The organism is Bacillus sp. GW823-FHT06A10, assembly GCF_058795375.1.
In genome coordinates, this window is the sequence record NZ_JBXAHT010000001.1 from 2,529,161 (window position 1) to 2,644,503 (window position 115,343).

The window sequence follows — 115,343 nt, forward strand, 5'->3', positions numbered from 1 at the left end:
TGATATGAGAATGCCGATTCAATATGCGTTTCACTATCCTACTCGGCTACCTTCTTCCTATGAAAAATTAAATTTATTAGAAATCGGTAGTTTACATTTTGAAAAACCAGATTTAGAGAAGTTCCCTTGTCTACAATACGCATATGAATGTGGCAAAATCGGTGGTACTACTCCCGCTGTATTAAATGCAGCAAATGAAATTGCGAATGCACTATACTTAAAAAATGAAATTGCCTTTTTCGATATTGAAAAAACAATTTACAAAACAGTTGAAGCTCATCATAATGTAAAAGATCCTTCACTTGATGCTATATTGGAAGCGGATCAATGGGCGCGCCAATATGCAAATGAATTGTTAATAAAAAAGAGCTAAAACAGTTCCCACTGTTTTAGCTCTTTTTTTCATGTATTCAACTTAACAAATCTATAACCGTGTGTAACTAACACTTTTAATATCGCATATCCTGGAATGGCTAAAATAATGCCCATAATCCCGAATAAGTTTCCGGCAGTTAAAATAATAAATATGATTGTAATTGGGTGAATATCTAACTTCTTACCCATAACTTGCGGAGAAATAAATTTACCTTCTGCTAATTGTACAACCATCATTACAATAATTACCTTTAAAACCATCCCTGGCGAATCAATAAACGCAATAATTAACGCTGGTGTAATGGCGATAATTGGTCCTACGTACGGAACGATATTTACAATCATCGCTAAAATAGCGAGTAGTACTGCATATTTAATACCGATAATAAGGTAACCAATTAATAGCATAATACCGATAAACAAGCTAACTATAATTTGCCCCCTAATGTACGAACTAATCGCATAATGCATATCATCTAGTATTCTCATTGCTGCTGGTTGTCTTTGCTCTGAAATGAACTTTAAAAAGTGATTCGGTAATTGCTCACCATCTTTTAAAAGATAGAACAATATAAATGGAACCATTACAAATGTTAAAACAACCTCTGTAATAGTACTCAAAAATCCAGTTACATTACCAGTTACTGATGATAATGACTTTGTAAAATCAACTGTGTAGTCTTTTACAATATTCGCAACATCAATATTTAAATTCTCCTGAATTTTACCGAGTAAGTTACTTTCCCCAAATCTACGTGCTGCCCTTTCGATTTCATGACCAAAATATGGTAGATTATCTATCAATGCATCAATTTGATCTTTGATAATAGGAATAACCGTTAAAACTAAAAACACAAATAATCCAATTACTATTAAGTATATTGAGGCTATCGATACGATTCTTGAAACACCTTTCTTTTCTAAAAGCGAAACGAATGGATGTAAAATATAGAATAGCACGCCCGCTAATAGTACTGGGAAGAAAATTGTTTTTAAAAATACGATAAACGGTGTAAAAACAAATGATATTTTTGTTAGCAATAAAATATTAATGAACAATAACGCAAATCCAAGTAATACCGCCAAATAATTTTGTTCTCTAAAAAACTTTCTTAACTTATCTCTTTTTCTTATATTTATTTTCTCCAATGAAACCACCTCTTCGAATGATGAAAAGCCCTTATTCAGGGCTCTTCATCATAATCTATATCTCTATTTCCTTGCAGCTTTCACTACAAATGATACAATAAGAATTAACACGATTGCACCTAATAATGCTGGTACGACATGAATCCCACCAAATGATGGCCCAAAGGATCCAAATAATCTACCACCTAACGAAGCACCTAATAAACCTGCGATAATATTTCCGAACATACCACCTGGGAAATTTTTACCCGTTATAGAACTAGCAATTGCACCTATAATAGCACCAACTATTAATGTGATAATCCATCCCATTTTTAGTCCTCCATTTCTATTATGGTGTATTTCTTTTTCATACTAAATTGTTATGTAACTATTATAATTATTATATCCAATAAAGAAAAATCTTGTCAAATCTATGAAAATACAGCCAACAAGGAGGTTCTTTCTCTATGATTCAAAAATTAATAACAACTTCTCACAAAAACGCTACTTCTATTTTAAGCATTCAAATACCAGCTTATGAAATTGAGGCAAAATATATAAATAGTACAGCTATCCCTCGCCTTTATGATACTGTAGCTGATATTCAATCCTGTGATGAAATTTTCTACGGCTATTTTTATGAAGATACACTTGCTGGGTTTATTTCTTTTAAAGTAGACGAAGAGGAAGTGGATATTCATCGTTTAGTAGTATCCCCTAATCATTTTCATAAAGGGATTGCAACAAAACTACTACTATATGTATTTGACATGTTTTCCCCTTCCCAAACATATATTGTACAAACAGGGAAAGAAAACACCCCTGCTCTGTCTTTATATAAAAAACATGGCTTTATTGAAGTAAAGGATATCATATTACCCGATGGAGTGGTTTTAACCTCACTTAAAAAATCAGAAAACAATAAATAGTTTGACTCGTCAATTTATTTATGTTATCTTTTACTTTATAAAACCTTTTGCTGAGTCCAAATTTTGGAGCGGGGGAACCATTTTTGTAGCTATGCTACTTGGGGCGAATCTTTTTTAAGTAGGGAAACTCTCACTTCCCGAGTCCGACAGCTAACCTCGTAAGCGTAATGGGAGAGGAAGGTGCTTTTTGCCTATGTTACACATTTTGCCTCCTTAATTATAAATATGGGATCGATATCAAATAGTCACCTATATTTATAGAAAAGGAGAATGTATTATGTTACGTTTATCTGATCACGCAATTAAAATGATGGAGCAAAGACTACGAATTGAAAAACAACGCACATATCAAGCAAATAAAGTTGTAGATAACTTACATCACAAATACTTCTTTCAGCATATTTTTCAACCGAAAAGATAAAGAAAATGTTTATTTAATATTAAAAAACACAAGGTGTGTCTTACAAAGACATTCCTTGTGTTTTTTATATTCTTTATAAAATTCTCACTACATTTAAACTTGCTGTAATCGCACCTGCTATAGTAGTCACATGCCCTACACCTAACGGGCCATTTTGTAATATTAATGTTGAATTGGCACTCGTCACATTCACAAGAAGTGTATTTGAAATAGCTGGTTCGATTACTACAGTTGATGTCGTTACGTTTTGTATAAAACTCCCTGTTAGTTGCGTTCCATTTAATAGTAATCTAACAGATACTGTCTCATTTCCACCATTTGCATCCCCTTGGAAATAGTAGCTTACTAAATATATTCCTGGCGTCGCTACTGTGACTGTCGTAGCACTAGTTAAAGATACACCCGTTCCATATACAGTGGATCCAGAATTAATTGGAATGTTAGTATTTGCTGCAATTGTACTTGTTGATGTAGAGAAGAAATAGCCACCACCTGTAGATATAGCAGATGATCCTGTTGCTCCAGTTAAGCCCGTTGGGCCAGTAGCACCTGTTGGGCCTGTTACTCCCGTTCCCCCTGTTGCTCCAGTTATTCCTTGTATGCCTTGGATTCCGGTTGGTCCAGTTGCACCAGTCACTCCCGTCTGGCCGGTTGCTCCCGCCTGCCCTGTTATTCCTTGTGGACCTTGGATTCCTTGTGGACCTTGAGGACCCGTTGCTCCCGTCTGGCCGGTTGCTCCAGTTGGACCTGTTGCTCCTTGTGGTCCTTGGATTCCTTGTGGACCTTGAGGACCCGTTGCTCCCGCCTCGCCGGTTGCCCCTGTTGGGCCGGTTACTCCTTGTGGACCTTGGATTCCTTGTGGACCTTGGGGACCCGTTGCTCCAGTCGGACCTGTTACTCCGGTTGGACCGGTTGGGCCCGACTGACCGGTTATTCCTTGTAGACCTTGAGGGCCGGTTGGACCAGTTGGGCCTTGGGAACCTTGCACGCCTTGTATCCCCTGTATTCCTTGGGGACCGGTTGGACCAATTGGACCTTGTATTCCCTGTATTCCTTGAGGACCCGTTGCCCCCGCCTGGCCGGTTGGGCCTTGTGGACCTTGCACACCTTGTATTCCTTGAGGACCGGTTGGGCCTATACTTCCTTGTGGTCCCTGAATACCTTGTATTCCTTGAGGACCAGTTGGACCTGTTATGCCACTCGGACCTTGTACGCCTTGCACTCCTTGAGGACCGGTTGGACCACTCGGACCTTGGATTCCTTGTAGCCCCTGTAAACCAGTTGGACCGGTCGCTCCCCTTACTCCTTGCTCACCTTGTATGCCTTGTATCCCTTGAGGGCCGGTTGGACCGATTGGTCCCTGTGCCCCTTGCACTCCTTGTGGACCAGTCGGACCGGTTGGGCCGATTGGGCCTTGGATTCCTTGTAGACCTTGCGGACCTGTCGGGCCGGTTACTCCTTGTATCCCTTGTGGACCTTGAATGCCTTGATCACCCGTTGGACCCGTTGCCCCCATCGGTCCCTGTACTCCTTGCAAACCTGTTAAACCGGTTGCTCCTGTTGGCCCCTGTATTCCTTGCACTCCTTGAATTCCAGTCGCTCCTGTTGCTCCGGTCGCTCCTGTTGCCCCTGTTGCTCCAGTCGGACCAGTTGGACCCCCTGGTGATCCTGCTGGACCGGTTGGACCAGTTGGACCTCCTGGTGGACCAGTTGGACCGGTTGCTCCAGTCGGGCCAGTTGCAGAACCTGTCGGACCAGTTATCCCAGTGGCTCCTGTTGGGCCGGTTGGACCTGGATCACCTTGTAAACCGGTTGGACCAGTCGGACCGATTACACCTTGCACTCCTTGTATTCCTTGTATTCCTGTTGGACCTACCTGCCCCATTTCTCCCTGGGGACCTTGTAAACCTTGAACACCAGTTTCCCCTTGTGGACCCATTGGTCCTTGCTCCCCTTGAATTCCTTGAGAACCCGTTGGCCCTGTTGGACCAATCGGACCCTGTATTCCTTGTATTCCGGTTACACCTTGTAAACCACTACCTCCTAAATTACCTTGCACACCTTGTATACCAGTATTTCCAGTTGGTCCAGTCGGACCAATTTCCCCTTGCACTCCTTGTATTCCTTGTATTCCTGTCGGGCCTGTTGGACCGATTTCTCCTTGCATTCCTTGTATGCCTTGTATTCCTGTTGGACCGGTCGGACCGATTGGGCCAGGAATTCCTTGTATCCCTTGAATACCAGTTGGACCAGTCGGACCTCTTTCTCCTTGTATTCCTTGAACACCTTGTATTCCCTGTGGGCCTCGTTCTCCCATAGGTCCTTGATTACCTTGAGAACCTTGTGGTCCAGTTAAACCAGTTGGGCCTGTTGGACCATTTTCTCCTTGCACCCCTTGCACTCCTTGTATTCCTTGTGGGCCGGTTGGACCGATTGGACCTTGTACGCCTTGTATTCCTTGTGGTCCAGTTGGTCCACCTAAAGCACCAGTTGGACCGGTTGGACCAGTGGGCCCCGTAATACCTGGCGGTGGAAAAGGAATAGGTGCTTGAAACTTACTACACTTATCTTGATTCTTCACAAGCATCTCCCCCGTTATAACTAACATATCAAACTATTTTTAATACATTTAAACTAGCTGTTATCACACCAGATAATGTCGTTACATGCCCGATAGCTAACGGACCATTTTGTAAAGACAAAGTTGCATTTGAAGAAGTAACTTCAATGACCATCGTATTCGAAACTGCTGGTTCTAATATAAAAGTACCTCCTGTAACATAAAAAATAAAACTCCCTGCGACTTGTGTTCCATTTAAAGTAAGCCTCACTGAAATTGTTTCATTTCCGGCAGTTGGATCGCCTTGAAAATAATAGCTTACTAAATAAATTCCCGGCGTACTTAACGTTACAGTTGTTGCATTTGTTAAACTGACATCAGAACCAAAAACTGTAAATCCAGAATTAATTGGTATTAACGCATTCGCTGCAATTGTACTCGTTGAAGTAGAAAAGAAATAACCGCCCCCGCTAGGTAAGCCAGTCGCTCCTGTCGCTCCCGCTATTCCCAAGAAACCTATTGAACCTGCACTACCAGTTGCTCCTGTCGGTCCCACCACGCCATTTGGGCCCTGACTACCTTGTGCTCCAACTGGGCCTATACTACCACTAGCACCTGTCACCCCACTTGCTCCAGTTGGGCCTTGCAAACCTTGAACTCCTTGTATACCTTGTATTCCTTGCGGACCCGTTGCACCTGTATTGCCTGTCGTTCCCGTTATTCCTTGTATTCCCGTAATCCCTTGCACTCCTTGCACTCCTTGTGGTCCAGTTGCCCCGGTTGCTCCAGTAGCCCCAGTTTCACCCGTTGCACCTGTAATTCCAACATTTCCTTGTGGACCTTGGGGCCCTTGACTACCTTGCGCTCCTTGGACTCCTTGAGGTCCTGTTATACCAATTTCTCCTGTATTTCCTTGGGGGCCTCTAATTCCTTGTGCTCCTGTTGGACCGATAATTCCTTGCACACCTTGTATTCCTTGCACTCCTTGCGCTCCTGTTGGACCCGTTATTCCTTGGAATCCTTGAGGACCTTGCAAACCAATAGCTCCAGTCGGTCCTATTATTCCTTGCACTCCTTGAGGACCTTGGGCACCTTGTGTACCTGTCAATCCGGTAGTCCCTTGTATCCCTTGAACCCCTTGACGACCTTGTGTTCCAGCTGCTCCTGCTTCCCCTTGAATTCCTTGTACGCCTTGGATTCCTTGTGCTCCAGCAGGACCGGTTGCTCCTCGGATTCCTTGTGCACCTTGAGTTCCTTCCGCTCCTGTAACACCAACTGGACCGGATACGCCTTGTATTCCCACCATTCCTTGTGCACCCGTTGGACCTATTACACCTTGAATACCTTGAATACCTTTAGGACCTTCCGCACCAGTTGGACCAGTTACTCCCAGCGGACCTTGTATTCCTTGAGAACCTTCTGCACCAGTTGGACCTGTTATACCTTGGTTACCTTGAGGACCTTGTGCCCCTTGTACTCCAACTGTTCCATCTACACCTTGGGAACCTTGTGCTCCCCTTACACCTTGATGACCTATTGGACCTGTTATACCTTGCACTCCTTGCGCTCCAATTGGTCCTATCCCTCCGCTTACACCTGTTGAACCGGTCGCACCCGTTGGACCTGTTGGACCTCCTGGTGGACCGGGTGGGCCAGCTGGTCCAGTCACCCCACTAGAAGGGCCAATTGGACCAGTTGTTCCCGTCGGACCGCCCGGTGGTCCTTCTGAGCCTTGAGCACCAATACTCCCCGTCGCTCCTGTTATACCTCTTATTCCCTTTATCCCTTGAAAACCTGTTGCTCCCGTTATACCTTGTATTCCTTGCACACCTTGTGGTCCTTGTAAACCTATTACACCTGTTATCCCCTTTATTCCACTTATACCTTGGGCACCTTGCATTCCAGTAGAACCAGTTGGACCCACTTCACCTTGTATTCCTTGAGCTCCTTGTGGGCCTTCTTCTCCAGTAATTCCTTGTATACCTTGGAAGCCGTCTTCTCCTTGTATACCAATAGCCCCTTGCTCTCCTTGTATTCCTTGAACACCTTGAGGACCTTGTGGACCAGTTACACCCGAGACTCCAGTTATGCCTCTCTCTCCCTGCATTCCTTGTGCTCCCGTTTGTCCTCGCTCACCTATTTCCCCTTGTATTCCTTGTGTGCCTTGTATACCTTGACTACCAGCAGGACCCGTAGCTCCTTGTATTCCTTCTAATCCCTGTACTCCAATATCACCAATTGGACCTTGGTTTCCGATTAATCCTTGAGCACCTTGAAGACCAGTTGGGCCAGTTATACCTTGCTCTCCTGTATCACCAATAGCTCCTTGTATTCCTTGGGCTCCTGTTGTCCCTCGGGGACCTTGTATCCCCCTGATACCTTGAGGACCTTGGGGCCCAGTTGCTCCCGTCGGTCCAGTCACCCCTGTAGGACCAACAGGACCTTCATGCCCTCCAGTTGGACCGATTGGACCACTATTACCTGTCGGACCCGTTGCTCCTATAAGCGGAAGAGGCAGTGCCACTCCAAATTTTTTGCACTTTCTATGATGACGCACAACAATCCCCCTTCCCCAAAATAATTACACCTTTTATATGAAATGCATTTTTATAAGAAAAGTACACCTTTGACCTCATTTTTTTAAAATAAAGAAGCCTATCATTTCATCTATTTGAAATGATAGGCTTCTTTTTATAAAACAATTTACTTCCTCGCCTTAATAATAAAAGTAGTTGGCACCATCCTAGCTTTATATAAAGAATAATATTTCGTAGACGGCTCAGCTAGTTCTCCATCAAGCAAGCTCGATGGTTCAGGCTCTTCTATTAATAAAAAGATTCGACCATCATATGTGACAGTCGAATCTTTTTATTGTTCATATTCAAGATGATTATGCCTTTTACAACCAAACAAATAGCACCCACCTATAAAATCCGTTTCAAATTCTAACCCTGGAACGTATCCAGATTTGATACGTTCTACCATTATTTTATAACAATTATTCTCTTCTGTATATTCCTCAATTAACTCTTTCTTATCATTTTCTGTCCAGTTTTCTTCTACTTCTTCATTCTGAACATCTTCTATTTCTGCTGTTTTCGCTTCGATAGATTCCCGTATAACTTCATTTATACGGGAGAAATTATTCGTTTTATATAGAGCATACACAAATCTACCAATCCAATTAGGACTTTTCCAGCATTCTTTATATCCCTTTTCGAACCATTCAATTGCTTCTTTATAGCAATTCAACTCAACATATAAATCTGCTACATTAATTTCCCCTAAAAAATTATCAGATTCCCTGTTAAAAGTATCTAACTTCTCTTTTGCTTCTGTCGTTCGTTCTAAATCAATTAAACATTTTACATAGCTATACATGATATAGTCCGAATCCCCTGCAACTCGCAAGAAAAAGTCTGAAGCTTTTTCCAGCTCTCCAAGGTTATAATGCGCTACAGCTACATTATGATATGCTTCATCTGATGGTTGAATCGAAATAGACTTTTGTAATGCTTCTTTCGCTTCTGTCCATTTTTCTTGTTTCATGTAAATGTCCCCTAAGATGTTATAAGGAAAGTATGAAGAAGGATTCAACTTAACAACTTCTCTTATTAATTCAAGAGCTTTATCATCATTCTCTTCCTCATAAAAGTACATCCAAGCCAGATTATTGAGAGATTGTACGTCTCTAGATTCATGTACTGCTTGTTGAAACAGTTCCATTGCTTCCTCATATTTATTTTGTTCAAACATTTCAATTGCCTTCTCATTAATGTTCAAATAACTACCTCCGAAGTAAATGAATTCATCTATTCCCTATCATTATTGTAAAATGTAAAAATTATAATTTCTATAAAAAAATTTCTTTCTCTCGTCTACATTTCGATTGAAATAGAAGCTAAAACATACGAATTTACAAAAATCAGTAAATTTTTCATTCTCCCTTAAATTGGATATACATCCTGTTTCATTTTACATATTATGGTACAATTAAGAGGATACTAACTAAACATTTACGCTCCACACTAGTAATCTAGCAATACCAAAATCAAAAATCACATGGAATTGAGGGATGTTATGCAACAGAAATTAGCTGTTCTTCTATTCACTGGAATCATATTATCAGGATGTTCAACTATAGCAGAGAATTCTTTAGAAAGCGGGAAAGGCAGTATGGAATTATTAACACCAACGATTACAGCAAAAGACAATGAATTAGAAATTAAAACTAAAGGCATTGATGAAAATAAAGTAACTTTTATTTATGTTGCTAATAAAAAAGTGTTGGAACAAAAACTAAAAAATGGTGAATCCTACAAACTTAACATTAAAGATATCGAACACGCTCATAGGACGGACTACAAACCAAAAGTTCAACTTTTACAAACGAAAGACGATGATGATGATGGAGAAATAGTAACCTTCAAACAAGTTAGATATACAGTTAAAAACTGATTTTAAAGTTGTTTCATTATAAATGTAACAAAAGAAAATATACTTTTAACAGTAGATAAATGTAGGGGGTGCTAACATGAAAAAACGATGGATTTCTTGGTGGATTGGTAACATATTTTGGATTATCGTTTTTGGAATATGGGCAGCTATTATTTGGCTACGAGATGTTGATGGGGCCGGTGTTACTCAAACACCCGAAATTAAATCAATATCACTTATCGTTTTATTAATCACGTTTATCATACCAGTATTTTTTCAAATTATATGGCTAATCATTAATTTGAGAATGAGTAAAAAAAATAATTATACGATTTAGCTTTTTGAATTAATAGATGAATATTTTTCATAAAAAAAGAGAGGAATCTACATCAAAATAGATTCCTCCCTTTTACATTTGGACTTATACTGCGCTTTTAATGCATCACTATTCCTCTTTTTTACGATGCATGTTCATCTTTCTTCTTCATTAACGCTCTTTTCTTCATCGCCTTCGTTAAATATCCACCTTTAAACGAGCGAATTTCATACGAAGACATAAACGCTTTCGGTGCAATTTCATTAATGATTTCTAAAAGCTCTTTCTCTCTAGAACGCTTTGCGACGATATCTAAGCGATAACGTATAGAATTAATACCTTCGCCTTCAAATACTGTAACGCCAAATCCAGAGTGACGTAATTCGTCTACTAATTCATTACAACGGTCTAGTAAACTAACTTGATACGTAATATAACCAATTGCTAATTTATTCTCTATATAACCGCCTAATAATAGTCCTGTACTAAAGCCAATGACATAGGCAACGATGTTCATCCAATTTGATAAATCTTGAAACACAATACCTAAACTGACAATGTAAATAGCCCCTTCTAACAATCCAACACCAGCAGCGGATCTTGTTTGATTCTTTACAAGCAAAATCGTACGGATTGTTAAAATGGGAACGTAAATAATTTGAAGCACAAAAATAAGTAACGCTTGTAACATTGGTATCCACCTCTTTCAAAAAGTCTTTTGTCATAATAACATACATAACCTTTAGAAATCGATGGGTTTTTTAAAATTTTTTTATTATTTTTCATACTATTGAAAAACACAAAAAAGAAGCGTATTATATTTGTCGTTAATTTGATTACTTGTATATTATCGCTAAACTAAAAAAGGAACCCGATTAGGTCCCTTTCATCATAGCTCTATGTTTTTCGAAGCATGTTCCCTTTGCTTCTCTTCTTCTTTCACTAACTGCATATTTGCATACGCTAAATTTGCAATCATTAAAAAGTGACCACCTAAAATACCTGTACCAAATGCCCACATTTCCATTTCATGCTCAATTTCATACATGATGATAGCTCCTAAAATAGCAGCTGCAAATCGGTTTAAAACTCCTAATCCAGGAGCCTTTTCCTTCATTACGATACTTTTCCCGAGTTTCTCCACTCTGCGAGCTAATAACCAAAGACAATAGGCGCTTACTGCTAATCCAATACCGAACCCTGTCACTTGTTTTCCAAACGGAGTAATCGTCCACATAAGTAGTAAACCACTAAAGATCACATACAATTGTAATCGATATACACGTAAGGCTTCTTGAATCAAAATATCCGCTCCTAAGTTCTCATTTTTTGTACTTTAGAAGAAAAGCAGCAACTTACACAGTTGCTGCTTTCTCTTCTTCTTGTTCTTGTTCCATCTTACGAATTTCAACACGTTTAATTTGGTAAGCGTCTTTTTCTAACACTTTAAATTCATAACCTTCCGCCTCAACGTGTTGTCCTTCTTCGATTTCATGATTTTGCATCATAATCCATCCACCGATTGTATCCACATCATCTTCTTCGATGTGTAATCCAAATAAATCTTTCACTTCTGAGATAAGCACTTTTCCATCAACAATAATATGTTGCTCGTTCACATGTTGAATTGGTGGTGCTTCATCTTCATCATATTCGTCACGAATTTCGCCGACGATTTCCTCCAAGATATCTTCAAGCGTTACAATTCCAGCTGTTCCTCCGTACTCATCATATAAAACAGCCATCGGAATTCGCTTCTTCTGCATTTGAAGTAATAAATCGTGAATTGGAGTCGTTTCCATCACTTCAATAATCGGACGCATATACGAGCGAATAGATGATAAATCTTTTTGATCCTCGGTCATATATCGAATAAAGAAATCTTTTACGTTGACCATACCGATAATATCATCTTTATCTTCTCCAAAAATCGGATAACGTGTGTATCGCTCATTTTGGATCACTTTCATGTGTTCTTCTACTGAATCTTCCAGGTAGAAACCAACGATTTCTGTTCGCGGTACCATAATCTCTTTTGCAATACGATTATCAAATTCAAAAATGTTATTTACATACTTGTATTCAGCTTGATTAATTTCGCCACTTTCATAGCTATCTGAAAGGATAAGACGTAATTCTTCTTCTGTATGAGCTACTTCATGTTCTGAAGCTGGCTTTAAACCGAATAAACCAGTTATCACACGAGCTGAACCGTTCAATACCCAAATAAATGGATACATTACTTTATAGAACATCATTAATGGACCTGCCAATAATAACGTTACCCTTTCAGCCTTTTGAATTGCCATCGTTTTCGGAGCTAATTCCCCTACTACAACGTGTAAATACGTCATAATCATAAAAGCAAGACCAAATGTTAATACTGATGAAATAGAAGGATTTAAGTTCCATTTCTCAAATAACGGGTGTAATAACTTTTCAATTGTCGGTTCACCTAACCAACCTAATCCCATAGCTGTAACTGTAATACCTAATTGACAAGCAGATAAATATTCATCTAAATTTGTTGTTACCTTTTTCGCTGCTAAAGCACCGCGTTTTCCTTCCGCAACAAGCTGATCGATACGGCTTGAACGTATCTTTACAATCGCAAACTCTGCTGCTACGAAAAATCCAGTAAATGCGATTAAAATCGCAACCATGACTAAATTAAATATTTCCAATGAATCCCCTTAGTTAAAAAACTAAGGTGTCCACCTCCTGTATACTATAATGTTTTCTTATTTGTTTGTTAGAAAACATAGCCCGATACAAAAATTAAAGAGGTCGGATTTCACTTATTCTATAATAATAGAGCAAGTGTCTGTATTAAAGCTGTCGTTTGACCAGATAAAGATTTCGATATTTTTTCACGTTGTGAATCAGTCAATCCATCTAAAAGCGGCTTTAACTCAGTAAGCTCCACTTCTAATTGATGAATATGGTCTGTCACTTCATTCACTTGTTTCGAAACGTGTTCATTGATACCGAGCAGCTTCTTCTTCTCCTCGATTTTCTCTTTAATCTCACAAAGCGGCATATGCATTTCTTTGCACTTCTCAATAAATTGTAATGTCTCAAATGCTGTTTCGTCGTAATAGCGATAATTAGATTGAGATCGCTCCGCTTTTAAGATACCTAGATTCGTATAATAATCAATCGTTCGTTTCGACACGTGAGCCATGAGAGCCAACTGTCCGATTCGATACACCTTCCCAACGATCTTCCCCCCTTGTTTATATTACTTACATCATACAACACATAAACTGTACAGTCAAACGTGACGGTTTATTATTCACAATTTATACAAAATTCCAATCTCCTCCTATGATGATTCAATACGAGTAATCTACACTTATACAATAAAATTACTAAACTACTACCTAATCACTACATTGTCTGCCACTTTTAACCTTTCTTATTTAAAAGCATATCCTACTAATAATGATTGCTTGTATAGGAGGGAATTAATATGAAAAAGACAATCATTTCTCATTTTTATAATGAAGAATACCTACTTCCATGGTGGCTTATGCATCACACGAAAATATTCGATCACGGCATTTTAATTAATAGGGGGTCTACAGATCGTTCCGTAGAGATTTGTAAACTATTAGCACCCCACTGGGAAGTACGAAATTCAAGATTTCTTGAGTTTGATCCAACTAATACTGATATTGAAGTGATGGAAATTGAAAGAGAAGTTTCAGGTTGGAAAATCGTTTTAAATACTACTGAATTCTTTTGTTGTAATAATACTGAAGAATTTTTTTCATCTCTTCATACACTAGGCCAAAACATGTATGCGATTAGAATGATTTTAATGATAGATAATCATAATTATAATTATTCAAAGCCTAGATATTCTATCCCCTTAGTAGAACAGCGATACCACGGTGTCTTCCCTTATAACCCAAATCTCGGATGTGCTTGGAGATTTATTCACAATCATCTAGACGGTGCATATTTACCTGGTAGACATCATTCGCGACACGGATATATAATTTATGACTATCCTTCATTTATTTTAAAATTTTATTTTAGCCCTTGGAATGAACAATCAAAGGCAAGAAAATTACAAATTACACCTACCCTTTCAAAAAGGGGTATTCAAATGGGACTTCAAACACATTACGGTCAATCTCCTGAAGTACTGGACATACGTTTTTTAGAGCTTAGTAACCTAACACAAGACCTCCGTCATAACCCTGAATATCAAGAATTATTTCCAAAATTCAAACCGTAATATTTTCTGCATCGTCATCACCTCAAACATTTTCATTCACTTAATCAAAAACAATTTCATTTGCATAAAACATGAATACTGTATAAATAATAAATTTTTATTTTAGGAGGAAAAAATGAAAGCTGTTATTCTTGCTGGTGGGTACGGTACAAGAATTGGGGAAGAAACACATTTAAAACCGAAACCTATGATTGAAATTGGAACAAAACCTATTCTATGGCACATTATGAGTTTGTATAGTCATTACGGGATTACTGAGTTTATTATTTGCTTAGGCTATAAAGGATATGCAATTAAAGAGTTCTTTCTAAATTACAACTTACACATGTCTGATTTCACAATACAGTTAAACGATAATACAATTACTAGCCATTCTCATCGTGTAGAACCATGGAAAGTTACACTAATCGATACTGGTGTAAATACCGAAACGGGTGGCCGAGTGAAAAAGATTCAAAATTATGTCGGAGACGAACCTTTCTGCCTCACTTATGGTGATGGATTAAGTAATGTAAATATAAAAGAACTTATTACATTCCATAAAAAACATGGAAAAATGGCTACTGTTACTGCCGTACAACCTCCTGGTAGATTTGGTTCTCTCATATTAGATAAACAGTCTGTAACATCTTTTCAAGAAAAACCATTAGGTGATGGCGGATGGGTTAACGGTGGATTTTTCGTTTTAAATCCTGAAGTTTTCAATTACATTAGTGGAGATAAGTCTGTTTTTGAAACAGACTCTTTAGTTCAGTTAGTAAACAAAAATGAATTGGCCGCATATCAACATTCTGGTTTTTGGCATCCGATGGATACATTGCGCGATAAAAATAAATTAGTCGAGCTATGGGAAAGTAATAACGCTCCGTGGAAGGTTTGGTAATATGGCTTCATCATCTTTTTGGAATAAGAAAAAAGTATTTATTACGGGACATACTGGATTTAAAGGCTCCTGGCTCACCCTTTTCTTAAGTTCTTTAGGTGCAGAAGTAGTAGGCTTTTCTTCTCATCCCCCATCCATTCCTAACATTTTTGAACAAGGTAACGTAGCAAAAGAGTGCACGACAATGAAAGGCGATATTACAGATTACCATTCTTTATTTCATGCCATGAAGCAGCATAAACCTGACATAATATTTCATTTAGCAGCTCAGCCAATCGTAACCGCTTCATACAAAAACCCTATCGATACATTCAAAACGAATGTTTTAGGTACTGTTCACGTGCTAGAAGCAGCAAAGTCCATCGAAAGCGTACGTGCCATTATTAATGTGACAAGCGATAAATGTTATGAGAATGACGGTAGTGGCGACCGAGCGTTCGTGGAAAATGACCGACTAGGAGGTTTCGACCCTTATAGCGCTAGTAAAGCTTGCGCTGAAATAGTGGCAACATCCTATCAAAAATCATTCTTCCGCACTAATACCCAGAAACTCGCCTCAGTCAGAGCTGGTAACGTCATCGGCGGTGGTGATTGGGCAGAAGATCGATTATTCCCTGATATCATTCGGGCATATTTGCACAATCATACTTTGTGTATTCGAAACAAATATGCCATCCGTCCGTGGCAACATGTTTTAGATCCTCTACATGGCTATATCCTTTTAGCTGAAAAACTTTGGAATGATGCTAAATATGCAGAAGCATGGAATTTCGGACCGATTAATGAATCTAGCAGAACCGTAAATGATATCATTCAATCCGTAATGAAATTATGGAATAAACGACTCACAATCCATTCTCCCTCTACGAAAACTCCTTATGAATCACCAATTTTAACACTCAACAGTACAAAAGCAGTAAACAAACTCGGCTGGACTCCTAAGTTATCAACAGATGATTCTATCGTTTGGACTGTTGATTGGTATAAAAAATATGCATCCGGTGAAAATATAGAATCTTTCACACGACAACAAATCGATGCATTCAAAAATTTATAAGGGGGCTATAAAATGGAACAGAAAAAATGCCGTTTTTGCCACTCATTACTAACCAACACTTTTTTAGATTTGGGCGTTTCCCCTCTTGCTAATTCATTTGTAGCTCCTGAAAGCTCATATAAAATGGAACCTTTTTATCCGCTGCACACATTTGTTTGTAACTCTTGTTTACTCGTACAGCTAGATGAATTTGAATCTCCACAAAATATTTTTCATAACTATTTATACTTCAGCTCTTACTCCTCAAGTTGGCTACTACACGCTAAACAATATGTAGAAATGGCGATTAAGCGTTTCAACTTAACGAAACATTCAAAAGTGATTGAAATCGCAAGTAACGATGGGTACTTATTACAATACTTTAAAAAAGAAAATATCGAGACATTGGGAATTGAACCCGCGAAAAACGTAGCAGAAATTGCTATCAAAAAAGGAATTCCTACTCATGTGAATTTTTTCAGTAATGACTTAGCAAAAAAATTGCCACAAGCTGATTTAATCGTCGCAAATAACGTATTAGCACACGTTCCAAACTTGCATGATTTTGTTGCCGGTTTAAAAACGTTATTAAAACAAGATGGCACGATAACAATTGAATTCCCACACTTATTAAACCTCATATCCTTTAAACAGTTCGATACTATCTACCATGAGCACTTTTCCTACTTCTCACTTATAAGCCTTCAAAAAGTTTTAAGTTATCATCATTTACAAATTGTTGATGTAGAAGAACTTTCAACGCATGGTGGTTCCTTACGGATTTTTGTAAACCATCTAAGTGCCCAATCAACTATCCATTCCAATGTTACAAAATTAATTCAAAAAGAAGTCGACCACGGGTTAGATACTTTAGATTGCTATCTCCTTTTTTCTAAACGCATCGAACAATTGAAAATAAATATTTTAAAGTTTTTTATTGAAGCGAAAGCTTTAAACAAACAAATTATCGGTTACGGTGCTCCAGCTAAAGGAAACACCCTTTTGAATTATTGCGGGATAGGTAAAGAATTTCTAGCTTATACAGTAGATAAAAATCCTCACAAACAAAATCTCCTTTTACCAGGAACTCGTATTCCAATAAAATCTCCAGCAGAAATTAAACGTACAAAACCAGATTACATTCTTATACTTCCTTGGAATTTGAAAGACGAAATTATGAAAGAATGCTCTTTCATTCGTGAATGGGGCGGTAAATTTTTAGTGACGGTTCCAGAAATTGAGGTGATCGAGCCATGAAGAAAGTTGTTGTAACAGGTGGTAGTGGCTGGATAGGTAAATATGTTGTACATTCACTTATACAAAAGGGATATGAAGTGCACGCCACGTATAATAAAAATAAATCCTCTCACCTCCCTTGCCATTGGCATAAAGTAAACTTGCTTCGCGATGACGTAGTAAAACAATTCATTTCCGACGTTCAGCCTAGCCATCTCATTCACCTTGCTTGGGAAGCAGTGCCACCAGCATGCTATGTATCTATTAATAATTACTATTGGCTAAAGTCTAGTATTTCATTGATTCAATACTTCACAACATACGGCGGAAAGCGTGTTGTCGTTGCAGGTACTGGCGCAGAATATGAATGGTTTAACGGCGTATTATTTGAAGATTCGCCGCTTCTTTCTTATAAAACCCCGTATTCATTATGTAAAAACACACTGCACTCCTGGTTAGAAACGTATGCACAACAAACAGGCCTCAGCATGTGTTGGAGCCGCATTTTTCATATGTATGGACCTTACGAACAAGGTAATCGGCTCGTTTCTAACATTATCACTTCCTTATTAAAAAATGAGGAAGCACTATGTACACATGGAAAACAATCGAGAGATTTCCTCCATGTGAGTGACGTCGCTGACGCTCTCGTAACAATATTAGAACATGGCGTTACAGGCACCATCAATATCGCTTCAGGTCAATCTGTACAAATTAAAGAACTAGCTTCTATCATCGCTAAAAAAATAGGAAAAGAACATTTAATTAAACTAGACGCGATTCCTTTCTCTAAGGATGAACCTTTATTTGTCGGCGTTAGTGTAGAACGTTTAAAAACTGAAGTAAACTGGAAACCAACATACGATTTAAATACAGGAATAGAAGAAACAATTTTATGGTGGAAATCATTTATACAAAAACATAACGATATGCATCACTAAAACGTAAATCCTTTGTTCCTCTCGCTAATTCCTTATACCATTCTTCTAATCTTTCCGGCGTAATAATATGGTGCGTCCCCATTCCCCCATGCTTACTAGCTTCAGAAAGAGTCGGACCAATTTGTAACTTTCTCTTTCTCATCACATCGTTCCACGGACTAAATCCAAACCATAATATACAAGCAAGGGGCGGATAAATCATAGATTCATGCGCGGATAGATGTCTTCCAACCGTATAACTTCCATGTTCATGATTATGAATAAATCTACCTCTTCTCCATGACGGCCAATCTTCTGGTAAATAACCATGAAATCGCTGTTTCATTAAAGGTATTCCAAAGTTAAGGTCCGGATAGTTGTAGTTAGGATCATCAACCATAATAAGCCCGTCCAGCCAATACATCCTCCCTCCCAATTCATTTAGTGATTTCCAAAACTGATTTTTATCTTGCATGCAAAGAAACTCAGTCGTATTTAAAACCATTTTCCATCCTTGTACTTCTTGTTCTATCCTCATCACTTCATGATCTGTCGCATATGCATCAAACTTTGGATTTACAGAATCTCGCACTTCCCAATGCGGTGCGAATTTTTTACAAATCTCAACGGAACGATCTGTTGAACCTTTATTAATTAAAATACCATGATCAAACAGTTTCGTGTGATGCATAAGCCACCATGGTAGTAAATACTCTTCGTTATAAAAATGAGAAATAACGGTTCTAGTTATTACAATCTCCTCCTCTTTCTCTATTAATCTACTTTTTACTCTACAACCAATATACTCACAAACAAAAAATATGTGTCCTAATTATTAAACAAATAGTATTACTAATATTTTTGTAAGTTTTCCTTTGGTGTCCAGCCCTTCTCATCATCTGTTCCTTCTCACCAAACCCATCCTTTCCAGTTATACTTCTCTTCGTGATAAAACATCCAGTTTTCCCAGTCTTCTGGACCAACGTAACTCTCTATCATTTTCACTACACCCCTCTCTTCTAAGCGAATTGGATTAGGATAATTGCTAACATGTGATTTTATAACGATATATTTCATAAGAACCTCCAATAAACTGAAAATTAAGTTATAATATCATTATAAAATTATGAAGGAGGAATGCACTCATGTACTACAACACTTCATTCGAAAACGATCAACCTGTAGGCCGTCTATAAACTAAGACGGGCATTCATTTAGCACATACACTATGCCTCGTCTTAGGGAGCTCATATTACCCTAAAAATAGACGGAGGTATTTCAAATGAAACAAACAATTTTAGGAGCTATATACTTATCACTAGCAGCAAGTATATGGGGCGGTATGTATGTTGTTAGCAAATACGTACTCGATTTTATCCCACCACTAACACTCGTTTGGCTACGCTTTATTATCGCTTTTGTTGTTTTATATGGCATTTTGAAACTAGCTGAGAAAAAGCAAAAGAAAAAAGTAACCATTCGCAAAAAAGATTGGCTCCTATTTGCTTGGATTGGATTTATCGGCTATTTCATTTCGATCACATGCCAATTTATCGGAACAAAATTATCCGACGCTCATACAGGCTCGTTAGTTACATCAGCTACACCTGCATTTATGGTTATATTTGCAGCGCTCATTTTGAAAGAAAAACTAACTGCTCGTAGACTTTTATCTACTATAATAGCGACAATCGGTGTCATTATCGTAATCGGATGGGATATTGAAATCGGCTCCTATTTTATCGGAACAATCATTTTAGTTGGAGCCGCTATTACGTGGGCTTTACTATCTATTTATGTAAAAATCGCTTCAATCCAATTTTCATCCTTAGTTATTACAACGTACGCAATTTTCTTTTCACTCTTTTTTATTACACCTTTTATGATATGGGAGCTACAAGCGGCCTCTATCGGAACAGTAAATACGTACGTAATATTAGGCATATTATACTTAGGAATCGTCTCAACAGCAGGTGCCTTTTTCCTTTGGAATAAAGGATTAGAATTACTGGATGCAAGCATCGGCTCCTTATTTTTCTTCTTCCAACCTATCGTTGGATCGTTACTTGGTTGGTTGCTCTTAAATGAAACATTAAATAGTAACTTTTTTATTGGTGGTATTCTTATTATATGTAGCGTTTTAATTACTACTTTTGAAAAGAAATAAAAAGCAGGCAGAGATTCTTAGTCTCTGCCTGTTCGCATTATTGGATCTTGGTCGTGAAAACCAATACAAATCGGTATATATCATAATACTTCGCTTCTATTTGCTCTACTGCTAACGAAAAGACATCCTCTTGCATCTCTTCTAAATACTGAAATATATCCACACTAAATACTCCTCACTCTTTACGCACTCCAATGCGATGGACGAGACAATAATTTCGGTAATTTCGTATGTTTGTCCCCTCTAGCAGCATTAACTTGAACTTGCGTCAGAAAAATACTATTAGTAAAATCAGCCCCGCGAATATCTGCATCTCGCAAATCTGCTCCGATGAGATCTGCCCCTCTTAAATCTGCACCATTTAAGTTAGCCGCAATTAAGTAAGCTCCTCTTAAATTTGCACCTTGTAAATTTTTCTTTTTCAGATTCGCTCCCATAAGGTCTGCTCCGCGGTGAATGATTCGTTTCTTACGCGCAGTATTCATTTCCTTCCATACTAATTCGCTCGTTTCTAAAAGAAGAATGTTCACCTCTGCCCTATGCATTGGAACATTTATTTTCATTAACTCATCTGGATTTAAATTCGAAAGTCGCTCTGTCTCCTCAATTGCGGTCTCCAGCTCTTTATGAATTGGCTGTGTTGCCTTTAAAAGAATCGCTTCATTCAAATACCAAAGCATTTCATGAAGTTGATGCATAACCGGAAAAGCATCGTACATTTTTCTTGCATGCTTTGCATCTTTCCTCCAATCAATCCCTTTAAACGTACCCTGAGAAATCTTCTGCCCAGCACCGAAACATTCAAATACTGTACAACCTTTATAACCTTTTCCTCTAAGATTTTTATGTATACTACATTTAAAATCTGATTGTAAGTTGGAACATGGTTTACCACCATCTTTATTCACTGCAAAATCTACCGATGCTGCAAACGGTAATGCAACGCAACATAGACCGAAGCATGTTTCGCAGTTTGCTTTTAAATGATCGTTATGATTAGTCAAAATCTATACCCCCTGTTGTCTTTTGACTATTTCATAATATTCCAACTGTAATAAATAATCAATTTTAAAATAAACCAGCATCTTTCGTTTCAATTCATAAATTTATCATTCGATTTCCTTTCAATTGAAAAGGACTATTTCTATTTAATGAATTATAATTAAATTATAAATTTTCTAACTAAAAAGGAGACTTATTATGGCACTAGAAATGAAAACAAACTGTCAAATTTGCGATCAATCGCTCGAACAAGATTCTGAAGCATACATTTGTGTATATGAATGTACATTTTGCGCACCATGTACAGAAGAAAGACATAACGTTTGTCCAAACTGCGGCGGCGAATTAGTACGTAGACCGAAAAAGAAATAATAAAAAGCAAAGCGATATCGCTTTGCTTTTTATTATTTTCTGAGTTTATGAAATTATATCGAACACAACTTAAACATTTACAAACTTCACACAAACAGGCTCTGGCACAGCAACATCAGATTGTAAAAGTGTTAACTTACCTGTAGATTCATCTCTTAAAAATAACACAAGATTATGTGACTTTTCATTTGTAGCAACAAGGAACTTTTCAGTAGGATCTAATACAAAGTCTCTTGGCCAATTTCCTTCTGTAGATGTGTGTTCAACAAATGTAAGCTGACCTGAATTTTGATCTACGCTATAAACAGCGATACTATTATGACCACGATTACCTGCATATACAAAACGGCCGTCAGAAGAAATATGAATCGCACTTCCTTGATTATTTTCATCAAATTGTTCTGGAACAGTAGAAATATACTGTAATTCTGTAAAGGATCCTTCTGCAGGATTATATGTTAACACAATAACCTCTGAACTAAGCTCCGTCATCACATATGCATACTTTCCATTCGGATGAAAAGTAATATGTCTTGGACCACTTCCTGGATTTACAGATAAACGATTCACTTCTGTTAATGTACTATCTTTTACTTCATACGTAATTATTTTATCTATCCCTAAATCAACGCCCACTACATATTTTTCATCAGGAGTGTACCCCGCGTAATGTGCATGTGGTTTTTCTTGTCTTTCTTTATTCGGACCTGAACCTTCATGCGCCATAATAGATGAAGCAGGATTTACAGTTCCATCTTCTTCATTTATTTCAAAAGACTCAATCGTTCCTTTATGGTAATTCGCTGTAACTACTGTATGATTTCCACTATCAACACTAATATGACAAGGAGAAGCACCTTCTACTACTTGTCTATTTCTCGCTTTTAGTTCTCCAGTATGACTATCAATGGAATACGCAGCTACACCGCCAGATTCGCCTTCCTTAACAACAGAATAGAGATATTCATTATTTTGGTTAATCGTTACATATGTAGGGTTATCCAGCTTAGCGGCAAGTGTTACATTACTAATTTTTTTTGCTTCTGTGTCTAAAGTAAACTTATATATTCCTTCGCTATTTTCTTTCGTGTAAGTTCCAACATATCCAATAAACTCTTTGTTATCCTTCATTTTCATAACCCTCTCTCCCTATATTTTACGTTCATCATGCTTCTTAAAATATTTTATGTTGAAAGAGTATCCAAAAAAATCGGAGTACTTCTTTATACGTTACCATATTTTCTTGGTAAATAGCTTTTAAACCCACTTTTTTTGATACGCTGCTATACTTTCATATTCTTCTTCCAATTGACGGGACAGACGAATATAGATTGGCGTTAAATCTTTATATTTTTCCACACTTTCCATGTTTGGCTCATGATGAAAATCTGCACCTACCATTTCAGAAACTACGGATAATGTATCTATTTCACCTAAACTATATAAACCGAGGATTGCAGCTCCTAAGCAAGAGCTTTCAAAACTTTCCGGAACATATACGTCTTGATGGAAGATATCCGCCATCATCTGTCTCCAAAGTTCCGACCTTGCAAAGCCGCCTGTCGCTTGAATTTTTTTCGGTTCGCCAATTAACTCTTTTAAAGCGAGAAGAACGGTATACAAGTTATAAATTACTCCTTCTAAAACAGCACGGATAAGATGTTCTTTCTTATGATGCAATCCGAGTCCAAAGAAAGATCCTCGTGCATTTGCATTCCATAAAGGAGCTCTTTCCCCTGCTAAATACGGGTGAAATAATAAACCGTCAGATCCAGGATTCACTTTTGCCGCTATTTCAGTAAGTACTTCATATGGATCTTTCCCTAAACGCTTCGCAAGTTCAATCTCTGAAGTGCCTAATTGGTCACGAGCCCATCTGAAAATCATACCGCCGTTATTTACTGGTCCACCGATTACCCAATGGTCTTCAGTTAACGCATAACAAAAAATTCTACCTTTCGGATCTGTTACAGGACGATCTGTTACAGCACGTATCGCACCGCTTGTACCAATGGTAACAGCCACAACGCCAGGATCTATTGCATTTACACCTAAATTAGATAGTACTCCATCACTCGCTCCTACTACAAAAGGCGTAGAAACAAGTACATTCATCTCTTTGGCAAGCTCTTCATCTAATCCTGTTAAACTGTGCGTTGTTGGAACAAGTTTAGAAAGCTTTTCATCTGTAATTCCCGCAACATGTAAAGCCTCTTCATCCCATTTTAAAGATTTCAAATTAAACATCCCTGTTGCTGACGCTATAGAATAATCAATTACATACTCTTTATATAACTTGTAAAAAACATATTCTTTAATAGAAATAAATTTATAACTTTTTGCAAACAATTCTGCCTGCTCATTCTGTAGCCAAACTAATTTCGAAAGCGGTGACATAGGATGAATTGGTGTGCCAGTACGAAGGTAAATTTCATGACCATTCATATCATTCTTTATTTTCTCCGCCCAGCTTGCACTTCTATTATCTGCCCAAGTAATACATCCCGTTAATGGATTCCCCTTTTCATCTACAGCAATGAGACTATGCATTGCCGAACTAAAAGAGACACAAAGAATATCACTTGGCTGTACACTACTTGATCGTATAGTTTCTTTAATCGTATTTATTACTGCACGAAAAATTTCTTCTGGGTCTTGTTCCGCTGTTTCAGGCGTAGGAGAATATAAAGGATATTCAATTCCATGACTAGCAATAACAGATCCATCAGTAGAAAATAGAACTGATTTTGTACTAGTTGTCCCAATGTCTACACCAATCATATATTTTGAGCTCACCATTTCTTCCTCCTAACAAAAAATCCCTATAGTATCCTAATAATATAAGAACCATAAAAATACATTTATTTTATCTATTCATAACGTTATGTGCTAAAGTTATCTCTCTACATTCATATAAAAATATCCTTATTTTAAACAAACATATCGAGTAGTAAAACTCCTCCAAAAGCGATAAATGAAAGTAACGTTTCTAATACTGTCCATGTTTTAAATGTTTCTTTCACTGTTAAACCTAGGTATTCTTTTACCATCCAAAAACCAGCATCGTTTACGTGTGAAAACATTAATGCTCCTGCACCTGTTGCAATAACGAGTAACTCTAAGTTCACACCTGTTGTATTTTCAACGATTGGCGAAACGATACCCGCTGCTGTTGTTAAAGCGACTGTCGCTGACCCTGTCGCAATTCGAATTAATCCTGCTACTATAAATGCTAATACAATTGGAGATAGTGCTAAATGCTCAGACATTTGAGCAATAGCATTCCCTACGCCACTATCGATAAGAATTTGCTTAAATCCTCCTCCAGCACCAATAATCGCAACAATTGAACCGATTGGTAATAAGCTATCTTCTGTTACCTTCTTAATAGCCTTTTTATCGATACCTTGGCGAAATCCAAGAAAATAAAACGCTGCAAAACATGCAATCAATAGTGCAATGATAGGACTACCGATTAATGTGACAGTCTTCATCAAAGTAGTAGAAAGGGGCACATAAGGAGCTGCTGCAGCTAAAACCATTAACATAACAGGTAACAAAATAACTAAAAATGAAACTCCTATTCCTGGTAATTTCGTTGATTTTGTATTTACACGAATCAATTCTGGCTCATTTTCAGGAATTACACGTTTGTGAATCCATTTAGCGAATATAGGACCTGCAATAATCGCTGCAAAAAATGTAATAATGAGTGAATACAATAGTACCTTCCCAAGATTCGCTTTATAAATACCAATTGCAACGATTGCCCCTGGATGTGGAGGAACAAGGCCGTGTACGACAGATAGCCCAGCAATTGCTGGTAACGCTATCAATAAAATATTTTGTTTCGTAGTTTTATGAATTGAAATTACTAACGGCAGTAATATTAAAATACCTACTTCAAAAAACACCGGAATTCCAATAATAAAACCTGCAATTAACATAGCCCATGGTAAGTTTTTTATCCCAAAGGATTTAATAAAGAACTCTGCCACTTGCATTCCAGCACCTGACTCTGCCATCATTTTCCCTAAAATTGTACCTAATACTAAAATGCCTACTAAATGTCCTAGAACACTTCCGACTCCCGTTTCATAAGCACTCACTATTTTATCCATTGGCATTCCAGACATAATTGCTAAAAACAAACTTGCAATCGTTAAACTAATAAACGCATGCCATCTCCACCAAGATACCCCTAAAATAACAATTACAATTGATAATAATGTAATCATTAAAAGGTACATATTCATACTCAATCCCCCTTTATGTAAACCCTTTCGTAATTACTATATAATTAAAAGAACCTATATAGTTCTTACTTGAGTAAAAGATACCTTTACATATTGCTATACACTTAAAAGCATCTTCACATCATAATGATTTATATAAAAAGAATCTCCCTTATTAGAGATACACTATAACTCATCTCTCTAATAAGGGGATTTCTCTTTAATAATTATAATGTTATTGTGATAAATGCTTCGCGCGATCAATTTTTCCTTTTTTAAAAGTGAATGACACTTTCTTCTCTGCTGTTTTCACGTAGTAAGACTACAAACTCAGGATCCAGTTTAAACGATGAAGTTACTTAGGATTTGTCCTCTCATGAAAAGCAATTTTCGGAAAGCACCTTCACTTTCATGCATTATAATTTAGGAGCTTTCGCCCAATCCGCAGCAAACTTCTCAATACCTTGGTCTGTTAATGGGTGCATAGCAAGTTGTTCAATTACTTTATAAGGAATTGTTGCAATATGAGCACCTGCCATCGCTACACGAGTTACATGATCTGGATGTCTGACAGAAGCCGCAATAATTTGTGTATCTAATTGATGAACATCGAATAATTCAGCAATTTTAGCAACTAATAATACACCATCTTCAGAAATATCATCTAAGCGTCCTAAAAATGGAGAAACGTACGTTGCACCCGCTCGAGCAGCTAAAAGTGCTTGGTTCACAGTGAAAATAAGTGTAACGTTCGTTTTCACACCTTTTTCAGTAAGATAGCGACAAGCTTCTAATCCTGCTAGCGTCATTGGAAGTTTTATCGTGACGTTTTTATCACCACCGTTAATTTTAATTAATTCTTCTGCTTGAGCAATCATTTCTTCAGCTGTAACAGCATCTGGAGTTACTTCTGCCGAAACAGACTCAACTTTAGGTACTGCCTGACAAATTTCTGCGATACGGTCTTCAAACTTAACGCCCTCTTTTGCTACTAAAGAAGGATTCGTTGTAACACCAGCTAAAACTCCAAGTTTATATGCTTTTTTTATGTCCTCAAGATTTGCAGTATCAATAAAAAATTTCATGATCAATTCCCTCCAGTTTTTAAACGTTGATGAGTTACATGTTTAATATGCTTATCCCGTAAAAGCCCGATTGGTATGGAATAAAGCCCCTATTTATTAAAGTTTCACTTTATTTCTTTTCTACTGCATGTCCGCCAAATTCATTGCGCAGAGCTGCTACAACTTTTCCTGTAAATGTATCATTGTCTAATGAGCGGTAGCGCATTAATAGAGACATTGCGATAACAGGAGTTGCTGTTTGAAGGTCTAATGCTGTTTCTACTGTCCATTTTCCTTCACCAGAAGAATGCATAACACCCTTAATTTCATCCAGTTTTGCATCTTTAGAAAATGCATTTTCTGTTAATTCCATTAACCAAGAACGAATTACTGAACCGTTGTTCCATACTCTTGATACTTTTTCATAATCGTAGTCAAATTCACTTTTCTCTAGAATCTCAAATCCTTCACCAATAGCAGCCATCATACCGTATTCAATTCCGTTATGAACCATTTTTAAGAAGTGACCACTACCAGCTTTTCCAGCATATAAGAATCCATTTTCTACAGCAGTATCGCGGAAGATAGGTTCAACGATGTCCCAAGCTTCTTGATCTCCTCCGATCATGTAACAAGCACCATTACGAGCGCCTTCCATTCCGCCAGAAGTTCCTGCATCCATAAAGTGAATGCCATCTTTCTTTAATTGCTCATATCGGCGGATAGACTCTTTATAATGTGAATTACCAGCTTCAATTAAAATATCTCCTTTTGATAAAAGTGGTGTAACCTCATCAATAACAGAATCAACAACAGCGTGTGGTACCATTACCCAAAGAATTCTTGGTGATTGTAATGACTGAACAAGTTCACTTAAACTAGATGTACCCGTTGCCCCGTACTCTTTCATTTCTTCTACTGCGCTCGTATTTAAATCAAATGCTACTACTTCATGTTTATGATCCATTAAATTTTTCCCTAAATTTAATCCCATTTTACCTAACCCAATTAATCCTACTTGCATAATATAATTCCTCCTCAAATCATCTTTTATTAAAAATCCATATCACTACAATCTGGAATACCTTTCAGCACTGAAATGTGAGTATGTACAGAAAGGTATTCACAGTCATAGCTTAAGAATTCAACACATTTTTTGTAATTTGAACAACATTTTCTGTCGTAAATCCAAATAGATTCATGACTTCAGCTCCAGTTCCTGAAGCTCCAAATGTTTCAATTGATAGTACTTTTCCTTCTTGTCCTACATAACGTTCCCAACCTAGAGATACACCCATTTCAAGAGATACTCGTTTCGTTATAGAAGACGGAAGAACGGATTCTTTATATTCGTTCGATTGGCGATCGAATAACTCCCAGCTCGGCATTGCAACGATGCGAACAGAAACTTGATCTTCTTCTAATTTTGCTTTCGCACTAGCAGCTAAGGATACTTCAGAACCTGTCGCAATTAAAATTACATCCGGATTTTCATTTGTTTGTGTTAATACGTAAGCTCCTTTAGAGAGATTCTCTATGTTCGCTTTCGTTTCATTAAACACCGGTAAATTTTGACGGCTCAGTACTAAAACGACTGGACCATCCGTTTGCTGTAAAGCATACGCCCAAGCACTTGCTGTTTCATTTGCATCTGACGGACGGATAACTGTTAGACCAGGAATTGCTCGAAGCGCTGCCAATTGTTCAATTGGTTCATGCGTTGGACCATCTTCTCCTACAGCAATCGAATCATGTGTAAATACGTAAGTAACAGGTAAATTTTGCAGTGCAGCCAGTCGAATCGATGGACGAAGGTAATCATTAAACACAAAGAATGTACTTACGAAAGGTTTTACTCCTCCATGGAGAGCCAGTCCATTCGCTGCCGCGCCCATTGCATGTTCACGTACACCGAAGTATATATTTCGTCCAGCATACGATTCTACCGCGTACACAGCTTCACCTTTTATATCTGTCATAGTGGAATGAGAAAGATCTGCACTTCCACCGAAAATAGAAGGAATCGATTTCACATAATGATTAATAGCTTCCCCACTTGCAACACGAGTGGAAATCGTTTTTTCAATATCAAAGGATAGAATGTCTTTCGCTTCAATTAAAACATCACCTGTAATCGCTTTTTCTAATTCATCTGCTAGTGCAGGGTTCGACTCTCTGTATGAGTTGAACTGCTCATTCCAGTCATTTTCTTTTTCAATACCTTTTTGTTTCAGTTCATTAAAATGAGCTTTTACTTCTTCAGGTACAAAGAAATCTTCCTCATAATCCCAACCATACACTTGTTTTGTCGCTGTTGCCTCTTCTACGCCAAGCGGATTACCATGTGCTTTGTTCGTTCCAGCAACTTTTGGACTTCCATAACCTATAATAGTTCTAATTTCTATAAGAGTAGGTTGATCCGTATTTTCTTTCGCTGATTGAATAGCTTTTGTAATAGCATCGACATCGTTTCCATCTTCAACTCTTACATATTGCCAATGTACAGATTCTGCCCTTTTCTGAATATCTTCAGAGAAAGCAATGCCTAATTCACCATCAAGTGAAATTTCATTTGAATCATACAGTACAATTAACTTGCCAAGTTTCATATGTCCTGCCATTGACATCGCTTCATAAGCGACACCCTCCATTAAGTCACCATCTCCGACTAAAGCGTACGTATTGTGATTTATAATAGAGTGACTATCCTTATTGAACTTCGCCGCTAAATGCGCTTCTGCCATTGCCATTCCGACAGCATTGGCAATCCCTTGTCCTAACGGGCCTGTCGTCGCTTCGACTCCAGAAGTATGACCAAACTCAGGATGTCCTGGTGTTTTACTATTTAACTTTCTGAAGTTTTTCAAGTCATCAATTGAAACATCATATCCAGCTAAATGAAGCAGGCTATATAACAGACTAGATCCATGTCCCGCCGATAAAACGAAACGATCACGGTTAAACCATTCTGGGTGATTAGGATTGTAATTTAAATGATTCGCCCATAATGCATAAGCCATTGGTGCTGCTCCCATCGGAAGACCTGGATGACCTGAGTTTGCCGCATTAATAGCATCAATCGATAACGTACGAAGTGTATTCACTGCTAATTGATTTATGTTTTGTGTCATAGTAATCGTCCCCCTAAATGCTTTCATGAAAGAAAGTACTTATTTTTCCGTCTCTTGATCTAACCACCATTTAAATCCACTTTCTTGCAACAGTTCATTAGACGCTTCTGGACCATATGAACCAGACTCATATTCATGAAGCGGTAATAAGTTTTCCTCGAACGCTTCAAGAATTGGTTGTACCCATTCCCATGACAATTCAACTTCTCTCCAATGTGCAAAGAATGTAGCGTCTCCACTCACAGCATCATGAATGAGTCTCTCATACGCTTCAGGTACTCCCACATCCGCCTGGTCACAAGTAAAGTTAATACGCATCGGTTCAATTTCTCCATTTTTCAATGGATTTTTACTATTTAACTGTAATGAAACGTTCTCACCTGGGCTAATTTCAATTATTAATAAGTTAGGTTCTGCATTTGGATTATTATCTTGATATTGCTGTTTTAACGTATTTTTAAATTCGATTACAATACGAGTAGACTTTTCTTTCATTCGTTTTCCTGTTCGTATATAAAATGGAACGCCAGTCCAAAACGGATTATCGATCCACAAGCGAGCAGCAACAAATGTGTCTATGTTAGAAGAAGGATTTACTCCTGGTTCCTCTTTATATGCTACAACTTGCCCGCCTTTTATCTCTCCTGAAGCGTATTGACCGCGAACGATATGGTTTTGAACGTCTTCTTTTTTCACTTTACGAAGCGTCTCCATTACTTTTCGTTTTTCCTCTCGAATTTCACACGCATTAACCTTTTCCGGCAGATTCATAGCAGTCATCATTAATATTTGTAACATATGATTTTGAACCATATCTCGAATGGCTCCTGCCTGGTCATAATATCCTGCCCTTTCTTCAACCCCAACTGTTTCACTAGCTGTGATTTGTACATTCGCTATATGTTCTTTATTCCAAATCGACTGGAGAACAGGATTTGCAAATTCTAGCGCTTCAAGATTTTGAATCATCGGTTTACCTAAATAATGATCGATACGGTATATCTCGTCTTCTTCAAACGTGCGACTAAGCTTATCATTAAGCTCACGAGCAGATGTAAGGTCGTGCCCAAACGGTTTCTCAATCATCAGGCGTTTCCATCCATCCGTTTTATCAAGTCCGCTTTCCTTAATATTTAAAGCAATCGTCTCGAAAAATTCAGGAGCAACGGAAAGATAAAACATTCTATTACCTTTTATATGTAGTTCTTCTTCCCTTTCACGAACGACTTGTAATAATCTCTCATAGTCTTCCGGCTTACTCACATCTAATGGACAATAGCGAAAATTATCTAAAAAACCTTCCAGTTCCGGAGTACCTTCTTCCCTCTGACGAGAAAACGTCTCTATTGATTCTTTTATTCTTTCTTGAAAATCTTCATGAGATACTTGACGTCTTCCAAGCCCGATAACAGATATTTGCTTTGGAAGCTTTTGATCTCTATATAAGTTATATAGCGCGGGGTAAATTTTGCGTTTCGCTAAGTCCCCTGTCGCTCCAAATAAAACAAAGGTCATTGATTCCAAGTTCAGTCCCCCTCTTGTTGTATAATCCTCGTCAATATACTAAAAATGAATTGTACAGAAGCTCATACTCTTATACTTCCTGTTTTTATAAAAAACAAAGAGTTATCTAATTCCAATTCTTTTTATACCTTTCGCTCTCTCATTGTCCCCAATATTAATAGTGGCAATTCAAAGCATTTCTACTGCAACTTACTTATTTATAGAACTTAACGAAATATTTTATATCTAATTACTTTTAGTAATTAAGTAATCCTATGTCTAGTATATTAATCACATAAATTATTATCGTCAATAAAAATGTCTTGAATTAAATACTATTTATTTTGTAATACTTTTCTAAGTGTATTCCTAGTTACCATTCATTTTCAAAGATAATGATTGATATAATAAATATCAGTTTCATCAAAATCTTCAATTAATTTCCGGTTAAACTCGCGAGCAGACGTTACATTATAATCAAAAGGCTTCTCTATAATAAGACGGTTTAATCCTTTTGTAGTCCACAATCCACTCTCTTTAATATTTAAAGCAATCACATCAAATACTTCTGGTACAACAGATAGATAAAACATACGGTTTTCAGAAATATTTAATTCTGTTTCACGCTTTTTTACAAGGCTCAGTAAATCTTGATAGCTCACTATATTCGCTGTATCTAATTGACAATAACGAAATGTGCTAATAAATTCTTCTACTCCTGATTCGTCATCAGAAGATATTCTAGAAAATGTAGCAAGGGATTGTTCCACCTTTGTTTGAAATTCCACATCTGACATTGCCCTTCTGCCAATACCGATAATCGAAATAGATTGTGGTATATTTTGATTACTAAATAGTTTATATAAAGCAGGGTAAATTTTGCGTTTCGCTAAATCCCCTGTCGCTCCGAATAAAGTGAAACTTTAATCAGTGGAGGTTTTGTTCATCCCCACTGATTATTAGCCTTCACCAATCGGGCTTTTACGAGCAGCCCAACTCCCACCTAACTTCTTTGCTTTCGCTGAATTTTGAGGCGGGGGTCTTACTGCCCGGCAAATAGCGGGATAAACATAATGAATAAATCATGCTGCAAAAATAACATCTACCCTTTCTTCATAAAGCTTTACAATTGCTTTCGCAAGTACGTTACATTATTTCACGTACTTTCCCCTTCTCTATATAAAATTCTCACTAACAAAATTCAAAATATTATACTTATTTTCCGTACTTTGCTATGCTATAACCACAAACAGGAGGTATAAACTATGAAAGCACAAATTATCCATTCTTTTGGGGATTCATCTGTATTTCAATTAGAAGAAGTTTCAAAACCAAAACTTTTACCAGGTCATGTTCTAATCGATGTAAAAGCAACAAGTGTAAATCCAATCGATACAAAAATGCGTAGTGGTGCCGTTTCAGCCGTCGCTCCTGAGTTTCCAGCTATATTACACGGCGATGTAGCTGGTATTGTTATTGAAGTAGGAGAAGGTGTTTCGAAATTCAAATCAGGGGATAAAGTATACGGATGTGCCGGAGGTTTTAAAGAAACTGGAGGTGCACTTGCAGAATTTATGCTTGCTGATGCACGATTAATTGCTCACAAACCTAACAATTTAACAATGGAAGAAGCTGCTGCTCTACCATTAGTTGCAATTACAGCTTGGGAATCTTTATTTGATCGTGCAAATATTAAACCTGGTCAAAATGTTCTCATTCATGGAGCTACTGGTGGCGTAGGACACGTAGCCATTCAACTAGCTAAATGGGCAGGCGCTAAAGTTTTCACAACAGCTTCTCAGCAAAACAAAATGGAAATAGCCCATCGTTTAGGAGCCGATATAGCTATTAATTATAAAGAAGAATCTGTTCAAGAATATGTACAAAAACATACGAATGGAAACGGATTTGAAGTTATATTTGATACAGTAGGCGGCAAGAATCTTGATCATTCTTTTGAAGCTGCTGCGGTCAATGGAATCGTCGTAACAATCGCCGCTCGTTCAACCCATGACCTCTCTCCTTTACACGCAAAAGGACTCTCTCTGCACGTTACTTTTATGGCGTTAAAAATATTACATACAGATAAGCGTAATGATTGCGGAGAAATCTTAACGAAAATAACGCAAATTGTAGAAGAAGGAAAACTTCGTCCATTGCTAGATTCTAAACCTTTTACGTTTGATGAAGTTGCACAAGCACATGAATATTTGGAGTCAAATAAAGCAATAGGTAAAATAGTTTTGAAAAACGTTTGGTAACTTTCACTAAATAATACAAATATCAAATGTTTGTTGTTGGAAAATAACAGCGAGATCGCTTCGCCTTATCTTTTTCTTAAAAGGCGTACCACAACCTTAAAAGCTTTCCATCCTTTACAACAAGTAAAAAAATAACAGCTAAATTTTGAGGTGGGGGTCTTACTGCCCAGCAAATAGCGGGATAACATTCAAAAAAACCTTGCAGAAAAATTCTACAAGGTTTTTGTCTATTAATACAAATTAATCACTATATTAAAATGAAAGAGTTTGTAATTCATCACAATAATATTAAATATACGCTGCTTTAAAGGCTTGTTGGACAGCTTGTACTTCTAATGAGTCTTTACCATATAAGTTCGTTGCTACACGAATACAAGCTTCTTTTAATTCTTTAAAATCAGAAGTCATATTTAATTCATCCGTATTTGCATAATAGAAAATATCAAACATTTTATCTTCTCCAATGCCATGTATGTTTACTCCATTATGGCTTCCACCACTAGCAATCAAGTAAGCTACTTTATTAATAATGCTAGAGTTCGTGTGTACACCACCATGATCGTGGTCAGCATCAATAGGTAAGTTATTATAATGCCTATAATCCTCTGGATATCTAGAAGAGATAGATGATGGGTTTTTCATATCTCTAAAAATACGACCTGATTGTTCTCCCATTGTCCAATTGAACTTTCCGTTATTGGCATACTTTTCAACGGCTACTCCTAAAATATCAGATAACGCTTCATTAATTGCACCAGCTTCTCCTGCGTACTCAAGTCCAGACTCATTTCTTGTAACCGCGTGTGTAAATTCATGTCCTGCCACATCAAATGCTCTAACAATTGGATCTCCGTATACTAGCATAGCGCCATTACTAAATGCATTAAACCACTGCTTAGGATTTCCTTTATTCGTACCATTTGTGTTCCAACCATGAACGACAGAAATTACTTTTTGTCCGTTATTATCAAAGCTGTTACGGCCATATTTTTCTTGATAAAAATCATATACTTTCGTTGCTAAATAATGGGCACTAACTGCTTTAGGATCTGTAAAATTTGTAGAATTACTTGTTACTAAATCATCGAGATAACCCCATACATTTCTTCTATAATTATTATAATCTTTATAATTAGCAGTATATGTTTCAATTCCCTTACCACGAGAATAATCTGCAAGCATGTACGTTCCATCACTTCTTTGTGTAATTCCAAACGTACGATTAATACCTAAGTCATCTTTTCCTGTACCTGTTAATTTTGAAGGATCTGTTGATTTATTTGATGTCGCAGATTGGACAATACTACTCTCTACTTGTATACCCAATTTTTGAACGAGTTCTTTTAATAGATTACCACCAAAAGCATCAATTAATACTGTACCGGATACATATTCAGGTGTAGATGCACTAAAAGTAATTTGATATGCGTTTGTAGCTTTATTTGTATTTTCATCTACATATACCACTTGTTTAATTTCTGGTTCTTCAATAAATGTGAGATCATTTCCATAGATGTTGAAAAGCTGTTTCTTTGCATCCTCTTCTGATAGAGTAATAGGTTGTTTCAAATCTTCCTGTTGTTGTAAATCTTGGGCACTATCTCCCGAAACGCTCGTAAGTACACCATCATCATTAATATGTGCTGTTAGTTGATATCCGTATACATCACGTCCTTCATACGTTTGTTGAAGACGTACCAATGTAGTACCATCATAAGATTTACGACTTTGCGTAACATTATAATTAACTTTGGATTCCGTATTAACTTGCTTTGATGATAATGCTTGTTCTGTTTTTCCTTTTAGTGCATCCTTTGCTACATTTTCTGCCGAATTTTGAGAAGGTGCTGTTAAATTACCTGTTCGGAACGTATCTTCCTTTGTTTCCACTTTTAAATTTTCTGTTTCCGCATGTACTCCTCCATAAGGCATAATCGCCGATAACACCACTCCTGTAGTTAAACCTACCTTTACGAAATTATTCATATTCTTACTCCTTTATAATCTTATTATTAAGTTAAATAAATGTTTTTTTCAAAATTGGAAACATAGATATTTCAAACTATCTATGTTTATCTACTGTTTATGAATTGTGATTCCTCATAATATAGATAGATTGCGTCGTTACTTTTAGATTCATTTCATTTCTCAAAAATTACTCATTATATAAGCTATCTTTATATTTATCCATATACGTTATTTTTTGTGGTTCTGATAACATATTTATTGCCATCCACACATTCTTTTTCATTTCTAATTTTTGCATTGGTATCTTTTTTAAAACCGGATTATTTATAATTGCTTCCATTTCTTCATCAATTCTTTGCATAAGATTTTCTTCTGGATTATTTTTCAAATAAGTATTTTTCAATCCCCATTTTGTCATTATAAATTCATTCGTTTTATTCATAGGATTAATAATAGTAGCTTTACTAGTTAATCGTTTTTTTATTTCATCATGATAGATTTTAATTCTATATCCCTCTTTTAGTGGAATGATATCTTTTACAATTGTTACATTTGTTCCTTCCATTTCCTTCGTATAAATTTTTTCACCTTTTTCATTAAAGACCTCTATCGATGCATATTTTTCACCTGCATAATAGCTATGAGGCGTTTTAGTAGTAACCGTAAAAATAGCTCGATTTTGCTCTAAGTCTGTATTTAATACGGCAAACTGGTCATCTCCTAATCCTAGGAATTGAATCGTTTCATTTACCAACTTACTCACTTTCATTTCGTTAATATCAATCTTTAGACTATTATCTTTTTCTTTTACATAGGCATAATACGAACTGAAATGGTACATACTATTCGTTTTCCCACCTGAAATTTCAACCGTATACACTCCATTTGGTACGTCTTGTAAATTGATATCTGTTGTTTCAATTATTTTCTCTTGAATAACTGTATTCCCTTCTTTTAATTTAATTTTTCCTCCTTTTAATGTATCTATTTCATTTGTATTTAAATGGATATGCAAATTCCCTTTTAGCCCAAGTGGAGCAATTTGCTGATTCGTAACTATTTCGAAGTTGGAGTTTATCGGAATATCAGGATCAACTATAGCTCTTGCTTTCGCTAATTGTGATTCAGGCACTATATAAGCTAAAGAAGTAACAGCCGGAAAACCTTTCGCCCTATTCATCTCTATTTGTTTGTGATTAAGCTTAAAGCCCCACCTTTCAAAAACAGGTGTAAAATCAACTTGTCCATTCTCACTATAATACTGATTCATTAAATCTGGTAAAGAATGGTCACCTTTTTTGAAAGCAGCATTGCTAGCTAGTTTTCGATAACCTTGATACATTTTTGCAAATGCTTCATCGCCAGCTTTTTGTTTCGCCATTGTTAAAAGAATAAGTTTTTGTCGTAAATCTAAATCATCATAATTTTTATTTTCTTTCATTAAAGCATTATATAAATTCCGTTCTACCTGTTTCTTTTTCCCGAAATTAAACAACCAACCAACTTGATCTGCTTTTTTGCCGTATTTACTATATTGATATTGAACACCAAATAGATTATTAGAAACTTCTCCTGTAAATATTCCTTGATTATCAAAACCAGCTTGGTATCCATGAGCGATTTCATGTAAAGTTCCCCAACTTAGTTTATCTAACCACATCTTTGTACTATCTGTACTATTCGCTGTCCAATTTGTGCCATAATAGGCACCGCCAGCACCAGATATATCTGCTTTTAAGAAATAACGATTTTGACTTTTTTTATTTTCAAACGTTGAGCCATCTAAACCAATAATTGAATCATACATCACAAAAATATCTTCATAATACACAATTAACTCATCCAATGATTGAAAATCTTTTAAAGATCTTACTAACTCTTTATCTTTTTTAGGTACAAATAATTGAAAACTCTCCCCTTGAAGTAACGCATACTCTCCATCAAATTGATCCCATGTACTAAAAAATTGAGATACACTTCCTTGTTGTTTATAAATGGGAAGGGGTTTAGTAGCACTTTCATTCCCTACTTGGTACTCAAGTACAGCGTGCTCTTCACCATACGGAGTATCTATGAAAGGAACTAAAGACGTATCACCTTGGATAGTAACCCATTCATTTCCTACTTGTATGGATTTTTCATTTTTTGAGTCATTAGACAATAAACGTAATGTTAATTTGTCTTTAAAATTAGGATTCGTTTGTCTTACCTTTAATGGTGTATTTCTCTGCAAAATAAACCCTAAATCTTGTCGATCGTGATATTTCCCCTTACTTATGCCCGCCTGAAATATCCAAGTAGGCTCTTCTAAACTAGTAATTTCTTTTACATTTGTTCGTTCATCAGCATGTAAGTGTATATTTCCTATAAGGAAAAACATTGTATACATTATGCCTATAACAAGTAATCTTTTCATTTGCATATCTCCTTTTCTATTTTTTATATACAAAATACAATAAAACAAATTCCTCCTTCGTTACTTAAAACTGTAGTCCATAAGTTATTTCCCAGTGTAATTATTATAGTTACATTAATTCATGATTATCAATCATTAGATATATGTAATTTTACATATACAAATATTTAACGTTCGACAATAAAATATCTTTGCCTATACTCCTTTATCACTTTCAAAAATGAATTAAAAAAACACGAAGACTTAAATGTCTTCGTGTTTTTTTAATATATATATCGTTACACTTGTGATTGAATTCATAACTAGAATCTTTTTACTCATTCCTTATGAATAATGTTTATTATTTATGAAATTTCACACGCTCTTCAAGTGGTTGGAATTCTTTTTCACCTGGTGCAGCTGTTGGATTACCAAATGGCATTTGTGCAATTAGTTTCCAATTAGCAGGGACATTCCATTCTTGTTTTACCTCATCGTCAATTAATGGATTATAATGTTGTAATGATGCCCCTAATCCCTCTGCTTCTAAACCTGTCCACACGACTAATTGGTGCATACCTGATGCTTGGTGTGACCAAATTGGGAAGTTTTCAGCATATGCAGCAAACTTTTCTTGAAGCGATTTAACGATAGCCTCATCTTCAAAGAATAATACTGTTCCATAACCAGCTTTAAAAGAATCCATTTTTTGTTGCGTTCCTGAAAAATCTCCATCTCCAACTACTTTTCTTAATGTTTCAGTGGTAATATCCCATAATTTATCATGAGCTTCACCAAATAATACAACTAATCGTGCAGTTTGAGAATTGAAAGCGGATGGAGTATATTTCACAGCAAACTCCACGATTTCTTTAATTTTTTCATCCGATACTTGTACCTCTTTATTAATCCCATAGTAAGTACGTCTTTCTTTCAGTGCAGTATAGAAATCTTTTGTCATAATTCCGTTCCTCCTAAGTTTTAATATTCTTCAAAATGATACATCTCGAAGATAGTATGCGTTTAAATGAGTTCATTTTTGAATCATTGAACTTCCTAGCACCCATTGCCAGTCATTCTAAATCTAAACACACTGCTTCCTTCAGTTTTCCTAAAAAAAGCCTTATAACATCATTCATAAAATCTAATCATCCTTCGGTACTATTTTACCCATTCTCTATTCATGTATCCTGCTTGTTTCATATTTACACAAATATGAAATGTAGCTACTTTAATCACCAAATTTCACATTAATTTAGAGCATCTTCAATTACAGCAATTTCGCTCACTCGAACAAAACGATGCAATTTAAAGAACATTGCAAAATTAAGTACTACCTGTAAAAGAACCCTCTTAGCCGACTATAAGAAAAAATAATAAAAAGCCAAAAACGAACAATAATATGTTCATTCTTGGCTTTTACTTAACCATCACATTTATTTTTACTATTGCTTCAAATGATTTTTAACTGCCCTTATTACCAATTCGTGATCTTCTTCTGGTGGTAATCCTGAAACTGTTATCATTCCAATAACCCCTACGTTTTTTATTCTGATAGGAAAACATCCACCAAACGCAGCGTATTCTGAAGTATCTAAAAGATATTTTTCATTATAGGAGACCCCAGTTATTTCACTTTGTATCTGCATATAATACGAGCTACGATCATGCAGGGAAACGACTCGTTTTTTACGCTCAATCCATTTCGTATTTTCCTCATTTGTCCCTGTCATCTTGAAATGAAATAATTGCACACCATTTTTCGTTATATCAACAGCAATCAATTTCCCCTCTCGCTTTGCTGTTTCAACGATAAATAAACCTAGTTGCAAGGCATCTTCATTTGTAAAAGAGGAAAATTGAAGTGTTTCCTCCTCTTTTAAAATTTGTTTACTTATTTCATGCAAATTTGAAGTACTCATATCTTTAACCTCCATAATTATTTTATGCCACACCGACATTTTTTCGAAATTATTAGGCCATATAGTACAACCTTTCAATCAATCTGATTCTAAATAAACTACTGTAACATCTTTGGTAACTAGTAGTACCGTAAAGCTTGTTTTCTTCTTACTGGTGCTATTATGAATGACATTCAAAGTTATAAAAAGTACTATTCTACTTATCCCTATCTTACAGAGACTATTATGAAATATATTTAACATCTTAAAAATGTATGTACTAAAGAATAATATTTTTAATCACTAACTTTTTTGATCAATCGTTATAATCCAATTTCATCAAAATTTTTATCAATTATTACACTATCCAACAATAGGAGGAAACAAAGATGGATGAAAATATATCCAAAAGCTGAAAAGCAGTTGAGTCCCTTGAGAGAATAGTTATAATTCACTACATATAGAAATAGACATACAAAAACGCCATCCTTTCCTATAATTCTAAAGAAAGAATAGCGTATTCTTTTCAAAAATGAGTTCTTTTATTGAAAAACTTTGATTCTATATTATACATAAAAGGGCAACCAATGCTAAAACAGCTGGAAGTCCTTGTTTCACAATAATTGATTTATTAGATGTGAAACCTCCGAAAATAGCTGCTATCACCACACAAATCACGAAAAATAATTGGACCATATAACCAATTGGATTGAGCCCAAGTACAAGTCCCCAAATGAGACCAGCCGCTAAAAATCCATTATATAAACCTTGGTTTGCAAACATAATGGCTACGTTTCGATCTCCTTCTAAATGCTTCGGTAATTTGAAAGCACGTTTCGCTACTTTTGAATCAATAAAAAACATTTCAAGGATCATGATAAACAAATGTTCTAATGCTACGATCCCGACTAAAATAGCTGCGATTATTTCCACACTATTCTGCCCCCTACACTCTCTATTCTTTAATATTCTCTACATTTTTTTGCATCTGTAATAGAACATGAATAAGTATTTTGCGTTCTTCTCCACTGATATTTACGAACATTTCCTTCATAAAATATTCCTTTTCTTTCTTGTTAAAATATTAATTGATATATCAATTATTGATACATCAATTAATATACATCTCTCTTTTTATTTTTGCAAGTTTTTTTGCTCAATTGGTTTTATTTTGTTCCAGCAACTTTAAACCAATTCAAAACATCAGTTCGTATTTCTAGAAATCATAATTACTTTAAGTTCATTCTGACAATCATATTTAACTACATATATAAAAGAATTGAGTTATATCTCCATCAATTTATAAAAATTAATTTTTTCTAAAAACAGATACTTTACGTTTTTTATAGTAATAAAAATCATTTTTTGTTTCAGAGGCAATCCATTTTGTTAGCTTGATGGGCATAGGATAGCACCCAGATGACGAACCAATTATCTTTCAAGAAGACGGCTAGAAAACTGGATTTGGTACAGGAGTTGCCTACTTCCCCGATTCAGATGGTACTAATTTAGAGCTTATTGCTCCAAAAGGTCCATTTAGACGTGATTAATTAAAATATATTAATACTGAAAAACCACCTTTATGAGAGGTGGTTTTTTGTTGCTAATGGTGAAGATTAATATTGAGGTCTGATTGAGACCTATTCCTATTCCTTTTCCACATCTTTCATCATACCATCGAAAGAATAGTCTTATAGCTATTTCAAATATTTCGGCAGTACTATATCGCTAGCAAGCTAAAATTTCATGGTACTCAAAAAAAATCTGCTGAATCATAACCAAAAAGTTCATTTTATCATTTCGGGGTAATTCGAAATTCTTAAGTTGTCGGGCACGGGGTACAGCTGAAAAACAGTGTATATTCATTAACTTCAAACTAATTTTGATGTAACAAAATTTGTATTTATACCTTTTTAACGAATTCAGATTTTAATTTCATAGCTCCAAAACCATCAATTTTACAATCAATATCATGATCTCCATCAACTAATCGGATACTCTTTACTTTTGTACCAATTTTTACAACTGATGAAGTTCCTTTTACTTTAAGATCTTTAATTACTGTTACAGAATCACCATCGTTTAAAATATTTCCATTTGCATCTTTAATTACCTTTGTATCTTCACTATTTTCAGCTTCTAATTCTAAAGTCCACTCATGAGCACATTCTGGACAAACAAAAAGATTCCCATCTTCGTAAGTGTATTCTGAATTACATTTTGGACAATTTGGTAAATTAGGCATATTTTTATTTCCTCCACTCGTTTTCGTTTATTCTATTAAATAAATATTATTTTTAATTTCCGTTTTCCGTTTTTCGTTTTTCGTTTAAATGTAGGGAAAATATTCTCTTCTTGCTGTTTGATACTTATTTGTTGAATGTATAAAAAAACTACTTGTTCACACCTTGTAAAAAATCTTCTCCAAATTCTCCAAAGCAAACTTTCTTCTTCTCTACTTTTTTAATAAAATGATTAAAAAAGTAGATTAACTCAAACAAACTTTGTATGTGAAGTGAAATTTTTAAAAATCTAATGCATTTTCTTTATTCTTTATTGTATTGATTTCCTGAGATTGCTGAGAAAGCCCTGTACATTCATGAAAAGCAAAATGCTTACACCCTATACATTTTTTTGTATTCAGATGTCCTAAAGCACAATTAATTGCTTCTCCGGTATGATTAAAAAAGTTTTCTTCCCCAATCTCAGCGTACAATCCATTCTTATCTAGATTGGCTTTTAGCTCTGATTGAATTCCAGAAATAAGAAGTACGCCACCTTGTTTTTTGAAGTGCTGAACAATATTCCTAAAGTAAGACTCTCCTGTGGTATCAATAAAAGGAACTTTTCCCATACGTAAAATTAAAACATTAGGTTTATAATGAATAGTCGCTAAAATATTTTGTTCAAATGTTTGAGCAGCCCCAAAAAATAATGGCCCTTCTATTGTATAAATGCTAATTTGTGGGCAATCATGAGCTTTATTTACCACATGTGGTAGCAATTTTTCATTTCTTTTTGTATGATCAGGAAGCACTTTTGATATGACAAGCATATTACTCATACGTTTTGTAAACAAAATAATAGCTAATATAAGACCAATCTCTACAGCTGTTGTTAAACTAGTAAATACAGTAAGTAAAAATGTTACCAATAATACAAGAGAATCTCCCGTCTTCATTTTAAGTATGTGATAAAAATGTTTCTGCTCGCTCATATTCCAAGCTACCACCATTAAAATCGGGGCCATACTAGCAAGTGGAATATGTGAAGCATATGGCGCTAACAGTAGAAGTGTAAATAACACAAATCCTCCGTGAATAACACCCGCCATCGGAGATACAGCTCCACTCTTAATATTAGTTGCTGTACGTGCAATCGCTCCAGTTGCCGGAATTCCGCCAAATAACGGGGTAACAATATTGGCAATCCCCTGACCGATAAGCTCTTTGTTACTGTTGTGTTTACTATTTGTCATACCATCTGCCACGACAGCGGATAAAAGTGATTCAATTCCACCGAGCATCGCAATAACAAATGCAGGACCAATTAACTGCTTTATACGTTCTAATGTGATTTCTGGTATATCAAACTGAGGAAGTGTATTTGGAATCGTACCATATGCTGTACCAATAGTAGGTACATAACCTGAGAAAAATACAGTTGCAATTACAGTTGAAATAACAACACCTACTAATGAACCAGGCACTTTTGGTAAAATCTTTGGTGTTATGAGTATAACAAAAAAGCAAATCAAAGCAGTTATAACACTATAAAAATTGGTAGTATTGATATGAGTGAAGAGTTCCTTCAAATTCGCTAGAAATTCCTCATGCTTTTTTATACCTGTTAAACCTAAAAAACTAGCAATTTGTCCCGTAAAAATAATAACAGCAATACCTGAAGTAAAACCAATTGTTACAGGACGTGGAATAAACTTAATTAAAGAGCCTAGCTTGAAGATTCCCATAAGACATAAAATAATTCCAGCTAACAAACCCGCGAGTAGTAAATTTTCGTATCCATAGGTAATTACAACTCCTAAAAGAATCGGAACAAAAGCACCTGTAGGTCCTCCAATTTGATACTTCGAACCACCAAACAGTGAAATGAGTATTCCAGCAATACAGGTTGTATAAATCCCATACTCTGGCTTAACACCAGAGGCAATAGCAAAAGACATAGCAAGTGGAATCGCAACAACTCCAACAATCATTCCTGAAAGAAGATCCTTTTGAAAATGTGCTAATGAATATCCTTCAAACCTTCCTGTAAATAACTTTCTCATTACAAACCCTTCTTTTCTATTTTTAATAGATCTGGATTACAAATGTATTTCTCGGTCCCTTATACAGAAAATTGTCCTTTTCACAAAAAGAAAAACCATCCTAATATTTACTATATGTTTTACTTAAATGACACTCCAATTCACCTATATCTCCACCTTGTTGTACATAGGATTTCAATCTTTCTGCTAGACGTTCTCCGGCCCGACTATCTAGCTTCTTCGTATCAATAAACGATCTAATCCTTACCTTATCTGGAGTAATATCTCTACGAAACATTTGTCCTGGAATTTCACTCCAAAAACGATTCCATTCATCCAGTGATCCTATTTGATCAAATAAAAAACCTTGAATTCCACATAACCAAGCTGTACAAGCAGTATTTCTTTTTCGACATCCAACTCCATCTTGTAAATGTTGGCATGAAAAACAACAAGAATTTCCACTTTTTATACAAACTTCACAAACGTAATGAGCTCCTAATGAGCGAAATGTTTCAATCCCATGTTGGATGATATCTTCTTTCTTAACCTCAATACTCAACCCATCCCTCCTTAGCCATCATTTCACTTTCTGCTCCATCTAGCTCTTCTAACATTGAAATCGTATCGATTAAATGGTTGTTAAAAATCTTCCGTGCAACCACCAATAAATCCACAATAATAGGGTCTCGTAAAGAATATAAAACTCTTTTTCCATCTTTTCTACCAACAACAATGTTTTTTGAACGTAGTACACTTAATTGCTGAGAAACAGCTGAACCTTCCTTATTTAGAATATCTTGAATTTCGTTTACGCTTTTTTCACCTTCTGACAATAATTCTAAGATACCTATTCGCAAAGGGTGTGCTAAGGCTTTAAAGAAATCTGCTTTAAATTGTTGCATTTCGTTTCCCATTGAAATCCCTCCGTTACTTTTCCTCAATTTTCAAAAGTACCATATACATCTTCAAATGTTTGAATATGTATATGGTACTTTTAAAACCTCGAATTTTCAATACAAATTTTACAATATTAAATAAGCATCAAATAGAGATACTATTCAAATTCAGGTTCAAAATTTATTATCCAAAATAAAAGCGCCTAACATATTAGGGATATATAATACGTTAGGCGCTTGATATTTAAAATTTCTCGATTTAGGTCTTGATAATATTGGATGAGTATATAACCAAAACGCTAGATGACTAATATGAATAAACTTATTTGTAAAATTAATTCATTAGAATATTTTAAGAGCAAGTTTTGAAAAAAACTATTCAAAACTTGCTCCTTCTTTTCTCAGATCCAACTATTTTGATACTAAAACCAACAGTAGTGAATTAGAATAATGACTTAATACTTGCTAAAACTGTAAGTACACCTACAATAATAACAAATACGTTGCTCATTTTCCCTTTGTATTTAGCTAGTACTGGCACTTTTTGAATCGCATACATCGGTAATAGACATAAGATAGCAGCAACTAAAGGACCGCTTAGAGAATCAATAAGTCCAAGAATACTTGGATTTGTATAAGCAACAAACCAGCATGATAATACAACGAAAGTAAGGATTACTGTCTTAATTGTTTTTTCTTCAATATCTTTTCCACGTGATTTACCGAACTTAATAATCATGTCACGCATTACTTCAAATGCTCCGATATAATGGCCAAGGAAAGACTTTGTAATAGCCACAAAAGCAATAATTGGAGCTGCAATAGTGATTACAGGCGAATTAAGCTCATTAGCAAGATATGAAAGAATTGATAAGTTTTGTTCTTTTGCCATTTTTATATCATCTGGAGTCAAGCTCAATGCACTACTCCAAACGAAGAACATAACAACAGCGAATGTCATGATATAACAAACCTTTTGTATTTGCGCACATTTAGCATCAGTGGCTTCGATTCCATACGTAGCTCTCTGTTTCACAACAAATGATGAAATCATAGGTGAATGATTAAATGAGAATACGATGATTGGTAGAATCATCAATATCGTTCCAAAATAGCCTGTTCCTGTTGAAGCAGTTGAAACAGCTGAAAAACTAAGCATTGACGTATTCCACTGTGGAATTAAAGATATTGCGATAAAAAGTAAAGAAACTATGAAAGGATACACTAACATACTCATTACCTTTACAGTAATATCTTGACCAAAATTTAGTATAGCGATAAGACCAAGAACTAATACAAGTGATAAAATAGCCCTTGGAGGTTCTGGCATGTGCAATTGATGCACGATAAAACTACTTGCAGTATTTGTAAGCGCAACCGAATACATTAGTACGATTGTATAAATTGAACCGAAATATACGATGTTAAAAATGATACTCGCTTTATTTCCGAAATACTCTCTAATTGTACCTGTGATCCCCTCATCAGCAGAATTAGAAGCGTATATCATTTTAGCAAGCGCCCTATGTGAGTAATACATAACTGGATATGCAAGTAATGTAATTAGTAGTAAAGATAATAAACCACCTGAACCTGCATTAATCGGTAAAAAGAGCACCCCTGCTCCAATTGCAGTTCCAAATAGACTGAGTGCCCATGTAGTATCCTGCTTATGCCACTTTTTCGGATCTGCATATTGCTCATTTTTTCGTGCGGTATTTTCAGCTTGAACTTCTATTTTCTTTGCAGTATTCCCGTTCATATAATAACTCCCCCTTGTATCTATTCCTACATCTCTCTTTACGCCTAACAAATATTCCCTTTTCGGAAAATGAATTCCTTACAAGTTGCCCCACTTTGTATGTCCTTCATCATAATGAATCCAAATTGAAACATTCGCTAGTTAGCGTCCTAATATAATTGTTAGCGTTCACAAAAAAGTTTACTCGTAATATCCGCTCTTTATATAAAGACCTCTTAAGAGAACAATATAGAATAGACTTCATAAATACGTTGCAACATTTCTAATAACAGTGTATTACTTTAATGGTTTCTCTTTTTTACTTTTAACAGTAATTTTAGCTAAACCGGCCTCTCTTCATTTGCGAGGCATTTCTTTCTCAATTCTATACATTACCTTCATAACTTCGGTAGCACTGATGATATTGCTTACACAAGCCACTGAAGCACATTACATACATTTCGCCTCTAATCACACACCTTTCTTACTAGTAATCGCATTTTTTATATTTTCTCCAGAGATAATAAAATTTCTCTCGACGCCCTCATTATAACGTGTATATTTATAAAATTAATATTTTTATATTTTCAGAAATATTAAAGTGGAATAATTTTATATGGATAATATTTTACAGTTAGCATGTAGCCATTGTTTTTATCGCTTAAAGCTGAATTAGTTAGTAAAAAAATACAATAATACATTGTTTTTCTAGGTTACTCATTATAAAGATACTTATATCCCCTTTATCAAAAAATTTCATTTTAAACATAAAAGATATTCTAATAAATAATTAATGTAGGTAAAAAAAAAAAATTCCAAAATAAAAAACCAAATTTTAGGATATATATTATTAATATTGAATTCATATACATTTTAAAAAGATACACTGAGTAAAAAACAAAAAAGCTGCCCCATATGGACAGCTCATTTACATAATTATCGTTATCAGGAATATCTCTATGTTTGTAATGAATCGTTTTTACATCATTTCCTTTTATGTGAAAAGTAATTGTGTCCTCTCCATAAGGCGGATTGTGTGCACCCTCAAAAGTTTAAATTTTAAAATCCCTCATTAACTAGCTCTTTTATCGAGTTTAATTTTGAAGAAAGCTCGATAAACCATTCTTCATCCCCTGTTAATAATGCAAGATCTATAAGATAAAGGATTTGTTCCTTATTTATTACCTTTGATTCAGGGAGTTTGTTAACGTGTTTACTAAAGAGTAAAATCGCTTCGTTTATTGTGTACTGGCCGTCACGTTTCACAATACTAACTGTAACTATATCCTCTACATCATCAAGTGATACAATATAACCAACTATTAATTCACCTTCATTTGATATTCCACGAACCCAATCTCCTACTTTTAAAACATGATTATTATTTGACATCATACCGTTTCACCTTCCTATAAATATTTTTTGTGACAATAAAAAAGATATAAAAACAATTATACTGTAATATTTTTCATTACATTTAAGTGTTAAGAACTCACGGCTATATAATAATTAAGCCGCTTAACGCTCTTGATTGATAAGGTCAACAACTTCTTTCATTGTATAATTCTTTAAGTATTCACCTAGATGCTCTTCAGCACCTAAGAAAATAGCGAAAAGAACTTTTCGCATGTTCGAACCTACAACACACTGATTGTTTGATTCTGGACACTTCGGCTGCAAAGCACCTTCAGAGGTTATCTGATAAATATGCCAAAGATTAATTTCATCTAAATCGCGAGCGAAAATAAAACCGCCACCAGTCCCCTCTTTCGATTGTATAAACTTATGTTTTTTTAACAAACTTAGTACTTTGCGAATGCGTACTGGATGTACACCTGCACTTTCTGAAATAGCATTACTTGTTGACATCCGATCTGGCTGTAAAGCTAAATAAGTTAAACTGTGTATGGCCAAGGTAAAGTCGCTGTTCATGATTTTCCTCCTACGATCAAAAATATTGTTTCTCATATATTAACTGTAGCCATAAATATTACAGATAGGTTAGAACGTTAAAACATATAGAATACTTCTTGCCATAAAAAATTAATTCTCTTATATTCTATCCGGTCCCACCTATATCTGATAACTTCATTTAGCTTTTTAAGTTGAAAATAAAATTAAACACTCCACTGTTTCTTCACTTGTTCTTCTGCCAACTGTTTAATTTTTGTCCCAATCGTATCTTTACTCACAATAACATTTGTTTGATAATTTCTATCATTATAATTAACTGTAACACATACTTCAATCATCTTCTGCTTCCTCCTTTCAAGAAAATTTTCCATAAGAAATATTATTTATTAATTAGCCAACTTTTGTAATTCAATGTTTAAAAATGTTCGGACGCTACGTGGTAAAAATTTACGAATTTCTTCTTCGTTAAAACCAATTTGCAATCTTTTTTCGTCCAGCATAATCGGGCGACGCAACATTAGTGGATGCTCAATTATTAATGTATAAAATTCATTTAGCGAGAGCTCATCAATATTTATATTTAAGTCCTGAAAAGTTTTGGATCTAGTTGAAATAATTTCAGTAGCCCCTTCTTCAGTTAAACGAAGAATCGATTTAAGCTCATCAACTGTCATAGAATTTGATACGATGTTTTTTTCAATATAATCAATTTGATGCTCTTCAAGCCATGCTTTCGCTTTTCGGCATGAGGCACAGCTTGCTGTTGTATATAGAATTACCATATTTAACTCACTCCTTTAATGTTATGAAACGTACATTTTAAACATCGGTTATTGAAATGTATTAAAAAAAATTACAGTTTAGAATCAAATACAAGCAATATTATTTATTCGAGAATATTTAATTTATCTACATTTTACAGACGATAACAACTCACTTCTAAAAACTATACTGTAATTTTAAACTTTACAGTTCTATAAATCAAATGTTAAGTCTTGGATTCATTCTATTAACGTATAATAGGAGCAGTTGAGACAATACCTGCCTCAACCGATTTTTATATCTCTTTATAATTTTTTGCAGTAATGACTGTTTCAAACTCAAAGGTTTCGGGTAGATGATCTGCATAAGAATATTCAAAAGTTCGTCCATCCGTTAAATAAGCTACTTGTTCAACTCGCATTAGGAAATCCTGATTTGTTAAGTTCATAAACTGCTTTTCCCTATCATCTGGGCGAATTCCTTTAACCCTGACAACAGATGTCCCTACTTCAAGACCAAGTTTATTTTGAATATGTGAGTATATCGACTCCTCTAAAACAGAAGCCTCAACACCTGGGATAACCGAAATTGGCATCCATGTATGCTCCATAATCGTCGGAATGCTGTGAATGATGCGGAGGCGAATGATTTTATAAACGAAATCACCGATTGAAACTCCCAATTTCTCAGCAACTACTTCATCAGCCCCAACAATCGCAAACTCGATAATTTTACTTTCTACCTCACTGCCGTATACAGCTTTCGTACCCGTTAAAGTTTGAATCATTCGTGCCTTTTCCTGTTGACGCCAATCTTGCACCACTGTTCCACTTCCGCGCCGGCGGATGATGTAGCCATCTCTAACTAATAGATCCAGCGCTTTCTTAATAGTAAGGGCTGAAACACCAAATTCTTCAGCAAGGACGGGGCTACTCGGAATTTTTTCGTTGATTTTATATTCACCATCTAAAATTTGCTGTTTAATCTTTTGATAAATGCCGAGGTATTTTACTTGTGTTGATCCGCTTGCCATTTCCATACCTCCTTTATACTGCAAACTCTCTTCTATTCATTCAAATGTAAAGCCTCAAGTTTGTAAACTGAAGGTGATGGGGCAGCAAATCCATTTTCTAAGATTTCAATATTCGTTACCGCTTCTTCGTCTTTCACAAGTTTTGGTGCACCATTTATAATTGTTTCATACGCGGCATCATAGAAACGACCGTAATCACCAAGTGGCGTTTTAATTTGTTTTTCAATCCAGTCACCATTTGCATTACGATACTTAGCAACTCCATAGTACATCGGTGAATCTTCACCAAATCCTGCACTCTCAGGCATAACACCCGCTTTCAAATCATTTTCCTGCTGATCTTCACCATATTTAATAAATGATCCGTTTGTTCCATGAACGATAAAGCGTGGATAATCTTTTGCTACGACATGGTTCGTTTTCAGCTTAATCTTCAACTGATTTCCGTAATGTAAACCAACATCGAAATAGTTATCAACCGCACCTTCCATTTCATTATTACGAATATCGTATGTCACCGTATCTGGACGGCCGAATAGTGAAATCATACGGTCCATCGTATGAATACCTAAACTGTAAAATGAACCTTCTTCTTTTGGAGCTTCATGAGTGATTGAACCAGGACGGAAATAATCAATATGTGATTCAATCTCAATAATATCACCAAGGAACCCTTGTTCAATTACTTGCTTCACAGCTAAAAAATCACCATCAAAACGGCGGTTTTGATAAGGCATAACGACTACACCTTTTTCTCGTCCTAAAGCTAATAATTCTTTCGCATGTTCCACTGTATCGCAAAATGGTTTTTCAACGATAACTGATTTTCCGGCTAGTATAACTTTTTTTGCTAATTCATAATGCGTATGTGCTGGCGTACAAATCGTCACTACTTGAATTTCTTTGTCATTCAACAATTCGTCCAAATTAGTAGTGAAGTAAACACCTTTTTCCTTATATGGAGCCGCTAATTTTTCATTTATTTGACGTACAAAAATCGTTTTTATTTTTATATTATTACGTGTGTTTACATAAGGTAAGTGATAGCGGTTAGCTGACTTTCCAAATCCAATAAAGCCCATTGTTAATGTCATATTTTTCAACTTCCTTGCTCATAAATTTTCGTTTCTATATTTATTATATAATTTAATCATTAAAAGTATATAGTTTTAACTTTATAATTATATATTAAATAAAAAATCCACGATAAAATTCATTCTCACTATAAGTTATGGACCTATAAAGTGAAACTTTAATCACTGGGGCGATTTATTCTCTACTGATTATTTACCCGTAAATACCGGGATGAAAAGGAGCGTAATGAACATGGCATATACTACTATATCTACGGAAATTTTCGGATCACCTGAACAAGTATGGCAATTAATCGGAGGTTTCAATTCCCTTCCAGACTGGTTACCTTATATACCTAGCAGTAAATTAACTGAAGGCGGTCGTGTACGTCATCTAGCTAATCCAGATGGCGATACAATTATAGAACGATTAGAAGTATTCAATGATAAAGAGCGCTACTACACGTATTCAATCATGAATGCACCGTTCCCAGTCACTAATTATTTATCTACAATCCAGGTTAAAGAAGGTACTGAAAGTAACACATCGTTAGTAGAGTGGTCTGGTACGTTCACTCCTGTTGAAGTTAGTGATGAAGAGGCAATTAATCTGTTTCATGGCATTTACAGTGATGGACTGAAAGCATTGCAGCAAGCATTTCTAGATTAATTCATGTAATTGATTGAGACGAAAAAGTAAATTAACAGTCAAATATTCGACTTTGTGGTTAAGTTCATTATGAAAGATAAACAAATACAAATTTCATGCCTGCTTGTTATTGACAAGAAATAAAAAATACTACCTCCAAATGGAAGGTAGTATTTTTTTATTAATCAGGAAAAACAATTAATCCCTCTTCTTTTTCCTCCTGTTTTAAATCTTCTTCTGGGAAGGTTACAGTTGAATTTTTATCACCTGTTCTTTTTGTTTCTTCACCTGGAAATACGAAAGTTGAATTTTCTTTTCCTTCATTTTTTTCTACGTTATCTGGAAATACCATAGGATCATTGGTAGTCAAATCACTATGAAATCCAAGGTTAGACAAAATCGCTTTTAAATCTGGTAAAACCCCTATTTTATCAGATGATGGGTTATTAGACTTTGTGCCTGTATTAGGATTACTTAAAATTGCTCTCAATTCTTTTGGTGTATATGCCTTACCTAAATGTTCTTTAGCAATCCCTTGAATCGATACAGCAGCCCCAGCAATTATAGGCGAAGCGCTAGAAGTACCACGGAAATTAGAAGTATAACGATTAATTATGTTCTGATCTGTAACTTTTTGTCCTTTACTATTTTGATTTTGATATGTATCTAATGTATCAACATACTCTCCCCAACCATATACATCAATTCTACTACCATAGTTAGAGAAAGCTAAACGTTTATGAGGAACTCTTGCAGTAGATGCTCCAACTATAATAGCTCCTGAATCTTTAAAGTCTGGACTATTTCGATTTAAAATCTGCTTACCATTACGGTCTTTAAATTCATCTAAATCAATCCCACCATTACCAGCTGCTTCTACAATAATAATGCCTTTATCTGTACCTTTGCGAATTGCGTTAAATATACTCGGGTATACTTCTACTGGTAAAGGGTCATCTCCATATCCATCATATTTAAAGGATTCTTCTATTAATAAAACATCTCCAGCCTGTAAAGAATCTACGGCACTTAAAATAGCATCTCTTACATCGATTCTCCCATTATCTCGGATCACTGAAATTACTTTTACCTTTGCTTTTGGTGCAATCCCAATGTTCCCAATCCCATTGTCAGCTGCAGAAACAACACCTAGAACTGAAGTACCGTGAGAAAGATCATTACTCATTTTTCCAGACATAAATTCAATATTTTGACCGACTAAATCTTCATGATTTAATAACCAACCTTCTTCCAAATCTACAAAAGTTGCTCCCTGGCCATTTCCTCCTTTAATTCCCCAAGCATAAGGAGCATTAATTCCTAAAGGTGCCTCTTCAAGATATCCCTGTCTTGAAAATCTAGGTTCATCATAAGGATTGACTGATAATACAGGCAATCTCGAGCCAGTTGTTGTGTTTATACTCTTATTAGAACGAACTTGTATTTTACTAGAATCGTCATTAGCAGCATATACTGTATTTGTTACAAATGTCGTACCTGCCCCAGCAAAAGTTGTAATTGCAAGTGATGATATCAACATACCTTTAAAATTTTTCATTTTTCCACCTCTAGTTTTCTATTAGAAATAACATATTTCATAATGTGTATGAACCGAAAAGTATTTTATCTTATTATAAAAATTAATAGATTTTTATAACTTTTTGATTTACATAAAAACTCCCTTCATTCTTGTAATTCAATGTGTACATTTCAAAATAACAAACTTACTGTAACTATTATAGTTACACCTTTATTGATTTTCAACTACGAAATATAAATTTTTAAAAATAAATTTATATTACTTTAAAACAGAACTCGCCTTTTACCCACATAAAGTGAAACTTTAATCAGTGGGGTTTTTGTTCATCCCCCACTGATTATTAGCCCTCACCAATGGGGCGTTTACGGACAGTTAATGCGGGATAAAAACGCAAAATATCTGTCCAAATTACAGCGATCAATAAGTTTATGGACTGCGAAAGAAATACGAAAAAGCAAAGCACTAAGTGCTTTGCTCCTTATAAAATCCCTTTTAACTTTTCACCAATTAACTTCGCTACATACTCATAACCTTCTGGCCCAAAGTGTAACCCATCTTTTTCATCATTTTCTACAAACCTTTTATAATCCCGTTCTTGAATCATTTCAGCATATACATTTAGAAAATAACTTCCTGTTTCCCTCGCCACTTCCTCTACTACGTCTGTATACTGACCGAGCACTTTATTGGTTCTATTGTACTGTCTTTCTTCATCAACTGGTGCAGGACTAATAAGTAGTATTTTATCTGAGGAAACCTGGTTCACAATCTTCTCTAAGTTTTCTTTATATGCTTGTAATGACACTTGAGAAAAAGAAACTGCATCATTCGTACCAAGAAAAACTGTTACGAAATCTGGTTTATATGATATTACATCTTCTTCAATCCTATTTAACGCATCAAATGTATTATCCCCTGGAACACCTGCATTCACTACTTTCCAATTTGGAAACATTGCTTGTAACCTTGGCGTTAATCTCGGTGTTCCATCAAAAAACGTCTCATCAGCTGTAATGCTATCGCCAAAACATACTAACGTTTTCATTAGGCTTGCTCCCCTTTTTACGTATGAAATAATTTACCTTCTAATGCTCCAATATATCTTTCAGCAGAACGTTCAACTGCTTCATTTGCATTTTCTTTTACTACTCGATGAAAAGCGTTGTATAAACGATTAAACTGTAATGGCTTCACTCGATTCACCATTTCTTCCACTTTTCTCGCTGGTAATGGAATTAAGTTTGGATAGCTGTACATGAAACTCACCCACCGCTCATCCGCTACAACTTGAATAATATCACCTGTTAACAAAATCCCTTTTCCGTCATTACCTTCTTCCCAATGTAAGACAGATCCACCTTTAAAATGTCCTCCTAAACGATGAATGACTAATCCATCAGCTAATTGTAAAGACTCACCAGACCAATAAATAATACGACTACTCGGACGCATCACCCACTCTTTATCATCTTCATGTATATAAATTGGTACATCAAATGTCTCTGCCCATTCTACTTGCGTTGAATAATAATGAGGATGAGACAATGCAATCGCATCTAATTCGCCAAGCTCTTTTATTTTCGCAATTGTCGTTTCATCTAAATACGTAATACAGTCCCACAGTAAACGATATGACTCTGTTTTCACTACAAATGCCGTTTGACCGATCGCAAATCCTGGTTTTGTCGTAATACTATAAAGTCCATTTTCCTCTTTTATTATTTCATTTTTATATGTATCATCTGTTTGCAAATTTTCTAAAGTCGTCCAAGACTGCCCTTTCGGATTCACATACTGCCTTTCTTCATCACAAATATGACAACTCACCGGTTCTTCTACACTCGCTGCATACTGCACGCCACACGTTGTACAAACGAAATTTTTCATCATAATTTCCCCTATCCCTATATTTTTATTAAGCTGATTTTTGTTGATAATGATCTGCTTTTTTATTTTCAATTAATAAACTTATAAAAGTAAGTAAATAGACAACTGTAACCGATAATGGAATGACAGTAAATCCTTTTTCTGCAAAAAGAATCCCGCAAACTGACGTTACAAATACAGTCCCTACTGATAATAAACCATAACTTTTGCTTTCATAAATCCATACATACGGGATAAAATGAACACCTATTAACATTGCTACTACAAAAGGTAACCATTCTGGAAATTGAAAATAGGCAAGTAATACAAGTGGAATATTCAATACATTTATCCCACCAATTAATCCAGCCAAAATCCCTAACGGATTTCCTTTCGCAAACATATCAATTTTCAATATAGCAGCTATCATTAAGCCAAAAGGAAACACACAGCCCATACCGATTAAATATACCCACACCACTTGTTTTTCAGAAAGAACAAATCCTGTTATACTCATAACTACCCAAAATAAAACGCCGGCTAATATAATCGGTAAGCCTCTCTTCGTTTTTATTGCTAAATCCTTTTTCGCTTCTGCAACATTCATCTCACTATCTCCCCAAAAATATTTGTGCTATAAAGTCACCTCAACCTCACCCATCCAATAACGCCAAGCTGCTAAATAATCTTCTAAATCTTTCGGGTGGTGCCGTAAACACGTATCTATACGCAAATATAATCCTATGACTATTTCTTCATATAAATCACGGTCTTTTTTATGAAATACACATTGTTTCATCGCATAATCGATTGTTTCTTTTGTTAAATCTTCCGGGGTTGAACAGAACGCATAAATTAAATCATATATAGGATCTCCTAACACTGGTAAAGGATCAATTACACCGTGCAGTTTATTCTCTTGAAATATAAAATTATGAAATCCAAGATCACCATGCAATAAAAATGGCTGATTTATTCCAGTCCCCCTACTTGGACTATTTGCTAACTTAAAAACCGTTCTATACTCTTCCTCACTTATGTAACGTCTTACATTTTCATGAGCTTCCATCACATTTGTCGTTAAAAATTCATTCCAAGATTGAACTGGGCTTTCTTTCCATCCCCAGCCATCAACCTCTGTAACTACTTCATACTTATTGATTACTTCCTTTACAAGTTTACTAAGAACACTCCGTTTATGGCCTAGTTTGAAAGAAGTTGTGCCCTCAAGGAATGAGTAAACAATATAGCGATTTAAAGGTTCCTTATATAAAAGCTTTGGAAATAATTCGTCCTTTTTATAAAACTGAAGAAAATAAGCTTCTTCACGTATGACATCCGATTCATTCAACTTTATAACGTATTGTTCATCTAACAAATATATAGTACTTGTCGTTCCCCCGTTTAATGCTTTTACGCTATTTGGATAATGTGAAATAACTTTTTCCTTAACTAGTTGTGCAGTGATTATTGAAATGTCCATTCTCTCACCCTTCAACTCCGAATATTTCCTTAATTCAAAAGACAACTTTACTATCATTTGACAAACAAAAGTAAAATCCTTTCAATCGCCCTGATATAACAAACAACAATTTTATTTTATTACAATGACTTTCTTCAATATTCCATTTATGATAACGTGATTTTATCACTCTAAATGCTCTTCATATACTCTAATAATTTCTATTGCAGGGTCTCTGTCTTGTAATTTATGAGCCAAACTTTCTACACCAAACACTTCTGTAAACGTATGACTACCTACAATTAAATTAATTCCTTTAAATTTCGCATGTTGCACTGTATATAATGTTTTTTCACCTGTTATGTACGTGTCACATCCTTTTTCTAATGCACGTTCAATCAAATTTGTATTATTTCCTGCACCGGTTAAGATTGCAATCCGTTTTACTGGTTTATCGTGATTTCTCCAGCTCTTCACTTTCTCTTCCATTTTTTCTTCAAGTTTTCCAACTAAGTTTGAAAAAGGAATCGCTTCTTTATATTCTCCTATTCCCGGTAGTTCTTCTTCCTCATACGTGGAATATTCCAGTATTGTATCTATCCCAATTCCGTTAAATAACGATGTACACGTGCCAAACTTTACAAAATCTAACGGCAAATGAATCCAAAAATGATTCATTTCATATTGCTTCAATTTCTCAATACATGCCTCTTCCATACCAAATAAAAAACTCCACGGCGCATGATGTGTAACTATCATATCGACTCCATTTCGATACGCTTCTTCAATAGTTTCTAACGTTAAATTTGTTGTGTAACCGATTTTGTGAAATTCATCTTTACTTATATAAGTAAAACCATATTCATCATCGCCATATTTATGAAGATGCTCTCCAAATAGTGATGTTATATGTTCATTAAATTGCTTTATATTCATTTTTATTTCTCCTTTCATTTACTTTTATATTTCATAAATAAGGAAATACTAAATTACAACGTTACATACATATAGGAGGACAATATGAAACCTGAATTTTTAAAAGCTGTACATGATGCAATCGGAAATGTCGAACACATTCATATAGAGGAAAGCGGTGCTGACAGCTTACTTATTCATCATGATGATGCACAGCAGTTACAACAAGTTGCTAAGGCGTTAGAAAATAATAATTTCCGCTCCGCTTTAAGAACAACTGGAAATGCTTCGTACATTGAAGTATTGAACAGATAATGAAAGTCCGGATGTATTCCGGGCTTTCTTTTTATCCCGCTATTCACCGGGCAGTAAGACCCCCACTGATTAAAGTTTCACTTTATATTGAAACTTCAAACTCTTTCACATACACCGCTGTTCCAGCAATATCTATTTGTAACTTCTCGTTTTCTATCCCTTTCGTTACATAAACAGTTACACGACCATCTTTATTTATTTCCTGTCCTTGCTCAACGATTAAACTCAATTCATGTTCAAAACCTTTCTCTAAATACTCCGCATAATACGCTCCCATTACACCTGAAGCTGTTCCTGTCACTGGGTCTTCAATCGTCCCAGCGTAAGCTGATGAAAAATGACGGCCGTGCATTTGTGCTAGTTCATCATAAGTTTCTAGACAAATTGGGTGAATAGAAGCATTAGGTATTTCTTTTAATACTGATGGAAATGCAGCATTATTAGGTTTCATTCTCTCACATGCATTAAGATTTTTAATCGGTACAATTACAGTCCAATTACCAGTACTTCCATATACAATCGGTAAACTTACATCTAAATCATTTATTTCTAAACCGATACTATGAGCTAATTCTTCTGTTGAACCTGTAAATTCTTTAAACTGAGGTGCTGCCTGTCTCATTTTAATAAAGGTTTCTCCATTTTCATTTACACCTATTTGTATCGGTAAAATCCCAGCCTTCGTTTCAATCGTAAGGTTACTTTTCTCGTCTAATAAACCTTTTTCGCGCAAGGCAAATATCGACCCTACTGTCCCATGACCACATAAATCCATTTCAAAACCAGGTGTAAAATAGCGCATTCTTATATCTCCTACTTCTGAGGAAAGAACAAAAGTTGTTTCGTTATATCCAACTTTTTCAGCAATAATTTGCATTTCCTCTTCCGTTAATCCATCTGCTTCTAATACAATACCTGCTGGATTTCCCTTATTTGGTTTATTCGTAAATGCGTCGTAATGAAATACGTTTATAGTCTTCATTTTCTTTTCCCCTTATTTGTCCATTTCTTTATTTTTATAATCAATAAGAAAATCGATCTAACCAACTTTCATAATCAGCTTTTTGAAATGGACGGATAATGAGTCTATCCGTCTCTACTTCTAATAACGATAGCTTCATTTAATTTCATCCCTCGAAATATTAATTGAATTTTCTTTATTATCTTACACAAAATACAAAATCTAGTAAATCATTATGTTTTTGATACATAAAAACCCAGTCATGCTTTATACATAACTGGGTTCTCCATCGTTTCATAATTTTCTATTTCACAAGAACTGCATCTCGTAATTCCCTCTTCAACACTTTTCCTAAAGCGTTTTTCGGTAACTCATCTATGAATACTACTTCTGGTATTTTATAGCTTGCTAATTTCTCTTTACAATACTGAGTAATACTTTCTTCTGTTAATGTTGTTTCGCCATCCTTCACAATGTAAGCTCTTGGAACCTCTCCCCAAAAGTCATCTGGAACTCCAACTACTGCAACTTCTAAAACACCATGTATTTCATGAATAACATCTTCTACTTGATCTGGATATACGTTGTCACCACCGCGTATAATAACGTCTTTATATCTTCCCATAATATGCAGGAATCCATCATCATCTATCATGCCAGCATCACCCATGTTAAACCAGTTATCTTTTACTACCTTCTTTGTCGCCTTTTCATTATTCCAATATCCTTTAAACATGTATGGACTTTTCACATGAATCTCTCCAACTTCATTTGTTGTTAGTTCATGTCCTGTTTCCGGATGAACAATTTTCACCTCTACATTTTTCAAGGTCTTTCCTACAGAAGACATCTTTTCTTTTCCCATCATTGGATGCCATGAGGTTACAACCCAACCTTCTGTACTACCATAGCCTTGCACCATATATATGCCTTTTTCCATATATTTTTGAATGAGTGTTTCTGGCACTTTTGTACCACCGCTTTGTGCTACTTTAAAGGTTGAAATGTTACGTTCTTTTTTATTTAGTTCATCAAGCATGTAACTATAAACGGCTGGGAAAGCAAGCATCGTAGTAATTTTCTCTTCTTCAATCTTATCCCAAATAAGAGCAGGATTCGAATCAGCTAAGAAGATCATCGTAACGCCATGATAAATACAATTTAAAATAGAAAGCACGCCACTCATATGAAACAATGGATGCACAGATAAAAAGCGTTCACCTGCTGGGATTTCTCTTTGTCCCGCAATTTCAGCAAAATAATGATGTAAGTTTTTATGTCCAATTACACATGCTTTTGCCTGTCCAGTCGTTCCTGATGTAAACAAGTAAATGGCATCGTCTTCTTCATGAACTTCTACGTTCGGTTCTGTCGTTGGCTGTTTTTGCAACTCTAATTCAAATGAACCAAAGTCTTCTTTTGTTGTTTGAATTACATAAGGAATTTCTTTAACAGCATCAACCTTTAATAACACTTCATTAAATTCTTCATCAATAACTAACACTTTTAATTTCGCTTCTTTTACAATCGTTTCTAATTCATAAACAGTCAGCTGATGATTTAGCGGAATAAATACCGCTCCAATTTTTAAACTTGCCATCATAACGCTTGGAAATGGGTGATTATTTTTGCATAGTATTCCTATACGATCTCCTCTTTGCACACCATTATGTAACAAATAATGTGCAAACTGATTTACTCGTTCATTATATTGCTGAAACGAATATCTTTTCTTCCCCCCTACAAGCGCTTCCAAATTTGGTGATTGCATTGCTCTCTTTTGTAATAATTGTCGCATCGTTCTCAAGTAAAACTCCCCTTTATATATGTTAGGTTTTTTATTTTACCAGATTAACTATTAATTTACTAAAGATTACACTTAGTGAATATAAGAAGAATATAAAATATCCATTTACTTTACAAGTAAATGGATATTTCCCATTATATATTAGAATACTTCTTGTTCATCACATATTGCACATACTCAGGTGCACTTTTATCAATCTCTTCATCGCTTAGTTTATATTCTGCACCATATAAATAAAAGGAAGGTATAAATTCCATACCTGTGTATAAGCATGTAGCTTGGAATGGTTTCGTCAACTCATCCATTGTAATTCCACTATTTTCATAGTCTTTTTCTAATCCACCTATAGAAATAGCTACACCAAATTCTTTCCCCTTCACTTTATCTCCTTGTGATCCGTACGCAAATCCATATGTTAATACATCATCGAACCATTTTTTTAATAATGGTGGTGAGCTGTACCAGTAAAGCGGAAATTGAACTATATATCTGTCATGTTCTACTAATAACTTTTGCTCTTCTTCAATATTAAACTCCCAATTCGGTGCCACTTTATACAATTCATGCACCGTAATTTCATCCGAATATTTCTCAAGTTCTTCAATCCATCTTTTATTAATTTTTGATTTTTCAATATCAGGATGTGCTACAATTACAAGTGTTTTCATCTTTTTTCATCCCCTTTATAAATTATTCAACCCTTTACGTATTAGTATGAATGAGTCACATATAATTGAAAAGTACGTACTTTAAAGTGCTATAGGAACCTTAAAGTACCTGTGGAGGTGTTATATGAATCAAAATGATAATTGCCCAATTGCAACAACACTCGATGTAATCGGTGGAAAATGGAAAGTTCATATTTTATGTATTTTGTCGGATGGAAAAATGCGAACAAATGAAATTAAACGAGAAATCCCAAACATTACACAAAAGGTTCTTACACAACAACTTCGGCAACTTGAAGCTGATGGGATTATCTATCGTACCGTATATCAAGAAGTTCCACCAAAGGTTGAGTACACACTAAGTGAATATGGAAAATCTTTAATGCAAATAATGGATAATCTGTTTGAATGGGGAAAAGATCATCAGATTAAAAGATTACATGACTAAAAAAGCACTATATACTTTGTTTAATCCTCTACGTTCATATTTTTTATTTCTATAAAGTTTATTTTCATCATTTTTTAGCTAACTTGTTTTCTTAGATTGATGGACGTGACCCCACATCCATCAATCTAAAAAGATACAATTAGAAAAATGAGATTTCTATAAAGTTTCGCATATAAACACTACTTCCGCCTCATTAAACGCTCGCTCTACTTTTTCTAATCTCAATTGTACGTAAGCTATAAAGAAGCACCCCTAAACCGAGAATTTTTTCATTATTAGACGCATTAGAACCTAAGGTAATAGTAGGTACATTTAAACCCATAAACCTTTCACTCCGTTCTATAGGCATATAAAAAGATACTCCTTAAAAATAAAAAACGCTATTCTCTCTGTAAAATCATAGAAAAGAATAGCGCTTTTTATTTTGAAATAGAAATCATCATTTAAACTAAACATGCTAATATTGATTTTGTGCGATTGTCAGTTACCTCATAATAAATTTCTAATCCTTTCCGAGTACCTGTAACCATTTTAGCAGCTTTTAGTTTAGATAAATGTTGACTAATTGTACTTTGAGGCATTTGTAAATCCCCATACATTGTTGTTACATTAGTAGGACCTTTTGCAAGCATTATTTTTACTAAAGATAGACGAACTGGATGCGCCAATACCTTTAACACCTCAGCGATTTCTTGAAACATTTCTTTTTTTTCTTTCATCTTATTTCTCCCCTTTTATATACATATTTATGTTATCCATATATATAATTCGGAGGTATATGCGTTTTTGTGTCCGTCATTTAAAAAAAATATAAAAAAACTTTAATCCGAAACTAAAGGATTAGCTTAACATAATGTCTCACCATTAATGATGAATAGGAATCTCATTATAGAAGCAGCAGTTTTTATACCACAACTCTACATTCAACTAACTAAAACCAATGAAAAAAAGAGCAGATAGTCTGCCCTTTTATGATGCCTCCTTATGTTCCGTGGAATGTTTAACACTCCCCAGTCTCTTTAGTTTATTCCACCCTACCGCTACTCCTCGAAGCGATGAGAATATAGATTTAATGACAACATAAGTCATAAATTGGCGATAAATAAAACGTTGTAAAATTAACCATGCCAATGGTTTTGGGTTCTCTTCCTCTAATTTAAATGCGAACAGAGAAGCGAGAAGATCCATTAAAAAGAAAACAAGATAAAATCCTAAAACTTTTAGCGGATTACTACTAAATAGTCCTATAATCATTAATATATCTGCAAAAGGAGCAATGAATTGCAGAACATATTGGAATAACCACATGTTAGGCAGTGCAATAAACCCTAACGTTTTATGTTTTGAATTACACAACGCTTTTCGATGTTTCCAAAGACATTGAAGTGTACCATATGACCAACGATATCGCTGTTTAATGAGACTTTTCACATCCTCAGGTGATTCCGTAAAAGCATGCGCTTTTTCTTCATATACAATTCTATGCCCTTGACGTAAAAATGTAATGGTAAGATCGGTATCTTCTGCTAATGTATCTTCGCTTAAATATCCAGATTCAACTACATTCTTCTTGCGCCACGCCCCAATAGCTCCTGGAACTACTGTAATACAATTTAACTCATCAAAAGCTCTACGTTCTAAATTAAACCCTGTAATATACTCAACATGTTGCCAAGTAGTTAACAAATTCCGTCTATTCCCCACTTTGACATTACCTGAAACTGCAGCTACATTCTGATCTTCAAAGTGTCTAACCATTAAAGAAATAGCGTCTTGCGCAATAATAGTATCCGCATCTAAAGTGACAATGATTTCTCCTCGCGATTGTTGAAACCCTAGGTTCATTGCCGATGATTTCCCGCCGTTTTCTTTCTGAATGAAACGAACTTTAGGGTGTTTATAAAATGTTTCTTTCATTACTTTTGACGTACCATCTGTCGATCCGTCATCCACAACAATAACTTCAAATTCTCTATAATTACTATCCAAAATTGAGTGAATCGTCTTGGCTATCACCTTTTCTTCATTATATGCCGCTATGACAACACTAACAAAAGGTTGATAAGACGAATTAATATAGCGAGATAACGTTTTTCTTTTCTGCTTCCATGCAAAATAAATTAAGAATAAAAATCGAAAAATCCCTAATCCAATAGCAATATAAAAAATAGTTGTTAATATATGCTTAAAATATCCAGCTCCTGAAAAGACAGCTTTATTGTAAAGTAAATATTGCTTCCCCTCAGAAGAAACAGGAGGCATAATTTCATCTCGTTCTTTATTCATTAAATCTGAAATTGTTACAAAACTATATCCATGCTTTTTTAGGTCTTTAATAATGATTGGGAGCGCCTCTACTGTATGTGTACGATTCCCTCCCGCATCATGGAGAAGAATAATATTTCCCTCTCCCTTATAAATGGGATTAAGAGCACGCTTTACTAATTCATTTGTTGATGGTGTTGCCCAGTCTTCGGGATCAACTTTTTCCGCTACCATTGTATAGTTCATATTTTGTGCACGTAAAATAGGCAATATTTCATTTGATGAATCCGGGTTAGCATCCGCTTCATATGGCGGTCTAAATAAAACCGTAGAATGTCCAGTTACTTCCTGAATTAAACGTTGCGTCGTATTAAGTTCTACTTTCGTTCGTAGTAAAGACGTATCAGCTATGTTAGGATGCTTGAAAGTATGATTGCCAATTTCATGCCCTTCATCGTATATTCTTTTTACAATACTAGTATTTAGTTGTGCGTTTTCACCAAGTACAAAAAAAGCAGCTTTTATTTGATTCTCTTTTAATATATCTAAAATTTCTGGCGTATATTTCGGGTCTGGTCCATCATCAAATGTTAATACTACTTGTTTCCCATTTGGTTTTCCATATCGTTGCACTTCATATGCAGATGGTAAGGATTGATATACTTCATCTGTAAGGTAACCATCTTTGCCTACTTTAAAATCTCTCAATCCATTTTTTCTTTCATTCTCAATCTGTAAAATTTCACCTTGTCCAGAATAATTTACTTCATCTAAACTATTGATTTTATGTAATACATTAGGATTTTTTTGTGCCTCAATCGGATTTTTTAAAACTTTCCATATTGTAGGGTCTTCTGCTCCTAGTCTCCATAACGCAAATCCCTTTGCATTATTGTCCATTGCGATTTTCACTTGATTATAAAGAGTTACACCGTCTAAGAACCAAGCAGTATGTTCTTTCCCTTCTGTTTTATACCTAAAATAAGGGTTTCCACTCATTTTATCCCATTGAATTTTCATATTTGAATCATGAGCCATTGCCATAACTTCTGAGAAAGTTAAAGACTTCGCAGCTTCTTTACTATTTACTTGCCAATCATATCCATAGTTACCGAAAGCAACTATAAACTTATTAGACGGAATATTCAGTTCTTTCAATGTATGTTGGAACCATTTATTTGAAGCAATTGGTCCTGGTTCCCCGGTTCCATAGTGCTCATCGTACATCATTACAATCATTCGATCTATTATTTTTGCTAACGCACTATAATCAAAAGCCTTATCATTAGCTGGAACATCTTGTGTAACGAGCAAATCATGTTCATGAAATTTCGTAGTAAGTTCTTTCATAAAATTTGTTAAGTTTTCTCTATCACTTTCAGGTACGGCCTCAAAGTCAATATTGATTCCTGAAAAATGATTCTTTTTAACTTGGCTTACTAAATCATTAATAAACTTTGTCTTTACATCATTTGAGGAATTCAGTAACTTATGAATTAGCCCACTATCAGGACCAGAAGCTTCCTCAGTATAGTTAGTAAGCAAAGGCATAATCTTCACTTGATTCTTTTCTGCCAACTTTACTATCTCAGGTTTTATCTCACTTCTAATCGTTAAATCTGCTTTTAAATGATACCACTCTGGTACTAACGTAGTTAATGAATCGATATTTTCTTTTAGAGAAGCGGTACTATTTTCATCCCAGTTTACATAAAAACCATACACTTCTTTAGGATGTTTACTATCCTTCGGCGGATTCACCAAATTTTTATTATCCTTCGTTTCGGTATTTAGGTTAAATTCTTCCTTCTTTAACTGCTGATCACTAAGTTTTTGATTAATTGGTACAAGTTTAGTATCTTGTTGTACAGCGGTATTCATATTTGGAATTTCTGGTGTTGAAAAAATACTTTGAAAGAAAAAATAAAATACAACACCTACACTAACTATTGAGATACATAGAAACCAAATAAAGGCTATGTTTCTCCTTCCTTTCGGATCATAAAAAACAGGTTTTTCTTTATCTTTCTCTTGTTGAATGTTTTTCTCCATTATATTTTTCACATACTCCTTCTTAATAGAACTATAAAATAATAAAGTGCAACTTTAATCAGCCCTCACCAATTGGGCATTTACAAGCAGCCCAACTCCCACCTAACTTCTTTGCTCCAGCCAAATTTTGAGATGGGAGTTTTACTGCCCACAATAGCGAGAGAAATCCTTTTAGCTTTGAAATGAATCTCTCACTTCCATATTCTATTGATTCTTCTTTTCATTCCCTTGCTGGTGGCCTCTATTTTCTTGTTGAGACCCCCTACCATTATTCCCTTGCTCGTTTCCACCATTTTCTTTCTGGGATCCTCTTCCATTGTTCCCTTGCTGATTCCCATTATTTCCTTTTTGAGATTCTCTATCGTTGTTCTCTTGCTGATTCCCATTATTCCCTAGTTGAGACCCTCTTCCGTTGTTCCCTTGCTCGTTCCCATTATTCCCTTGTTGTGATCCTCTTCCGTTGCTTCCTTGCCCATTTCCATTATTCCCTTGTTGTGATCCTCTTCCGTTGTTCCCTTGCCCATTTCCATTATTCCCTTGTTGTGATCCTCTTCCGTTGCTTCCTTGCCCATTTCCATTATTCCCTTGTTGTGATCCTCTTCCGGTTGTTCCCTTGCTGATTCCCATTATTTCCTTGTTGAGCTTCTCTACTTTTATTCTCCTGTTGATTCCCTCTATTTTCTTGCTGAGATCCTCTTCCATTGTTTTCTTTTATTTGCTTCGATGACTGTTCCTCTGTTTTCTTTTGTTCTTTCTGCTCTTGCTTTTCATATTTTTTTTCGTCTACAGGAGATAAATCCATTGATGCATCAGGAGATGACTCCGGCTGTGATTGCACCTCTTCTTCATTTTCCACCGGATTAGGCGGCGTGGCAGGAGGCGTAAGCGATTTGTTTTTCTCATTCTCTTGCTTTATATAGACACCTGTGCCAATTCCAGCTTTTCTAGCATTCTCTCGTACTTGCATCGTGCTACTTTGATATTCAACTGTAATATGTTTTAACTCATATTCTTTCTTCAATTCTTTCATTGCCTTTTCTAACTGTGGTTCTAGCGCCTTGTCCTTTGCAACTGCTGTTAGCATAACTTGCTTATCATTCGTTAAATACTTATCCTCTTGGCTTTGCTGTATAATAGTACGTACTACTTCTTGCAATTGTTTATTTTCCCATTGCTTCAATTCTTTTAAAATACGCCTTCCATCATCATTACAAGCCTGTAAATCTATAACACGAAAATCCTTCGTTACGCTCACCTCTAAACTTGGATTTATATCAACTGAGACGTAAGCAAATACTTTTTCTTCTGGTTGGTTGTAGAAAAACAGCACTGCAAATAGAAAACAAGCAACAAGTATTGATGCAGGTTTTAAAAAGGAAGGGATCGAAAAATGCGATGCTTTTTGTTCTTGCTCATCAAATGAGATTTCCTCCCCAATCATGCAAGAATCCCCTTTTCTTTTACACGTAATAAACTCTCCATTTGGTGTTAAAACAACTACGCTATGCTTTTTTATATCCATCACAATTCCTTTATTCATCATGCTTTTCCCCTCTTATGTAATCCAGAATATATGTATAGTTGTTTGCAAAAATAATACACATTGCAATAATGTATTTTCTATGTCGTTCCAACGTTTTACGACTTACCCTAACACGCGGTTCAATATGTTTAAGCGGTAACTTTTTCTTTCGGAACAGCTCTTCCATCATTTCCTCTTCTTTTATAATAACTTTTACAATTTCTATTAAGTGCTCACGCGTATCACGATGCTTAGGAGATTCTTTAGCAAGCTCTGAGAATGTGATTTTAAACTCAGCTAGCACACTTTGAAAATGAAGAATTTCCTCCTTACGGTTACTATTTTCCATCTCTTTCATATACTCTGTAAGCGACACTTGCATTTCTAACATTTCCTCTTGCTCATCTTCTTTTAAAAAGACAAAGTTATGTTTAGACTCCTTACGTATATAGTCAATTACATCTCTTTTTATAAGAAGATCAGCAAACGCTAAAAAGGATTTTCCTTTTGTATATGAATACTGTTCAATTGCTTCGTTAAACGCAAACAATCCAATGCTATATTCATCATCCTGTTCTGTAATATACCGGCGGCAGACAGATGAGATTGATTTTCTAATAAAAGGCTGATACTGTACGATAAATGCTTCTTTATCTTCTTCGTTGTTTTGTATGTTACATACGATATCTTCTATTTTCGGTTTTCTTAAGATCTTCATTACTAAACTCAACACTTGTAATCTCCCAGCCTCCTTCAAATAGCAAAATGGCCACTACACAAGTGACCATTTAACCAGATTTTCTTGGTACTTTTCTTCGGTCTTGTTTTCTTGCTGTTAGTTATATTTTTAGAGTCTAACGTTTTCTTAATGATTTTTCCTTTTCTCTCAGCACTACAGTTAAGTTTGTATTTTTATCTACTTTCTTATTTTCTACCGTTCGTTTTGCTTATTCTCTTTCTATTTTATCTGCAATCCTTGAATAACTCTTCTTTATATAATTGGTAATTTCATCCTTCCATTTTGGATGCCCACTTAATCTAGTAATTTTATTAATGCTTCTATATTCTTTCATAGTCATTTTTCTTCTATTTATTTTCTTCACTATACATATTCGGAGGAATACATAGTTTTATGGGGGTCAAAAAATATTTTCATAAAAAAATACATATTTATTTCAAAAATAAAAACCATCAATTTGAAAAAAGATAATCAAATTGATGGTTTTCTTATAATATCTATTAAATTAAGTTGGATTCTCATTATATCTAAAAAAGTACTAGCTATCCTCTGCCGATTTTCTCTATTTTCATCTTTCTTGGTTATCATAATATGTCTTATCTGCGTATTTTCTATCATTTCCTTTTAGATAAGCTAAAATTACTTTTGGATTTTTAAGTAAAGTCCAGTCTCCATATGTATCAAATCTTCTGCATGAAGTTATCATTCCATTTTTAATAGTACCGAATTTCTTATTATTTTTCTTTCCCCACTCTTTTAGACGTTTAGCGAAATCTGCATCTTCTGCCATAAGCATGTTTTCATTAAATCCGTTGATTGCCATAAAGTCTTTTCTATAGCACCAAAAAATCCCTACAGATATAGCTCCGTACTTAAAAAGTAAGGGGATTATGATTAACATTGCGGAGAGAAATATTCCTAAAGATATTCTTTCAAACTTACCATTCACCCCACCACCAATGTATGTACCTGAAGCTAAATATTTATCTACATTAAACAACATAGACTCTGTCATTATGGTATCAGCGTCTATAGTAACGATTATTTCTCCACTAGCTATTTTAGCCCCTGCATTTCGAATTTTAGATAAGTTTTTATCGTTATTTTTCAATGTAACACAATTATAAGATTTTGCTATTTCCTCTGTTTTATCTGTACAACGATTTAAAACAACTATAACTTCCGTTTGCTCTTTATATGCCTCTGATGCCTTTGCAATTGAATCTAAACATTTTCTAATGTACTTTTCTTCATTATGCGCAGGAATTATAATAGAAAACTTCACATCTTTTTTCAAATTAACTCCTGAAGATTCGTTTGTCTCAGTCATAATATTCCCCCCTTATTTTATAAGGTAAATATCTACTATACATAAATTATATTAATATTTATTAGGTTATATTATAGAAACTGACGGTAAAGAGGCTCTTACTGTCGACGTTCAAAAGCAAGACGTACAGCAAGCCCCGTTAAAACACTTGCCATAAGCCAACGCTGTACTCGTAGCCACGTCGGGCGTGTGCCAAACCATTTTGCAATTTTACTTGCTGTACATACAATTACAAGGTTAACTATAAAGCTAACAGTGATTTGCGTAAGCCCCAAAACTGCACCTTGAAAAAGCAACGACCCCTTCTCTGGATCTTCAAATTGAGGTAGAAGTGATACATACAAAATAGCAATCTTTGGATTCAGAAGATTCGTCATGAGTCCCATCAGAAATAATTTCCTTGGTGGCTCATTAGAAATCATACGAGGTTCCATAATAGATGTAGCACCCGGTTTAATCGAATTCCAGGCGAGCCAGAGCAAGTAAGCAGCACCTGCCCACTTTACCGCTTCATATACAGCGGGAACAGCAACGAATAGAACTGTAAGTCCAAACATAGTTGCGATTATATAGATTACAAATCCGAGCATGATGCCCAATAAAGAAATAAATCCCGCCATACGTCCTTGCGTAATGGAACGGGAAATGAGGTAAATCATATTAGGCCCAGGTGAACAAACCATGCTAAGCGAAACAATTGCAAAAGCTACCAATGTACTCAAGCTGACCATAAACCTTCCCCCTTTATGTTACATAAAATTTCCTATTGTACATTTTATCATGATTGAGGAGAGAAAAGATTAATATAAACCGATGCAGCTAAGTAATAGTATCGGATCGAATGTATTGTAATCACATACTTCTCATTCTCTTAAGTAAGGATCTAAGAGTACCCTATCCATAGAGCTACTAAAACCACTACAAATAAAGCTAAACAACATGTGATATTTCGAATCCACTTTTGTATATCACCAAAATACCTTTCTATATATAGCGTTGATAGTAAGCATAAGAAATAAAACAAAGAAAGGCAGCGAGGTATAGGTCCATTTTTATCTTCATGGCTGGAATTATACCCCTTACCAAACTTCTAAATAAAATGTATAGCTGAGTAGTTACCTTATTTCCCCAAAAAAAATTCTGATTATTTCTTTTTCACTTCTTCTACAAATTCCCATGTCTCTCCGTTATCTTTTGATTGATAAAGTGCACTACTATCGCCATTGTAGTCTCCATCTGCCCCTTGTCCAACTAACATATTAAAAACCCCATCTTTCTCATATGGCATACTAGGTGAATCAAAAGGACTTATTGTGGACTGTGTATGATCTAATTTCACTTCATGCGGCGGATATTCTACCTTTTTGAAAGATACTCCCCCATCATCTGTGCGATATAACTCTCCTTCATTACCAGAAGGCCTAATTGCTCCTAAAAACCCAAGTTTATCATTTATAAAAGTGATTCCTGATACACTACCAATCCCCCCATTAAATGGATCTGGATTGATAACCTCCCATGTTTTCCCTTCATCACTAGTCTTGCTTAATGAATAAAAGGCGCTCCCTAATGCTTTATCTGTCATATTTAGTTTATAACCAACTTCTTTCGATAGGAAAAACTGTTCTTTTTCATTCTTTAAATCTTGTTGTTTCTTCTCTTTAAGCATATCTTCTTTTGGAGGCGTCTTTGATTTACTCCAACTTGCGTCACTTATTAAATTATATCTAGCAGGGACTAGCTCTTGCTCTTTTCCAGGGACAAATATAGATACAGTATATCCAATGATATCAGAAGCTGCTTTTTTAAGACTCTGCCCCTTACCATCCTCAGTAATATTAATAATTCCCTCTGTATTGGATCCCCAATTTCTTTTTCCATAATAAATCAACCCATACTTACTTTCATTCCATTTTCTAACCGTTTGCTTAACTGGAATCGCCTTAACCGTTTCAATTAAAGGTTCTACTAATTTATCATCATTATAATCAGGCTTTGCGTATCCGTCTCGTATTATAGTAATATCTTCTGACTTCTTCTTATTATAAGAGATTAAATAAGTTTCTTCTTTCCCATCATCATTTTTCCCATAAACAAATGTATCAAACGCTATGATTGTTCCATCTGAATGAAATGTAAGATCAAAATCAGTTGCCATATACAATTTCTTTGGCAAAGGATATTTTTTATTTATATCTTCAAAAATACCTTCTACTCCAGACTTATATATATTATTATGTTTAAGTTTAACTGACCTTTCATGTTTTAACTTTTCTATAAACCATGCCAATTTACCATTGTAATTTATTGCACTTTTATAAATCTGCATCCCATAAAATGATGTAATTGCAACAATAATGATAATAGAAATGGATCTCCATGCTATTGAATTAGTTAATTTTTTAGATTCATATTCTCTATTTTTTATCATCCGTATTGTAGTAAATGTAGTTATGGATATAAAAAGTACTATACATAATAACAAAATGTAAATATTATAATTCATTCTTCCGTACTTACAGTATAAGGCCAACTCATAGCAAAAAATTCCGTATACAATTATTAGTATTGGATTTGTTACTAATGACAGAAGTATCCTTTTTGTATTTTCTCTAAATATAGAAACCACCCCTAATTACATGAATTACTGATATTAAGTATACTTTATTGTAAAGTAACAAAAAAGCTATTTAATCTTGCCGCAAAAAATACAATAGACATCTTTCTATTAAAGCCGTTTACAAATCTAGTTGTTTCATAGACAATGGATTTTTGAGTGAATACTAAAGTTGCTTCATTTATATGAATTACAAATTCAAGCATGATGCTCAATAAAAAAATAAATCCTGCCATACGCCCCTACGTAATGGAATGAGAAATAAGATAAATCAAAATAGGCTCAGGTGAACAAACCATACTAAGTGAAACAAGCGCAAAAGCTAGCAAAGTACTCAGGCTCACCATAAACCTTCCTTCTTTATGTTACATAAAATTTCCTATTGTACATTTTATCATGATTGAGGAGAGAAAAAATTAATATAAACCGATGCAGCTAAGTAATAGTATCGGATCGAATGTAGTGTAATCACATATTTCTCATTCTCTTAAGTAAGGACTAAAAATAACCTATCCATAGAGCTACTAAAACCACTACGAATAAAGCAAAGCAACATGTAATATTTCGAATCCACTTTTGTATATCATCAAAATACTTTTCTATAAATGCAGTGTAAATAGAAAGCATAAGAAGTAGCACAATGAAAGTAAAAGATCCCAATTTATCGTTAAATTTTTCATTAGTAAATGTACTTACATGAAGGAATAGAAAAACAAACGTTACTATGAATAGCTCAAATAATCTTTTTTTATTCAATCTGCCATCACCTTACAATAATTCCCTTTTATTCCATTTTATCAGAACATACTGTGTAGCAGTATATGAATATTATATTCATTTCAAAAAGGCCAACAATACAAGATCGTTAGCCTCTACTTTACATATTCGCACCTTTTATCACTTTACTTCCTAACAACCGGAATCCACATTTCACCAAATACTAGGCCATTTCTCTGTCCCATCTCAACCGTTGTATTCGGTCCACCAACATAGGCAAAATCCTTTGCTTCTGGTAAAGCTTGACCGAAGGCGATGCCAGTAAGCTTATTACTTAGCTCTTTAGCCGTTTTGTCTTCCCCTTTCACTACTAAGTATTCTCCCCTCGGAAACTGAATCACTCTAGATTCTTCTTCTATTTGTGCTTCTGTCATGACACCCGCATAATACATCATTTTGTTATTCACCGCTTCGCTCACGGAAAAAATGTATTCATTTGTAGCTAAAGCTTTTAAAGTGTCCAGCCTTCCATCTTCTTTAACAGCCGACCAAAAGTGTTCCTTTTCTTTATTTATTCCAGCAAAGTTTGTGTATTCACTCTTAATTTCAGTTCCAATACCTAACACAATAAAGCTATCTTTTTCTTCTATAGTATAATTTTTCATATTCAAAACCTGCCTCTTTTTTTATTAATCAAACGATTTATCTTTTCATCTGATACGTTTATAATATCTTTAAACCATGTCAAAAAATGATACTGTTTAGGAGACCAAAATGAAAAAAGTTGAACGGATCAATACAATTATGCGATATATTAACAACCGCTCTCACTTTACAATTTCTGAAATCATACGAGAATTTAACATATCACGATCGACAGCTATTAGAGACATTAGAGAAATTGAAGCTATGGGAATGCCACTTGTCGCTGAAGTTGGGAGAACGGGTGGATATTTTGTTATGCATAATTCTATCCTGCCCGTTGTTCGCTTTACTGATAATGAAGTGAAAGCTCTTTTTATTGCCTTTATGGCTACGAGGAATCAACAACTTCCCTACCTAAAGAGTCGTCAATCTTTAGCCGAAAAACTACTAGGACTCATCTCAGAAACCCAGCAGGATGACCTTGTTCTTTTAAATCAACTCTTGCTGTTCCAAGGAACTAATCCTCATAATCCCGATCTACTTGAGCTTTCTGATCTCCCCCATCCTATGTTAGAAAAACTCATTCAAATCCTTCTTTTGGATAACCATTTATTGATTACCATTAAAAAAGATGAAGAAATTAAGTCTTATCCAATTTATCTATTACACCTTTATCAAGAAAAAAGCCATTGGATTATTGAAGGATTTGACTTAAAAGAAGAAAAGAAGTTAATGTTTCCTATCGATGATCTCATCAATATCGAACCATACACGACGAATAAAAGACTCAATAAGAAAAAGATTTTAGAAAAACTAAGTAAGAAGGCTGAAGCAATTAACCTTGTACTTGAACTTGGTCCGACAGCAATTGCCCAGTTCAAAAAATACCATCCTTTAAAAATTTCAATATCTTATACTAATCCTTACCAATCCACAGCCATTTTAAAAACTTTTATCAATGTTAACAATCCCGATGAAGTGACGGAAATAATAAATTGGCTGCTTTTTCTAGGGAAGGATATTAAAATCAAAGAAATACCCGATGAAGTATTAGCAGATTTACAAAAACGAGTGTGCTTATACATTCCATAAGCAGTGAGCCTCAAATATTAAGCTTTATCACTGGACAATTATTCTATTTTTAAATACCATTTCATTTACTACAATGAGAGCATGATAAATAATAAAAGCACGGAAAATCTCCCGTGCTTTTCTAAATATATATTATTCCTGAAGGTTTCGTTTATCTCGTTTCTTACCCTAACTGACGTTTAAATGCTTTACTGGCGAAAAAGTAAGAGATGACCATTATACCTACGCACCAAGCGAGCGCAATCCAAATATCGTTTCCAACAGTTCCTTCATATAAAAGAGCACGAATCGCATTCACGATTGAAGTTACAGGCTGATTCTCTGCAAACGCACGAACAATTTTTGGCATCGTTTCGGTAGGCACAAAGGCCGAACTAATAAATGGAAGAAAAACTAGCGGGTACGAGTAAGCAGTCGCCCCTTCCATAGACCTCGCTTTCAATCCTGGAATGATAGCTAGCCATGTTAGCGCCAGCGTAAACATCCCAAGTATCCCAGCTACCGCGAGCCAATCTAGAATATTAGCACTGGAACGGAAACCCATTAAGAGTGCAACAAGAATAACCACCACGATAGTAAGTACATTAGCAACAAGAGAGGTTAGAACGTGAGCCCACAATATCGATGAGCGCTTAATAGGCATCGTAATGAAACGTGCCATCAGCCCACTCTTTACATCCGTAAAGAGTCGCACGGAAGTGTAAGCTACACCGGATGCGATAGCCATTAGCAAAATTCCCGGCAATAAATAATTAACGTAGTTTTCCGTTCCAGTTTTTATTGCGCCGCCAAACACGTAGACAAATAATAGCATCATCATAATCGGTGTAATCGCTACTGTAATAATTGTATCCGGACTGCGCATAATGTTACGCATTAAACGACCTAGTAATACACCTGTTTTACTTTTCATTTACATCTCCTCCTTTTTGCCAATGATCGCAAGGAATATTTCTTCCAATGTCGGTTGCTTCTCGATATACTCCACTTTTGCTGGCGGGAACATCTCTTTTAGTTCAGCAAGAGTACCTGTCGTAATAATTTTTCCGCCATGCAAAATAGCGATACGGTCTGCCAGTTGTTCTGCTTCCTCCAAGTACTGAGTCGTAAGCAAAATAGTTGTACCACTATCAGCAAGTTCCTTGACTGTATCCCACACTTCAATCCGCGCTTCAGGATCGAGTCCAGTCGTTGGTTCGTCAAGAAAAATAACTGCTGGCGCCCCAATCAAACTCATCGCGATATCAAGCCGGCGCTTCATCCCACCTGAATACTGATCTGCCCTTTGGTTTGCCGCATCAGTCAGGCTAAATCTTGCAAGTAGATTGTCAGCAACTTGAGCGGGATTGGAAACACCACGTAGCCTAGCTATCATTATCAAGTTTTCCCTCCCAGTCAGCATACCGTCTAAAGCTGCGAACTGCCCTGTCAAACTGATACTTTGACGAACATGATTTGGTTGACGCTGTACATCAAATCCGCAAATACTTACTTCACCGCCATCTTGCTTCATTAGCGTCGAAAGGATGTTGACCGTTGTCGTCTTTCCCGCTCCATTTGAGCCTAGCAGCGCGAAAATTTCTCCACGCTGCACCTCAAAATCTATCCCTTTTAAAACTTCCTTGTCTTTAAAGGATTTTTTCAAGCCTTTTACAGAAATCGCTGCATGACTCATACTTTTTTCCTCCCTATAAAAATGTTTTGCGGAGATAATTTATTTACCTCTATCTATTTAGTACCACTGATATTCTGTATCACTTAGTACCAAGCTAAAAATATAACTGAATAGCTATGGTGGCAATTCATATGTGTAACCAGCTAATCAGTCGGTATTACTTATTCCATTTATTTTTTTCTCAATTTCTTCATAATACTTTCATTCAAATCTTCACGATACTTGGAGACGTAAGTTTTAGCATTTGCCACTAGTTCGTCAGCAAAGGAAGCCACGTCATCCCCAGTAATGTCAAGCACTTGTCTTCCTTCTGCTGCACCAGCTTCAAACAAATCGATTAATTCATACTGTATGTGTAACATATCCATCCCGTTACCCGCTGAGAAATTCCACATGTAGTTTTGAATTTTCTTAAATACAAATTGGTAGTCCTCTGGCAGAGCCTCAACTCGTGCCATCATCATTTTGTACTCTTTTTTATCACCAATTAACTTTTTAAACATTTCTAACATCTTATTTTCCTCCTTTTTTATAAAACCGAACAAGAAATTCCCAAAGTATCGGCCGGAACATTTTATCTTATGAACCTATTTTGACTTCAAGACGTTAATTTTTGACGATACAAAATCCCATTTTTTCCAAAACAATTCAAGCTCTTGGCGGCCCTCTTCATTTAATGAATAAAACTTACGAGGCGGTCCCATATCTGATGGTTTCTTTTCAATATTCACAAGCTTTTTCTTCTCTAATCGTACAAGGATGGTATACACCGTACCTTCCACAACTTCGGTAAACCCAAGATCATTCAGATGGCGGGTAATCTCATAGCCATACGTTTCACGGCGACTGATGATTTCCAGTACACACCCTTCCAGTGAACCTTTTAGCATTTCAGTTAAATTTTCCATGTCCTGATCCTCCTTTACCCCCTATTCTGTCTGACTTATATTCAGTATCACAGAGTACTAAGGCGAATTTTTTTACTGAATAGCTTTTGAGTAAAACCACACTATTCAGTATCACTTATTACAACTACATTGTATGACTAAGTAGTTGTGGATGTCAACTTTATTTTCAAAAAAATTAAAAATCCGCTTTACCCTAACCGGATACAGCCTCCTTTTTTGTTGTAAGGGCCATCAAACTAGTAAAACAGAGCTGATTCAAAGTGTAATTTAAATCAGCTCTGCTTTATTGTTTTCATACCGTTATATCTTGTTTTTTCACGATACAAACTGTTTCTCCCTACCATTCCCATTGCATATAAAGCATAAAGGCAAGTGCGGTCAGAGAAAATTTCCAGAGATTATCCGTACATGATACGAGCTCCCAAAATACAATTCTATTAGAAATCTGTTCTCTGTATTCTCTTTTATTTTATTTCTGATAGTTGATTAGCAACACTATCTAAAAATTTTTCTACCTTTTCTTTTGATGTATCCGGCGCATGATAACCGATCGTAAATGTAAGCCTTCCATTATAAGAGCTTGCTCCCATTGAAAAGAATGGTGCATACATAATAGGTGATGTCATATACCCGTCCTCAGCTTGAATTTCACCAAACTGAATAGGTTCCTCAGCGATTACTCCCAAATTTGTCAGTAATGGCAACGCCATCCCCATCTGTACAGCCTGTTCATATTGCTGATTATACATTTCCTTCACTGTAGATAGCTTCATTTCTGCCAGTAACTCCATTCCTGCTGCTGAAGAAAGACCTGGATTTTGAGACTTTATTTTATCCATTGATTGTTTAACTCGAACAAGAGTCTGCTTAAATGTTTCATCGTCTTCCATTTTAATCACTGGCATTTCCATACCGGATAAGTTGCAAATAGCACCAGTTGTATTATTAGGCAGATATCGACGTAAATCAATTGTCAAGCCAATCATTTTTTCTGCAGTGCGAGGTTCTGCATACACAGTGAAATGTGATAAAGCTCGGAAGTATGCAGTCATGATTACATCATTCAAGGTAGCCTGTTGAGCTTTTGTCCATTGGGTTAAACGTAGAGTTTGCTCATGGCTCAATCGCCGTACGGACATTTGGGGAAATTTATTTTTGTTAGGTTGAGATGGAAAAGACCATAACGATGCCTGTTGTTCTTGGTTAGGACGATACGCACTTTTTATGTCCGATATTCCAGCGTATTTGAATACATGTGATTGATCTCGACAACTCTCATTTCCCTTATCAAATTCCTTTATAATTTGCTTCTTAGACCGTCCCAATGAAAGGTGAGTATATATCATTCCAAGCAATTTAATATATTCCTTGACTCCTGCACCATCTGAACATAGATGAGACAATTTCACAACTAACATATCTGTTGTAGTGCCCCGTAATAATTTCGTTTGAACCATAGGCCCCTGAATACGATCACCAGGTTCCTTAATAAAATCTATTGCCATTATTTCAAGTTCTTGATTATTTCCTTCTGCAAAAAAGCAAATAGATGAGTTAGTGTCAGATGAATGTTCCTCCCAGTAAGGAATATCATTTTCTACAAACCGGCTGTTCAAAACTGGTTGCAATTGCAACGTTATCCTTACTGATTCTTCAAGTATTTCCTTGGATATACCTACAGGAAAATAAAGAACTGCATTAATTTGTTGATCTGCAGAATAAAGACCTAATACATAATTCATTCGATCTTGTGGTGTTACTGAATACTTTCTTTTCTCCATAATTCCGTCCCCCTTTAGGACTTTTTGTATAACCCTATTTTCCATATGCTTATAATTTTTCTAGTCATTTTTCTTCAAGAGCTAATAACGCTTATTTTTCGAATTTTTAACGAAATCATCTTCTCCGTATTGGTTTCATTCTTTTTGCAGGTGATATATTCATTATTTTATTGTTATCAACACTGCCTAACCTCACAACAAAACCAAACAAGAATAAATTAAGTTTATATATACGTAAACATTTTATTATAACGTCTATAAATTATCAATATAGCAAATAAATCGTTTTTATGTCTGTCAATAAAAAATAATATATTCAAGGGCCACTTCATCATAAAAGATTGATGTGCATGTAAATGTACCCCTATCACTTTCAAAATAAGAATGAGAATTTTTTCAACAAAATAAGCTGCAGTTATTGATTTTACAGTAAGAAAAGCCCCTCCATTTTGAAGATGCGCAATCAAAATGAGTAGGGCTATTTCCAATTTAAATTTTATAAAAGAATGATTATCATAAATAATATTTTACTTTTTAGTCTACCTTATTATTTTCAATCCATTTTCCTAATAAATGAATGGATTTTATTCATATAATTTGAGGTGGTATCGTTGGTTTTTAAAAATAGAAAGCTTATTTTCAAATCAAATGAAAAAGAGGTAAAATTATAGATATTCATGTAGAAATTTCGTTTTGGGGATACTTAAAATCTTAAGGTGATGGGCATGTGGTGTTACACTTTAAAAGCTTTATAAAATTTATAGATATAGCGATTTTCTTTATTAATAATCATTTGTATGTACGTTTACTCACACACATACAAATGATTTATAAAGCTACAATTAAGTGAAAACATCTTTTCCGTTACGATAACATCATAGCCATGTCTTCTGCTGCATTTGTAATTAGTTTTAAACCAAATGTTTCTTGTAATACATCAAGCACGCCAGGTGAAATAAATTCAGGAGCCTTTGGACCGATGCGAATATCTTGAATCCCAAGACTAAATAGCCCGAGTAAAATGGCAACCGCTTTTTGTTCAAACCATGATAGCACAATACTTACTGGCAATTCATTCACTTCACATTGGAAAGCATCAGCTAAAGCAGCCGCTATTTTCACTGTAGAAATTGAATTATTGCACTGTCCTAAATCAATGTAACGCGGAATTTCCGTACCAGGTACAACACCGTAATCCACATCATTAAAGCGGAATTTTCCGCAAGAAGTTGTTAAAATAACCGTTTCTGGCGGAAGTGACGTTGCTAATTCACGATAATATTCTCCGCCTTTTCCCGGTGCATCACAACCGGCGATAACAAAGAAACGCTTTATTTTCCCCTCTTTTACTGCATCAATAATTTCTGGAGCTAATGATAATACTGTATTATGATGAAACCCTGTCACTAACTGTTCATCCGACTCCATATGTACTTCTGGAAGTTCTAGTGCTTTTTGAATTAATGGTGTAAAATCATCATTTTCAATTTTTTGTACACCTTCTAAACCTGCAATGTCATATGAAAAGAATCGATCAGAGTACGAGCCTTTAATTGGCATAACACAGTTCGTTGTAGCTAATATGGCACCAGTAAATTTTTCAAAAAGGCGTCTTTGATCATACCATGCCTTACCGATGTTTCCTTTTAAATGTTTATATTTTTTCAGCTGCGGGTATCCGTGTGCTGGTAGCATTTCAGAATGCGTATAAATATTAATGTCTTTTCCTTCTGTTTGCTTTAATAGTTCTTCTAGTGCAAATAAATTATGACCCGTAACTACAATTGCTTTACCTTCTACACGATTTTGTGTAATTTGTACAGGCTCTGGCACACCAAAATGATTCGTATGTGCCTCATCTAATAATTCCATCACCCGTAAAGCTGATTTCCCCACTTTCATAGCCATATCAATATGCTCTTGTTCGTTAAAGTTAGAATTTGTTAATGTCATATATAAAGCTTCTTGTGTTGTAGCATCTACAAATGCATCCGTATATCCTAGCTGAGCAGCATGTGTGCGATAAGCTGCAATTCCTTTTAGCCCAAACACAATCGTATCTTGTAAACTCGCAATCGTTTCATTCTTGCCGCACACACCCATTACTTTACATCCGCCTGCTGGCGTTTGTTCACATTGATAACAAAACATATCATCCCACCCTCTCCCAATCATTCATTACACCTTAAGCATAATACCCATTGAAAAAAAGTGATGTGATATCAATCACAATAATATATAAAGATTTGTGACAGTTCATATTGTTGACATAATATTTTTATTGACACTAAAAAATATGCATTAGTGTACACACATCTTTCGATACTTTTAAATAGCTAATTAATTTGGAGAAATATATACAACGAAAAAAATTTTTGAATCAAATGTACAAATAGTTGCAATTCATCACATATGAAATAGATATAAAAATACGCTCTTCTTTCTATCATTCAATAGAAAGAAGAGCGCATTTGTCATTTTAAGGAACTATCATTTTTTATTAAAGTCTTTATTGTAAACCTTTTTATTTACAATGCATTTACATTATCTTAACATTACTTACATTATTTATATGATATATTTATATAGAAGCTACTTAAGAAATTTCATATACATTTTATCTTTATGATCTCTTATCTAATCAATAAAAAGATCATGTTATATTTTTATAACAGGGGTGAATTACGATGACTGAAACTTTAAAAACACTTATAATGCTTGATGCTACTTATGTTGTTATAGCAATTATGACAGTACTAGTATTTGTATACTTGGAATTAAAATCTCAGTAATATATGCTGACGTAATCAACAGATTCAGCATTTAAATATAGTTAGAAGAAAGAGAGGAGAAAATTATTTCTCCTCTCTTTTGTATTTCTACAATTTCTTATTTTAATAAATCCAATGTATGTAAAAGTAATCCTTTGTTCCCTACTTCTCCATGACCAGGCACTACTGCATTTATATTTCTATATCGCTTCAGCACATTCTCAATCGATGTAGACCATTCATTTACATAAGCATCCGCAACGTTTCCTAAATCTTTCGCGGACGTAGATTTCACTAAACAGCCTCCAACTAAAATATTGTATTGCGGTAACCATACGACAATATTATCTTCTGTATGCCCTTTCCCTGGATAAAATGTTTCTACTTTCATATTTCCAAACTTCAAATTTGTAACGGTTTGTAAATCTCCAAGCGGTTCTTCATATCCATTTTTCTTTGCTAGTTCTGCAGTTAATGCTGTACTATGCGCTTTAATGCCTCTTTCTTTCAACGTTTTTATTCCGCCAATTCGATCAACGTGCGCATGTGTAATAATGACATCCGTTACGCGCTTCTGAAATTTCTTTTCTACCATTTCTATTAGTTCCTTCGTTAATTTGTCATCCCAAGAAGAATCAACAAGCACTAGTCCTTTAGCAGTATTAAGAACTAGCCCGTTCGAAGGAACTGCTTCTCCATTAAAAGAACCTAACTCCGTATGAACCCATACATTCTTGTTTAACTGAGATATTGAAATGGTTCCCGTCTCATTTTTTATTACTGTTTTCTCTACCTTTTGTGATGCTTGTACAGAAGAAATTGTGCTAACAAATTGAATTGTTCCTAGTAAACCTACACATAATCCTACTTTTAACAACGTATTCTTTTTCATGTCATCAACCCTTTCTTTCAAGCTAAATAGTTATTACCTATATTAGACAATTCATCTCAAATGTTTGTTCCATATAATTGGACACTTTATTATCGCCGCTTATGTAAATACACGCATGGTGCAGTGAAAAAGATCACCCAAATGGATGATCTTTTTTATAATTTATCAACATATTGCTTCGCTTCTAGTAAGGAAAAACCAAAAGCTTCTCTTACTCTCTTAACTGCTGTAACTTTTTTTCCTTCTTCTACAAGCTGGCGTAGTTCTTTATTAATTTCAGGTTCTCTTTCTACAATTCCCATTTCTTTCGTAATTAATTGTAATCTATCTTCAATTCTCTTTAAACGCGCATCATTTTTCTTTTCAATTGTAGCTAATTTTTCAGCGATATAAATGAAACCAAAGGCTAATATTAGTATAACCATCCAGAATTCCATGAATGTTCCCCCTTACTAACTTTCATTTGTTTTATTTCACTAACTTAGGTAAATTTTACCACATAAAGCATTTAATGTATAATACTACTATATCAAACTGTTAATAAAACCTATTATTTTAGGGGGACACTTTATGAAAAGATTTTTAAATACGTTACTTCAATTTGTAGTTCTTTCAATCGTGCTACATTTATTATTTGATATAGTTGGTTGGCTTGTTCTCAATGCAACAATTAAAAACAAACAAATCATCATTTCTTTAATAACAATCTCATGGGTTATGTACATGTACCGAGACAAATTTTTTCAAAAGTTCACTTCAAACTAACTAAAAAAGAAAACACTTCATTGGTGAATTACGAAGTGTTTTCTTTTTTTTACTACTGTATAATAAAAATAATATTCTGTCTTTAAAGAAAGGAGTCACCATGAACTTAAAAATTAGCAATATATACGAGAAAATGAACCAATATTCCGTTGCAGGTTTAAGCCTCGCTGTTATATGTAATGGCAAACTAGATGAAGCGACTGCCTTTGGAACACTTGAAGCTGGAACAACTAGAGCTATTACTACAAATTCTCTCTTTAATTCTTGTTCTATCAGCAAATTCATCACTACAATGCTCGTACTAACATTATCAGAGCAAGGTATCGTATATTTAGATGAAAACGTAAATGATAAACTCACATCTTGGAACATTCCTACTAATCTATTTACTTCACAAAAAAGCATCACTTTGAGAAACTTATTAAGCCATCAATCTGGACTCATTGATCCACCTAATAGTTTTGAACATTATACACCTGCAAAAGGATTACCTAATATGTCTGAGCTCCTTTCCGGTAAAACACTATATTGCCCCGTACCTATAGAGGTAACTTATAAACCAGAAAGTGAATTTCACTACTCAGACGCAAACTTTTGTATAATCGAACTACTACTAGAAGATATTACAGGAAGATTATTTAGTCAGTTATTAGAAGAACACATCTTCCAGCCATTACAAATGAAAAATAGTACACTTTTTTCTCCAAAAGACATAGATAAAACCGATGTTTTTGCTTGCGGACATAATAAAGATAGAACTGTAACAAATGAGAAGTATCCATTTTATCCATTCGCAGCTGCTTCAGGTATTTGGACAACACCAACTGACTTATCAGCTTTAGTTATTGAAATCATTCATTCCTTACAAGGAAAGGGCAAACTAAAACTTTCTCAAAAATTAGTAATAGACATGATTTCTCCTCAAGGTTGCTCAAAATGGACTGGATTAGGTGTTTTTCTAGATGATTCTAATGAAGAATTACAGATTTATTCACTCGGATGGGGCGTTGGATTTCAATGTATGATGGTTTGTTATCCATACTGCGGGAATGGTGCTGTTATTATGACTAATTCCGATTTAGGTGTTCATCAAATGGAAGGGATCATTGGTAAGGTTGTAAAAACGTTATCCTTATAATGAAAATAAAGAAGCTGTTCCTTCCAGCTTCTTTATCTATATAACATTTTTCGCAACAATTTTTATATGTTCTGGTGCGATAATCTCCGTTATACTTTCTTGGAAATCTTCCCGCAACATTTCTTCCAAATGTTCTAACTGCACTTCAACATGAGTGCATTCTAAATTATGTATATTTAACAGTGCATAATGATCTTTTTTCTTAATTACTAAATATTGATTTTCCTCTGTCACAAGTACAGAACCTAATCGGACTCCTAGTAAGCGTTGATCATCAAACTTCATAATTACTTCTCCTTCCCTCATATAAACAAAATTACAATGAAAATAATTACATTTATGGAAAAACACGCTTATTTAGACTATATCATAATTTACTAAAATAGAAATATCTTTTTCTGTTTTAATAAAAATCCCTATTTTTTCATATATTTCGATACAAAAAACTTTCTCAACATTAAATTTGAATTTTCAGTTTTTAATTCTATGAAAATCTATTATAATAAAGTTAATAAATGTTTGACCTCTCCTAATTCATGTACATATGGATGATCAGTAGTTATTGCTACTGATCTATTTTTTTGATTTCAGAAAGTACATACTCTGCATCCTTTCCTACACCACAAATAAGTGCGGAACCCCTTTGAGATTGCCATGGTAAACCGATATAATACAATCCTTTTACTGGACTGATTCCCTTTATATGATTAGGAAATCCTTTCTCATTCACTGCCTGTTCAATTTCAATCCAATTATAATTTTGAACAAAACCAGTTGACCATATAATGCTTTCTGCACTATAAGTATCACCATTCTGAAACATAATGTTATTTCCTGATGCACTTACTACTTTTTCTTGCAGTTTGATTGCTCCATTACGAATAAGTTTCTTACCTTCAAAACCGAAAATAGGGTCCTTTCTCTTCTGAAACCATCTTCCCCTCTTTGTATTTATTTCAGCGTACAATAAACCCACTTTTTCTAGCAGATTAAAAATACTTTTTCCAAAAAGTTGTAACGGTAAAAACGTTAAAGGATGACTAATAGACACCGTAACTTCATGAGTCTTTGCCAGTTCTACTGCAATTTGCATTCCTGAATTCCCACCACCTACTACTAGTACTTTTCCCTTAGGAATTTGTGATGGTGATTTATATTGTGATGAATGTATTTGAAAAATATGTGATGATAGATTTGCTGAAACTGAGGGAATAAACGGTTGCTGAAAACCACCTGATGCGATAATAACTTTTTTCGTTTGTAAAATTTCTGTAGGAGTGTGTAATTCAAATATTTCTTTTTCTTTCTTTATCTTTAAAACTTCCGTTTGTAATTGTACCGGTAATTGAAAATGTCTTGCATATTCTTCTAAATAAGTTGCAATTTCATCTTTATATGGAAATTCATTTTTTTCACCTATTAACGCCATACCCGGCAAGCTACTGTAAGACCTTGGGGTAAAAAGCTGCAAAGAATCATATCGATTTCTCCATGAATCACCAACTCGTTTTCCTGCCTCAAGTAATAAAAAATTATACCCTTCTTGCTTCAAGTAATATCCCATTGTTAATCCAGCTTGACCCGCCCCAATAATAATTAGATCTTTCATTCTAATCCCTCCTCTTCTTAAACATATGAATACTTGTTCATATATTCATACGTTTCCATAATCATAACATTTTCTTTTTATATGATTCAATATCTACTCAAAATAAAAAAGAGCAGTTCACTGCTCTATGAACTACTCTTCATTCCATTTCTACAATTTTTCCTCGTACAGTGTAATTCTATTTGAAAACGGATCAATTACAGTTAATTCAATTGTACCCCAAGGTGTTTTTTCTATATTCGGCTTCGAATAAGCATATTCTTTACTTAATAATACAGAATGATAATCCTTTACATCATCTATTTTGATCCGAATCGCACCACCTGGTGAGGCATCACCATGATGTTCTGATAAATGTATCACAGCATCCTGTAACGAAATTTGCAAATATAATGGCATATTTTCCTCATACCGATGTTCCCAATCCAGTTTAAATCCTAAAAAACCTAAGTAAAATAGTTTTGCTTTTTCAATATCAAAAATTCTAAATATAGGTGTTATCATTTATACTCTCCTCCTATTTATAAACATCTGCTGCCAATTCTCTCAAAACATCCACGTTTACTACTTCATAGCATCCATCGTTCTTCTTTATTATCTCTTTATCACAAAAAATATTTAATGTTCGCAACAAATGCCGATAGCTCGTTCCTAACAATTCCGCTATTTCCGTTAAATTCCCACTAAATACAATTCTATTTTCATGCTGAACTGCTCGTTCCCCTGCTGCTAACATGTAACTCGCAAGTCTATTTTCAAGCGGATACAATAAATTAATTGTACTATTTTTTGAAAGTCGATTTAACTTATGTGCTAACGATCCACAAATACATCTTAAAAATTTCGCATCATGAAATAGCTGATTTCTCACTTTTCCTAATGGTAAACCAACACAATATGAATCTGCCATCACTTGTACATTTGAAGTAATCCTTTGGGAATGAATTAACTCCACATCTCCAAGTAACTGCAAACTATCATAAAAACACAGTAATACGGATTTCCCGTTACTTAATGTGTTAAACGCTTTCGCTTTTCCTTCAACAAAGAAATATAAATAATCTATCTCTTCATTTTCTCTACAAATAAACTCATTCTTTTTAAAAAATATAAGTTCCATATATGGCTTCATATCATGACTAAAAAATGAATCAATATTATTTTTCTTCATATACTCTGCTAATTTAATAGAATTACATACTTTCTTCATAGTTCCCCACCTTTACAACTCATCCCCATTGTAATCAAAATTTTCTTCTTCCACTATGACATATGTCATAACAATACACAATTTCAGCATGATACAGTCATTACAAATATGAAATACAAAGGGGATATTACATTGTATAACTTTCTTTCTGTCTTTATTGGTGTGCTCATCGCCGTTATGCTTCCATTGAATGGGATTTTATCTGAGTTAATTGGCAAGTACACAGCAAGCGTGGTCATTCACCTTGTCGGTTTAATTGCAGTTATCTTAATTTTAATCATAAACAAAAATAAAATTCGTTTCGATAAAAGTATTCCACTTTTTTTATATAGCGCTGGAGCGATTGGAGTATTCACTGTTCTTTTTAACAATATAAGTTTCTCCGTCCTTGGTGCTTCTATTACGATCGCATTAAGTTTACTCGGTCAATCTATTGCTTCCATCGTTATTGATCATTTCGGCTTATTAGGAATGAAAGTTGCAAAGTTTGAAAAGAAAAAACTAATTGGATTATGTTTCATCTCTTCTGGAATTATAATCATGACAATTTATTAATGGGGGCAAGAAAATGTTATATATTACGATCGCTATTTTAGCTGGTGTTTCTATCGTTGTTGCTAGAATTATTAACGCGAATTTAGCAAAGGAAATTGGAAACTGGGAAGGCACGTTTTTCAATTATATTACTGGATTATTTTTCTCTATGTTATTTTTAATTTTCAGTTCAGATTCATTGTATATCCCTATTCATAAGTTGCAATCTATTCCTATCGCCGTATACTTAGGCGGATTAGTAGGAGTTATCGTTATTTCATTATCCAACTATATTACTCCTAAAATATCAGCCTTCTATTTAACATTACTCATCTTTATCGGACAATTATTTGCGGGGACTATTATTGATTTCTTCCTGACAAATGAACTCTCAATTGGTAAAGTTATCGGTGGCATTTTCGTATTAATTGGGCTCACTTACAATTTACTCATAGATCGCCCGATAAAAACTGTGAAGCATAACCAAGTTCAACTATAATACTTTACGCTTACCTATCATATATTAATAGAAAAGCTCTTCACACGAAGTAATAGAGAGGAGAAAATCCTATTAAAAAAATTATTTTATTGCTAGGTAGCGTATTAATTATTTCTGGAATTGCATGGTTTATAAACTCAGGAAAATCTATTCAAGATCTCTATACTGCAAATAAACCGAAAAAGAAAGCTACTATTATTTCAAGCTCGCGAGATCCAAATGAGCCCCCTGTTTTTTTAGGAAAACAGGAAATAAAAGATATACATGTAGAATCAATTAAAACAAAACAGGATATCTTTCTCACAAAAACAGATGAATTAAAAACGTTTATTAACAGTATGAATACCGCAAAAAAAGGTAAATTAACATTAGATGAAGAAGGATCAGACTTAATAGATTGTGATATGTGGATTACTTTCGAGGATGGAACTTATAAAAAATATTTCATATGGGTAGTTGATCATCACAGCAGCGAAGTGATGATTGCTCAGCAAGATACTCCTGATGATGTAAACCTTACGTACTATCAGTTAAACGAAGATAGTTCAAAAAAAGTTTATAATTTATTTAAAAAAATTATTTAAACGAAAAAGTCATGAGCACGCGAACTCATGACTTTTTGCACTATATATACTCAGGGAACACTCTACAACCCTTTTCCTGCTCTATATCATGACCAAAGAAAACAATCGGTTTCTCTTTTGTCACAACTTCTTTTAAACGTTTGATTGAAGATAAAGCTAATTCTGGATCAAATCCTGCGAACGGCACTTCATCTTCAAAATTCTCTTTGGTGTACGATGCATCAATTGTTAATAAAACTGAACCGGATTGCTCCGTCTCAATGAATAACGACTGATGGCCTGGAGAATGACCTGGCGTATACAATAATTGAACACCTGGTACCACTTCATAATCCCCTTCAATAATTTTGTAGTTCAAATGCGGTAATATACATTCTTTCATATATTCTTCTCTATGAAGTGCTGCCTCATATTCCGTTCGCTGCACAATAATCGGTGTATTTGTAAAAGCACCGTTTCCTCCTGCATGATCAAAATGTAAGTGAGAACTAATAATATATAGAAGGTCTTCTGGATCATACCCTACACGCTTTAAAATATTGACAATTCTATCTTCTTCAGTCATTTTCGGTAAAATCTGTCCCTCAACAAATGTACCGTTAAAAAGCCCTTCATTATTAACTGCACTTTCTGGCATACCAGTGTCTACTAAAATAGGACCTTCTTCCGTCTCCAAAAGATAACACCAAACCGGCAAGTTTAATAGTTTCCCCGGTGTTAACGTACTGTTAACAGACGCATGGTCCAACATGCAACGACCTGCTGGGATGAAATAAAGTTTCTTTACTGTCATTATGTATCCACCTTTACATTTAGTTTTGGATAAAGTAATACATTAAAAAATTCTTCTTTTTAGAAATAAACTCCTTCTAGACTATCAGTACAGCTTGCATAAAAAAGAGGGTATTTTTTTACATAGCAGTATTCCACCAACTATAATATAGAAATAAAGGATTCTTACTTTAATGGAGGGATTACAAATGAAAGCAATTGGTTTACATGAATACTTACCTATTGAAGAAGAAAACAGTTTAATGGATCTGGAAATTGAAAAACCTGTTGCCACAGGAAGAGATATACTCGTAAAAATTAACGCTATTTCCGTTAATCCAGTTGATACAAAAGTTCGATCTCCAAAAGAGAAAAAAGAAGATGTAGCGAAAATACTTGGCTGGGATGCTAGTGGTGTTGTTGTACAAACCGGCGAAGGTTGTACATTATTTAAAGAAGGCGACGAAGTATTTTACGCTGGAAGCATTACGAGACAAGGTACATATAGTGAATATCATTTAGTTGATGAAAGAATTGTCGGTAAGAAACCAAAAACGTTAAATGATGCTGAATCTGCCGCAATTCCTTTAACAGCGATTACAGCATGGGAAGGTTTATTCGAGCGTTTAGGCATTGATCATACTAAAAAAGATACGAATTCATTTAAAAACATTTTAATTATCGGCGGAGCTGGTGGTGTCGGTTCAATCGCAATTCAACTTGCAAAATGGGCTGGACTAAATGTAATCGCAACTGCTTCCCGCGGCGAAACGATAGACTGGGTTAAAAAGCTTGGAGCTGACCATACAATTGACCATCATACCCCTTTAAAAGAGCAATTACAAAGCCTTGGATTCAGCGATGTAGATTATATTTTCTGCTTAAACAATACAGATCAACATTGGCAAGCAATATGTGACCTCATTAAACCACAAGGCAAAATTTGCTCTATCGTAGAAAATGAACACCCTCTTGAAATGAGTATTTTAAAAAGTAAAAGTGCTACACTCGTTTGGGAGTTTATGTTTACAAAATCGATGTATGAAACTGGCGATATGATTACGCAGCACGAACTATTAAATAAAGTAAGCGAACTACTAGATGAAGGCATTTTAAAGACTACCTTAAATGAAACATTAACACCGATTAACGCTGAAAACTTAAAGAAAGCACATGCACTACTTGAAAGCGGGCACACCATTGGGAAAATCGTATTAGAGAAATTTTAATCATGATAGTGACAGATAGTATGTGAAATTATATTAACGATTTTTCGAATATATCTATCATAACGTACAATATATCAACGATTTTTCAAATATATCTATCACAAATCAAATTATATCGATTTATCGACAAATAGCAACAATATGAAAAGGCTGTTCCAGATGAACAGCCTTTTCTTTATTTACTTGAAATCTCTTTATTATTTTGAACGTCTAACGGAGCTCGCTTTCCTATTCCAAAAGCATAGAAACTAATTGTAACGATAGCTAAGAAAATAATACCTACAACTAATGAAATGCGCGTATCATCGTTAAACCACATTCCGATTAATACCATAATTAAAAAGGCAATTGTTAAATAGTTTGTAACAGGAGCAAACGGCATTTTGAACGGATGATCTTTCATCTCTGCTCCCTTTTCTTTTCTAAAATTAATTTGACTAATTAAAATAACAAACCATGGTACCATACCAGGAAGTACACTCGCACTATATACATATACGAATAAGTTTTTCGGTGCGATGTAACTTAAAACAACACCAACCGCTAAACCGATAATTACGCCAACTGTTCCGAATAAAGGTACACCATTTCCAGAAAGTTTCGTGAAATATTTCGGCGCTTGTCCATTTACACCTAACGTATACAGCATACGACCAGCACTATAAATACCACTATTACAACCAGACATTGCTGCTGTGATAACAACAAAGTTAATTAATCCCGCAGCAGCCGTAATACCAACCTTCGCAAAAGTTGCTACGAACGGGCTACCAATTGTACTTAATTGATCCCACGGATACACAGTTACAATAACGAAAATAGCACCGATGTAGAAAATTAAAATACGCCAAATTGTACTTTGAATCGCTCTTGTAAGTGTCTTCTTCGGATCCTTCGCTTCACCAGCAGTAATACCGATTAATTCCACACCTTGATACGCTCCAACTACAAGTGATAATGCAAAGAAGAATCCTGAAAAACCACCTGTAAAGAAACCGCCATTTGACCAAAGATTAGATATGCCAATCGCTTCTCCGCCGTTACCAATTCCGAAGAAAATAAGGCCAAATCCTGCAATAATCATTAATAGAATCGTAACGATTTTAATCATCGCAAACCAAAATTCAAATTCACCAAATGACTTAACAGAAATTAAGTTAGCTGCACCAAGAATAACCATTGCAATTATACCTGGTATCCAAGCTGGTAAATCCGGGAACCAATATTGCATATACGCTCCAACCGCGATAATTTCTGACATCCCAACGATAACCCACTGGAACCAGTTACTCCACGCTGTCATATAACCAGCTAGTGGATGAATATACTTATGACCGAATGTCGCAAATGAGCCTGTACTTGGCTCCATATACAACATTTCTCCCATGGCACGCATGATGAAGAAGATGAAAATACCTGCAATTGCATAAGCAAGCATTACTGACGGACCTGTCCATTTAATTGTGCTGGCTGACCCCATAAACAAACCAACACCAATCGTTCCGCCTAAAGCAATCATTTGAATATGACGTGCTTCTAAACCTCTTTTCAATTCTTTGTTTGCCACTTCACTTCCCCCTCTTAGATGATTCATAACCGCATTTTAACACAAGATGCTTTCCCCTAATTCCTTTCGGCCCTGAAAATGATGAAGCAAACGTCATTTTACACTAGCTTTAAAGCTATCCTAAAATCGTTTTGTGCTCCTAATAAAATTCTCAAAACCTTTCATCTTCCAATATTCTATAAATCTTAAAATTACTTACCTTATATTAATTCATTAATCTGAAAAATTCAATTATTTTTTCAATAAATTATTATACATAAGTCTGGTTAATTTTTAACTAAATTAACAATAAAATACATCTATTCAATATGATTCCGACATGTATATTATTACAATATAAATAACAGAGGAGAGCATTTCTTCCTCGGTTTCATATGTCAAATACTTCAACCTTTATAGTTGATAACGTAATTTCCCACACATTCGATTTATATACCAATGAGAAATTTAATATATTAATAAACTACTAACTTCTTTACCCCAGCCAAAATATAAAAGAGCCTCATTTAAAAATGAGACTCTTTTACGATTTCATATTTAAACCGATTTCAAAGTTTGCTTACCAAAGATAAACACCCTAGTAAACACTGCCATTATAACTACAATAACTAGAAAATAAAGTGGCATCACTAGTAACGAGCCCGTATGCAGTTGACTCATTCCCCAAATTGTCATCGTTACAATTACATAGTACCCTAAGCTAAACAATGCACCTGCTGTACCAATAACATCTTGAAAATCTACTAATGCTAAACTTAAACAGTTAGGCAACGCTACTCCAATTCCTAATAGCAATATAAACATCGCTACTAAAAATCCAATCATATATATTATGTTTGGATTTGATCCAACAAACGTAATAACAGATAAAAGGATAGCTCCTCCTGTCATTACGAGACAACCGATATATATAATTTTCTCTGGTTTATAAGTAGCAAGTAAACGTTTCGAAACTTTCGCTCCAACAATAGAAGCAGACGCTACAACAATTCCTAGAAATCCATACATACTAGGCGATAATTGAAAGTATTCAATAAAGATAAACGGCGCTTCTGCATAATAGCTAAATAAAACACCATTTGCTCCTCCAATTAATAGCCCATATGTTACTACTTTCGGATTTGTAATTAGCCTCTTCAAGACTGAAAACACATTTATTTTATTCGTTACTGAGCCCGTTTTTGTTTCAGGAAGAGAAACAAACGTATACAGAAAAATACCGATACTCATAACTACTAAACTTAAAAATACTATTTTAAATCCAAACATTTGATCAAGAAAGCCACCAATTAACGGTCCTATCGCTGGTGTAAAAGCAATGACTGCCGAGATTTGAGCAAACATAACATGCCTCTTATGCCCTTCTACACTTTCACGAAGAATCGTTTGCGTCACAACTGATCCTGCACTTGCTCCAAACGCTTGAATAAAACGACTTACCAATAAAACTTCAATGGAATTTGCAATATAGCATAAGAAACTCCCAGCGCCATATATTACAATTCCAAATAACATTGCTGGGCGACGGCCAATTATATCTGATAGCCATCCAATAAAAAATACACCTAAAGCAAATCCAGCAAAATACACACTAAGCGTTAACTGCACCTCATTATTACTTACATGTAACGCCTTTGAAATATCAGGTAAAGACGGTGTGTAAATCGTTTCACTAATTTGCGGAAATGCGACAAGAACAATCATTAACAAAAGTGATGGTACTGAGACTTTTTTCATTTTTCATACCCTCCTATAACTTTGAAAATCCCAGAAATAAAAAGACTTTCCTTAGCTACGGAACAGGAGGGGCCATTATAGAAATCCGGTCATAAAACAACAAAGAAAACACCTCAATTACGTATGTTAATACTTATAGGAGGGTAATATTAACATCGATTTTTAAATATACTTTTTCAATTATATTACATATTACTTTTATTTTTCTAGTATTAACGTTCAAATGTTCTTTTTATATTAGTGAACAACTAATACACGCCATAGAAGATAACTACTTGATATAACCACCTTATTATGGAATAATTAGAAATAGTTTGAATCTATAAACCTAATTATAAAATGATATACTCATATATTCCTAATGTCATAAAGCTGAACAAGTAGGAGGACTTTCGTAATGATTGAAATTTTAAGGACAGTAGTAAACTTTCTAATTTCTCTATTCTCAGGAGAATTACCATTTGTATATTATGTATGGATTATTACCCTATTCCTAATTCAAATAACCCAATCTACTCTAAACTATAAACTCTTTAACAAGAAAGACAATTTCAGCACTTATATATTGGAAGGATTACTTGCTTTTATTATTTTATTGTTTGGAGGAATATTAGTATCTAAGTTACTTGCTTACATAATAGACGATCCTACTATTAATAGGACGAATTTAACACATTATTTTGTTTCTCTTATCATATTAACTATATTTGTCGTAATAACCTGTGTTAAAGACTTTATAGAGACATCTATAAAGAATAAAAATATATCTCTTTTGAGCTTTTTAGTAATTTCCTTCATAACAAGTATACTTTCATTCAAGTTTTTATCACCTTTAATTGAAGGTTCTTTTTCTCTTTCTAAATCTTTTATCACCACTTTAATCATTCTTGTAACTATATCAATCCCTCTATTAATTTCCTTAGAGGATAAGTATGCAGACGAAAAGGAAACGGAAAATTTATAGTTTCTCATTTACATAAAAGAAAGAGGGAGCTCCCCTCTTTCTTTTATATCGTTCTATTTCTCAAGACTAAATCATTCCTTTTAATATCAATCCTAAAACTGACATTATTATCGCGCTAATAATAATTCGCAAAATCCAAGTAGTGTTTGTACTTATTTTTTCTAATTGCTTATTGATTGTTGCTATGTCTTTCTCATTAATAGTGGTACGCGTTTCTAAATTACGAATGTCTCTCATAATTTCTTTTTGCTCCGCCTTGAGACTGTCAATTTTAGCGTAAACATCTTCCATATATTCACACCCTCTGTTCATCTTAATAGAAAAATCTATATATATTATGAGACAACCCTCTTACCTGTGAATACATTGCGTATATCCGCGTACCAAATTATTTGTACAATCTAATTGAATTACTCACATGTTTCCATTCTTCTATTTATAAATTAGCGTTAAGATAGATTAAAATTTAAAAAGGAATCCCTTGTTTATTTAACAACAAACAAGGTGCAATCCACCATTCGGGAGCACCTACGATAATTTCTATTGTTTTCATATTTACAACTCAATATAATCAGTATGATTTTCTGAAGAATCCACTTTTTGAACTGCTTAAAGTATACTAATATGAATACGAAATAGCTGTATTGATAAACTCTCTAGAACAATAAATATACTGGCTGAAACGGATCTATATCCAATATTTTTTCCAGTAACATGAATGGTTATTTCTGATAAATGCGTTTGTATATCATTGTTTTCAAAAATTTCATCCTCAACCTTTACAATATCTGCTTCACAATCTACTTCTTTAAAAGTTTTCAATAATTTTGTTTCCAATATACTACAATCAAAATTCTCATCTTTTATTACGGCAAATTTAACTTTCATATCGATTTCCCCATTTTTAACAAACTAAAATCACTAAATCAATATAAATATATATTATTCTATTAAATAATTCAAAATATATGTTTCTTATAAATCACTACTAAATATCAATTCTAAGGATTTAGATAAAAAAGAAAACAAATAAAGTGAAATTCTAATCAGTAGGTGGTTTGTCCATTCCCCGCTGATTATTTAGTTAAACCAATCGGACATTTAAGAGATTAAAAAATTACTCTTTCAATCACCAAGCTAATTAATAGATAATCCCCCTGTGCTCAGTGATTCAAAAAAATTTTTATTTTTAATTCATAGCTTCTGAGAACTTTTTGCTTTAATATTGATAAGTCGCTTCTTACATTCTGTAATATTGGAAATAACTATATAGTAAAACAAATTAACTATTAGGAGTGCTATTTATGTTTGATATACTTCGTCTCTTAATTATATTTCTCATTGCTATCTTTTTATTTTTCTCCATACTAATGGAGTTTAAAAAACCTCAAAAAAGTGTATTTTGGTTTTCAATTGAAGTCTTATCTCTTCTAGGGATTATAATGCTTTTTAAAGATTTTTTATCAAAAATATAACTTATTCCACGAATAATGACGTGTTTCAATACAATATCTTTATCTTTTGAACGATCTTATTTCTTAACACGGACTCTACCTCAAGTTGTCTTTTCTTTATAAAAAAATAGCCTACCTATTTCCGTAGGCAGACTATATCTTTATTCCTCAATACAAAAGTATACTTTCTTTTTCACTCAAACTTTATGTAATGATACAGATTCCAAATAAATTATTGTCTTTTCTGTATTTTTATCATTGATTTTTTGTTCATAAATTCGTAACACATATAGATGAGTTATCATGCTAAAATTAGCTTATTCAAAAGAAGTTATTCTTAATGAATCGATAATTTTTAATACCCTGTTTAAAGCCTCGCCCCCCTGCGAGGCTTTTTCCTATTTAACTAGAGTAATGGTTATCAACTGTTACTATGCTGCTACGGATCCTACTTTTAGCTATTCAGTATCAGCACACGTAAAATTCTTTCCTCCATCATTTGATTTACAAACTGTATTTATCGATTTTTCGGTTATTTTTTCACTTTCATTAGAAACTTGATCTAAATTCATTCGATATAATTGTTCCGGATTTTCTTTTGAATTTCCTTCAATATGAATTGTATGATTGAACATCTCAGCCGTGAAGCTGCTAGATGTATTTATCATTTTTACTCCATTATTTTCACCTACATAGCGTTCAACTACTCTTTCGGCTTCTTTAAGTTGTTGAGATGTAGGATACGGTATAGATTCCGCTAAAATAACTACACCTACTAAATATGTAATATACAAACCACCTGCAATCAAGATAACTTTCTTTACTGTTTTATTAATCATGCTCTAACTCCCTTTTCTTATTTCGCTATTAATATATATAATTTCTCTAATTTACATCAATTTCTTTTTAATACATAACATTCGTTTTACATTTTATAAAAAGCACCTCTCTTACTAATTTTCAATTTGATAATATCATTTTATTTATTGTTTTTCAATAAATAATTATTATTAAGCGTTTTATTTTTACTGTTTTTTATTTTTGATTCAATTTAAAAACAAGTGACTTATTTAAGTCCACTACATCATCAGCAAGTTTGAAAATTTGTTAATTAATAAAATAAAAAGAGCAACTATATGTAGTCTCTCTCGTTCTATCTATGTAGATTAGTAGTTTAACTTCAGCACTCACTCTATTCAAGAATACTTTACTGAATATTCAATCTGATGATAAAATTGACCTAATTAATATTTTCTTCCATCACTGTATAAAAAATTACAATAAAAAAATAGCACTCTCACAATTAAGTAAACGCAAACTGTTTCTTCTATCTACTTACTATTTAAGGTTAATAATGATATAACCTGATTTAAAAATTCGACTTAAATTCATTGATGAATGGAGAGGTTTATATGAAATTAAAAGACAAAGTAGCAATCATAACTGGTGGTGCAAGTGGAATTGGCGAATCTACTGTTCGTCTTTTTATCAAAGAAGGTGCAAAAGTAGTTATTGCTGATTTTTCTGAACGTGGAAAAGTCCTATCAGATGAATTGAACGCAAATGGATATGATACGTTATTTATTAAAACTGATGTAACAAAAGAGGCAGATATTAAACAGCTCATTCATGAGACAGTAAGTACATACGGTAAATTAGATATTATGTATGCAAATGCCGGCGTTGCTGATGATGCACCGGCAAACGAATTATCCTATGAAAAGTGGAAAAGAACTATTGATATTAATTTGTCTGGGGTATTCCTTTCTGATAAATATTCGATTGAACAATTTCTTAAACAAGGTACAGGTGGTGTCATCGTTAACGCTGGTTCGATTCATAGTTTTGTTTCATTACCTACCCCAACAGCATACTCCTCTGCAAAAGGTGGTGTGAAACTATTAACTCAAAATTTATGTACTGCCTACGCTAAATATGGAATACGTATTAACGCGGTGTGCCCTGGTTATATTGACACCCCTTTACTAGGTAGTGTTAATCCTCAACAGAAAGAATATTTAGCTTCACTTCATCCACAAGGCAGACTTGGAACACCAGAAGAAGTCGCTAAAGCTGTCTTATTTTTAGCAAGTGATGATGCTAGTTTTGTTAACGGCACAACACTTCTTGTTGATGGAGGCTATACTGCACGTTAATTTAAAAATTTTGAAGCACCCTAAAAAATATATAGTCTTCAACAAGAAAAAGCGCCATCACAAGTGACGGCGCTTTTTCTATGTAAGAGCAACTAGAAGATATCCTTCTAGCCTACTCCCATTTATAAGTCCAAAACTGTTCAAGTTGCAGCCATTTTAATGTTGCTGCATCTTTGTTTTTTATTTTTGCATGCGTATCTTCCAGCATTGCTTCTGTTTGTGAACGGTGCGCACCTAATGCAGTTAATTTATGATCAAATACTTCACTAATGTTATTTACAACATCCGGTTCTCCTAATACTGCTTCACGATTTTTCGTAATCGCAACAGCATGGATAACTGGGCGCTCTTCTTTTGGCATACGTGATACAGCGCGAACGACAGCGCGGCCAAATGCATTATGATCTGGATGTACACCGTGCTCTGGATAAAATGTAATAATTCGAGATGGATTTACTTCTTGAATGATTGCTTCAATTTTGTCAGCAACGAAATCAACATCTTCAAATTCTAACGTTTTATCATGGAAGCCAAGCATTCTTAAATCTTTAATGCCCATCGCTTCACAAGCATCTTTCAATTCTTTCTCACGGATATTTGGGATCGTTTCACGGTTAGCGAATACGTTCTTACCCATGTTACGTCCCATTTGTCCTAGAGTACCACATGCATATGTTACAGGTACTCCTTGATCTGTTAATAAGCGAATTGTTCCTCCCGCAGCATATGCTTCATCATCTGGATGCGGAAATACAACAAGTACATGTCTCTCCATAAGTTTCCCTCCTTCTTACTTAAATGGTGTTAAGCTTAACTCAAGTGCAACTGCTAGACGACCTAAATTATCATGTCCAGCTAGTAATAAACGCTCTTGACCATCTACTTCCCAGTGCGTAATACCTTCAGCATATACCCAACCATGATCCATTTTTAGACCAACTCGGTATGGATTTGTTCCAGTTATCTTCCCGCGTTCAAAACGGATAATTGCATTTCGAATGAAAGCACCAACTGTCATCATCTTTTCATTTATATGTGATGCATACGCTCCGTTTGTCGTTTCTAAATGAATATATACATCTTTATTTACAAAACGTTCAATTTCATTTTGAATAAGAGAACTATCTTTTACTATTTCCATCGGAATTCACCTCTTTAAACCATTTTACGCAAAAATAATGTAAATTGCTATCTCTATATTAGAGGACAACGCTCACTTTTCCTAATAATTTGCACTGTGTTTTTTATATTTTTTATATGATATGTAAAAAATACATTTTTTCCTTCACTTTGTTAAATAGTTTTCTTTCTTTTTTGAATTTGCTACAATATATTTTATCCCGCATTATTGCAGCGAGATACATTTCGACAATTGAATACATAATTTAAAGAAGGTGACATGATTGGAACAATCAGCACATGAAGTAGCAAATTGGCAATATTATTTTGCAATTGCCGTATTTTTAATCACGTACGGATTTATTATTTCTGAGAAATTGAATCGTGCTGTAATCGCACTATTCGGTGCTGCTATTATGATTATTTTTGGAGTTGTAGATTTACATACTGCTTTCACATCACATATTCAATGGGAAACGATTACCCTTTTAATTGGGATGATGATTCTCGTACATATTACGAGTCAATCAGGCGTCTTTGAATTTGTGGCCATTAAAGCGGCAAAAGCAGCTGGCGGAAAACCGATTCGCATTTTATTATTACTATCCCTATTAACTGCTGTCGGATCAGCATTTTTGGACAATGTAACGACTGTTTTATTAATCGTTCCTGTTACATTATCCATTACACGTATTTTAAAAGTAAATCCTGTGCCTTATTTGATTTCAGAAGTGCTGTTTTCAAATATAGGCGGAACAGCAACATTAATCGGTGATCCACCTAATATTATGATTGGATCAGCAAACAAGCATTTAGACTTTAACGCCTTTTTACTTAACTTAGCTCCAATCGTAATTATTATTTCTATCGTAACACTTGGCATTATTTACTTCATGTATCGTAACAAACTAAAAACAACACCTGAACAAATCGAAAAACTAATGGCATTAAACGAAAAAGATTACATTAAAGATCAAAGCCTCCTTTTAAAATCTATTTCGATTTTAGGACTAACTATTTTAGGCTTCGTACTTCATTCGATTATTCATGTAGACGCTGCTGTTATCGCGATGACAGGCGCTACACTTCTTATGTTAATCGGCGTGAAAGAACATGATATTGAAGATGTATTTGCCCACGTTGAATGGGTAACCATTTTCTTCTTCGCCGGACTATTTGTTCTCGTTGGCGGGTTAATTGATATCGGACTTATCTCTTCACTTGCAAAAGAAGTAATCGGCGTAACAAACGGTGACATCGGATTCGCAGCTATACTTATTTTATGGGTATCTGGCATCGCATCTGCGACAATCGACAACATCCCATTTGTCGCTACGATGATTCCTCTTATTCAAGACTTAGCTACAGGACTCGGACTATCTGTCGATTCTCCGCAAATCGAAGTACTATGGTGGGCGTTATCTCTTGGAGCTTGCTTAGGAGGAAATGGAACGCTAATCGGAGCATCTGCAAACGTAGTCGTTGCTGGTATTGCAAAACGTGAAGGACATGCTTTCTCTTATATGGACTTCTTAAAAATTGGTTTACCATTAACTATTGTTGCACTCTTGTTATCACATGCTTATATATATTTACGTTATTTAATGTAAAAGTTGTATTGCATGAAATTATATCGTCAAATCCAAAAGGTTTGCAGCATCGTGCTGCAAACCTTTTTTCATCACCAAAATATACCGATAATTGCTAACCCACCTAAAATCATACCACCAATTTGTCCGACAATTGTTGGTGATAATTGAACACCTTTTCTCACTTCAACAACTGGTCTTTCGTGCCTTAGTTGCTGCACTTCGCTTTGCAGTTGATGTACACTTCCGTGTAACTCTTTAATTAGTTCCTTTAATTCAGCGACCTCTTCATTTACTGGTTTTGCTTTTTCTAAATTCATTTTACATAACTCCTTATAAATTCAATCAGTTCACTGTAAATTTTCGCCAATTATCATTATATCTCCTGCATAATACATATATAATATTGAATGTATTCGCTAATCTTGCAACCCTATCCATTCATCCCGCAATATCCCCATAATGATACGATCAAAACACTTCCCATCTCTTTGAACCGCTTCTCTCATACACCCTTCCATCTGAAAACCTATCTTTTTATACAACGCAATGGCTGCTTTATTATAAGAAATAACATCCAGACCGACGCGGTGTAAATTCAATTCATAGAAAGCATATTTTAAGATAAGATGGATTGCTTCTCTTCCATATCCCTTTCCTCTATCATTTGCATCTCCTATACCAATGGCTAATAAACCCATTCTGTTATTCCACTCTATGCCATGAATTGCAACAAAACCAATTAAGCGATCATCTTGAACTGTCCTTAACATGAAAGAAACACTATTCGATCTCCGTCCCTTTAATAGCCCATCACTTGCTATTTCTTGTATCGATTGCGGGAATGCTACATCTGTATCTACATTCCTTAAATACTCACTATCTTCTTGCCACATAGCCATTACTTCAGCATCTGCTTCTCTAATAGCTGATAATTTAATCGTTTTATTTTGAAAAAGATTCATTGTCATTTCAAACTCCCCCTTTTTTAATAACAGGGATAATTATTAGCCTATTTATCCCCTTATTCTATAAACTGCTTTATACACGGGATACTTACAATAAGCGCTGACATTGGCACATCTCCTCTACACAAAATTAACTTCATTGTATAATTTTTCGTTTATTCTAACAATAATAAAAAGCCCTCCAAATTTAGAGGGCCTTTCCTAATAGCGAAACTATATTATTTCGTAAACATTTTCTCCGCTTCATCCATTGCCATTTTGTTACCTAAAGCAGAATAGTCAAGCCATGGTTGGTCATTAATAATGTATACGTGCTTACCTTTAACAGCTTTTAAGTCTTTCCAAATTGGTGTTTCTTGAAGTTGTTTAAATGCAGCTTTCGCTTTATCATCTCTGTTAACGACAACGAAAATAGCATCTGCATCAAAGTCAGGTAATACTTCTTGTGAAATGACTTCGAAAGGACGGTTTCCATCAATTTTCTCTACACCATTTGCAGGTTGTAATCCTAAGTCTTGGAATAAAATTGGTCCCATCGGTCTTTTTGTACTAAATACACGTAATTCTTTTGCAGTAACGCGAATTGCCATTACTTTTTCGTTATTACCTAGCTCTTTATCTATTAAACTTTTTACTCGTTTTGATTGCTCTTCGTAATCTTGAATATATTTATCTGCTTCTTTCTCACGGTTTACAAGTTTACCAACTTGTTTTAAATGATCTCTCCACGTACCTTCATCTAAATTGAAAGAATGTGTTTTTGCAATTTTTTCGTATTTCGCTACATCTTTACCAGCATATTTTTCATCAACATAAATGTCCGTTGGCTTTAATTGAAGTAACGCTTCCATATTCGGATCTGTTACAACACCAAGCTTCTTCGTATCTTTCAACTTCTCTTTAGCGTGCGGTAAGAAATCTTTTAAATCTCCACCAATAACAGAACCTACTGGTGTAATTCCTAATGCAAGTAAATTATTTGTTAAATGAATGGACATAGAGGCGATTTTTGGATCATTACTTTTTTCCGTTTTTTTCGTTGCCTCTTCATTAGCTTTCGTTTGACCACATGCTGCTAATACTAAAATACACATCATGCTAAATAAAATAGTAAGTTTCTTTTTCATATGTTCTCCTCTTTGAAGTATTTATTTTGTTTTTGTAAGTAAATAAAGAAAATACGGTGCTCCTAATGCCGCCACTACTACACCAGCTGGAATAGAGTTTGGCTCAAATATAGAACGACCTATCGTATCTGCTAGCACTAAAATAATCATTCCGATAATGCCAGCTAAAGGAAGAAAGTGTTGATATGTAGTACCTACTAACTTCCTTGCGATATGCGGAGCAACTAAACCGATAAAACCAATCCCTCCTGCCATCGATACACTTGCGCAAGATAATCCAACCGCTGTAGCTAAAAGTAATAACCGTTCTTTTTGAACAGAAACACCAAGTCCTGCCGCTACACTATCACCTAGTGACAATGCATTTAACGTTTTAGATTTTAGCCACGCATAAGGGGTTAGTATGAAAATCCAAGGTAATAATGCAAGGACATGAATCCAATCCCTTCCCCACACGTTACCAACTAGCCATCTAGAAGCGAATGTATACGTCTCATCATTTAACTTGAGAGAGAAAAATAACGAAATTGCACTAAAACCAGCTGAAACTGCAATACCAACGAGAATAAGTCTAATGGGAAGTAAACCATTTGACCGATCACTCGCAAGTAAAATAATAAGAAATGCAGCTAATACTCCTCCGCCAAATGTAAATAACGGTATTAAAATAGATGCACTTTCATTAATAGAATGAAAGAATGTAACGAATATAATTAGCCCGAAAGATGCACCTGAATGCAGTCCAAGAATACCAGGGTCTGCAAGTGCATTACGGGATAATCCTTGCAAAATCGCACCGGAAATCCCAAGGCCAATACCGGCTAACATTGTGATTATAATTCTTGGCATACGATAATCATATAGCACGGTTGCGCTCTCAAAATCACCATAACCAAAAAGTGTTTGAATTACTTTAAGTGGCTCTATACTCAGTGTCCCTGTATTTAGACTGATTAAAATTACAGCGATACTTACACATCCGAATATTGTAGTTACAGTAATAGCTCTCTTTTTATCCGTGTTAAAAAGATCTTTCACTTATAACTCCCTCCCAACTTTACGTGCTATATAGAGGAAGAACGGAACTCCAACAAGAGCTACCATAATCCCTATCGCAAGTTCCTTAGGAGGATTTACTGTTCTAGCTCCTAGGTCAGCTACAACTAATAACATAGCTCCTAATAATGCTGACATAGGAATAATGAGTCTATAATTCACACCAACTAATTTTCTAGCAATGTGCGGGATAACTAGTCCTACAAATCCAATAGAACCAACAGCTGAAACAGAAACACCTGCTAGAATAACTACTATAATCATCCCTAGTATTCTCGTTCGGTTCGTTTTCACTCCTAAATTTGTAGCAACATCATCCCCCATTGATATGAGTGAAATAGATCTCCCTAACACTATTGCAAAAATAATCGTTATAAGAATAATAGGGACTAAAAATTTCAAGTGTTCCCACTTAACCCCTGCAACACCACCAGCATACCAAAACGCTAAATCTTGGCTTAAATCATAATAAATCGCAACACCTGAACTTAATGAATGTAAAAGCGCTGCCATAACAGCTCCAGCAATCGTTAACCTCATTGGTGTTAACCCACCTGATGTTGCTGATCCAATAACAAAAATAAGTACTGTACTTAAGACTGCTCCAATAAAGGAAACAATCATTAAATAGGAATACGGCATATGCGGAAAAAAAGCAAAACTAAGTGCTACTACAAACATCGCTCCTGCATTTATGCCAAGTACACCTGCATCAGCTAAAGGATTTCGTGTTACTCCTTGCATAACCGCTCCAGCGACCGCAAAAGCTGCCCCTACAACTGCTGCTCCAATTACTCTCGGGAGCCTTAATTCATAAATAATTTGGTGCTGCGTTAATTTCGGATTGTAATCCAAAACCGCAGTCCACACCGTTTGTAAATGAATATCCTTTGCACCAAATGAAATGGCTAAAAATATAGATCCAATTAAACATAAAATTGTTAAGCTCATGAAACATATGAACTTAATATGTATCCAGCGGTTATTACCAGCATGTACAGTAGACTTATGTAACATGTTTCATTTCATCCTTTATATTCAGTTGTTTTTTGTAATTATTTTTTATTTATAATTATTATTGATAATAATTATCATTTTCATTTAGATATTATATCCCCACTTTTTTTAAATAGCAAACTATTTTTCACTTTTCTACAATATTAAAATACTCATTACAATTCCCTTCTAAAACTTACAAATACATGCAAAATAGACTACTGGATTATTTTTTAAATTGTAGTATACTTATTGATTATTTTGATTTTCCCAATAAAAACTTCGAAGGTGACACAATGTTCTATATAAAACAACTACTACATTTCACTTACGAACAAGCATTATCTTGCTTATTCCCAGTCATTATTTTCTTAACACTAGCCCTTTCAAAAATTGTTTCAATCCCAGGGTTATACCGCTATGATTTCATACTCATCGTATGCCTTCTTATGCAGTGGATTATGTACAAGACGGGTCTTGAAACAAAAGACGAACTAAAAGTAATTACCATCTTCCACCTCATCGGCCTTTTACTAGAAATATATAAAGTACATTTCGGTTCATGGAGTTATCCCGAAGAGGCATATTCGAAGGTTTTTGGAGTTCCGCTTTACAGCGGTTTTATGTATGCGAGTGTCGCGAGTTACATATGTCAAGCGTGGAGAAGGTTGCATTTAAAAATGCATCATTGGCCGAAAGCTATTTTTGCCGTGCCGTTAGGAGCTATGATTTACTTCAATTTTTTCACACACCACTTTACATACGATTTTAGATGGATATTAACTTTACTACTATTCATTGTTTTCTCTCGCACATTTGTACAATTTTCATTACAAGGCGTTACATATAAAATGCCACTCGTTCTCTCCTTTTTCCTTATCGGATTTTTCATTTGGATTGCAGAGAACATCGCAACATTTTTCGGAGCATGGCAATATCCAAATCAACGGGAAGCATGGAGTCTCGTTCACTTAAGCAAAATTAGTTCATGGTTTTTACTCGTTGTTATTAGCATTATGATTGTCACGCAGCTCAAACATTTGAAGGAATCAAAAAGATAATGCTGATTATGTAAAAACAGTTAGCCCATCACTCATTAGAGAGTGATGAGCTAACTGTTTTTAGTAATATTTTTTAAACCGTCCTTATCAAGGGAGTTATAATTTACAAGAGTATAAGCAATTACACATTATGAACTGCTACTAGCAGAAGATGTTGCTACAGATGAAGCGGCAATCGTTGCCATCATGGCTGCCTGTTGTGCTTGTATGAGGACTTCTATCATTGTTTGTAAACCTGTGTTAGTAGCTTTACTTTCCTCACCTTTCTGACTTACGAACAGTTGAATAGCAATAAGAATAGTTGTATCTGTATGCCAACGGAACAATTTATCCCCCTGCAATTTTTCAATAAATGCTCGAATAGAATGAATCTCTTTTTCTCCGTCCTCGAGTAACGCTAGTAGCCCGATAGCTGGGTAATGCATCTGTTTTACTTTTACCTTTTCTTGCTTTAACAAATTCCATATATTTGTACATTTTGCAACTAATAGTTCTTCCCTGACATCCTTCTTTAGTGAAAGAATATGACTCAAAAATTGAAGATCATTCCCTTTACGCAAACCAGCTGTCGCTAGTTTCTGATAAAGACGTTCCACTCGGTCCATAAGTGTTTCTACATGCTCTGATTGTCCTGCTAATAAAACTGCGAGCGGATAATCATTTGTACTTGTAAGAAAGAGGTGATCCTTTTTCATGCGTTTATATACTTGCATCGAACGCTGAATATGTGTGTCATGCTGTTCATTTTCTTCTGTTAAAAGCACAGCTGCTGCGAGATAAGTAAATATACTCCGGCTAAAGCCACCAGTGACCAATTGTTCATATAAATCTAAAAACTTCCGAAAAGCTTCCTTGTAATCTGTAAAGTGAATATCTAATGTTGCGGCCACTACAAAACGATGATAAGACTTTAAGTATGAAAACATCCCTACCTGATTCTTAATATAACTACTAATTTCTAAAAAACGTCCGAGATCAAACAATTTATCACTACCTGCATACATAGCAGCAATCATCATTCCTGTTCGAGAATCACTCGTTTTCCATTTTAGTTCTCCCTTTAACTGTACATATGTATGTTTATATTGCTCCAACTTTTGCTCTAATGTAATCATAGTATTCACCCCTATTTCTAGTTCTTCTCTATTATTATACGTATATTCCATATTTAGGAATACTATAATTAATAATCACACCATAAAAATTATAAAATTCTCTTATCCTTCTTCATCAGCACCACGATGATAATCCCTAATCCTTCAAAAAGTTATACAAAAAAGGTAGATAATAATTTATCTACCTTTTTTGTATATATTATTTAACATTACAACTGTATTGCTTGTTATATGCAATTAAGACTAAAGAGCTTTAATAATACGTTCCATCGCTTTCATTTGCCCAATATGATCAGCTTCATGATAAAGCATCATACCGTAAAGCTCCCCTACTGTTTCCAATCCTAGGAATGGCTCTGGCAGTTTATTTTCAAATGCTTCTGCTGGAATTTCGTTAATACGTTTTGCTTGTTCTTTTAATTGAGCCGTTAACACTTCTAACGATGGTCCTTCTGTTTTCCATTTAGATGGTCGTGATCCATACCCAAACATACCTAGATATTCAGTTGGTAATTGTTTGAATTCTTTTCCAAACATGAATACTTCTGCTGCTGTTAACACGTGACCGATATGCCAACGAATTGTATTGTTAAAACCCTCTGGCTGCGTATCCGCAGTTTTATCATCTAACGTTTCCATAAATTTAAGTAACGCCCCGCGCGTTATTTCAAATTGTTTTAAACCCACTAGTCTATTCATTTTATCGTTCCCCTTCTTGATGTACAATTTATTATGAACTAATAATGTTCAACTTATTAAAATTTCACCTTGTTTAATCTATCAGAAACAAATAAGAAACACATCTAATATGCTTATTAAAAATAATAAAAAGGTTCACTCCTCGTAAATATAGAATTACTTACTATGTAAATAAAAGAGGAGTGTACTTGCATGTTACATATTTTAAAACAGCAATATAATCTTATTAGCTCTACAAGAGAAACTCTATTTTCGTTTTTGGAAGAAATCCCAGTAGAAAAATTACATAGCACTGTTCCGAATTTCGGGAGCGGTAGCATTATAAAGACACATATTCATGTAGCCGATTGCTATCGATACTGGCTTGGGTCATTCGCATTCAAGCAAAAAAGAGCAGATTTTTCATTTGCTAGCGATTACGAAATTGAGCATGCAGATGTCGCGAAAGTCCGTGCTAGATTTAAATTAGTAGATGAGACTGTACAAAGTTTTTTAAATGAATACAATGATCGTTGGCTTGAAAACATAGCAAATGAAGTGAAATGGCAAAAAGAACCTTGGAGCACAACTCCGCTATGGCTTTTAACTCATACGGAGACGCATGAATTTCACCATAAAGGACAAATTGTATCTATGGCTCGTCACCTTGGATACAATCCTCCTGATACAGACCTTAGTTAATTCAATGGTCCATGATTACCGAAAAAATTAGAATGAATACAAATCGAGCATGTTTTGAAATCCAATCAAAACATGCTCTTAAAATATTCTATCTTACAATCTCCATATCCTCATCAATACCAAATAGTCTCCGCATAATTATAAGCATCACTATTTGGTATTGCATGTTTCCCCTGTGCTTGCGCCTTTCTTGGATCTAAGTCATATACCATTGGCGTATAGCATGATGTTTGCCCTTTATTTACAACACCATTTCCTCCAGCACTTCCACAAGTGTATGCCTTTCCATCTGTTTTTCTAACAATCCTTGCATCAGCTTCGTTATTATAAACTGCCAGGCGAGTTACAGTAACTTTTGCCCACGCTGTCTTACACGTCGTGCTAAATTTTAATTCCACATAAGAATTTGAATCAATCCACTTCTTTTCTTTCGTTACTGCAGATTGATCACAGCTGTTATAATAAGGACTTTTCCCATCATATGAATGGTCTTCTGCGTATGCTTTATCGCTATTAGTCGTGCTAAACATACTAGTTACAACGAGTAAAGATAGCAATAAACATGCACTCGTCTTTTTTAAAAGTTTCATATCTTTTCACTCCTTTATTAATAACGTGCTGTTTTCCCGTAACCGTTATTAAACGTAACTGCTTCAGCATCTGCTGTGTATCCGAAATCAGCAGTTAAATCAAATACCATTCCTGTATAAGTACTCGTTTGACCTGTTTTTATTGTGCCGTTCCCCTGATTAGAAGTAACTGATTTTTGGAATACACCATTTTTATATTTATTCACAACAGCGTACGCGTACACTCCTCCCGAAACAGCTGGTGCTGGTTGATCTAAAACAAACTTAGCCCATGCTGCATGACATTTATTACTGTAACGTAAATACACTGTCCCTACTTTTTTACTACCTTCATATACAGCTGTAGATTTTGCATTAAATCCATCTGCATCACACGTCGTACTTCCCCCGTATACTTTCGTTGTTGCTGGATTTTTCCCGTCATAATAACTACTTAAATCAGTAGCTGCAAATGTACTTCCTTGAAAACTAAATAATACACCTATACTTGCCGCACTTAACACGCATACTTTCATTAACTTTTTAAACATTTTAAATTCCTCCTCACAATAAGTACGTATACTAAAGACAAGCTATACTGCTATGTAAGTCCTCCTTTCACGCTTCCTAGAGGCATCTTACAGAAACGAATAAACGTTGTAAATTCCCTTATGATTATTGGAATATACGAAGAATTTTACTTATCCTTGTAAGAAAAAAAGTTGAGAAATACACATTTTATAGCATTCTATATTTAAAACATAAAAGAACCGATACTTGTTATATTCAAGCATCGGTTCTTTATACAAAATTGCCATTTTTTCTTTTATATAAAATAAATATTTCTCCACTTAATCCGTTACAAAAAACTCCCTCGTTACATCAATAAATTGTCGCAGTGGCACTGTCATCCATTTGTCTTTATGCCAAGCGATTTGTGTATAAATTGGAGATATTGTTTCGTTTAACATTAACTCCTTTAACGTCCCTTCCCGTATATCTTTTTCTACTACTATCGCTGGTAAAACGGCTATACCTAAATCTGCAATAACACATTGTTTAATTGCTTCAACACTAACAAATTCAATTTTATTTGCTGGATATACATCTTCCCAGCGAAATAGCTCTTCAAATAAAGTCCGATACGAGCAGCCTAATTCTGTTAGTAAAAGTGGTTCACTCTCTAAATCTTTTATAGAAACTGAAGGTTGTTCAAGTAAACGATGCGTAGGAGCAGCTACTACTTTTAATTCTTCTTTCATAAGTGGTTCCACATGTAAAACATCTTCTGTTTTACATTCGTCCAAAATAAATGCAAGATCTACTTTCCCCTCCATCAATTGTTCCTTCGCATCTTTATTGGAGTGTGCTGGTTTAAATATAAGTTTTATTTGAGGAAATTGTGCTTTAAACTTCTTTAATATAGAAGGCAGTCTGTATGTACATTGACTTTCTTGTGCACCAATTATTAACGTACCTGCTATTTCTTCATCATCTTTCACAGCCATTTTCGCTTCGTTACTGAGTGCAATCATCTTGTCGGCATATAGTTGAAACTTCCTACCTGCTTCAGTTAAGAAAAGACGTTTCCCTAATCTCTCAAATAGTGGTGTACCAAGCTCAGCCTCTAACGTTTTAATTTGTGCTGTAACGCTCGATTGGGCAAAGTTTAATTTCTTCGCAGTTTGTGTAAAGTTCAAAGTATGTGCCGCTACTTTAAATGTAATTAACTGTTTTATTTCCATTTATCATCCCTCTTTTCAATCGATATTTTCGATTGATTCCATCGAAATAATCCTCTTTGTCTATTGATATTTGTATTGTATGATAAAGAACATCTATAAACAATATAAATGGAGGTATTCCATATGAAAGCACTTTGTTTCGAAACATTCGGAGACGCTAACGTTCTACACTATAAAGAAATACACGATCCAATCATAAGTCCAAATGAAATTCTTGTCCGCACGAAAGCAATCGGATTAAACTTCGCTGATATTTATAGACGCCGCGGCGATTATCATCTTGCTGGCAATCCGCCTTATGTATTAGGTTATGAAGGAGCTGGAATTGTTGAAAAAGTAGGAGCTGACGTTACTACTATCAACCTAGGAGACCGTATTGCATTTGCGGACGTCCCATTTGCAAATGCAGAACTAGTTGCCGTTCCATCTGAAAAAGTAATCCCACTACCAGATTCTATTTCTTTTGAAACAGCCGCTTCTGTCTTATTACAAGGATTAACTGCACATTATTTAACGCACGATAGCTATCAACTAAAACAAGGTGATATAGCTTTAGTACACGCTGCAGCTGGTGGCGTCGGTCAACTTCTTATTCAAATGATTAAACTACAGGGCGGAACAGTAATTGGTCTTACATCATCAAAAGAAAAAGCAAAGATAGCTACATTAGCTGGTGCCGATCGCGTATCTTTATATAACGAAGAATGGCATACGAAAGTACTTGAAATGACTAATGGAACTGGAGTAAATGTTGTGTATGAATCAGTAGGTTCTACATTAGGGGAAAGTTTTAACGCTACTAAAATTGGCGGTACTGTCGTATTTTACGGAATGGCTGGTGGTAATCCTGCGCCAGTTGATCCGCGTATGCTTATGGATACTTCAAAAACTTTAACTGGTGGAGACCTTTGGAACGTGCTTACCACTTATGAAGAACGTAAAAAACGATCTACTCAATTATTCGATTGGATCACAACTGGAAAATTAAACATTTCAAATCCTACTACATTCTCTTTACAAGACGGTGCTATTGCTCATGAATTATTAGAGAGCCGTAAAAGCACAGGGAAGATTTTATTAATCCCATAATTCACAAAATGAAAAGGAAGCTAGATTTCTCTACCTTCCTTTTCTTATTTCTATTTGAGATTTAATTATATTTCCACACTTTCTTTCCCTTTTGCAACATAACTCATATCTCCAACCGACTCGACTGTATATGTTCCATCTTGGTATACAATCTTCGTCACACTAGCATTTTCCACCCCAAGTTTTGTTTTGCTACTGTCTAACATTTCTATTAAGGTAGTAATCAAAAGCCCATGAACGACAACTAAAACGTTACCGCCACCATTTCCAGCAGCTTCTTCACTAATTTTATCTATCTCAGCTTTTATGCGAGTAGAAAATAATTCCCAATCTTCCGCCTGTTTTGTAGGATCTGCTACTCTAATAAGATTAATCACTTCTTGAATAGAAAACTTCATAAGTTCTTCTGGTGATGGAACGCCTGCAGCTTTTCCAACCACATCCCACATATTCTCAAGTTTTTCACCTTCAAAAATACCGAAATTTAATTCTCGCAAATCTTTTCTTTGCTCAAGTTTTAATTTTGATTGCTCACTATATTTTAATACTAAATTAGCAGTTTCAATCGCTCGGCCGCTATCACTACTATACGCATTCATAAAATGAATATCTTTTAATCCTGTTCCTAAATTTGTGGCAACTTCAACACCTTTTTCTACTAATGGAGAATCAGCCCAACCTTGCGCGCGATGATTCGTATTTAATATTGTTTTACCGTGTCTTGTAACATATAAAGTAACTGCATTCTCATTGCTATCTGTTTCTCGCTTATTCATTTCATTCTCTCCCTTTACGTTTCTATATCAATTTTACCACCTCAATTATTCATTGAGCAAAATATACGTCAGTAGATCCGCTTAATAAAAAAGCTATCTTTCTGTATATCCATACAAAAAGATAGCATCTTTTATGATTACATTTCTTAACCGTTACTCCTACTCAGCAAAAGCACTCGAATATTGTACAATTCCTTCTACACCTCGAAGAGAATTTTCTGTTAATTCCATTATCATAAATACCTCTTCAGGCACTTCAAACGGTGCTTTTATATTCCACTCACTTGCTTTCTTAAAACCAAATTTCGGGTAGTACTCTGGATGTCCCAATACTACAACTGATCCGTATCCAAGTTCTTTCGCTTTTTCTAATGCAGCTACAATCAGGTTTCCACCAATTCCTTTTTTCTGATGACCCCTAGCAACTGAAACTGGTGCAAGTGCTAACGATTCTACAGAAGTTCCATCTTGTTCTATTGTAATTTTCGATAACATAATGTGACCAACTATATCTTCATCTACCGCAACAATTGATAACTCTGGAACAAACGCGTCACATTCTCTAATACGTTTTACAAGTTCATGTTCTGTTTTATCACTAAATTCTTCCTTTAAAAATGCTTCTTTTATGACTTCTTCTGTTTTTCTATAATCATTTTTTTGTTCTTGTCTAATCGTTACCATTTTAACTTATCCTCTATTCTTTCTTATTTCTTTTTGA

Annotated in this window: 116 protein-coding genes, 9 pseudogenes and 1 riboswitch (2 of these 126 running past the window's edge); of the genes and pseudogenes, 31 read left to right on the top strand and 94 right to left on the bottom strand. The window is 34.9% G+C overall.

What is annotated here, in order from left to right; all coding sequences use genetic code 11:
- Positions 1 to 373, top strand: partial view of a 1-deoxy-D-xylulose-5-phosphate reductoisomerase gene (locus AC1Q8M_RS12895; RefSeq protein ID WP_065229116.1) — the 3' portion only. Its footprint begins 785 nt before the window's first position; the window shows 373 of its 1,158 coding nt (coding positions 786–1,158); the start codon falls outside the window, past its left edge; it ends in the stop codon at positions 371 to 373.
- Positions 374 to 402: 29 nt separating this feature from the next.
- On the opposite strand, the gene AC1Q8M_RS12900 is transcribed toward AC1Q8M_RS12895, so the two are convergent.
- Together AC1Q8M_RS12900 and AC1Q8M_RS12905 are read right to left on the bottom strand one after the other, a co-directional pair.
- Positions 403 to 1,524, bottom strand: coding sequence for an AI-2E family transporter (locus tag AC1Q8M_RS12900; RefSeq protein WP_000411478.1), 1,122 nt, complete (start codon positions 1,522 to 1,524; stop codon positions 403 to 405).
- Positions 1,525 to 1,587: 63 nt separating this feature from the next.
- Complete coding sequence (locus AC1Q8M_RS12905) at positions 1,588 to 1,836, bottom strand: GlsB/YeaQ/YmgE family stress response membrane protein (RefSeq protein ID WP_000539733.1); 249 nt, start codon at positions 1,834 to 1,836, stop codon at positions 1,588 to 1,590.
- Positions 1,837 to 1,973: 137 nt separating this feature from the next.
- On the opposite strand from AC1Q8M_RS12905, the gene AC1Q8M_RS12910 reads away from it, so the two are divergent.
- Both AC1Q8M_RS12910 and AC1Q8M_RS12915 read left to right on the top strand, forming a co-directional pair.
- A complete protein-coding gene (locus AC1Q8M_RS12910; protein ID WP_000615105.1) occupies positions 1,974 to 2,435 on the top strand; it encodes a GNAT family N-acetyltransferase in 462 nt (153 codons plus the stop codon).
- A gap of 38 nt (positions 2,436 to 2,473) precedes the next feature.
- A riboswitch (cyclic di-AMP (ydaO/yuaA leader) is annotated at positions 2,474 to 2,616 on the top strand.
- A gap of 96 nt (positions 2,617 to 2,712) precedes the next feature.
- On the top strand, positions 2,713 to 2,856 hold the full coding sequence (locus AC1Q8M_RS12915) for a hypothetical protein (RefSeq protein ID WP_000945243.1): 144 nt from the start codon (positions 2,713 to 2,715) through the stop codon (positions 2,854 to 2,856).
- 73 nt (positions 2,857 to 2,929) lie between these two features.
- Here the strand turns inward: AC1Q8M_RS12915 and AC1Q8M_RS12920 are convergent, their stop codons facing one another.
- From AC1Q8M_RS12920 to AC1Q8M_RS12935, 4 genes and pseudogenes are all read right to left on the bottom strand, one after another.
- Entirely contained in the window at positions 2,930 to 5,443 is a 2,514-nt protein-coding gene (locus AC1Q8M_RS12920) for a BC_3345 family exosporium-associated protein (protein ID WP_098366146.1), read from the bottom strand.
- A gap of 22 nt (positions 5,444 to 5,465) precedes the next feature.
- The gene (locus AC1Q8M_RS12925; protein ID WP_492334150.1) at positions 5,466 to 7,973 is read right to left on the bottom strand and encodes a collagen-like protein; all 2,508 of its coding nucleotides are present in this window, start codon (positions 7,971 to 7,973) and stop codon (positions 5,466 to 5,468) included.
- A 146-nt stretch (positions 7,974 to 8,119) separates the two neighbouring features.
- Positions 8,120 to 8,242: pseudogene (locus AC1Q8M_RS12930) on the bottom strand (class I SAM-dependent methyltransferase); the annotation flags it as partial.
- A gap of 42 nt (positions 8,243 to 8,284) precedes the next feature.
- Positions 8,285 to 9,199 (bottom strand): tetratricopeptide repeat protein, encoded by a 915-nt coding sequence (locus tag AC1Q8M_RS12935; protein WP_098684166.1) that lies wholly within the window; start codon positions 9,197 to 9,199, stop codon positions 8,285 to 8,287.
- A 279-nt stretch (positions 9,200 to 9,478) separates the two neighbouring features.
- Between AC1Q8M_RS12935 and AC1Q8M_RS12940 the strand changes: the two genes are divergently transcribed.
- Both AC1Q8M_RS12940 and AC1Q8M_RS12945 read left to right on the top strand, forming a co-directional pair.
- A complete protein-coding gene (locus AC1Q8M_RS12940) occupies positions 9,479 to 9,874 on the top strand; it encodes a hypothetical protein (protein WP_098360665.1) in 396 nt (131 codons plus the stop codon).
- 76 nt (positions 9,875 to 9,950) lie between these two features.
- Entirely contained in the window at positions 9,951 to 10,190 is a 240-nt protein-coding gene (locus AC1Q8M_RS12945; RefSeq protein ID WP_000747683.1) for a DUF3923 family protein, read from the top strand.
- A 121-nt stretch (positions 10,191 to 10,311) separates the two neighbouring features.
- Here the strand turns inward: AC1Q8M_RS12945 and AC1Q8M_RS12950 are convergent, their stop codons facing one another.
- From AC1Q8M_RS12950 to AC1Q8M_RS12965, 4 genes are all read right to left on the bottom strand, one after another.
- Positions 10,312 to 10,860: a DUF2179 domain-containing protein gene (locus tag AC1Q8M_RS12950; protein ID WP_000938441.1), complete on the bottom strand. Its 549-nt coding sequence runs from the start codon at positions 10,858 to 10,860 to the stop codon at positions 10,312 to 10,314.
- Between the two features lie 198 nt (positions 10,861 to 11,058).
- Complete coding sequence (locus AC1Q8M_RS12955) at positions 11,059 to 11,472, bottom strand: ATP synthase subunit I (RefSeq protein ID WP_000613876.1); 414 nt, start codon at positions 11,470 to 11,472, stop codon at positions 11,059 to 11,061.
- Positions 11,473 to 11,524: 52 nt separating this feature from the next.
- Positions 11,525 to 12,853, bottom strand: a complete 1,329-nt coding sequence (locus tag AC1Q8M_RS12960; protein WP_000402258.1) for a hemolysin family protein — start codon at positions 12,851 to 12,853, stop codon at positions 11,525 to 11,527.
- A gap of 119 nt (positions 12,854 to 12,972) precedes the next feature.
- Complete coding sequence (locus tag AC1Q8M_RS12965; protein WP_000285635.1) at positions 12,973 to 13,380, bottom strand: MerR family transcriptional regulator; 408 nt, start codon at positions 13,378 to 13,380, stop codon at positions 12,973 to 12,975.
- A 261-nt stretch (positions 13,381 to 13,641) separates the two neighbouring features.
- Here AC1Q8M_RS12965 and AC1Q8M_RS12970 point away from each other — a divergent pair, with 261 nt between their 5' ends.
- The 5 genes from AC1Q8M_RS12970 to AC1Q8M_RS12990 all read left to right on the top strand — a co-directional run bounded on the left by AC1Q8M_RS12970 (position 13,642) and on the right by AC1Q8M_RS12990 (position 18,511).
- Entirely contained in the window at positions 13,642 to 14,415 is a 774-nt protein-coding gene (locus tag AC1Q8M_RS12970; protein WP_000750972.1) for a glycosyltransferase family 2 protein, read from the top strand.
- Between the two features lie 115 nt (positions 14,416 to 14,530).
- On the top strand, positions 14,531 to 15,298 hold the full coding sequence (rfbF, locus tag AC1Q8M_RS12975; protein ID WP_000648806.1) for a glucose-1-phosphate cytidylyltransferase: 768 nt from the start codon (positions 14,531 to 14,533) through the stop codon (positions 15,296 to 15,298).
- 1 nt (position 15,299) lies between these two features.
- Positions 15,300 to 16,355 carry a CDP-glucose 4,6-dehydratase gene (gene rfbG / locus AC1Q8M_RS12980; protein ID WP_098352411.1) on the top strand — a complete coding sequence of 352 codons (1,056 nt, stop codon included), beginning with the start codon at positions 15,300 to 15,302 and terminating at the stop codon, positions 16,353 to 16,355.
- A 12-nt stretch (positions 16,356 to 16,367) separates the two neighbouring features.
- Positions 16,368 to 17,591 (top strand): class I SAM-dependent methyltransferase, encoded by a 1,224-nt coding sequence (locus tag AC1Q8M_RS12985; RefSeq protein WP_000435776.1) that lies wholly within the window; start codon positions 16,368 to 16,370, stop codon positions 17,589 to 17,591.
- Positions 17,588 to 18,511: an NAD-dependent epimerase/dehydratase family protein gene (locus AC1Q8M_RS12990; protein WP_000758373.1), complete on the top strand. Its 924-nt coding sequence runs from the start codon at positions 17,588 to 17,590 to the stop codon at positions 18,509 to 18,511. Before AC1Q8M_RS12985 ends, AC1Q8M_RS12990 begins: the two co-directional genes overlap by 4 nt.
- Here AC1Q8M_RS12990 and AC1Q8M_RS12995 read toward each other — a convergent pair.
- Complete coding sequence (locus AC1Q8M_RS12995; RefSeq protein ID WP_078400293.1) at positions 18,480 to 19,292, bottom strand: glycosyltransferase family 2 protein; 813 nt, start codon at positions 19,290 to 19,292, stop codon at positions 18,480 to 18,482. The genes AC1Q8M_RS12990 and AC1Q8M_RS12995 overlap by 32 nt on opposite strands.
- 107 nt (positions 19,293 to 19,399) lie before the next feature.
- Positions 19,400 to 19,567, bottom strand: a complete 168-nt coding sequence (locus tag AC1Q8M_RS13000; RefSeq protein ID WP_000875292.1) for an SH3 domain-containing protein — start codon at positions 19,565 to 19,567, stop codon at positions 19,400 to 19,402.
- A 205-nt stretch (positions 19,568 to 19,772) separates the two neighbouring features.
- On the opposite strand from AC1Q8M_RS13000, the gene AC1Q8M_RS13005 reads away from it, so the two are divergent.
- On the top strand, positions 19,773 to 20,657 hold the full coding sequence (locus AC1Q8M_RS13005; RefSeq protein ID WP_000814761.1) for a DMT family transporter: 885 nt from the start codon (positions 19,773 to 19,775) through the stop codon (positions 20,655 to 20,657).
- Positions 20,658 to 20,694: 37 nt separating this feature from the next.
- Here AC1Q8M_RS13005 and AC1Q8M_RS13010 read toward each other — a convergent pair whose 3' ends face one another.
- A complete protein-coding gene (locus AC1Q8M_RS13010; RefSeq protein WP_254909184.1) occupies positions 20,695 to 20,820 on the bottom strand; it encodes a hypothetical protein in 126 nt (41 codons plus the stop codon).
- Positions 20,821 to 20,839: 19 nt separating this feature from the next.
- A complete protein-coding gene (locus tag AC1Q8M_RS13015; protein WP_000181453.1) occupies positions 20,840 to 21,661 on the bottom strand; it encodes a pentapeptide repeat-containing protein in 822 nt (273 codons plus the stop codon).
- 196 nt (positions 21,662 to 21,857) lie between these two features.
- Between AC1Q8M_RS13015 and AC1Q8M_RS13020 the strand changes: the two genes are divergently transcribed.
- Positions 21,858 to 22,031: a DUF1272 domain-containing protein gene (locus AC1Q8M_RS13020; protein WP_001162788.1), complete on the top strand. Its 174-nt coding sequence runs from the start codon at positions 21,858 to 21,860 to the stop codon at positions 22,029 to 22,031.
- Positions 22,032 to 22,100: 69 nt separating this feature from the next.
- Here AC1Q8M_RS13020 and AC1Q8M_RS13025 read toward each other — a convergent pair whose 3' ends face one another.
- From AC1Q8M_RS13025 to AC1Q8M_RS13060, 8 genes and pseudogenes are all read right to left on the bottom strand, one after another.
- Entirely contained in the window at positions 22,101 to 23,168 is a 1,068-nt protein-coding gene (locus tag AC1Q8M_RS13025) for a lactonase family protein (protein WP_098400766.1), read from the bottom strand.
- Between the two features lie 120 nt (positions 23,169 to 23,288).
- On the bottom strand, positions 23,289 to 24,830 hold the full coding sequence (gntK, locus tag AC1Q8M_RS13030) for a gluconokinase (protein ID WP_065229121.1): 1,542 nt from the start codon (positions 24,828 to 24,830) through the stop codon (positions 23,289 to 23,291).
- 131 nt (positions 24,831 to 24,961) lie between these two features.
- Entirely contained in the window at positions 24,962 to 26,287 is a 1,326-nt protein-coding gene (gene gntP / locus AC1Q8M_RS13035) for a gluconate permease GntP (RefSeq protein WP_071714595.1), read from the bottom strand.
- Positions 26,288 to 26,682: 395 nt separating this feature from the next.
- Positions 26,683 to 27,351 carry a fructose-6-phosphate aldolase gene (gene fsa / locus AC1Q8M_RS13040; protein ID WP_000667692.1) on the bottom strand — a complete coding sequence of 223 codons (669 nt, stop codon included), beginning with the start codon at positions 27,349 to 27,351 and terminating at the stop codon, positions 26,683 to 26,685.
- Between the two features lie 109 nt (positions 27,352 to 27,460).
- Complete coding sequence (gnd, locus tag AC1Q8M_RS13045) at positions 27,461 to 28,354, bottom strand: phosphogluconate dehydrogenase (NAD(+)-dependent, decarboxylating) (protein ID WP_001195925.1); 894 nt, start codon at positions 28,352 to 28,354, stop codon at positions 27,461 to 27,463.
- A 112-nt stretch (positions 28,355 to 28,466) separates the two neighbouring features.
- Positions 28,467 to 30,461 (bottom strand): transketolase, encoded by a 1,995-nt coding sequence (gene tkt, locus AC1Q8M_RS13050; RefSeq protein WP_098855401.1) that lies wholly within the window; start codon positions 30,459 to 30,461, stop codon positions 28,467 to 28,469.
- 39 nt (positions 30,462 to 30,500) lie between these two features.
- Positions 30,501 to 31,985 carry a glucose-6-phosphate dehydrogenase gene (gene zwf / locus AC1Q8M_RS13055; protein ID WP_016512522.1) on the bottom strand — a complete coding sequence of 495 codons (1,485 nt, stop codon included), beginning with the start codon at positions 31,983 to 31,985 and terminating at the stop codon, positions 30,501 to 30,503.
- 365 nt (positions 31,986 to 32,350) lie between these two features.
- Positions 32,351 to 32,866 (bottom strand): annotated as a pseudogene (locus tag AC1Q8M_RS13060) (glucose-6-phosphate dehydrogenase); the annotation flags it as partial.
- A 363-nt stretch (positions 32,867 to 33,229) separates the two neighbouring features.
- Here AC1Q8M_RS13060 and AC1Q8M_RS13065 point away from each other — a divergent pair.
- Positions 33,230 to 34,225, top strand: coding sequence for a zinc-dependent alcohol dehydrogenase family protein (locus tag AC1Q8M_RS13065; protein ID WP_097945845.1), 996 nt, complete (start codon positions 33,230 to 33,232; stop codon positions 34,223 to 34,225).
- A 288-nt stretch (positions 34,226 to 34,513) separates the two neighbouring features.
- Here the strand turns inward: AC1Q8M_RS13065 and AC1Q8M_RS13070 are convergent, their stop codons facing one another.
- The 5 genes from AC1Q8M_RS13070 to AC1Q8M_RS13090 all read right to left on the bottom strand — a co-directional run bounded on the left by AC1Q8M_RS13070 (position 34,514) and on the right by AC1Q8M_RS13090 (position 41,422).
- Entirely contained in the window at positions 34,514 to 36,211 is a 1,698-nt protein-coding gene (locus AC1Q8M_RS13070) for a M4 family metallopeptidase (protein ID WP_097945846.1), read from the bottom strand.
- Between the two features lie 169 nt (positions 36,212 to 36,380).
- A complete protein-coding gene (locus AC1Q8M_RS13075; protein WP_141532515.1) occupies positions 36,381 to 38,615 on the bottom strand; it encodes a putative mucin/carbohydrate-binding domain-containing protein in 2,235 nt (744 codons plus the stop codon).
- 334 nt (positions 38,616 to 38,949) lie between these two features.
- Entirely contained in the window at positions 38,950 to 39,549 is a 600-nt protein-coding gene (locus AC1Q8M_RS13080; protein ID WP_000158938.1) for a nitroreductase family protein, read from the bottom strand.
- A 484-nt stretch (positions 39,550 to 40,033) separates the two neighbouring features.
- Entirely contained in the window at positions 40,034 to 40,549 is a 516-nt protein-coding gene (locus AC1Q8M_RS13085; RefSeq protein ID WP_072939160.1) for a heme-degrading domain-containing protein, read from the bottom strand.
- Positions 40,550 to 41,050: 501 nt separating this feature from the next.
- Entirely contained in the window at positions 41,051 to 41,422 is a 372-nt protein-coding gene (locus AC1Q8M_RS13090) for a DUF1304 domain-containing protein (RefSeq protein WP_000402471.1), read from the bottom strand.
- A 482-nt stretch (positions 41,423 to 41,904) separates the two neighbouring features.
- Here AC1Q8M_RS13090 and AC1Q8M_RS13095 point away from each other — a divergent pair.
- Positions 41,905 to 42,039: pseudogene (locus AC1Q8M_RS13095) on the top strand (VOC family protein); the annotation flags it as partial.
- Between the two features lie 353 nt (positions 42,040 to 42,392).
- Here the strand turns inward: AC1Q8M_RS13095 and AC1Q8M_RS13100 are convergent.
- From AC1Q8M_RS13100 to AC1Q8M_RS13155, 12 genes and pseudogenes are all read right to left on the bottom strand, one after another.
- The gene (locus tag AC1Q8M_RS13100; protein ID WP_001133198.1) at positions 42,393 to 42,734 is read right to left on the bottom strand and encodes a zinc ribbon domain-containing protein YjdM; all 342 of its coding nucleotides are present in this window, start codon (positions 42,732 to 42,734) and stop codon (positions 42,393 to 42,395) included.
- A gap of 279 nt (positions 42,735 to 43,013) precedes the next feature.
- Positions 43,014 to 44,777, bottom strand: coding sequence for a SulP family inorganic anion transporter (locus AC1Q8M_RS13105; protein WP_025117975.1), 1,764 nt, complete (start codon positions 44,775 to 44,777; stop codon positions 43,014 to 43,016).
- A 100-nt stretch (positions 44,778 to 44,877) separates the two neighbouring features.
- Positions 44,878 to 45,318 (bottom strand): DNA mismatch repair protein, encoded by a 441-nt coding sequence (locus tag AC1Q8M_RS13110; protein WP_098855402.1) that lies wholly within the window; start codon positions 45,316 to 45,318, stop codon positions 44,878 to 44,880.
- Positions 45,308 to 45,673, bottom strand: a complete 366-nt coding sequence (locus AC1Q8M_RS13115; protein ID WP_098366138.1) for an ArsR/SmtB family transcription factor — start codon at positions 45,671 to 45,673, stop codon at positions 45,308 to 45,310. Before AC1Q8M_RS13115 ends, AC1Q8M_RS13110 begins: the two co-directional genes overlap by 11 nt.
- A gap of 424 nt (positions 45,674 to 46,097) precedes the next feature.
- Positions 46,098 to 47,417 (bottom strand): aromatic amino acid transport family protein, encoded by a 1,320-nt coding sequence (locus tag AC1Q8M_RS13120; RefSeq protein ID WP_001014190.1) that lies wholly within the window; start codon positions 47,415 to 47,417, stop codon positions 46,098 to 46,100.
- A 917-nt stretch (positions 47,418 to 48,334) separates the two neighbouring features.
- Positions 48,335 to 48,448: pseudogene (locus AC1Q8M_RS13125) on the bottom strand (DUF3888 domain-containing protein); the annotation flags it as partial.
- 7 nt (positions 48,449 to 48,455) lie between these two features.
- Positions 48,456 to 48,791: an IDEAL domain-containing protein gene (locus AC1Q8M_RS13130; RefSeq protein ID WP_000987462.1), complete on the bottom strand. Its 336-nt coding sequence runs from the start codon at positions 48,789 to 48,791 to the stop codon at positions 48,456 to 48,458.
- Positions 48,792 to 48,914: 123 nt separating this feature from the next.
- Complete coding sequence (gene saiR, locus AC1Q8M_RS13135; RefSeq protein WP_001083465.1) at positions 48,915 to 49,328, bottom strand: Rrf2-family transcriptional regulator SaiR; 414 nt, start codon at positions 49,326 to 49,328, stop codon at positions 48,915 to 48,917.
- Between the two features lie 185 nt (positions 49,329 to 49,513).
- Complete coding sequence (locus AC1Q8M_RS13140) at positions 49,514 to 49,648, bottom strand: BA3454 family stress response protein (protein WP_016512517.1); 135 nt, start codon at positions 49,646 to 49,648, stop codon at positions 49,514 to 49,516.
- Between the two features lie 48 nt (positions 49,649 to 49,696).
- Positions 49,697 to 50,092 (bottom strand): transcriptional regulator SpxA, encoded by a 396-nt coding sequence (gene spxA / locus AC1Q8M_RS13145; protein WP_000236189.1) that lies wholly within the window; start codon positions 50,090 to 50,092, stop codon positions 49,697 to 49,699.
- 275 nt (positions 50,093 to 50,367) lie between these two features.
- Positions 50,368 to 51,105: a GntR family transcriptional regulator gene (locus AC1Q8M_RS13150; RefSeq protein WP_000146278.1), complete on the bottom strand. Its 738-nt coding sequence runs from the start codon at positions 51,103 to 51,105 to the stop codon at positions 50,368 to 50,370.
- 32 nt (positions 51,106 to 51,137) lie between these two features.
- On the bottom strand, positions 51,138 to 52,199 hold the full coding sequence (locus AC1Q8M_RS13155; protein WP_098389959.1) for an oxidoreductase: 1,062 nt from the start codon (positions 52,197 to 52,199) through the stop codon (positions 51,138 to 51,140).
- A 232-nt stretch (positions 52,200 to 52,431) separates the two neighbouring features.
- On the opposite strand from AC1Q8M_RS13155, the gene AC1Q8M_RS13160 reads away from it, so the two are divergent.
- Positions 52,432 to 52,848: an SRPBCC family protein gene (locus AC1Q8M_RS13160; protein WP_098360657.1), complete on the top strand. Its 417-nt coding sequence runs from the start codon at positions 52,432 to 52,434 to the stop codon at positions 52,846 to 52,848.
- 160 nt (positions 52,849 to 53,008) lie between these two features.
- On the opposite strand, the gene AC1Q8M_RS13165 is transcribed toward AC1Q8M_RS13160, so the two are convergent.
- The 6 genes from AC1Q8M_RS13165 to AC1Q8M_RS13190 all read right to left on the bottom strand — a co-directional run bounded on the left by AC1Q8M_RS13165 (position 53,009) and on the right by AC1Q8M_RS13190 (position 58,631).
- Positions 53,009 to 54,385 carry a S8 family peptidase gene (locus tag AC1Q8M_RS13165; protein ID WP_000787682.1) on the bottom strand — a complete coding sequence of 459 codons (1,377 nt, stop codon included), beginning with the start codon at positions 54,383 to 54,385 and terminating at the stop codon, positions 53,009 to 53,011.
- A 460-nt stretch (positions 54,386 to 54,845) separates the two neighbouring features.
- Positions 54,846 to 55,412: an SGNH/GDSL hydrolase family protein gene (locus AC1Q8M_RS13170; protein ID WP_016098750.1), complete on the bottom strand. Its 567-nt coding sequence runs from the start codon at positions 55,410 to 55,412 to the stop codon at positions 54,846 to 54,848.
- A 17-nt stretch (positions 55,413 to 55,429) separates the two neighbouring features.
- Entirely contained in the window at positions 55,430 to 56,257 is an 828-nt protein-coding gene (locus AC1Q8M_RS13175) for an MBL fold metallo-hydrolase (protein WP_080451179.1), read from the bottom strand.
- A gap of 25 nt (positions 56,258 to 56,282) precedes the next feature.
- Positions 56,283 to 56,840, bottom strand: coding sequence for a DUF7010 family protein (locus AC1Q8M_RS13180; RefSeq protein ID WP_001099749.1), 558 nt, complete (start codon positions 56,838 to 56,840; stop codon positions 56,283 to 56,285).
- A 27-nt stretch (positions 56,841 to 56,867) separates the two neighbouring features.
- On the bottom strand, positions 56,868 to 57,716 hold the full coding sequence (locus tag AC1Q8M_RS13185) for a phosphotransferase (protein WP_000355254.1): 849 nt from the start codon (positions 57,714 to 57,716) through the stop codon (positions 56,868 to 56,870).
- 165 nt (positions 57,717 to 57,881) lie between these two features.
- Positions 57,882 to 58,631 (bottom strand): Nif3-like dinuclear metal center hexameric protein, encoded by a 750-nt coding sequence (locus tag AC1Q8M_RS13190; protein WP_001022452.1) that lies wholly within the window; start codon positions 58,629 to 58,631, stop codon positions 57,882 to 57,884.
- Between the two features lie 84 nt (positions 58,632 to 58,715).
- Here AC1Q8M_RS13190 and AC1Q8M_RS13195 point away from each other — a divergent pair, with 84 nt between their 5' ends.
- Entirely contained in the window at positions 58,716 to 58,925 is a 210-nt protein-coding gene (locus AC1Q8M_RS13195) for a hypothetical protein (protein WP_000801651.1), read from the top strand.
- An 82-nt stretch (positions 58,926 to 59,007) separates the two neighbouring features.
- On the opposite strand, the gene AC1Q8M_RS13200 is transcribed toward AC1Q8M_RS13195, so the two are convergent.
- The 4 genes and pseudogenes from AC1Q8M_RS13200 to AC1Q8M_RS13215 form a co-directional block, all read right to left on the bottom strand.
- The gene (locus AC1Q8M_RS13200; RefSeq protein ID WP_098366156.1) at positions 59,008 to 59,907 is read right to left on the bottom strand and encodes a PhzF family phenazine biosynthesis isomerase; all 900 of its coding nucleotides are present in this window, start codon (positions 59,905 to 59,907) and stop codon (positions 59,008 to 59,010) included.
- Positions 59,908 to 59,953: 46 nt separating this feature from the next.
- A pseudogene (locus AC1Q8M_RS13205) lies at positions 59,954 to 60,046 on the bottom strand (GNAT family N-acetyltransferase); the annotation flags it as partial.
- 144 nt (positions 60,047 to 60,190) lie between these two features.
- Entirely contained in the window at positions 60,191 to 61,684 is a 1,494-nt protein-coding gene (locus AC1Q8M_RS13210) for a class I adenylate-forming enzyme family protein (protein ID WP_080017696.1), read from the bottom strand.
- Between the two features lie 143 nt (positions 61,685 to 61,827).
- The gene (locus AC1Q8M_RS13215; protein WP_072939185.1) at positions 61,828 to 62,361 is read right to left on the bottom strand and encodes an NAD(P)H-dependent oxidoreductase; all 534 of its coding nucleotides are present in this window, start codon (positions 62,359 to 62,361) and stop codon (positions 61,828 to 61,830) included.
- Positions 62,362 to 62,485: 124 nt separating this feature from the next.
- On the opposite strand from AC1Q8M_RS13215, the gene AC1Q8M_RS13220 reads away from it, so the two are divergent.
- Positions 62,486 to 62,809 (top strand): winged helix-turn-helix transcriptional regulator, encoded by a 324-nt coding sequence (locus AC1Q8M_RS13220; protein ID WP_001072981.1) that lies wholly within the window; start codon positions 62,486 to 62,488, stop codon positions 62,807 to 62,809.
- Positions 62,810 to 63,002: 193 nt separating this feature from the next.
- Here the strand turns inward: AC1Q8M_RS13220 and AC1Q8M_RS13225 are convergent, their stop codons facing one another.
- From AC1Q8M_RS13225 to AC1Q8M_RS13280, 12 genes and pseudogenes are all read right to left on the bottom strand, one after another.
- Entirely contained in the window at positions 63,003 to 63,158 is a 156-nt protein-coding gene (locus AC1Q8M_RS13225; RefSeq protein WP_002101139.1) for a hypothetical protein, read from the bottom strand.
- Between the two features lie 94 nt (positions 63,159 to 63,252).
- On the bottom strand, positions 63,253 to 63,528 hold the full coding sequence (locus AC1Q8M_RS13230; RefSeq protein WP_000660066.1) for an ArsR/SmtB family transcription factor: 276 nt from the start codon (positions 63,526 to 63,528) through the stop codon (positions 63,253 to 63,255).
- A 250-nt stretch (positions 63,529 to 63,778) separates the two neighbouring features.
- On the bottom strand, positions 63,779 to 67,126 hold the full coding sequence (locus AC1Q8M_RS13235; RefSeq protein WP_098366157.1) for a trifunctional glycoside hydrolase family 18/polysaccharide deacetylase/glycosyltransferase family 2 protein: 3,348 nt from the start codon (positions 67,124 to 67,126) through the stop codon (positions 63,779 to 63,781).
- Between the two features lie 204 nt (positions 67,127 to 67,330).
- Positions 67,331 to 68,669 (bottom strand): annotated as a pseudogene (locus AC1Q8M_RS13240) (anti-sigma factor domain-containing protein).
- Complete coding sequence (sigI, locus tag AC1Q8M_RS13245; RefSeq protein WP_002094101.1) at positions 68,659 to 69,381, bottom strand: RNA polymerase sigma factor SigI; 723 nt, start codon at positions 69,379 to 69,381, stop codon at positions 68,659 to 68,661. Before sigI ends, AC1Q8M_RS13240 begins: the two are co-directional and overlap by 11 nt.
- 574 nt (positions 69,382 to 69,955) lie before the next feature.
- A complete protein-coding gene (locus tag AC1Q8M_RS13250; RefSeq protein ID WP_000141007.1) occupies positions 69,956 to 70,717 on the bottom strand; it encodes a glycosyltransferase family 2 protein in 762 nt (253 codons plus the stop codon).
- A 98-nt stretch (positions 70,718 to 70,815) separates the two neighbouring features.
- Positions 70,816 to 71,448 (bottom strand): LysE family translocator, encoded by a 633-nt coding sequence (locus tag AC1Q8M_RS13255; protein WP_023522590.1) that lies wholly within the window; start codon positions 71,446 to 71,448, stop codon positions 70,816 to 70,818.
- A gap of 152 nt (positions 71,449 to 71,600) precedes the next feature.
- A pseudogene (locus AC1Q8M_RS13260) lies at positions 71,601 to 71,754 on the bottom strand (DUF3963 domain-containing protein); the annotation flags it as partial.
- A gap of 107 nt (positions 71,755 to 71,861) precedes the next feature.
- Positions 71,862 to 73,346, bottom strand: a complete 1,485-nt coding sequence (locus tag AC1Q8M_RS13265; RefSeq protein WP_080126354.1) for a WD40/YVTN/BNR-like repeat-containing protein — start codon at positions 73,344 to 73,346, stop codon at positions 71,862 to 71,864.
- Between the two features lie 169 nt (positions 73,347 to 73,515).
- Positions 73,516 to 73,681 (bottom strand): annotated as a pseudogene (locus AC1Q8M_RS13270) (LysE family translocator); the annotation flags it as partial.
- Positions 73,682 to 73,832: 151 nt separating this feature from the next.
- A complete protein-coding gene (locus tag AC1Q8M_RS13275; protein ID WP_001036208.1) occupies positions 73,833 to 74,090 on the bottom strand; it encodes a DUF3963 domain-containing protein in 258 nt (85 codons plus the stop codon).
- Positions 74,091 to 74,236: 146 nt separating this feature from the next.
- A complete protein-coding gene (locus AC1Q8M_RS13280; RefSeq protein WP_000801053.1) occupies positions 74,237 to 74,716 on the bottom strand; it encodes a GyrI-like domain-containing protein in 480 nt (159 codons plus the stop codon).
- Positions 74,717 to 74,825: 109 nt separating this feature from the next.
- Between AC1Q8M_RS13280 and AC1Q8M_RS13285 the strand changes: the two genes are divergently transcribed.
- Complete coding sequence (locus AC1Q8M_RS13285) at positions 74,826 to 75,788, top strand: helix-turn-helix transcriptional regulator (RefSeq protein ID WP_098855403.1); 963 nt, start codon at positions 74,826 to 74,828, stop codon at positions 75,786 to 75,788.
- Between the two features lie 163 nt (positions 75,789 to 75,951).
- Here the strand turns inward: AC1Q8M_RS13285 and AC1Q8M_RS13290 are convergent, their stop codons facing one another.
- From AC1Q8M_RS13290 to bla2, 7 genes are all read right to left on the bottom strand, one after another.
- Positions 75,952 to 76,701, bottom strand: coding sequence for an ABC transporter permease (locus AC1Q8M_RS13290; protein WP_000837816.1), 750 nt, complete (start codon positions 76,699 to 76,701; stop codon positions 75,952 to 75,954).
- The gene (locus AC1Q8M_RS13295; protein WP_000017470.1) at positions 76,702 to 77,463 is read right to left on the bottom strand and encodes an ABC transporter ATP-binding protein; all 762 of its coding nucleotides are present in this window, start codon (positions 77,461 to 77,463) and stop codon (positions 76,702 to 76,704) included.
- A gap of 170 nt (positions 77,464 to 77,633) precedes the next feature.
- Complete coding sequence (locus AC1Q8M_RS13300) at positions 77,634 to 77,975, bottom strand: DUF1048 domain-containing protein (protein WP_000891986.1); 342 nt, start codon at positions 77,973 to 77,975, stop codon at positions 77,634 to 77,636.
- Positions 77,976 to 78,050: 75 nt separating this feature from the next.
- Positions 78,051 to 78,371, bottom strand: a complete 321-nt coding sequence (locus AC1Q8M_RS13305; protein WP_000429488.1) for a PadR family transcriptional regulator — start codon at positions 78,369 to 78,371, stop codon at positions 78,051 to 78,053.
- A 464-nt stretch (positions 78,372 to 78,835) separates the two neighbouring features.
- Positions 78,836 to 80,152, bottom strand: coding sequence for a condensation domain-containing protein (locus tag AC1Q8M_RS13310; protein ID WP_000415483.1), 1,317 nt, complete (start codon positions 80,150 to 80,152; stop codon positions 78,836 to 78,838).
- Positions 80,153 to 81,016: 864 nt separating this feature from the next.
- Positions 81,017 to 82,303 (bottom strand): hydroxylamine reductase, encoded by a 1,287-nt coding sequence (hcp, locus tag AC1Q8M_RS13315; RefSeq protein WP_016512509.1) that lies wholly within the window; start codon positions 82,301 to 82,303, stop codon positions 81,017 to 81,019.
- 738 nt (positions 82,304 to 83,041) lie between these two features.
- Positions 83,042 to 83,815 carry a BcII family subclass B1 metallo-beta-lactamase gene (gene bla2 / locus AC1Q8M_RS13320; RefSeq protein ID WP_025117966.1) on the bottom strand — a complete coding sequence of 258 codons (774 nt, stop codon included), beginning with the start codon at positions 83,813 to 83,815 and terminating at the stop codon, positions 83,042 to 83,044.
- 46 nt (positions 83,816 to 83,861) lie between these two features.
- Here bla2 and AC1Q8M_RS13325 point away from each other — a divergent pair.
- Positions 83,862 to 83,942: pseudogene (locus tag AC1Q8M_RS13325) on the top strand (DUF3784 domain-containing protein); the annotation flags it as partial.
- Between the two features lie 28 nt (positions 83,943 to 83,970).
- On the opposite strand, the gene AC1Q8M_RS13330 reads toward AC1Q8M_RS13325, so the two are convergent.
- Positions 83,971 to 84,252: a hypothetical protein gene (locus AC1Q8M_RS13330; RefSeq protein ID WP_006929472.1), complete on the bottom strand. Its 282-nt coding sequence runs from the start codon at positions 84,250 to 84,252 to the stop codon at positions 83,971 to 83,973.
- Positions 84,253 to 84,385: 133 nt separating this feature from the next.
- On the opposite strand from AC1Q8M_RS13330, the gene AC1Q8M_RS13335 reads away from it, so the two are divergent.
- Positions 84,386 to 84,580, top strand: a complete 195-nt coding sequence (locus AC1Q8M_RS13335; RefSeq protein WP_025117965.1) for a hypothetical protein — start codon at positions 84,386 to 84,388, stop codon at positions 84,578 to 84,580.
- 100 nt (positions 84,581 to 84,680) lie between these two features.
- The gene (locus tag AC1Q8M_RS13340; RefSeq protein WP_098366134.1) at positions 84,681 to 85,718 is read left to right on the top strand and encodes a serine hydrolase domain-containing protein; all 1,038 of its coding nucleotides are present in this window, start codon (positions 84,681 to 84,683) and stop codon (positions 85,716 to 85,718) included.
- A 36-nt stretch (positions 85,719 to 85,754) separates the two neighbouring features.
- Here AC1Q8M_RS13340 and AC1Q8M_RS13345 read toward each other — a convergent pair whose 3' ends face one another.
- From AC1Q8M_RS13345 to yeiL, 4 genes are all read right to left on the bottom strand, one after another.
- On the bottom strand, positions 85,755 to 86,003 hold the full coding sequence (locus AC1Q8M_RS13345; protein ID WP_000666948.1) for a hypothetical protein: 249 nt from the start codon (positions 86,001 to 86,003) through the stop codon (positions 85,755 to 85,757).
- Between the two features lie 280 nt (positions 86,004 to 86,283).
- Positions 86,284 to 87,327: a flavin-containing monooxygenase gene (locus AC1Q8M_RS13350; protein ID WP_025117963.1), complete on the bottom strand. Its 1,044-nt coding sequence runs from the start codon at positions 87,325 to 87,327 to the stop codon at positions 86,284 to 86,286.
- Positions 87,328 to 87,477: 150 nt separating this feature from the next.
- On the bottom strand, positions 87,478 to 87,831 hold the full coding sequence (locus AC1Q8M_RS13355) for a glyoxalase superfamily protein (RefSeq protein WP_000632403.1): 354 nt from the start codon (positions 87,829 to 87,831) through the stop codon (positions 87,478 to 87,480).
- Between the two features lie 13 nt (positions 87,832 to 87,844).
- Positions 87,845 to 88,537 carry a transcriptional regulator YeiL gene (yeiL, locus tag AC1Q8M_RS13360; RefSeq protein ID WP_000754830.1) on the bottom strand — a complete coding sequence of 231 codons (693 nt, stop codon included), beginning with the start codon at positions 88,535 to 88,537 and terminating at the stop codon, positions 87,845 to 87,847.
- Between the two features lie 108 nt (positions 88,538 to 88,645).
- On the opposite strand from yeiL, the gene AC1Q8M_RS13365 reads away from it, so the two are divergent.
- From AC1Q8M_RS13365 to AC1Q8M_RS13375, 3 genes are all read left to right on the top strand, one after another.
- A complete protein-coding gene (locus tag AC1Q8M_RS13365) occupies positions 88,646 to 89,092 on the top strand; it encodes a DMT family transporter (RefSeq protein ID WP_492334151.1) in 447 nt (148 codons plus the stop codon).
- Positions 89,093 to 89,105: 13 nt separating this feature from the next.
- Complete coding sequence (locus AC1Q8M_RS13370; RefSeq protein ID WP_000965811.1) at positions 89,106 to 89,570, top strand: DMT family transporter; 465 nt, start codon at positions 89,106 to 89,108, stop codon at positions 89,568 to 89,570.
- Positions 89,571 to 89,659: 89 nt separating this feature from the next.
- Positions 89,660 to 90,154, top strand: a complete 495-nt coding sequence (locus AC1Q8M_RS13375) for a hypothetical protein (protein WP_000901701.1) — start codon at positions 89,660 to 89,662, stop codon at positions 90,152 to 90,154.
- Between the two features lie 40 nt (positions 90,155 to 90,194).
- Here the strand turns inward: AC1Q8M_RS13375 and aiiA are convergent, their stop codons facing one another.
- The gene (aiiA, locus tag AC1Q8M_RS13380; RefSeq protein WP_000216571.1) at positions 90,195 to 90,947 is read right to left on the bottom strand and encodes a quorum-quenching N-acyl homoserine lactonase AiiA; all 753 of its coding nucleotides are present in this window, start codon (positions 90,945 to 90,947) and stop codon (positions 90,195 to 90,197) included.
- A gap of 187 nt (positions 90,948 to 91,134) precedes the next feature.
- On the opposite strand from aiiA, the gene AC1Q8M_RS13385 reads away from it, so the two are divergent.
- On the top strand, positions 91,135 to 92,154 hold the full coding sequence (locus AC1Q8M_RS13385) for a zinc-binding alcohol dehydrogenase family protein (protein WP_072939202.1): 1,020 nt from the start codon (positions 91,135 to 91,137) through the stop codon (positions 92,152 to 92,154).
- A gap of 175 nt (positions 92,155 to 92,329) precedes the next feature.
- Here AC1Q8M_RS13385 and AC1Q8M_RS13390 read toward each other — a convergent pair whose 3' ends face one another.
- Together AC1Q8M_RS13390 and AC1Q8M_RS13395 are read right to left on the bottom strand one after the other, a co-directional pair.
- On the bottom strand, positions 92,330 to 93,721 hold the full coding sequence (locus AC1Q8M_RS13390) for an amino acid permease (protein ID WP_001284404.1): 1,392 nt from the start codon (positions 93,719 to 93,721) through the stop codon (positions 92,330 to 92,332).
- Positions 93,722 to 94,258: 537 nt separating this feature from the next.
- Entirely contained in the window at positions 94,259 to 95,458 is a 1,200-nt protein-coding gene (locus AC1Q8M_RS13395; RefSeq protein WP_098855404.1) for a multidrug effflux MFS transporter, read from the bottom strand.
- A 397-nt stretch (positions 95,459 to 95,855) separates the two neighbouring features.
- On the opposite strand from AC1Q8M_RS13395, the gene AC1Q8M_RS13400 reads away from it, so the two are divergent.
- Positions 95,856 to 96,422: a DUF5823 family protein gene (locus tag AC1Q8M_RS13400; protein ID WP_098855405.1), complete on the top strand. Its 567-nt coding sequence runs from the start codon at positions 95,856 to 95,858 to the stop codon at positions 96,420 to 96,422.
- 66 nt (positions 96,423 to 96,488) lie between these two features.
- Here AC1Q8M_RS13400 and AC1Q8M_RS13405 read toward each other — a convergent pair whose 3' ends face one another.
- From AC1Q8M_RS13405 to AC1Q8M_RS13415, 3 genes are all read right to left on the bottom strand, one after another.
- Positions 96,489 to 96,713, bottom strand: a complete 225-nt coding sequence (locus tag AC1Q8M_RS13405) for a hemolysin XhlA family protein (RefSeq protein ID WP_000390462.1) — start codon at positions 96,711 to 96,713, stop codon at positions 96,489 to 96,491.
- A 318-nt stretch (positions 96,714 to 97,031) separates the two neighbouring features.
- Positions 97,032 to 97,310 carry a hypothetical protein gene (locus AC1Q8M_RS13410; protein ID WP_000865000.1) on the bottom strand — a complete coding sequence of 93 codons (279 nt, stop codon included), beginning with the start codon at positions 97,308 to 97,310 and terminating at the stop codon, positions 97,032 to 97,034.
- A gap of 1,024 nt (positions 97,311 to 98,334) precedes the next feature.
- Positions 98,335 to 98,715 (bottom strand): hypothetical protein, encoded by a 381-nt coding sequence (locus AC1Q8M_RS13415; protein WP_000608950.1) that lies wholly within the window; start codon positions 98,713 to 98,715, stop codon positions 98,335 to 98,337.
- Positions 98,716 to 99,288: 573 nt separating this feature from the next.
- Here AC1Q8M_RS13415 and AC1Q8M_RS13420 point away from each other — a divergent pair.
- Entirely contained in the window at positions 99,289 to 100,032 is a 744-nt protein-coding gene (locus tag AC1Q8M_RS13420; RefSeq protein ID WP_097913393.1) for an SDR family NAD(P)-dependent oxidoreductase, read from the top strand.
- A 112-nt stretch (positions 100,033 to 100,144) separates the two neighbouring features.
- On the opposite strand, the gene bshB2 is transcribed toward AC1Q8M_RS13420, so the two are convergent.
- Both bshB2 and AC1Q8M_RS13430 read right to left on the bottom strand, forming a co-directional pair.
- Positions 100,145 to 100,807 carry a bacillithiol biosynthesis deacetylase BshB2 gene (gene bshB2, locus AC1Q8M_RS13425; protein ID WP_000439487.1) on the bottom strand — a complete coding sequence of 221 codons (663 nt, stop codon included), beginning with the start codon at positions 100,805 to 100,807 and terminating at the stop codon, positions 100,145 to 100,147.
- Between the two features lie 15 nt (positions 100,808 to 100,822).
- Positions 100,823 to 101,173, bottom strand: a complete 351-nt coding sequence (locus AC1Q8M_RS13430) for a YojF family protein (RefSeq protein WP_000407046.1) — start codon at positions 101,171 to 101,173, stop codon at positions 100,823 to 100,825.
- A 262-nt stretch (positions 101,174 to 101,435) separates the two neighbouring features.
- Between AC1Q8M_RS13430 and AC1Q8M_RS13435 the strand changes: the two genes are divergently transcribed.
- A complete protein-coding gene (locus AC1Q8M_RS13435; protein WP_000437988.1) occupies positions 101,436 to 102,761 on the top strand; it encodes an ArsB/NhaD family transporter in 1,326 nt (441 codons plus the stop codon).
- Positions 102,762 to 102,832: 71 nt separating this feature from the next.
- Here the strand turns inward: AC1Q8M_RS13435 and AC1Q8M_RS13440 are convergent, their stop codons facing one another.
- The 5 genes from AC1Q8M_RS13440 to AC1Q8M_RS13460 form a co-directional block, all read right to left on the bottom strand.
- A complete protein-coding gene (locus AC1Q8M_RS13440; RefSeq protein WP_001047304.1) occupies positions 102,833 to 103,060 on the bottom strand; it encodes a coiled-coil domain-containing protein in 228 nt (75 codons plus the stop codon).
- A gap of 99 nt (positions 103,061 to 103,159) precedes the next feature.
- Positions 103,160 to 103,711, bottom strand: coding sequence for a GNAT family N-acetyltransferase (locus AC1Q8M_RS13445; protein ID WP_098855406.1), 552 nt, complete (start codon positions 103,709 to 103,711; stop codon positions 103,160 to 103,162).
- Positions 103,712 to 103,926: 215 nt separating this feature from the next.
- Positions 103,927 to 104,835, bottom strand: a complete 909-nt coding sequence (locus AC1Q8M_RS13450) for an iron-hydroxamate ABC transporter substrate-binding protein (protein WP_078994395.1) — start codon at positions 104,833 to 104,835, stop codon at positions 103,927 to 103,929.
- Between the two features lie 21 nt (positions 104,836 to 104,856).
- Positions 104,857 to 105,873, bottom strand: coding sequence for a FecCD family ABC transporter permease (locus tag AC1Q8M_RS13455; RefSeq protein ID WP_098855407.1), 1,017 nt, complete (start codon positions 105,871 to 105,873; stop codon positions 104,857 to 104,859).
- Positions 105,874 to 106,908, bottom strand: coding sequence for a FecCD family ABC transporter permease (locus AC1Q8M_RS13460; RefSeq protein WP_000902727.1), 1,035 nt, complete (start codon positions 106,906 to 106,908; stop codon positions 105,874 to 105,876).
- A 275-nt stretch (positions 106,909 to 107,183) separates the two neighbouring features.
- Here AC1Q8M_RS13460 and AC1Q8M_RS13465 point away from each other — a divergent pair, with 275 nt between their 5' ends.
- Positions 107,184 to 107,948, top strand: a complete 765-nt coding sequence (locus AC1Q8M_RS13465; RefSeq protein WP_000499377.1) for a DUF817 domain-containing protein — start codon at positions 107,184 to 107,186, stop codon at positions 107,946 to 107,948.
- A gap of 128 nt (positions 107,949 to 108,076) precedes the next feature.
- On the opposite strand, the gene AC1Q8M_RS13470 is transcribed toward AC1Q8M_RS13465, so the two are convergent.
- Positions 108,077 to 109,114: a DUF4003 domain-containing protein gene (locus AC1Q8M_RS13470; RefSeq protein WP_002094106.1), complete on the bottom strand. Its 1,038-nt coding sequence runs from the start codon at positions 109,112 to 109,114 to the stop codon at positions 108,077 to 108,079.
- A 192-nt stretch (positions 109,115 to 109,306) separates the two neighbouring features.
- A complete protein-coding gene (locus AC1Q8M_RS13475) occupies positions 109,307 to 109,762 on the bottom strand; it encodes a DinB family protein (protein WP_098911141.1) in 456 nt (151 codons plus the stop codon).
- 192 nt (positions 109,763 to 109,954) lie between these two features.
- Here AC1Q8M_RS13475 and AC1Q8M_RS13480 point away from each other — a divergent pair, with 192 nt between their 5' ends.
- Positions 109,955 to 110,443, top strand: coding sequence for a DinB family protein (locus tag AC1Q8M_RS13480; protein WP_098855409.1), 489 nt, complete (start codon positions 109,955 to 109,957; stop codon positions 110,441 to 110,443).
- Positions 110,444 to 110,556: 113 nt separating this feature from the next.
- Here AC1Q8M_RS13480 and AC1Q8M_RS13485 read toward each other — a convergent pair whose 3' ends face one another.
- From AC1Q8M_RS13485 to AC1Q8M_RS13495, 3 genes are all read right to left on the bottom strand, one after another.
- Positions 110,557 to 111,033 (bottom strand): DUF2690 domain-containing protein, encoded by a 477-nt coding sequence (locus AC1Q8M_RS13485; RefSeq protein WP_000771162.1) that lies wholly within the window; start codon positions 111,031 to 111,033, stop codon positions 110,557 to 110,559.
- 17 nt (positions 111,034 to 111,050) lie between these two features.
- Positions 111,051 to 111,563, bottom strand: coding sequence for a YjfA family protein (locus tag AC1Q8M_RS13490; protein WP_000473732.1), 513 nt, complete (start codon positions 111,561 to 111,563; stop codon positions 111,051 to 111,053).
- Between the two features lie 300 nt (positions 111,564 to 111,863).
- Complete coding sequence (locus AC1Q8M_RS13495) at positions 111,864 to 112,757, bottom strand: LysR family transcriptional regulator (protein ID WP_098855410.1); 894 nt, start codon at positions 112,755 to 112,757, stop codon at positions 111,864 to 111,866.
- 123 nt (positions 112,758 to 112,880) lie between these two features.
- On the opposite strand from AC1Q8M_RS13495, the gene AC1Q8M_RS13500 reads away from it, so the two are divergent.
- Positions 112,881 to 113,846 (top strand): quinone oxidoreductase family protein, encoded by a 966-nt coding sequence (locus AC1Q8M_RS13500; RefSeq protein ID WP_492334152.1) that lies wholly within the window; start codon positions 112,881 to 112,883, stop codon positions 113,844 to 113,846.
- 65 nt (positions 113,847 to 113,911) lie between these two features.
- On the opposite strand, the gene AC1Q8M_RS13505 is transcribed toward AC1Q8M_RS13500, so the two are convergent.
- The 3 genes from AC1Q8M_RS13505 to AC1Q8M_RS13515 all read right to left on the bottom strand — a co-directional run.
- Positions 113,912 to 114,622, bottom strand: a complete 711-nt coding sequence (locus tag AC1Q8M_RS13505; protein WP_001042048.1) for a histidine phosphatase family protein — start codon at positions 114,620 to 114,622, stop codon at positions 113,912 to 113,914.
- Between the two features lie 159 nt (positions 114,623 to 114,781).
- A complete protein-coding gene (locus tag AC1Q8M_RS13510) occupies positions 114,782 to 115,306 on the bottom strand; it encodes a GNAT family N-acetyltransferase (protein ID WP_000256462.1) in 525 nt (174 codons plus the stop codon).
- A gap of 6 nt (positions 115,307 to 115,312) precedes the next feature.
- Positions 115,313 to 115,343, bottom strand: partial view of an endonuclease MutS2 gene (locus AC1Q8M_RS13515; RefSeq protein WP_072939237.1) — the final stretch only. The gene runs 1,871 nt beyond the window's last position; the window shows 31 of its 1,902 coding nt (coding positions 1,872–1,902); the start codon falls outside the window, past its right edge; its stop codon occupies positions 115,313 to 115,315.

Coding starts and splice junctions, on each gene's coding strand:
- AC1Q8M_RS12905 (WP_000539733.1), bottom strand. CDS start 1,836: ATGGGATGGATTATCACATTAATAGTTGGTGCTATTATAGGTGCAATT.
- AC1Q8M_RS12910 (WP_000615105.1), top strand. CDS start 1,974: ATGATTCAAAAATTAATAACAACTTCTCACAAAAACGCTACTTCTATT.
- AC1Q8M_RS12915 (WP_000945243.1), top strand. CDS start 2,713: ATGTTACGTTTATCTGATCACGCAATTAAAATGATGGAGCAAAGACTA.
- AC1Q8M_RS12920 (WP_098366146.1), bottom strand. CDS start 5,443: ATGCTTGTGAAGAATCAAGATAAGTGTAGTAAGTTTCAAGCACCTATT.
- AC1Q8M_RS12940 (WP_098360665.1), top strand. CDS start 9,479: ATGGAATTGAGGGATGTTATGCAACAGAAATTAGCTGTTCTTCTATTC.
- AC1Q8M_RS12945 (WP_000747683.1), top strand. CDS start 9,951: ATGAAAAAACGATGGATTTCTTGGTGGATTGGTAACATATTTTGGATT.
- AC1Q8M_RS12950 (WP_000938441.1), bottom strand. CDS start 10,860: ATGTTACAAGCGTTACTTATTTTTGTGCTTCAAATTATTTACGTTCCC.
- AC1Q8M_RS12970 (WP_000750972.1), top strand. CDS start 13,642: ATGAAAAAGACAATCATTTCTCATTTTTATAATGAAGAATACCTACTT.
- rfbF (WP_000648806.1), top strand. CDS start 14,531: ATGAAAGCTGTTATTCTTGCTGGTGGGTACGGTACAAGAATTGGGGAA.
- rfbG (WP_098352411.1), top strand. CDS start 15,300: ATGGCTTCATCATCTTTTTGGAATAAGAAAAAAGTATTTATTACGGGA.
- AC1Q8M_RS12985 (WP_000435776.1), top strand. CDS start 16,368: ATGGAACAGAAAAAATGCCGTTTTTGCCACTCATTACTAACCAACACT.
- AC1Q8M_RS12990 (WP_000758373.1), top strand. CDS start 17,588: ATGAAGAAAGTTGTTGTAACAGGTGGTAGTGGCTGGATAGGTAAATAT.
- AC1Q8M_RS13000 (WP_000875292.1), bottom strand. CDS start 19,567: ATGAAATATATCGTTATAAAATCACATGTTAGCAATTATCCTAATCCA.
- AC1Q8M_RS13005 (WP_000814761.1), top strand. CDS start 19,773: ATGAAACAAACAATTTTAGGAGCTATATACTTATCACTAGCAGCAAGT.
- AC1Q8M_RS13020 (WP_001162788.1), top strand. CDS start 21,858: ATGGCACTAGAAATGAAAACAAACTGTCAAATTTGCGATCAATCGCTC.
- AC1Q8M_RS13025 (WP_098400766.1), bottom strand. CDS start 23,168: ATGAAAATGAAGGATAACAAAGAGTTTATTGGATATGTTGGAACTTAC.
- gntK (WP_065229121.1), bottom strand. CDS start 24,830: ATGGTGAGCTCAAAATATATGATTGGTGTAGACATTGGGACAACTAGT.
- gntP (WP_071714595.1), bottom strand. CDS start 26,287: ATGAATATGTACCTTTTAATGATTACATTATTATCAATTGTAATTGTT.
- fsa (WP_000667692.1), bottom strand. CDS start 27,351: ATGAAATTTTTTATTGATACTGCAAATCTTGAGGACATAAAAAAAGCA.
- gnd (WP_001195925.1), bottom strand. CDS start 28,354: ATGCAAGTAGGATTAATTGGGTTAGGTAAAATGGGATTAAATTTAGGG.
- tkt (WP_098855401.1), bottom strand. CDS start 30,461: ATGACACAAAACATAAATCAATTAGCAGTGAATACACTTCGTACGTTA.
- AC1Q8M_RS13065 (WP_097945845.1), top strand. CDS start 33,230: ATGAAAGCACAAATTATCCATTCTTTTGGGGATTCATCTGTATTTCAA.
- AC1Q8M_RS13070 (WP_097945846.1), bottom strand. CDS start 36,211: ATGAATAATTTCGTAAAGGTAGGTTTAACTACAGGAGTGGTGTTATCG.
- AC1Q8M_RS13075 (WP_141532515.1), bottom strand. CDS start 38,615: ATGCAAATGAAAAGATTACTTGTTATAGGCATAATGTATACAATGTTT.
- AC1Q8M_RS13080 (WP_000158938.1), bottom strand. CDS start 39,549: ATGACAAAAGATTTCTATACTGCACTGAAAGAAAGACGTACTTACTAT.
- AC1Q8M_RS13085 (WP_072939160.1), bottom strand. CDS start 40,549: ATGTCGGTGTGGCATAAAATAATTATGGAGGTTAAAGATATGAGTACT.
- AC1Q8M_RS13100 (WP_001133198.1), bottom strand. CDS start 42,734: ATGCCTAATTTACCAAATTGTCCAAAATGTAATTCAGAATACACTTAC.
- AC1Q8M_RS13105 (WP_025117975.1), bottom strand. CDS start 44,777: ATGAGAAAGTTATTTACAGGAAGGTTTGAAGGATATTCATTAGCACAT.
- AC1Q8M_RS13115 (WP_098366138.1), bottom strand. CDS start 45,673: ATGGGAAACGAAATGCAACAATTTAAAGCAGATTTCTTTAAAGCCTTA.
- AC1Q8M_RS13120 (WP_001014190.1), bottom strand. CDS start 47,417: ATGAACGGGAATACTGCAAAGAAAATAGAAGTTCAAGCTGAAAATACC.
- AC1Q8M_RS13130 (WP_000987462.1), bottom strand. CDS start 48,791: ATGATGTCAAATAATAATCATGTTTTAAAAGTAGGAGATTGGGTTCGT.
- saiR (WP_001083465.1), bottom strand. CDS start 49,328: ATGAACAGCGACTTTACCTTGGCCATACACAGTTTAACTTATTTAGCT.
- AC1Q8M_RS13140 (WP_016512517.1), bottom strand. CDS start 49,648: ATGATTGAAGTATGTGTTACAGTTAATTATAATGATAGAAATTATCAA.
- spxA (WP_000236189.1), bottom strand. CDS start 50,092: ATGGTAATTCTATATACAACAGCAAGCTGTGCCTCATGCCGAAAAGCG.
- AC1Q8M_RS13150 (WP_000146278.1), bottom strand. CDS start 51,105: ATGGCAAGCGGATCAACACAAGTAAAATACCTCGGCATTTATCAAAAG.
- AC1Q8M_RS13155 (WP_098389959.1), bottom strand. CDS start 52,199: ATGACATTAACAATGGGCTTTATTGGATTTGGAAAGTCAGCTAACCGC.
- AC1Q8M_RS13160 (WP_098360657.1), top strand. CDS start 52,432: ATGGCATATACTACTATATCTACGGAAATTTTCGGATCACCTGAACAA.
- AC1Q8M_RS13165 (WP_000787682.1), bottom strand. CDS start 54,385: ATGAAAAATTTTAAAGGTATGTTGATATCATCACTTGCAATTACAACT.
- AC1Q8M_RS13170 (WP_016098750.1), bottom strand. CDS start 55,412: ATGAAAACGTTAGTATGTTTTGGCGATAGCATTACAGCTGATGAGACG.
- AC1Q8M_RS13175 (WP_080451179.1), bottom strand. CDS start 56,257: ATGATGAAAAATTTCGTTTGTACAACGTGTGGCGTGCAGTATGCAGCG.
- AC1Q8M_RS13180 (WP_001099749.1), bottom strand. CDS start 56,840: ATGAATGTTGCAGAAGCGAAAAAGGATTTAGCAATAAAAACGAAGAGA.
- AC1Q8M_RS13185 (WP_000355254.1), bottom strand. CDS start 57,716: ATGGACATTTCAATAATCACTGCACAACTAGTTAAGGAAAAAGTTATT.
- AC1Q8M_RS13190 (WP_001022452.1), bottom strand. CDS start 58,631: ATGAATATAAAGCAATTTAATGAACATATAACATCACTATTTGGAGAG.
- AC1Q8M_RS13195 (WP_000801651.1), top strand. CDS start 58,716: ATGAAACCTGAATTTTTAAAAGCTGTACATGATGCAATCGGAAATGTC.
- AC1Q8M_RS13200 (WP_098366156.1), bottom strand. CDS start 59,907: ATGAAGACTATAAACGTATTTCATTACGACGCATTTACGAATAAACCA.
- AC1Q8M_RS13210 (WP_080017696.1), bottom strand. CDS start 61,684: ATGCGACAATTATTACAAAAGAGAGCAATGCAATCACCAAATTTGGAA.
- AC1Q8M_RS13215 (WP_072939185.1), bottom strand. CDS start 62,361: ATGAAAACACTTGTAATTGTAGCACATCCTGATATTGAAAAATCAAAA.
- AC1Q8M_RS13220 (WP_001072981.1), top strand. CDS start 62,486: ATGAATCAAAATGATAATTGCCCAATTGCAACAACACTCGATGTAATC.
- AC1Q8M_RS13225 (WP_002101139.1), bottom strand. CDS start 63,158: ATGCCTATAGAACGGAGTGAAAGGTTTATGGGTTTAAATGTACCTACT.
- AC1Q8M_RS13230 (WP_000660066.1), bottom strand. CDS start 63,528: ATGAAAGAAAAAAAAGAAATGTTTCAAGAAATCGCTGAGGTGTTAAAG.
- AC1Q8M_RS13235 (WP_098366157.1), bottom strand. CDS start 67,126: ATGGAGAAAAACATTCAACAAGAGAAAGATAAAGAAAAACCTGTTTTT.
- AC1Q8M_RS13250 (WP_000141007.1), bottom strand. CDS start 70,717: ATGACTGAGACAAACGAATCTTCAGGAGTTAATTTGAAAAAAGATGTG.
- AC1Q8M_RS13255 (WP_023522590.1), bottom strand. CDS start 71,448: ATGGTCAGCTTGAGTACATTGGTAGCTTTTGCAATTGTTTCGCTTAGC.
- AC1Q8M_RS13280 (WP_000801053.1), bottom strand. CDS start 74,716: ATGAAAAATTATACTATAGAAGAAAAAGATAGCTTTATTGTGTTAGGT.
- AC1Q8M_RS13285 (WP_098855403.1), top strand. CDS start 74,826: ATGAAAAAAGTTGAACGGATCAATACAATTATGCGATATATTAACAAC.
- AC1Q8M_RS13290 (WP_000837816.1), bottom strand. CDS start 76,701: ATGAAAAGTAAAACAGGTGTATTACTAGGTCGTTTAATGCGTAACATT.
- AC1Q8M_RS13295 (WP_000017470.1), bottom strand. CDS start 77,463: ATGAGTCATGCAGCGATTTCTGTAAAAGGCTTGAAAAAATCCTTTAAA.
- AC1Q8M_RS13300 (WP_000891986.1), bottom strand. CDS start 77,975: ATGTTAGAAATGTTTAAAAAGTTAATTGGTGATAAAAAAGAGTACAAA.
- AC1Q8M_RS13305 (WP_000429488.1), bottom strand. CDS start 78,371: ATGGAAAATTTAACTGAAATGCTAAAAGGTTCACTGGAAGGGTGTGTA.
- AC1Q8M_RS13310 (WP_000415483.1), bottom strand. CDS start 80,152: ATGGAGAAAAGAAAGTATTCAGTAACACCACAAGATCGAATGAATTAT.
- hcp (WP_016512509.1), bottom strand. CDS start 82,303: ATGTTTTGTTATCAATGTGAACAAACGCCAGCAGGCGGATGTAAAGTA.
- bla2 (WP_025117966.1), bottom strand. CDS start 83,815: ATGAAAAAGAATACGTTGTTAAAAGTAGGATTATGTGTAGGTTTACTA.
- AC1Q8M_RS13330 (WP_006929472.1), bottom strand. CDS start 84,252: ATGGAATTCTGGATGGTTATACTAATATTAGCCTTTGGTTTCATTTAT.
- AC1Q8M_RS13335 (WP_025117965.1), top strand. CDS start 84,386: ATGAAAAGATTTTTAAATACGTTACTTCAATTTGTAGTTCTTTCAATC.
- AC1Q8M_RS13340 (WP_098366134.1), top strand. CDS start 84,681: ATGAACTTAAAAATTAGCAATATATACGAGAAAATGAACCAATATTCC.
- AC1Q8M_RS13345 (WP_000666948.1), bottom strand. CDS start 86,003: ATGAAGTTTGATGATCAACGCTTACTAGGAGTCCGATTAGGTTCTGTA.
- AC1Q8M_RS13350 (WP_025117963.1), bottom strand. CDS start 87,327: ATGAAAGATCTAATTATTATTGGGGCGGGTCAAGCTGGATTAACAATG.
- AC1Q8M_RS13355 (WP_000632403.1), bottom strand. CDS start 87,831: ATGATAACACCTATATTTAGAATTTTTGATATTGAAAAAGCAAAACTA.
- yeiL (WP_000754830.1), bottom strand. CDS start 88,537: ATGAAGAAAGTATGTAATTCTATTAAATTAGCAGAGTATATGAAGAAA.
- AC1Q8M_RS13365 (WP_492334151.1), top strand. CDS start 88,646: ATGAAATACAAAGGGGATATTACATTGTATAACTTTCTTTCTGTCTTT.
- AC1Q8M_RS13370 (WP_000965811.1), top strand. CDS start 89,106: ATGTTATATATTACGATCGCTATTTTAGCTGGTGTTTCTATCGTTGTT.
- aiiA (WP_000216571.1), bottom strand. CDS start 90,947: ATGACAGTAAAGAAACTTTATTTCATCCCAGCAGGTCGTTGCATGTTG.
- AC1Q8M_RS13385 (WP_072939202.1), top strand. CDS start 91,135: ATGAAAGCAATTGGTTTACATGAATACTTACCTATTGAAGAAGAAAAC.
- AC1Q8M_RS13395 (WP_098855404.1), bottom strand. CDS start 95,458: ATGAAAAAAGTCTCAGTACCATCACTTTTGTTAATGATTGTTCTTGTC.
- AC1Q8M_RS13400 (WP_098855405.1), top strand. CDS start 95,856: ATGATTGAAATTTTAAGGACAGTAGTAAACTTTCTAATTTCTCTATTC.
- AC1Q8M_RS13405 (WP_000390462.1), bottom strand. CDS start 96,713: ATGGAAGATGTTTACGCTAAAATTGACAGTCTCAAGGCGGAGCAAAAA.
- AC1Q8M_RS13410 (WP_000865000.1), bottom strand. CDS start 97,310: ATGAAAGTTAAATTTGCCGTAATAAAAGATGAGAATTTTGATTGTAGT.
- AC1Q8M_RS13415 (WP_000608950.1), bottom strand. CDS start 98,715: ATGATTAATAAAACAGTAAAGAAAGTTATCTTGATTGCAGGTGGTTTG.
- AC1Q8M_RS13420 (WP_097913393.1), top strand. CDS start 99,289: ATGAAATTAAAAGACAAAGTAGCAATCATAACTGGTGGTGCAAGTGGA.
- bshB2 (WP_000439487.1), bottom strand. CDS start 100,807: ATGGAGAGACATGTACTTGTTGTATTTCCGCATCCAGATGATGAAGCA.
- AC1Q8M_RS13430 (WP_000407046.1), bottom strand. CDS start 101,173: ATGGAAATAGTAAAAGATAGTTCTCTTATTCAAAATGAAATTGAACGT.
- AC1Q8M_RS13440 (WP_001047304.1), bottom strand. CDS start 103,060: ATGAATTTAGAAAAAGCAAAACCAGTAAATGAAGAGGTCGCTGAATTA.
- AC1Q8M_RS13445 (WP_098855406.1), bottom strand. CDS start 103,711: ATGACAATGAATCTTTTTCAAAATAAAACGATTAAATTATCAGCTATT.
- AC1Q8M_RS13450 (WP_078994395.1), bottom strand. CDS start 104,835: ATGAAAAAGAAACTTACTATTTTATTTAGCATGATGTGTATTTTAGTA.
- AC1Q8M_RS13460 (WP_000902727.1), bottom strand. CDS start 106,908: ATGTTACATAAGTCTACTGTACATGCTGGTAATAACCGCTGGATACAT.
- AC1Q8M_RS13465 (WP_000499377.1), top strand. CDS start 107,184: ATGTTCTATATAAAACAACTACTACATTTCACTTACGAACAAGCATTA.
- AC1Q8M_RS13470 (WP_002094106.1), bottom strand. CDS start 109,114: ATGGAATATACGTATAATAATAGAGAAGAACTAGAAATAGGGGTGAAT.
- AC1Q8M_RS13475 (WP_098911141.1), bottom strand. CDS start 109,762: ATGAATAGACTAGTGGGTTTAAAACAATTTGAAATAACGCGCGGGGCG.
- AC1Q8M_RS13480 (WP_098855409.1), top strand. CDS start 109,955: ATGTTACATATTTTAAAACAGCAATATAATCTTATTAGCTCTACAAGA.
- AC1Q8M_RS13485 (WP_000771162.1), bottom strand. CDS start 111,033: ATGAAACTTTTAAAAAAGACGAGTGCATGTTTATTGCTATCTTTACTC.
- AC1Q8M_RS13490 (WP_000473732.1), bottom strand. CDS start 111,563: ATGTTTAAAAAGTTAATGAAAGTATGCGTGTTAAGTGCGGCAAGTATA.
- AC1Q8M_RS13495 (WP_098855410.1), bottom strand. CDS start 112,757: ATGGAAATAAAACAGTTAATTACATTTAAAGTAGCGGCACATACTTTG.
- AC1Q8M_RS13500 (WP_492334152.1), top strand. CDS start 112,881: ATGAAAGCACTTTGTTTCGAAACATTCGGAGACGCTAACGTTCTACAC.
- AC1Q8M_RS13505 (WP_001042048.1), bottom strand. CDS start 114,622: ATGAATAAGCGAGAAACAGATAGCAATGAGAATGCAGTTACTTTATAT.
- AC1Q8M_RS13510 (WP_000256462.1), bottom strand. CDS start 115,306: ATGGTAACGATTAGACAAGAACAAAAAAATGATTATAGAAAAACAGAA.